This is a genomic window from Vibrio sp. SSH13-20 (assembly GCF_040104475.1).
In the GTDB taxonomy this organism is placed as follows: Bacteria; Pseudomonadota; Gammaproteobacteria; order Enterobacterales; family Vibrionaceae; genus Vibrio; species Vibrio harveyi.
Genome location: NZ_JBECOU010000005.1, coordinates 343360 through 458702, shown reverse-complemented (window position 1 = coordinate 458702; position 115343 = coordinate 343360). Strand labels below are relative to the sequence as shown.

Annotated in this window: 94 protein-coding genes, 1 other RNA gene and 1 other annotated feature (2 of these 96 only partly in view); of the genes, 33 read left to right on the top strand and 62 right to left on the bottom strand. The window is 45.5% G+C overall.

Annotated elements, in window-relative coordinates; translation table 11 throughout:
* From recJ to xerD, 3 genes are all read right to left on the bottom strand, one after another.
* Positions 1 to 1194: the 5' portion of a single-stranded-DNA-specific exonuclease RecJ gene (gene recJ / locus ABMY42_RS17225; RefSeq protein WP_005447894.1), read on the bottom strand. The gene continues 546 nt to the left of window position 1, outside the view; the window shows 1194 of its 1740 coding nt (coding positions 1–1194); its start codon is at positions 1192 to 1194; its stop codon lies beyond the left edge, outside the window.
* A 46-nt stretch (positions 1195 to 1240) separates the two neighbouring features.
* Positions 1241 to 2029 (bottom strand): bifunctional protein-disulfide isomerase/oxidoreductase DsbC, encoded by a 789-nt coding sequence (gene dsbC / locus ABMY42_RS17220; RefSeq protein ID WP_026000319.1) that lies wholly within the window; start codon positions 2027 to 2029, stop codon positions 1241 to 1243.
* Between the two features lie 61 nt (positions 2030 to 2090).
* A complete protein-coding gene (xerD, locus tag ABMY42_RS17215) occupies positions 2091 to 3008 on the bottom strand; it encodes a site-specific tyrosine recombinase XerD (RefSeq protein WP_349266573.1) in 918 nt (305 codons plus the stop codon).
* A 158-nt stretch (positions 3009 to 3166) separates the two neighbouring features.
* Here xerD and fldB point away from each other — a divergent pair, with 158 nt between their 5' ends.
* Positions 3167 to 3685 carry a flavodoxin FldB gene (gene fldB, locus ABMY42_RS17210; protein ID WP_005447890.1) on the top strand — a complete coding sequence of 173 codons (519 nt, stop codon included), beginning with the start codon at positions 3167 to 3169 and terminating at the stop codon, positions 3683 to 3685.
* 92 nt (positions 3686 to 3777) lie between these two features.
* Here fldB and brnQ read toward each other — a convergent pair whose 3' ends face one another.
* Complete coding sequence (gene brnQ / locus ABMY42_RS17205) at positions 3778 to 5091, bottom strand: branched-chain amino acid transport system II carrier protein (protein ID WP_009697628.1); 1314 nt, start codon at positions 5089 to 5091, stop codon at positions 3778 to 3780.
* A 330-nt stretch (positions 5092 to 5421) separates the two neighbouring features.
* Here brnQ and ABMY42_RS17200 point away from each other — a divergent pair, with 330 nt between their 5' ends.
* Positions 5422 to 6141, top strand: a complete 720-nt coding sequence (locus ABMY42_RS17200) for a tRNA1(Val) (adenine(37)-N6)-methyltransferase (RefSeq protein WP_009700497.1) — start codon at positions 5422 to 5424, stop codon at positions 6139 to 6141.
* Between the two features lie 107 nt (positions 6142 to 6248).
* On the top strand, positions 6249 to 7472 hold the full coding sequence (gene srmB / locus ABMY42_RS17195) for an ATP-dependent RNA helicase SrmB (RefSeq protein WP_005447883.1): 1224 nt from the start codon (positions 6249 to 6251) through the stop codon (positions 7470 to 7472).
* Between the two features lie 60 nt (positions 7473 to 7532).
* Here the strand turns inward: srmB and ABMY42_RS17190 are convergent, their stop codons facing one another.
* From ABMY42_RS17190 to ABMY42_RS17180, 3 genes are all read right to left on the bottom strand, one after another.
* Entirely contained in the window at positions 7533 to 8168 is a 636-nt protein-coding gene (locus ABMY42_RS17190; RefSeq protein WP_005447882.1) for an alternative oxidase, read from the bottom strand.
* Positions 8169 to 8369: 201 nt separating this feature from the next.
* The gene (gene yaaA, locus ABMY42_RS17185) at positions 8370 to 9146 is read right to left on the bottom strand and encodes a peroxide stress protein YaaA (protein WP_005447880.1); all 777 of its coding nucleotides are present in this window, start codon (positions 9144 to 9146) and stop codon (positions 8370 to 8372) included.
* A 117-nt stretch (positions 9147 to 9263) separates the two neighbouring features.
* Positions 9264 to 10700 carry a sodium:alanine symporter family protein gene (locus ABMY42_RS17180; protein WP_005447878.1) on the bottom strand — a complete coding sequence of 479 codons (1437 nt, stop codon included), beginning with the start codon at positions 10698 to 10700 and terminating at the stop codon, positions 9264 to 9266.
* A gap of 722 nt (positions 10701 to 11422) precedes the next feature.
* Here ABMY42_RS17180 and ABMY42_RS17175 point away from each other — a divergent pair.
* Positions 11423 to 11608: a DUF3545 family protein gene (locus ABMY42_RS17175; RefSeq protein ID WP_005447876.1), complete on the top strand. Its 186-nt coding sequence runs from the start codon at positions 11423 to 11425 to the stop codon at positions 11606 to 11608.
* Between the two features lie 229 nt (positions 11609 to 11837).
* Here the strand turns inward: ABMY42_RS17175 and ABMY42_RS17170 are convergent, their stop codons facing one another.
* From ABMY42_RS17170 to nfo, 3 genes are all read right to left on the bottom strand, one after another.
* Positions 11838 to 12389 carry a hemerythrin domain-containing protein gene (locus ABMY42_RS17170; protein ID WP_005447874.1) on the bottom strand — a complete coding sequence of 184 codons (552 nt, stop codon included), beginning with the start codon at positions 12387 to 12389 and terminating at the stop codon, positions 11838 to 11840.
* Between the two features lie 142 nt (positions 12390 to 12531).
* A complete protein-coding gene (gene ung, locus ABMY42_RS17165; protein ID WP_272759204.1) occupies positions 12532 to 13212 on the bottom strand; it encodes a uracil-DNA glycosylase in 681 nt (226 codons plus the stop codon).
* 405 nt (positions 13213 to 13617) lie between these two features.
* Positions 13618 to 14505, bottom strand: a complete 888-nt coding sequence (gene nfo, locus ABMY42_RS17160; protein WP_349266572.1) for a deoxyribonuclease IV — start codon at positions 14503 to 14505, stop codon at positions 13618 to 13620.
* 326 nt (positions 14506 to 14831) lie between these two features.
* On the opposite strand from nfo, the gene grcA reads away from it, so the two are divergent.
* The gene (grcA, locus tag ABMY42_RS17155; protein WP_005434930.1) at positions 14832 to 15209 is read left to right on the top strand and encodes an autonomous glycyl radical cofactor GrcA; all 378 of its coding nucleotides are present in this window, start codon (positions 14832 to 14834) and stop codon (positions 15207 to 15209) included.
* Positions 15210 to 15320: 111 nt separating this feature from the next.
* Here the strand turns inward: grcA and ABMY42_RS17150 are convergent, their stop codons facing one another.
* The 4 genes from ABMY42_RS17150 to thrA all read right to left on the bottom strand — a co-directional run bounded on the left by ABMY42_RS17150 (position 15321) and on the right by thrA (position 20834).
* On the bottom strand, positions 15321 to 15980 hold the full coding sequence (locus ABMY42_RS17150) for an NAD(P)H-dependent oxidoreductase (protein ID WP_005447863.1): 660 nt from the start codon (positions 15978 to 15980) through the stop codon (positions 15321 to 15323).
* Between the two features lie 140 nt (positions 15981 to 16120).
* Positions 16121 to 17401: a threonine synthase gene (gene thrC / locus ABMY42_RS17145; protein ID WP_009702444.1), complete on the bottom strand. Its 1281-nt coding sequence runs from the start codon at positions 17399 to 17401 to the stop codon at positions 16121 to 16123.
* Positions 17398 to 18354: a homoserine kinase gene (gene thrB, locus ABMY42_RS17140; protein ID WP_005447861.1), complete on the bottom strand. Its 957-nt coding sequence runs from the start codon at positions 18352 to 18354 to the stop codon at positions 17398 to 17400. The genes thrC and thrB overlap by 4 nt, the downstream gene beginning before the upstream one ends.
* A 20-nt stretch (positions 18355 to 18374) precedes the next feature.
* A complete protein-coding gene (gene thrA / locus ABMY42_RS17135) occupies positions 18375 to 20834 on the bottom strand; it encodes a bifunctional aspartate kinase/homoserine dehydrogenase I (RefSeq protein ID WP_005447860.1) in 2460 nt (819 codons plus the stop codon).
* 53 nt (positions 20835 to 20887) lie between these two features.
* Positions 20888 to 21004: a sequence feature (Thr leader region), on the bottom strand.
* Between the two features lie 441 nt (positions 21005 to 21445).
* On the opposite strand from thrA, the gene ABMY42_RS17130 reads away from it, so the two are divergent.
* Positions 21446 to 21916 (top strand): hypothetical protein, encoded by a 471-nt coding sequence (locus tag ABMY42_RS17130; protein ID WP_005447857.1) that lies wholly within the window; start codon positions 21446 to 21448, stop codon positions 21914 to 21916.
* Here the strand turns inward: ABMY42_RS17130 and ABMY42_RS17125 are convergent.
* Both ABMY42_RS17125 and ABMY42_RS17120 read right to left on the bottom strand, forming a co-directional pair.
* On the bottom strand, positions 21913 to 22395 hold the full coding sequence (locus tag ABMY42_RS17125; protein WP_110415226.1) for a putative 4-hydroxy-4-methyl-2-oxoglutarate aldolase: 483 nt from the start codon (positions 22393 to 22395) through the stop codon (positions 21913 to 21915). The genes ABMY42_RS17130 and ABMY42_RS17125 overlap by 4 nt on opposite strands.
* A gap of 54 nt (positions 22396 to 22449) precedes the next feature.
* The gene (locus ABMY42_RS17120) at positions 22450 to 22857 is read right to left on the bottom strand and encodes a DUF3293 domain-containing protein (RefSeq protein ID WP_005447853.1); all 408 of its coding nucleotides are present in this window, start codon (positions 22855 to 22857) and stop codon (positions 22450 to 22452) included.
* A 361-nt stretch (positions 22858 to 23218) separates the two neighbouring features.
* Between ABMY42_RS17120 and arcA the strand changes: the two genes are divergently transcribed.
* A complete protein-coding gene (arcA, locus tag ABMY42_RS17115; protein ID WP_005447851.1) occupies positions 23219 to 23935 on the top strand; it encodes a two-component system response regulator ArcA in 717 nt (238 codons plus the stop codon).
* Between the two features lie 104 nt (positions 23936 to 24039).
* Here the strand turns inward: arcA and ABMY42_RS17110 are convergent, their stop codons facing one another.
* Positions 24040 to 24489 carry a hypothetical protein gene (locus tag ABMY42_RS17110; RefSeq protein ID WP_005447850.1) on the bottom strand — a complete coding sequence of 150 codons (450 nt, stop codon included), beginning with the start codon at positions 24487 to 24489 and terminating at the stop codon, positions 24040 to 24042.
* A 1-nt stretch (position 24490) separates the two neighbouring features.
* Entirely contained in the window at positions 24491 to 26860 is a 2370-nt protein-coding gene (arcB, locus tag ABMY42_RS17105; RefSeq protein WP_154203199.1) for an aerobic respiration two-component sensor histidine kinase ArcB, read from the bottom strand.
* On the opposite strand from arcB, the gene ABMY42_RS17100 reads away from it, so the two are divergent.
* Positions 26850 to 27044: a hypothetical protein gene (locus ABMY42_RS17100; RefSeq protein WP_005447847.1), complete on the top strand. Its 195-nt coding sequence runs from the start codon at positions 26850 to 26852 to the stop codon at positions 27042 to 27044. The genes arcB and ABMY42_RS17100 overlap by 11 nt on opposite strands.
* A gap of 39 nt (positions 27045 to 27083) precedes the next feature.
* On the opposite strand, the gene ABMY42_RS17095 is transcribed toward ABMY42_RS17100, so the two are convergent.
* Together ABMY42_RS17095 and ABMY42_RS17090 are read right to left on the bottom strand one after the other, a co-directional pair.
* Complete coding sequence (locus ABMY42_RS17095) at positions 27084 to 28829, bottom strand: diguanylate cyclase (RefSeq protein WP_009697620.1); 1746 nt, start codon at positions 28827 to 28829, stop codon at positions 27084 to 27086.
* Between the two features lie 50 nt (positions 28830 to 28879).
* Positions 28880 to 29824 (bottom strand): TIGR01212 family radical SAM protein, encoded by a 945-nt coding sequence (locus tag ABMY42_RS17090; protein ID WP_009702700.1) that lies wholly within the window; start codon positions 29822 to 29824, stop codon positions 28880 to 28882.
* A 554-nt stretch (positions 29825 to 30378) separates the two neighbouring features.
* On the opposite strand from ABMY42_RS17090, the gene gltB (ABMY42_RS17085) reads away from it, so the two are divergent.
* The 10 genes from gltB (ABMY42_RS17085) to ABMY42_RS17040 all read left to right on the top strand — a co-directional run bounded on the left by gltB (ABMY42_RS17085) (position 30379) and on the right by ABMY42_RS17040 (position 47501).
* Complete coding sequence (gene gltB, locus ABMY42_RS17085; protein WP_349266571.1) at positions 30379 to 34929, top strand: glutamate synthase large subunit; 4551 nt, start codon at positions 30379 to 30381, stop codon at positions 34927 to 34929.
* Positions 34929 to 36398, top strand: a complete 1470-nt coding sequence (locus ABMY42_RS17080; protein WP_009703022.1) for a glutamate synthase subunit beta — start codon at positions 34929 to 34931, stop codon at positions 36396 to 36398. Before gltB (ABMY42_RS17085) ends, ABMY42_RS17080 begins: the two co-directional genes overlap by 1 nt.
* 452 nt (positions 36399 to 36850) lie before the next feature.
* Complete coding sequence (gltB, locus tag ABMY42_RS17075) at positions 36851 to 41314, top strand: glutamate synthase large subunit (protein ID WP_053052709.1); 4464 nt, start codon at positions 36851 to 36853, stop codon at positions 41312 to 41314.
* 20 nt (positions 41315 to 41334) lie between these two features.
* Positions 41335 to 42747, top strand: a complete 1413-nt coding sequence (locus tag ABMY42_RS17070) for an FAD-dependent oxidoreductase (RefSeq protein WP_005447834.1) — start codon at positions 41335 to 41337, stop codon at positions 42745 to 42747.
* A gap of 91 nt (positions 42748 to 42838) precedes the next feature.
* A complete protein-coding gene (locus ABMY42_RS17065; protein WP_045490796.1) occupies positions 42839 to 43267 on the top strand; it encodes a DUF1499 domain-containing protein in 429 nt (142 codons plus the stop codon).
* A 65-nt stretch (positions 43268 to 43332) separates the two neighbouring features.
* Positions 43333 to 44028 (top strand): 5'-methylthioadenosine/S-adenosylhomocysteine nucleosidase, encoded by a 696-nt coding sequence (gene mtnN, locus ABMY42_RS17060; protein ID WP_005447825.1) that lies wholly within the window; start codon positions 43333 to 43335, stop codon positions 44026 to 44028.
* A gap of 14 nt (positions 44029 to 44042) precedes the next feature.
* A complete protein-coding gene (locus tag ABMY42_RS17055) occupies positions 44043 to 44996 on the top strand; it encodes a cobalamin biosynthesis family protein (protein ID WP_069686822.1) in 954 nt (317 codons plus the stop codon).
* Positions 44996 to 45820 carry a vitamin B12 ABC transporter substrate-binding protein BtuF gene (gene btuF / locus ABMY42_RS17050; RefSeq protein WP_349266570.1) on the top strand — a complete coding sequence of 275 codons (825 nt, stop codon included), beginning with the start codon at positions 44996 to 44998 and terminating at the stop codon, positions 45818 to 45820. The genes ABMY42_RS17055 and btuF overlap by 1 nt, the downstream gene beginning before the upstream one ends.
* 77 nt (positions 45821 to 45897) lie before the next feature.
* Complete coding sequence (locus ABMY42_RS17045) at positions 45898 to 46518, top strand: TRIC cation channel family protein (protein WP_017190089.1); 621 nt, start codon at positions 45898 to 45900, stop codon at positions 46516 to 46518.
* 122 nt (positions 46519 to 46640) lie between these two features.
* On the top strand, positions 46641 to 47501 hold the full coding sequence (locus ABMY42_RS17040) for a LysR family transcriptional regulator (RefSeq protein ID WP_017190088.1): 861 nt from the start codon (positions 46641 to 46643) through the stop codon (positions 47499 to 47501).
* Here ABMY42_RS17040 and ABMY42_RS17035 read toward each other — a convergent pair.
* Positions 47437 to 48216 (bottom strand): TSUP family transporter, encoded by a 780-nt coding sequence (locus tag ABMY42_RS17035; protein WP_009697613.1) that lies wholly within the window; start codon positions 48214 to 48216, stop codon positions 47437 to 47439. The two genes, ABMY42_RS17040 and ABMY42_RS17035, sit on opposite strands and share 65 nt — an antisense overlap.
* Before the next feature lie 424 nt (positions 48217 to 48640).
* Between ABMY42_RS17035 and ABMY42_RS17030 the strand changes: the two genes are divergently transcribed.
* Together ABMY42_RS17030 and ABMY42_RS17025 are read left to right on the top strand one after the other, a co-directional pair.
* Positions 48641 to 49069: a DUF1240 domain-containing protein gene (locus ABMY42_RS17030; RefSeq protein ID WP_069686820.1), complete on the top strand. Its 429-nt coding sequence runs from the start codon at positions 48641 to 48643 to the stop codon at positions 49067 to 49069.
* A 664-nt stretch (positions 49070 to 49733) separates the two neighbouring features.
* Positions 49734 to 50126, top strand: a complete 393-nt coding sequence (locus tag ABMY42_RS17025) for a hypothetical protein (protein WP_274876612.1) — start codon at positions 49734 to 49736, stop codon at positions 50124 to 50126.
* A gap of 81 nt (positions 50127 to 50207) precedes the next feature.
* Here ABMY42_RS17025 and carB read toward each other — a convergent pair whose 3' ends face one another.
* From carB to rsmI, 21 genes are all read right to left on the bottom strand, one after another.
* The gene (gene carB / locus ABMY42_RS17020) at positions 50208 to 53441 is read right to left on the bottom strand and encodes a carbamoyl-phosphate synthase large subunit (RefSeq protein ID WP_005447814.1); all 3234 of its coding nucleotides are present in this window, start codon (positions 53439 to 53441) and stop codon (positions 50208 to 50210) included.
* Positions 53442 to 53457: 16 nt separating this feature from the next.
* On the bottom strand, positions 53458 to 54612 hold the full coding sequence (gene carA / locus ABMY42_RS17015) for a glutamine-hydrolyzing carbamoyl-phosphate synthase small subunit (protein ID WP_349266569.1): 1155 nt from the start codon (positions 54610 to 54612) through the stop codon (positions 53458 to 53460).
* Between the two features lie 481 nt (positions 54613 to 55093).
* On the bottom strand, positions 55094 to 55903 hold the full coding sequence (gene dapB / locus ABMY42_RS17010; protein WP_009702641.1) for a 4-hydroxy-tetrahydrodipicolinate reductase: 810 nt from the start codon (positions 55901 to 55903) through the stop codon (positions 55094 to 55096).
* A gap of 113 nt (positions 55904 to 56016) precedes the next feature.
* Positions 56017 to 56415: an 8-oxo-dGTP diphosphatase MutT gene (gene mutT, locus ABMY42_RS17005; RefSeq protein ID WP_009697612.1), complete on the bottom strand. Its 399-nt coding sequence runs from the start codon at positions 56413 to 56415 to the stop codon at positions 56017 to 56019.
* A 338-nt stretch (positions 56416 to 56753) separates the two neighbouring features.
* Positions 56754 to 59483: a preprotein translocase subunit SecA gene (secA, locus tag ABMY42_RS17000; RefSeq protein ID WP_009697611.1), complete on the bottom strand. Its 2730-nt coding sequence runs from the start codon at positions 59481 to 59483 to the stop codon at positions 56754 to 56756.
* 806 nt (positions 59484 to 60289) lie between these two features.
* Positions 60290 to 61207 (bottom strand): UDP-3-O-acyl-N-acetylglucosamine deacetylase, encoded by a 918-nt coding sequence (lpxC, locus tag ABMY42_RS16995; RefSeq protein ID WP_005447804.1) that lies wholly within the window; start codon positions 61205 to 61207, stop codon positions 60290 to 60292.
* 101 nt (positions 61208 to 61308) lie between these two features.
* Entirely contained in the window at positions 61309 to 62553 is a 1245-nt protein-coding gene (gene ftsZ, locus ABMY42_RS16990; RefSeq protein ID WP_009697610.1) for a cell division protein FtsZ, read from the bottom strand.
* A 30-nt stretch (positions 62554 to 62583) separates the two neighbouring features.
* Complete coding sequence (ftsA, locus tag ABMY42_RS16985; RefSeq protein ID WP_005447800.1) at positions 62584 to 63846, bottom strand: cell division protein FtsA; 1263 nt, start codon at positions 63844 to 63846, stop codon at positions 62584 to 62586.
* A complete protein-coding gene (locus ABMY42_RS16980; protein ID WP_009697609.1) occupies positions 63839 to 64624 on the bottom strand; it encodes a cell division protein FtsQ/DivIB in 786 nt (261 codons plus the stop codon). The genes ftsA and ABMY42_RS16980 overlap by 8 nt, the downstream gene beginning before the upstream one ends.
* Before the next feature lie 191 nt (positions 64625 to 64815).
* The gene (murC, locus tag ABMY42_RS16975) at positions 64816 to 66273 is read right to left on the bottom strand and encodes a UDP-N-acetylmuramate--L-alanine ligase (protein WP_005447797.1); all 1458 of its coding nucleotides are present in this window, start codon (positions 66271 to 66273) and stop codon (positions 64816 to 64818) included.
* Between the two features lie 22 nt (positions 66274 to 66295).
* Positions 66296 to 67363, bottom strand: a complete 1068-nt coding sequence (murG, locus tag ABMY42_RS16970; RefSeq protein ID WP_045490788.1) for an undecaprenyldiphospho-muramoylpentapeptide beta-N-acetylglucosaminyltransferase — start codon at positions 67361 to 67363, stop codon at positions 66296 to 66298.
* Complete coding sequence (ftsW, locus tag ABMY42_RS16965; RefSeq protein WP_009697607.1) at positions 67350 to 68546, bottom strand: cell division protein FtsW; 1197 nt, start codon at positions 68544 to 68546, stop codon at positions 67350 to 67352. Before ftsW ends, murG begins: the two co-directional genes overlap by 14 nt.
* 18 nt (positions 68547 to 68564) lie before the next feature.
* Positions 68565 to 69878: a UDP-N-acetylmuramoyl-L-alanine--D-glutamate ligase gene (gene murD / locus ABMY42_RS16960; RefSeq protein WP_050907502.1), complete on the bottom strand. Its 1314-nt coding sequence runs from the start codon at positions 69876 to 69878 to the stop codon at positions 68565 to 68567.
* Between the two features lie 39 nt (positions 69879 to 69917).
* On the bottom strand, positions 69918 to 71000 hold the full coding sequence (gene mraY, locus ABMY42_RS16955; protein ID WP_005447790.1) for a phospho-N-acetylmuramoyl-pentapeptide-transferase: 1083 nt from the start codon (positions 70998 to 71000) through the stop codon (positions 69918 to 69920).
* Positions 71000 to 72364, bottom strand: a complete 1365-nt coding sequence (gene murF, locus ABMY42_RS16950) for a UDP-N-acetylmuramoyl-tripeptide--D-alanyl-D-alanine ligase (protein WP_349266568.1) — start codon at positions 72362 to 72364, stop codon at positions 71000 to 71002. The genes mraY and murF overlap by 1 nt, the downstream gene beginning before the upstream one ends.
* Positions 72365 to 72366: 2 nt before the next feature.
* Positions 72367 to 73842: a UDP-N-acetylmuramoyl-L-alanyl-D-glutamate--2,6-diaminopimelate ligase gene (murE, locus tag ABMY42_RS16945; RefSeq protein WP_050907500.1), complete on the bottom strand. Its 1476-nt coding sequence runs from the start codon at positions 73840 to 73842 to the stop codon at positions 72367 to 72369.
* 60 nt (positions 73843 to 73902) lie between these two features.
* Entirely contained in the window at positions 73903 to 75708 is a 1806-nt protein-coding gene (locus tag ABMY42_RS16940) for a peptidoglycan glycosyltransferase FtsI (protein WP_005447785.1), read from the bottom strand.
* Positions 75705 to 76022 carry a cell division protein FtsL gene (gene ftsL / locus ABMY42_RS16935; protein ID WP_349266567.1) on the bottom strand — a complete coding sequence of 106 codons (318 nt, stop codon included), beginning with the start codon at positions 76020 to 76022 and terminating at the stop codon, positions 75705 to 75707. The genes ABMY42_RS16940 and ftsL overlap by 4 nt, the downstream gene beginning before the upstream one ends.
* 5 nt (positions 76023 to 76027) lie before the next feature.
* Positions 76028 to 76978, bottom strand: a complete 951-nt coding sequence (gene rsmH, locus ABMY42_RS16930) for a 16S rRNA (cytosine(1402)-N(4))-methyltransferase RsmH (RefSeq protein WP_005447784.1) — start codon at positions 76976 to 76978, stop codon at positions 76028 to 76030.
* Between the two features lie 176 nt (positions 76979 to 77154).
* An RNA gene (gene rnpB, locus ABMY42_RS16925) (RNase P RNA component class A) lies at positions 77155 to 77583 on the bottom strand.
* Between the two features lie 356 nt (positions 77584 to 77939).
* On the bottom strand, positions 77940 to 78803 hold the full coding sequence (gene rsmI, locus ABMY42_RS16920; protein WP_005447783.1) for a 16S rRNA (cytidine(1402)-2'-O)-methyltransferase: 864 nt from the start codon (positions 78801 to 78803) through the stop codon (positions 77940 to 77942).
* A 68-nt stretch (positions 78804 to 78871) separates the two neighbouring features.
* Between rsmI and ABMY42_RS16915 the strand changes: the two genes are divergently transcribed.
* From ABMY42_RS16915 to ABMY42_RS16900, 4 genes are read left to right on the top strand one after another with little or no spacing between them, the layout of a single operon-like run.
* The gene (locus tag ABMY42_RS16915; protein ID WP_349266566.1) at positions 78872 to 80683 is read left to right on the top strand and encodes a penicillin-binding protein activator; all 1812 of its coding nucleotides are present in this window, start codon (positions 78872 to 78874) and stop codon (positions 80681 to 80683) included.
* Positions 80670 to 81038 carry a YraN family protein gene (locus ABMY42_RS16910; RefSeq protein ID WP_005447774.1) on the top strand — a complete coding sequence of 123 codons (369 nt, stop codon included), beginning with the start codon at positions 80670 to 80672 and terminating at the stop codon, positions 81036 to 81038. The genes ABMY42_RS16915 and ABMY42_RS16910 overlap by 14 nt, the downstream gene beginning before the upstream one ends.
* A gap of 3 nt (positions 81039 to 81041) precedes the next feature.
* Positions 81042 to 81632 carry a phosphoheptose isomerase gene (locus ABMY42_RS16905; protein ID WP_005447772.1) on the top strand — a complete coding sequence of 197 codons (591 nt, stop codon included), beginning with the start codon at positions 81042 to 81044 and terminating at the stop codon, positions 81630 to 81632.
* A gap of 22 nt (positions 81633 to 81654) precedes the next feature.
* Complete coding sequence (locus ABMY42_RS16900; RefSeq protein ID WP_050907498.1) at positions 81655 to 82296, top strand: BON domain-containing protein; 642 nt, start codon at positions 81655 to 81657, stop codon at positions 82294 to 82296.
* Positions 82297 to 82360: 64 nt separating this feature from the next.
* On the opposite strand, the gene sspB is transcribed toward ABMY42_RS16900, so the two are convergent.
* The 8 genes from sspB to zapE all read right to left on the bottom strand — a co-directional run bounded on the left by sspB (position 82361) and on the right by zapE (position 88923).
* Entirely contained in the window at positions 82361 to 82840 is a 480-nt protein-coding gene (gene sspB / locus ABMY42_RS16895; RefSeq protein WP_005447768.1) for a ClpXP protease specificity-enhancing factor, read from the bottom strand.
* 19 nt (positions 82841 to 82859) lie between these two features.
* Positions 82860 to 83495 carry a stringent starvation protein SspA gene (sspA, locus tag ABMY42_RS16890; protein ID WP_005436105.1) on the bottom strand — a complete coding sequence of 212 codons (636 nt, stop codon included), beginning with the start codon at positions 83493 to 83495 and terminating at the stop codon, positions 82860 to 82862.
* A gap of 96 nt (positions 83496 to 83591) precedes the next feature.
* A complete protein-coding gene (locus ABMY42_RS16885; RefSeq protein ID WP_009697600.1) occupies positions 83592 to 84329 on the bottom strand; it encodes a cytochrome c1 in 738 nt (245 codons plus the stop codon).
* Positions 84326 to 85591, bottom strand: coding sequence for a cytochrome bc complex cytochrome b subunit (locus ABMY42_RS16880; protein ID WP_005447764.1), 1266 nt, complete (start codon positions 85589 to 85591; stop codon positions 84326 to 84328). The genes ABMY42_RS16885 and ABMY42_RS16880 overlap by 4 nt, the downstream gene beginning before the upstream one ends.
* Positions 85591 to 86181, bottom strand: a complete 591-nt coding sequence (gene petA / locus ABMY42_RS16875; protein WP_005436095.1) for a ubiquinol-cytochrome c reductase iron-sulfur subunit — start codon at positions 86179 to 86181, stop codon at positions 85591 to 85593. Before petA ends, ABMY42_RS16880 begins: the two co-directional genes overlap by 1 nt.
* A 547-nt stretch (positions 86182 to 86728) precedes the next feature.
* On the bottom strand, positions 86729 to 87121 hold the full coding sequence (rpsI, locus tag ABMY42_RS16870) for a 30S ribosomal protein S9 (RefSeq protein ID WP_005436094.1): 393 nt from the start codon (positions 87119 to 87121) through the stop codon (positions 86729 to 86731).
* A gap of 15 nt (positions 87122 to 87136) precedes the next feature.
* Positions 87137 to 87565, bottom strand: a complete 429-nt coding sequence (gene rplM, locus ABMY42_RS16865; protein ID WP_005372872.1) for a 50S ribosomal protein L13 — start codon at positions 87563 to 87565, stop codon at positions 87137 to 87139.
* Positions 87566 to 87819: 254 nt separating this feature from the next.
* A complete protein-coding gene (gene zapE, locus ABMY42_RS16860; protein ID WP_005447762.1) occupies positions 87820 to 88923 on the bottom strand; it encodes a cell division protein ZapE in 1104 nt (367 codons plus the stop codon).
* A gap of 196 nt (positions 88924 to 89119) precedes the next feature.
* On the opposite strand from zapE, the gene zapG reads away from it, so the two are divergent.
* The 3 genes from zapG (at position 89120) to degS (ending at position 92423) form a co-directional block, all read left to right on the top strand.
* Complete coding sequence (gene zapG / locus ABMY42_RS16855; RefSeq protein WP_005447760.1) at positions 89120 to 89563, top strand: Z-ring associated protein ZapG; 444 nt, start codon at positions 89120 to 89122, stop codon at positions 89561 to 89563.
* A 218-nt stretch (positions 89564 to 89781) separates the two neighbouring features.
* Positions 89782 to 91149 carry a Do family serine endopeptidase gene (locus ABMY42_RS16850; RefSeq protein ID WP_005447751.1) on the top strand — a complete coding sequence of 456 codons (1368 nt, stop codon included), beginning with the start codon at positions 89782 to 89784 and terminating at the stop codon, positions 91147 to 91149.
* 206 nt (positions 91150 to 91355) lie between these two features.
* Positions 91356 to 92423 (top strand): outer membrane-stress sensor serine endopeptidase DegS, encoded by a 1068-nt coding sequence (gene degS / locus ABMY42_RS16845; protein ID WP_009697598.1) that lies wholly within the window; start codon positions 91356 to 91358, stop codon positions 92421 to 92423.
* 38 nt (positions 92424 to 92461) lie between these two features.
* Here degS and parC read toward each other — a convergent pair whose 3' ends face one another.
* The 6 genes from parC to nudF form a co-directional block, all read right to left on the bottom strand.
* Positions 92462 to 94750, bottom strand: coding sequence for a DNA topoisomerase IV subunit A (parC, locus tag ABMY42_RS16840; RefSeq protein WP_005447746.1), 2289 nt, complete (start codon positions 94748 to 94750; stop codon positions 92462 to 92464).
* A gap of 3 nt (positions 94751 to 94753) precedes the next feature.
* On the bottom strand, positions 94754 to 96634 hold the full coding sequence (gene parE / locus ABMY42_RS16835; RefSeq protein ID WP_005447744.1) for a DNA topoisomerase IV subunit B: 1881 nt from the start codon (positions 96632 to 96634) through the stop codon (positions 94754 to 94756).
* A gap of 254 nt (positions 96635 to 96888) precedes the next feature.
* Positions 96889 to 97473, bottom strand: coding sequence for an esterase YqiA (yqiA, locus tag ABMY42_RS16830; protein WP_038897786.1), 585 nt, complete (start codon positions 97471 to 97473; stop codon positions 96889 to 96891).
* Between the two features lie 54 nt (positions 97474 to 97527).
* The gene (gene cpdA, locus ABMY42_RS16825; RefSeq protein WP_009697596.1) at positions 97528 to 98334 is read right to left on the bottom strand and encodes a 3',5'-cyclic-AMP phosphodiesterase; all 807 of its coding nucleotides are present in this window, start codon (positions 98332 to 98334) and stop codon (positions 97528 to 97530) included.
* A gap of 61 nt (positions 98335 to 98395) precedes the next feature.
* Complete coding sequence (locus ABMY42_RS16820) at positions 98396 to 98839, bottom strand: DUF1249 family protein (RefSeq protein WP_005395930.1); 444 nt, start codon at positions 98837 to 98839, stop codon at positions 98396 to 98398.
* Positions 98839 to 99489, bottom strand: coding sequence for an ADP-ribose diphosphatase (nudF, locus tag ABMY42_RS16815; protein WP_005450390.1), 651 nt, complete (start codon positions 99487 to 99489; stop codon positions 98839 to 98841). Before nudF ends, ABMY42_RS16820 begins: the two co-directional genes overlap by 1 nt.
* 229 nt (positions 99490 to 99718) lie before the next feature.
* Between nudF and tolC the strand changes: the two genes are divergently transcribed.
* On the top strand, positions 99719 to 101053 hold the full coding sequence (tolC, locus tag ABMY42_RS16810; RefSeq protein ID WP_050907495.1) for an outer membrane channel protein TolC: 1335 nt from the start codon (positions 99719 to 99721) through the stop codon (positions 101051 to 101053).
* Positions 101054 to 101259: 206 nt separating this feature from the next.
* Here tolC and hldE read toward each other — a convergent pair whose 3' ends face one another.
* From hldE to ABMY42_RS16795, 3 genes are all read right to left on the bottom strand, one after another.
* Complete coding sequence (gene hldE / locus ABMY42_RS16805; protein ID WP_349266565.1) at positions 101260 to 102690, bottom strand: bifunctional D-glycero-beta-D-manno-heptose-7-phosphate kinase/D-glycero-beta-D-manno-heptose 1-phosphate adenylyltransferase HldE; 1431 nt, start codon at positions 102688 to 102690, stop codon at positions 101260 to 101262.
* 77 nt (positions 102691 to 102767) lie between these two features.
* Positions 102768 to 105611, bottom strand: coding sequence for a bifunctional [glutamate--ammonia ligase]-adenylyl-L-tyrosine phosphorylase/[glutamate--ammonia-ligase] adenylyltransferase (gene glnE, locus ABMY42_RS16800; RefSeq protein ID WP_349266564.1), 2844 nt, complete (start codon positions 105609 to 105611; stop codon positions 102768 to 102770).
* A 120-nt stretch (positions 105612 to 105731) separates the two neighbouring features.
* Positions 105732 to 106988 carry a methyl-accepting chemotaxis protein gene (locus ABMY42_RS16795; protein WP_005450397.1) on the bottom strand — a complete coding sequence of 419 codons (1257 nt, stop codon included), beginning with the start codon at positions 106986 to 106988 and terminating at the stop codon, positions 105732 to 105734.
* 48 nt (positions 106989 to 107036) lie between these two features.
* Between ABMY42_RS16795 and ABMY42_RS16790 the strand changes: the two genes are divergently transcribed.
* Positions 107037 to 107855 (top strand): ion transporter, encoded by an 819-nt coding sequence (locus tag ABMY42_RS16790; protein WP_005450400.1) that lies wholly within the window; start codon positions 107037 to 107039, stop codon positions 107853 to 107855.
* Between the two features lie 25 nt (positions 107856 to 107880).
* On the opposite strand, the gene ABMY42_RS16785 is transcribed toward ABMY42_RS16790, so the two are convergent.
* A complete protein-coding gene (locus ABMY42_RS16785) occupies positions 107881 to 109413 on the bottom strand; it encodes an inorganic triphosphatase (protein ID WP_009697592.1) in 1533 nt (510 codons plus the stop codon).
* 205 nt (positions 109414 to 109618) lie between these two features.
* On the opposite strand from ABMY42_RS16785, the gene ABMY42_RS16780 reads away from it, so the two are divergent.
* From ABMY42_RS16780 to ABMY42_RS16770, 3 genes are all read left to right on the top strand, one after another.
* Entirely contained in the window at positions 109619 to 110299 is a 681-nt protein-coding gene (locus tag ABMY42_RS16780) for a TIGR00153 family protein (RefSeq protein ID WP_005450406.1), read from the top strand.
* 130 nt (positions 110300 to 110429) lie between these two features.
* Positions 110430 to 111689 carry an inorganic phosphate transporter gene (locus ABMY42_RS16775; RefSeq protein WP_005450407.1) on the top strand — a complete coding sequence of 420 codons (1260 nt, stop codon included), beginning with the start codon at positions 110430 to 110432 and terminating at the stop codon, positions 111687 to 111689.
* 194 nt (positions 111690 to 111883) lie between these two features.
* Entirely contained in the window at positions 111884 to 112504 is a 621-nt protein-coding gene (locus tag ABMY42_RS16770) for a TIGR04211 family SH3 domain-containing protein (protein WP_349266563.1), read from the top strand.
* A 107-nt stretch (positions 112505 to 112611) separates the two neighbouring features.
* Here the strand turns inward: ABMY42_RS16770 and ABMY42_RS16765 are convergent, their stop codons facing one another.
* Positions 112612 to 113337, bottom strand: coding sequence for a general secretion pathway protein GspB (locus ABMY42_RS16765; protein WP_349266562.1), 726 nt, complete (start codon positions 113335 to 113337; stop codon positions 112612 to 112614).
* Entirely contained in the window at positions 113337 to 114965 is a 1629-nt protein-coding gene (locus tag ABMY42_RS16760; RefSeq protein WP_009697590.1) for an ExeA family protein, read from the bottom strand. The genes ABMY42_RS16765 and ABMY42_RS16760 overlap by 1 nt, the downstream gene beginning before the upstream one ends.
* A 148-nt stretch (positions 114966 to 115113) precedes the next feature.
* Here ABMY42_RS16760 and ABMY42_RS16755 point away from each other — a divergent pair, with 148 nt between their 5' ends.
* Positions 115114 to 115343: the 5' end (the start) of a multifunctional CCA addition/repair protein gene (locus ABMY42_RS16755; protein ID WP_009697589.1), read on the top strand. The gene runs 991 nt beyond the window's last position; the window shows 230 of its 1221 coding nt (coding positions 1–230); the start codon lies at positions 115114 to 115116; its stop codon lies beyond the right edge, outside the window.

Sequence of the window (115343 nt, the reverse complement as noted above, 5' to 3'; positions counted from 1 at the left end):
ACAAGAACCTTTAATTGTCCCCTCTCCGCCATCGGCAAAGGCGATAACAGGACGATGGAACTTCTCTTTAATGCGCGAAGCAAGAATACCGATAACGCCTTGGTGCCAATCACGTTGGAACAGTGCTAAACCGTAAGGCAATTCACTGTTTTCACCAAATTGAAGACGCTCACAAAAAGCCATCGCTTCTTGCTTCATCCCTTCTTCAATCTCTTTACGGGTTTGGTTCAAACCATCCAACTCACTCGCCATACGACGCGCCGCATGGATGTTGTTACACATCAGTAGTTCAACACCGAAAGACATGTCATCCAAACGACCTGCGGCATTAATACGAGGACCAAGTGCAAAGCCAAAATCAGATGCAACCAAACGACGAGCATCTCGCTTCGCGACTTCAATCAGAGCTTGAATTCCCGGGCGTGCTTTGCCTGCACGAATACGCTGCAAGCCTTGGTGCACAAGAATGCGGTTATTTTCATCCAGCGGCACAACGTCGGCGACGGTGCCGAGAGCAACCAAGTCGATCAACTCCATCAACTTAGGCTCTTGCATGCCTTGCTGCGCGAACCAATTTTGTTTACGCATGTACACACAAAGCGCCATCATCAAATAGAAAGCAACGCCAACCCCTGCCAATGCTTTCGATGGGAAAGCACAGCTGTCGAGGTTCGGGTTCACCATGGCATCCACATTCGGCAGCTCTTGCCCTGGTAAGTGATGGTCAGTAACCAGTACAGTAATGCCGTTTTCTTTGGCGTAGCGAACCCCTTCAATCGACGACACACCGTTGTCTACCGTCATAATCATCTCAGCACCCAGCTCTAACGCCTGGTCCACGACTTCAGGACTGAGGCCGTAGCCATCTTCAAAGCGGTTCGGCACCAAGTAGTCCACGTTATTACTGCCAAGCATACGTAGGGCAAGCACTGACAACGCCGAGCTAGTCGCGCCATCGGCATCAAAATCACCAACGACAATAATACGCTTTTGCTCATTAATGGCTTGGAACAACAACTCAACCGCCTGGTCAATGCCACCCAACTGTTGGTAAGAATGTAAGCCACGAGCAGAAGTCTCTAACTGTGCTACATCTGTGATACCACGGTTAATGTAGATGCGCTTGAGAATAGGTGGAATGGAATCGGGAAGAAGAGAAAGATCCGGTTCAGGACGTCGTTGAATTTCTATCATGTTTGAAAAGAGCCAACGAATACCGCTGGCTCTGCTCCTTAAAGGATTATTGTTGCTCTAAGCGTTTTAGTAGTTCAGCCGGTGGAAGGTAACCGCCTACGAGTTCACCACTTGGTAGGAAGATTGCTGGCGTACCAGAAATACCAAGTTCACGACCTAGGTTGTAGTGCGCTTGAATGGTTTCTTTGCACTGTTTTAGATCTTTCGCTGGATTGTCGAAAGTGCGCTCAACTTTTGCATTGTGCATTGCTGATTTCGGATCTTCTGCACACCAAATTGTCGCCATTTGTTCAGCAACTGGACCTGTTGCACCTTGACGAGGGTACGCCATGTAACGAACAGTAATACCCAAGTCGTTGTAACCTTGCATCTGGCTGTGTAGACGTACGCAGTAACCACACGTGATATCGGTAAATACCGTCACCACATACTTCTCGTTGTCCGCTTTGTATTCAATCACGCTATCAGATAACTTCGCGATTTTCTCTGCGTTCAATGGTGCTTGACGCTCAGCAATCACGTCTTTGTAGCCGCCGTTATCATCAATGGCGTAAAGTGTACCGGCAATAAAGTGGTTGCCATCGTTTGATGCGAACAACACACCACCATTGGTTTGGATTTCTAATAGTCCAGCAACGTCTGATGGTTGGATATCAAGAATAGACACACCCAGCTTAGAGAACTTCGCTTTTAGCGCAGCTTCATCAAAGTTCTGTTTTGCCGCTGGCGCGACTTGTTGTGCAGGAGTTTCCGTTTTTGCCTGACTTTCTTCAGCACCACAAGCGGTTACGAAAAACGGTAAAGTCAGCAGAGTTAGTCGGCGTAATACGCTCATTAAATTCACCTTAAAATAAAATCTTTTCATCCAATGAGACAAAGGATGAACCAAACCATCATTATGCTCTTGGGTGGTGTTGACTGTGGATCTGTTTCAATCGTTCAGTCGCCACGTGAGTATAAATTTGCGTTGTCGATAAGTCACTATGCCCCAACAGCATCTGTACGACCCTGAGATCTGCGCCATAGTTCAATAAGTGTGTCGCAAAAGCATGGCGCAATACGTGTGGAGACAGTTGGTCGGTATCAATACCCGCTATCACAGCGTAGTACTTGATACGGTGCCAAAAGGTCTGACGGGTCATTTGTCTCGCACGTTTACTTGGGAATACCACATCCGACGTAATCTCTCCCAATAGAGCAGACCGACCTTGCTGGATAAAAGTTTCAATCCAATCGACCGCGTTTTCTCCCATAGGAACGAGGCGTTCTTTACCACCTTTACCGGTCACGCGCACTACCCCTTGACGCAAACTGACGTTTTCCATTGTCAGACTGACCAACTCTGTCACACGCAACCCAGTCGCGTAGAGTAGCTCAAGCATGGCTTTGTCTCGCAGCTCAACGGGATCATTAGGATCTGGCGCATCAAGCAGTGCGTCCACTTGCTCTTCACTGATGTCTTTAGGCAGACGCTGAGGCAACTTTGGGCTGACCAATAGCGCACTCGGATCATCGCCGCGTACTTTTTCACGGTGAATGTATTGGAACAAGCGACGAATCGCTGACAACATACGCGCACGGGATGTCTGCTTGTAATCTAAATCAACGAGGTAACTTTGATACTCTTGCAGACCAGACAAACTGATGAAATCTAGACGGTAGCTATGTTGCTCCATCCACGCGAGCAATTTCATTAAATCATTTCGGTAGGAAGCCAACGTGTTCTCCGATAGACCACGCTCCATCCACATTGCATCTAAGAATTGTTCAACCAGACCAAAATCTTGTTGATTGACAGGCTGTTGTGCCGTCATGAACGCTTCCTTATCTGTTTATATTTACAGTATTGAGAGTAAGGCAACTGCTCAACCAATACCATAAAAAAATCATCTCCCGCGGGATATTCGCTGCAATCTTCCCCGATTTATGGTTAGAATCTGCCACAACAGCAACATAAAAAACGACGAATATAATGAAAATCGGACTCTTTTACGGCTCAACAACCTGCTACACAGAAATGGCAGCAGAGAAAATTCGCAATATCATTGGTGAAGACCTTGTCGACATTCACAACGTGAAAGAGACACCGCTGTCGCTGATGGCAGATTACGATTTACTGCTAATTGGTATCTCTACTTGGGACTTCGGTGAAATCCAAGAAGACTGGAGCGCTATCTGGGAAGATATTGCAACCACACCACTAAAAGGCAAAGTCGTAGCTTTATTCGGCTTAGGAGACCAAGAAGGCTATGGCGAGTGGTACCTTGATGCGATGGGTCTACTGCATGACGAGCTAAAAGCAACGGGCGCGCAGTTTATTGGTTACTGGCCAAACGAAGGCTATGAGTTCGAAGCATCAAAAGCACTGACAGAAGATGGCAGCCAATTTGTCGGCTTAGCGTTGGATGAAGATTCCCAGTACGAACTCAGTGATGAGCGCATCGAGAAATGGTGTGAGCAAGTCTTAGTAGAGTTCCACGACACACTTTAAGTCATACGGCATCCAGCACTTGCTAGACAACAGATAAACAAAAAGCCCGGCGAATCACTTCACCGGGCTTTTTTTGTTTTGCTAGTCAGCAATTATGCAGTTTCTTCAGTCAACTCTGGTTGTGAGGACTTAGCAATAAAGAACATGCAAACAATCGCTGCAAATGTTGGTAGAACCCAACCCATGCCCACTTCAAATAGCGGCAGCATATTGAATGCAGACACGTCTAGACCCGCAACTTTCGCAGCATCAATCAATGCAAATAACAGTGATACTAGCAGTACAGAGCGGTAAGCCACTCGTGGGTTTGGAAGCTTGCTACGTACAAACGTTAGCGCAACCAATGCTACTGCTACTGGGTATAGCGCAAACAGAACCGGAACTGATAGAGAAATTAGCTGAGACAGACCAACGTTTGCAATCAGTGCACAAGCCGCACCGTTGATAATAACCCACTGCTTGTAAGTCAGTTTCGTTTTAGAGCTGAAGAAATCTGAACATGCAGAGATAAGACCGATAGCCGTCGTCAAACATGCAAGCAATACGATGATTGAAAGTACAATCTGACCGTAAGGACCAAATAGCGCCTGAACGTATTGGCTCAGCACAGCACCACCGTTGTCTGCGCCTGCTGCAATAGTTGAACTCGTCGCACCTAGGTAGAACAATGAGATGTATACGAACGCAAGACCTGCAGCGGCAATACAGCCAGCACAGATTAGGTATTTTGTCGTTGCTGCACGCTCAGTGATGCCTTTACTGCGAAGTGCGTCCACCATTAGCATACCGAACATCAACGATGCGAACGTATCCATGGTGTTGTAGCCTTCAAGGAAGCCCTTAGTCAATGGTTGAGTTAGGTACTCGCCGTGCGCGCCCATCATTTCGCCTTGTGGGTCAATGAATACCGCAATAGCAAGAACGATAAGACCAAGGAACAGAACTGGCGTTAGCACTTTACCAATCAAATCAATCAAACGACCTTGGAACCAAGCGAAGATCATAGCCACCGCAAAGAACAAGATTGAGAATGATGTTAGATGCGCTTGAGAGGCATCTAGGAAGAATGGTTTCACTGCCATTTCATATGCTACAAGACCTGTACGAGGTGCAGCAAATGCAGGACCAATGATGATGAAGATCAACGCCGCCATCAGCACTGCTGCTTTCTTAGGAAGATCTTGAGTCAAGTGATCCCAAGAGCCGCCTGCCACAGCAATAGCAACGATAGTAATAAGAGGTAGACCTACCGCTGTTAGCAAGAAACCGAACATTGCTGGCATCAGGTGATCACCGGCTAGCTGACCCGCTAGTGGTGGGAAAATGATGTTGCCAGCACCCAAAAAGAACGCAAATAGCATAAAGCCTACTGCGATAATATCTGTTAGTTTTAACGTCTGCTTCACAGATAACCCTTTTTCTCTAATTGATGAATGTTGTGTATGCATCGACCACTTTTTTGTATACCCAAAGTTAATGAGTACCTGTGGTTCAATCTATAAATTTCCGCCGCATAATGACGAAGTACCCATCATTTGGCAACCTTTAAGAAAAAAACACCATATTAATTTAGTTCGCCAACTTAAAAGCAGTGAATATCACTACCTATAGATTTGAGACCAGTTCATTATCTCGATCAAATTGAAATACAATTTAATAACCAACAAGATAACAATCTATACAATTAAGAAACAATAGAGAAATTAACTCTATTATTGAGTAAAAATAAAACAATCATGAAGAGCGAAAAATTTCAGACTAAGGACTTCAAGTTCAAGCAGTTTTCGATTCACGGCGGTGAAAGTGGCATGCCCGTCAGCACTGATGGTGTGATGCTTGGCGCTTGGGCAAATTGCTCACCACAGAGTAAAATTTTGGACATTGGTACAGGCACGGGCTTGCTAGCACTAATGTGTGCACAGCGATTTCCTGCCGCACAGATCACCGCTCTTGATATTGAAACATCAGCGGTAGAAGCAGCGCAGCAAAACTTCACCCTATCCTCTTGGTCCGACAGGCTTCACATCCACCACGCTGATGTATTGCAGTTTGAACCAACACATCGCTTCGAGCACATCATCTGTAATCCGCCCTACTTCAACAGTGGTGAGCAATCGAAGCAAAGCCAACGTGCAACTGCTCGACACACGGATACTTTGCAACACGCTTCATTACTTAAACGCTGTAATGAACTACTCGAAGAAGACGGTACTGCCAGTTTTGTTCTGCCGATTACAGAAGGCGAATTGTTTATTGCCATGGCTAAACAGCAAGGATGGTTCTTATCGCGCATCTGTCGCGTGCAACCATCACAGAAAAAGCCAGTCCACCGTTTACTGTTTGAATTAGCCAAACAAGCTTGTGATACTCAAGAAACGCACTTGATCATTCACTCAAACGAGGGTTATAGCGACGACTTTACTCAGCTAACTCGCGAGTTTTATCTTAAGATGTGAAATAACATGTGATCCTTGTCACCAATCACTTTATAATGTGCGACCTTTTTATATTCTATGCTGCTGTGGCGAACCATTAACCAAGCTTTGCTTGTGGAGAACTCATTGTGATCAGAACCTTTGCTGAACTTGATCTAGACCAAAACCTACTTGAAGCCATTGACGAGATGGGCTACGAACGCCCAACTAAAATTCAGGCAGAAGCGATTCCACAAGCGTTAGATGGTCGTGACATTCTAGCGTCAGCACCAACTGGTACTGGTAAAACGGCAGCATTCGTCCTGCCAGCACTGCAATACCTGCAAGATTTCCCACGTCGTAAACCGGGACCTGCACGTATTCTGATCCTAACCCCAACTCGTGAACTTGCGATGCAGGTAGCGGATCAAGCTCGTGCTTTAGCGAAAAACACCAAGCTAAACATCTTCACCATCACTGGTGGTGTTCAATACCAAGAGCACGCAGATATCCTAGCAACGACGCAAGATATCGTGGTAGCAACACCAGGTCGTCTACGTGAATACATTGACGCAGAACGTTTTGACTGTCGTGCGATTGAATGGCTAATCCTTGATGAAGCAGACCGCATGCTAGACATGGGCTTTGCTCCAACTGTTGACCGTCTGTCTAACGAATGTCGCTGGCGCAAACAAACCCTTCTGTTCTCAGCAACACTAGAAGGCAAAGGCGTAGAGGGTTTCACAGCAGACCTACTGAACGAACCAGCAGAGATCGACGCAAAATCACCACTACGTGAGCGTAAGAAGATCGCACAGTGGTACCATCGTGCTGATGACGCAGAGCATAAACTTGCCCTACTAAAACACATCATCACAGAGCAAGCAGAACGCACTATCGTATTCTTGAAGACTCGCGAGCGTTTAGCAGAGCTTCGTGCCCAGTTAGAGAGCGCACAGATTCCATGTTCTTGGATTCAAGGCGAAATGCCTCAAGATCGTCGTAACAACGCGATTTCTCGCTTCCGTGAAGGCACTGTAAACGTGCTATTAGCGACAGACGTAGCGGCACGCGGTATCGACCTTCCTGACGTATCACACGTAATCAACTACGATATGCCACGCACGGCAGACGTGTACCTTCACCGCATTGGTCGTACGGCTCGTGCAGGTAAGAAAGGTAATGCTATCTCAATCGTAGAAGCGCACGACCAACCAATGATGGATCGCGTCGCTCGTTACGTGAAAGAAGACATCAAAGAACGTTTCGTGAAAGAGATGCGCCCTAAACACAAAAAGCCTGTGTTTAAGAAGAAAAAGAAAAAAGACGACAAGAAGAAAGTAGCGAAAAAGAAAACCGCTAAGAAGAAGTAATCACGTCTGATTGATTTCAAATCTAAAAGAGCCGCAATCGCGGCTCTTTTTGTTTTTCATCTATAGTTGATGAGCAGGCAAGGTTTTGTCTTCATAGGCATCAGCGAAGCCATGGTTACGGTCACGGTGCCCCGCTTCATCCTCTCGAATACGCAAAATCACATCTCTTAGCATCGCATCAGTTGGCAGCTTGTAGTAATCAATCGCCAGAGTCGGGGCTGGTACGTTCTCCACTTCCCCGCTATCAATTTTCTCTAGGTACTCAGTGTAGCTGTTACACGCTTCTTCTTCGAAGTAACCAACAACACGGTGAGCGATTTTAGAAGACAGCAGATAGATGAAGCTGTACACAACAATGAAAACACCTTGTCCCAGCAACACCAACAAACGCTCAACCAAACTTGGCTTGGCAATATCGAGGAAAATCATCAGGTGCATGCGCTCGTTCTCAGCCTCATCGAGAAGTTCTCGGATCCAGCCTTCATCATCTTTCATTCGGCGTAGCGCTTTCAAGTGATTGAACATCCCAGCAACCATACCCGGCACGGCTGCGATGGTTTCGAGAATTACCGCTCGTTTCGCGTATTTCTTGCCATAAAAGATGTTCAGAGTGAATTTCAGCAATTTGGTAATGCGCAGTGCAACGTACTCCGATAACTTAGAGGCTTTTTTGTGTGTGAGCTTGAAGTCTGACATAGGAGAACTCCTTATTTTTAAAGTTGTATTTAAAATACAACTTTAAACCTTATCACTCAACTATTTTTTAATATATAAACTTTTCATGTAAAAATTCAATTAAGATCAGATCGAATAGGCATAAAAAAAGCCGGATAACTATCCGGCTTTTTGGCGTACTTTATTTCGCTGAATCATCAACTCGCGATTGACTGACTTCAATCAGTTTTGCTCTTCTCGTTTGAACACTAAGTCTGTTGGTGTCGACTCTTCTTCAACGAAGTAGTAACCCGCAACATCAAACTTAGTGAGGTCAGCAACGCTTTCGATACGGTTTTCGATGATGTAGCGAGCCATCATGCCGCGCGCTTTCTTCGCGTAAAAGCTGATCACCTTATATTGACCATTCTTACAGTCTTTGAAGATAGGCGTGATCACTTGTGCATCCAAGTTCTTTGGCTTCACCGCTTTGAAATATTCATTTGATGCAAGGTTAATCAATACGTTGTCGCCTTGCGCAGCAATCGCTTCATTCAGCTTATCGGTAATGACATTACCCCAGAACTGGTAAAGGTTAGATCCCTTGTCGTTCGCCAGCTTAGTGCCCATCTCAAGGCGGTATGGCTGCATTAAATCGAGTGGCTTAAGCAGACCGTATAGACCAGATAGCATTCTTAGGTGATCTTGAGCGTAGTCGAAATCAGCGTCAGAAAGGGTTTCCGCTTCAAGACCTGTGTACACATCGCCTTTAAATGCCAAAATGGCTTGGCGTGCATTATCTGTGGTGAAAGTTTCACTCCACTCTTGGAAACGGCCAACGTTCAAATCCGCGATTTTGTCGCTCACTTTCATCAGTGATGCAACATCGGCAGGTGTTAATTTGCGGCATACCTCGATCAGCGCTTTTGAATAGCTAACCAAGTCAGGTTGAGTAAACTTCTCGGTCGCGAGTGGTGATTCGTAATCGAGCGTTTTAGCTGGAGAAACTACGATGAGCATGACTTTAACTTCCCTAATTCTATTTTCCATTTAGAGTACAAAAAAAGCCATGCATTGTCTGCATGGCTTTTTGAATCGTGTTGATAGCTTTCAACAATGATTGGCAGTGAACATCACTTAGTCTTCTTTTTTCGTGTTGTCCCAAATGCCATCTTCTAGCTGAGACTTCAGCTCAGGGAAGTCATTTGCATCAAACGTCGGCACTTTACCTTCGCTTAGCTGGCGGTTGTAGTCTTTCGCCAGTTTAATCACGATACCAGATAGCAATAGAATCGCCACCAAGTTCACTATCGCCATCAAACCCATTGATACGTCAGCCAGTGACCAAACCACAGGTAGTGATGCTAGCGCACCGAACATAACCATACCCAATACAATGATACGGAAGATGCCTAGACCTGCTTTGTGGTTGTGCTCTAGGAAGATTAGATTCGTTTCAGCGTATGAGTAGTTCGCAATAATCGAAGTAAATGCGAAGAAGAAGATCGCAACAGCAACAAAGATGCTGCCCCAATCACCAACTTGTGAGCTCAATGCACGCTGAGTTAGCTCAATACCGGTCACTTCCGTTGCTTGACCAACGTACTCACCTGACATAAGGATGATAGCCACTGTCGCAGAACAGATAACAATCGTATCCATGAATACGCCTAGCATCTGAACGTAACCTTGAGATGCAGGGTGCGGTGGATAAGGGGTTGCAGATGCTGCTGCATTTGGTGCAGAACCCATACCAGCTTCGTTCGAGAACAGACCGCGTTTGATACCGTTGATCATCGCTTGTGCGATTGCGTAACCAAGACCACCCGCAGCTGCTTCTTGCAGACCAAATGCGCTCTTGAAGATAAGCATTAGCACATCTGGTAGTTTGTCTAGGTTAGAGAACATCACAAACAACGCTAGTAGTAAGTATGCTAGTGCCATCACTGGAACAATCAGTTCAGCTACTTTCGCAATACGCTTAATACCACCAAAGATAACGACGGCTGACAGTGCTACAACAGCAATACCAACATAAAGGTCATTCCAACCAAATGCAGTGCTCATTGCGTTTGCAATTGAGTTTGCTTGAACGGCATTGAATACCAAACCAAAAGCGATGATTAGGAAAATCGAGAACAGCACGCCCATCCAGCGCATGCCCAAACCTTTTTCCATGTAGTAAGCAGGACCACCGCGGTAGTTGCCATCATCATCTTTGGTTTTGTATAGCTGCGCTAACGTACTTTCCGCAAACGACGTCGCCATACCAAGCATTGCAATCAACCACATCCAGAAGATTGCACCAGGACCACCTGCTGTCAAAGCAACAGCAACACCCGCCATGTTACCTGTACCTACACGTGCAGCAAGACTAGTACAAAGCGCTTGGAAAGAAGAAATACCAGCTTTGTCTGCTTTACGGCTGTTCTTCAGAACAGAGAACATGTGGCCGAAATGACGGAATTGAATGAATCCCAATCGAACGGTGAAGTAGATTCCTACACCAACAAGAAGATAAACCAGAATCGAACCCCAAAGGAGATCGTTCATCAAATTGATTAAGTCTGTCATGTGTACCTCAAAGTGAGTTGCGCCGGTCTTTGCTTCCAAGCCATCCACCAGATTGCCTGCTAAGTGTCAAAGTGTGCTTAGCTTTTTGAGTAATGTTTATTGCGCAATCTAGAATCGTAAACGTCGCTTCATGCATCCATTTTACGTACCAGCGTATTTTTTGACGGGCGGATAATGCAGCCTCGAAAAGCAAAAATCAATATGCAACAAGTAAAATAACCTTGTTATTTTTCACTAGAAAGTCACCAAAAGTTAACATAAAAGGAAAACTTAACGCTCACAAACAGCAACATCTTGTTTATCAAATCTCAACATAAATAGCCCTTCCATCATTAACAAAACGCAATACTATTTATTTTTGATGAGGCTAGTTATCACAAGGTATCTGAGAAAAATTTCTTACTCCGCTTTGTTACGATTGGATACATTTTAATCAAAGCGATGCTATGCAACCTTAGTATTCAAAAATTGAGTAAAATGAGCCCTTCGAATTAACATACCAAATCTCTTCATTTAATCGTTTTCGTGAGTTCGTTCGCTTATTTTTTGTCCACTTCAGATATGTGCAAAATGTGATTCTGTGAGTATTTTTACGCGAAAATGTCATGTTACCGACACAAATGCGAAATATATCATGGTTATTCTCACGCCTATTGTGGTACTTAAAAAGCTCCACAAGGACTGGATATAACAGTTTAGATAGAAAAAGGTAAAGGTGGCTTATGGAAGGCTTTCAACTCGATGACCTATTTGGTCTGGATACTACCTCAACAACCAAGTCTCGCTCAAAACCAGTGAAGCGTAAGTGGCGAGAAATCGAAGAAATGAACGATAGACGCAATTTGCTCAAAGAGCTGCGCGAACTCGATGTCTGCAACGACATCACTCTGGATGACATCAAACTATAATTCGCACAAAAGGCACCTCAATGGTGCCTTTTGTCATTTATAGAGAGGACAAAAGTGGGTGATTTTCATGCTGATTTTATTGGCATGACGCCCATTCTTATCTATTGAGAATTTCCCTCAGTTTTCACTCATATTTTAAACGAGACAATTTCTAAACAATTCCCATCAGACAAGAAAATGACGAAACAAACTACGCACACGCAATCGATTACTTCGTCATTTTTATGTTTTAGACAAACTCAGCGTCGTTCTGACGCACTCGATCAGCAAGTTGCTTGTAGCGATCTGCAATAGTATTACCAAACACAGGATCGTCCTCGTTCTCATGCCATAGGCTTTCAACATATTGCCAGTCTTGCGAAGTGAACAACTCTTCAATTAGAGGTAAGATTTGGCGCTCTTCTAACTCGAGGTGGCGCTTTTGCGTCACGATGAAGTCTTCAAGCTGAGCAACGAACATATCTTGAGGGACAACAGCATCCTGCAAAATCATCTCAATCAACATTGAAAACGCTTTGGTTTTGTCCGCCAGATCTTGATGTTCCTGTTCCAAGTTTTCCATGGTCTTTTGCTGACCATAATGCTCTAGGAAGTAGCGATAGAGAATGTCTTCTTTAGGATGGTGAATTTTTTCTGAATGGTTAGAAAGATAATCCACGATCTCACTCACCAACGCATAGTTGATGGCGCGTTCTTGTTTAATCTCATTCAATTTGTGGCGCAGTATTGCCAGCAGACGGACCATATAGCCGTGTTCGCGTCGAATTCTTTCGATCATCATAGCGTCTCTCCTTAACACCTACTTTTAATAAGTGTATATGAGAAAGCGAAAACCTGACTCGACGGTGTTCAAAAAAACAGCGATCGTGATGTCACGATCGCTGTACTGATTGCTCTCTCCTTATATAAGAGGAAAGTGCACTTTACACCGCCATTGGTAGGTGCCAATTGATGACCTCTTTGCCTTGCTGAGAGAGGATCTGGTTCGCTTGTGAAAATGGTTTGCTACCAAAGAAACCTCGGTGAGCAGACAACGGTGATGGATGCGGTGCCGTTAACACATAGTGTTTGTTACGATCGATAAAGCGACCTTTCTTCTGCGCGTGTGAGCCCCACAGCAGGAACACCACACCTTTTTGATGCTGGTTAATGGCTTCAATTACGCGGTCAGTAAAGGTTTCCCAGCCCGTTTTTGAGTGCGAGTGTGCTTTGCCCTGCTCTACCGTCAATACGGTATTTAGTAGCAACACACCTTGCTCTGCCCAGCTTTGCAAAAAACCATGTTGAGGAATTTGAAAACCTTCGATATCTTGCGCCAACTCTTTGTACATATTCACCAAAGACGGTGGCGTTTTAATGCCGGGCAACACAGAGAAACACAAACCATGCGCTTGATTAGGACCGTGGTAAGGATCTTGCCCCAGAATCACTACCTTAACGTCTTTGAACTCGGTAAAACGAAAAGCGTTAAATACATCTTTGGCTGGCGGATAAATGGCTTTGCCTGCCGCTCGTTCTGCTTCAACAAAATTCAAAGTATCGACAAAGTAGCTCTGCTGTTTTTCTTCGCCGATCACATCGTGCCAAGTGGGTAACTGATTCATGGAAAGTTCCTGTCCTAAAGTTTCCCTCTATTCTAACGAGCGAAACCCAAACAAACAAAAACTTACCACCAGCTTGAGACGGCTTTTCAAAAACTGACGCGCAGACAGCTGGTGTTAATCCATGCTGGTTTGGCTAAAACCAAAGTAACCAATACTAATAATGATGACGCTAATTACGCTGCGGCGTTCGAAAGTGCCCTTGCCCTGAGATATGGCGGTTTGGGGCTGGTAAACGTAATACTCGTCGAGAGTGTGTCGCTGGGATAAAAGAAACTGGTCGAGACATATTGTCATCCTCCTAACTAGCTTCGCCTAACTACAACGTTGAGTTCAGGCGTTTAAAACAAGCGCATAACCGCTCAATGGTTTTAGCTAAGAAAGAAGGATGCCAACTTTACCATCCCGTTAGGAATTAACCATTTCTTCAATGTGGAATTGGCGTAAGGTGTTGATTTCTTGCTGCCAAATATTTGGGTCAATTGTTTCTAAAATCAAAGGGATACCATCAAAACGTGGATCTTTAGCGATGTACTCAAAACAGCTCCAACCGATCTCGCCTTTGCCTAATGAGTGGTGACGGTCAACCTTGCTAGCGAATTCGACTTTTGAATCATTTAGATGCATTGCTCTTAAATAGTGCATGCCTACGATACGATCGAACTCGGCAAAGGTATGCTCACAATCCTCTTTGGTACGCAGATCGTAACCGGCAGTAAACGTGTGGCAAGTATCAAGACACACGCCAACGCGTTCTTTGTCTTCTACTTGATCGATGATTTCAGCAAGATGCTCAAACTTCCAACCCAAGTTAGTGCCCTGACCTGCAGTGTTCTCAATCACTGCGATCACATTCGGCACTGCTTTGTGCGCCAGGTTGATCGACTCAGCGATCGTCGACAAACACGCCTGTTCTGACACTTTCTTTAAGTGGCTACCAGGGTGGAAGTTGAGCAAGGTTAAACCTAACTGGTTACAACGCTCCATCTCGTCAATAAATGCCGCGCGGGATTTATTCAGCTTTTCTTCTTCCGGCGCCCCCAAGTTAATCAGATAAGAGTCATGGGGCAGAATGTGTTCGGCGCCGAAGCCAAGCATTTTGCAGTTTGCTTTGAATGCACTAATGGTTTTTTCTTCGAGTGGTTTAGCAACCCATTGACGCTGGTTCTTAGTAAACAGAGCAAACGCATTCGCACCAATCTCACGAGCACGAAGAGGCGCTTGATCGACTCCTCCAGCCGCGGACACGTGAGCACCAATAAATTTGTTTCCAAACTTGTTTTTCATGTTTGTCATTTAATCACTTTAGACTTTCAGGATGACTACCTAAATACAGGCAGTTGCGTTACCAAGGTTAATTTTTGAGCTCGTTTTGTAGTAAATTTACAACAAAATTAACTTTTAAATATTTTTTATATTATCAAATAAATTGTAAATAGTATGTTTTCAAACGTTTTATTGATTTAACTCAAGAAAATCACCTTCAAAAAATTAAGGTTTTTGGTTGTTTTTTGACTTAAATCAATATTAAAATAATGGATATTGGCTATATAATACTTAGCTCGACAAAAATTCGAAAATTAACACCAATAATCACCACGTAAGTGGTCTAGGAGATAGTGATGATCCAAGGTATCCAAATTACTAAAGCAGCTAACGACGAACTACTAAACTCAATCTGGCTACTAGATAGCGAGAAGAACGAAGCGCGTTGTGTTGCTGCAGCATCAACTTACGAAGCAGACCAAGTTATCGCAATCAGCGACCTAGGTGAATACGAAAGCCGTGAAGTAGCAATCGAAACTGCTCCTCGCATCGAAGGTGGTCAACACCTAAACGTGAACGTTCTTAAACGTGAAACTCTAGAAGATGCAGTTGCACACCCAGAGAACTACCCACAGCTAACTATCCGTGTTTCTGGTTACGCAGTACGTTTCAACTCGCTAACTCCAGAACAGCAACGTGACGTAATCGCTCGTACTTTTACTGAGTCTCTATAATCTCTCAGTAAACTAGTTTGCTAGAATTTAAAAAGCTTGGTCAGCAATGACCAAGCTTTTTTTGTTTCTGGATCCTTCGAAACCCTTCCGATAGTAAAAAGCAACTCGCCTTCAAGGTGCATTTCTTTGCGAAGGATCTTTCTGAAACGCTTGTGCCAACGAGGTTGGATCAAGCCTATCTCTTTGCAGTGACGCCCCTTCTGCCCACCAAATCAGTTGATGCAGGGTGCGATTCATATAACTGTCCCACTGCGCCTGCTCCGACTCATTCGCAGCCACACCGTGCTCATCAAATACCTCTTGTGCTTTCGGAATGTGGATCATTGCCGACACAGGCAAGCACCCCAACTCGGATAAGAAAGTACGCATCGACACTGCAGCACGAGCACCACCCCATTGCCCGGCAGAGTAGGTCACGATAGCACTTGGCTTATAGGAAAACAGCGAACTGCCAAAGTGATTAAGCATGTTTGCCAAAGCTGGGCTCATCGAATGGTTGTATTCCGGGCTAACCATCACATACCCATCGGCCTGTTTGATTTTGTCTGCCAACTCACTTAGGTGCTGCGGCACTTTAGAGCGGTGATAAGCAAACTCGGGCTTAAACACATCGCCAAAGTCATAGTTCAATGGGTCAATGATTTCGACAGTATGTTGCGAATGCTGACTCGCGATAAGTTTTTCACACGCTCTACTGACTCGCATTCCTAAACGGGCTGGTCGTGGTGGCGTGCTGTCTCTCACTGAGCCAAGAAAAATCAAAAAATGCATGCTTCTCTTTCCATCTCATTTAGTTAAGTTCGTTTCTCAATCATAAAGAGAGTTAAAACTTACCGGCAATAAAAAAGGTGAATGATTGCTCATTCACCTCTCGTTATTTGTGTTTTTGATACTTACTGTGCTTTTGAAGCTTACTGCACGCGGCGCAGTACTTGCTTCAATGCGTCAAAGTCTGCGTCGAGATCTTCTGATAACAGTTCCATCGCAGCGTGCTTCGCTAGCGGTGCAGGAAGGTCAATGTCAGATTGCAGAATGTCATCCACCACTTCTTTGAACTTCGCAGGGTGTGCAGTACATAGGAACAGACCGGTCTCACCATCTTGCAGTTGCTCTTCAAGAACACGGTAAGCAATCGCACCGTGCGGTTCACACAGGTAACCTAAAGCATGTAAGTCTTTCACTGACTGAGCGCTTTGCTCATCAGATACAGCACCTTTTCCTAGCGTCTCCAAGCCCCACTCTTTCACGCGACACAACTCTTCGATACGAGGCCAGTTGTTTGGTTGACTCACGTCCATCGCGTTCGATGTCGTTGCGACCGTTGGTTTTGGCTCCCACTTACCCGTTTGTAGGTAACGCGGTACCGTGTCATTAGCATTAGTTGCAGCGATAAAACGTTTGATAGGCAGACCCAGTGCTTTTGCCAGTAGACCAGCAGTTAGGTTACCAAAGTTACCACTTGGTACAGACACGACTAGGTTTTCACGCTCTTGCTTACTCATTTGCGCGGCAGCTTCAAAGTAGTAACAGATTTGTGCCATCAAGCGGCTGATGTTGATTGAGTTTGCAGAGTTCAGACCGATCTCTTCACGCAATGCCGAATCATCAAAAGCTTGCTTAACCAGAGCCTGACACGCGTCGAAATCACCATCGATCGCGACAGTGTGAATGTTTTTACCAAGCGTACAGAATAGCTTTTCTTGCAGTGGGCTGATCTTGCCTTTCGGGTAAAGAATCACAACGTTGATGTCTTCCATACCGTAGAAAGCATGCGCAACGGCTGCGCCAGTATCGCCAGAAGTTGCAGTCAGAATGGTGATCTTGCCGCCGTCCGAAACGGCTGCAAGAGATTGCGCCATAAAGCGACCACCAAAGTCTTTAAATGCAAGCGTTGGACCATGGAACAGTTCCAGAGCGTAAACACCGTCTTTCACTTGATTAATTGGCGCAGGGAATTGGAATGCAGCGTCAACCAATGCGTTAACTTGCTCTTCCGCCAGCTCATCACCAATCAGTGCAGATAGGATTTTCGTGCTACGAGAGACGAAGTCTTCTGCCAGTAGCGCATCAACGTCTTCAAATTTTGGTAATTCCGATGGGAAAAATAGACCTTGGTTACGACCTAACCCTTGGCGAACGGCTTGACCAAAGGAAACTTGTTCATCATTTTCTTTTATATTGTAAAGCTTCATAGCTCACTTCCTGTTACTTTCGAACCCTGTTTATCTAGACGACAAACGTGGACGAATCCTTCTTCGTTTTGTACGTAGTTCTGTTCTAACCAGCGAGCAACTCGCTCAGCGACATCTTTCTCTTTGCAAATACTGAACAGTGTCGGACCACTGCCAGAAATACCGGTTGCCAATGCACCCGCAGACGCTGCGTATTGACGTGCATTTGCAAAACCTGGGAGCAGTTTCTCACGATACGGTTCTGCGATCACGTCTTTGATCATTTTTGCAGCAAGTTCTGGCTGACCAGAATGACACGCATGAATAAAGCCCGCAAGATGGCGACCATGAGCAATGATATCTTGTCGGCGATATTGAGATGGTAGGATCTCACGCGCTTCTGCTGTTGATACTTTGATACCCGGATATGCCATCACCCAGAACCAATCATCAAAGCAAGGCACTTCTTGGCTGATGATACCCAACTCTTCAAGCATCAATTGCACACCGCCAAGGTAACACGGTGCGACGTTATCGTAGTGAATACCACCAGAGATCTTGCCTTCCATTTCTCCCATCAGCGCCAGTAACTCTGTCTCGTTAAGCGGCTGACCATGGAATCGGTTCAATGCATCTAATGCAGCAACGATAGAACATGCACTTGAGCCTAATCCAGAGCCGATTGGCATGTTCTTTTCTAGTGTCATTTCAAGTGGTTTTAGCTCGACGCCTTTCTTGTCTAGCTCGCGAGCAAACACTACCCAACAATCGTAAACGATGTTCTCTTTTGGCTCAGTTGGTAGCTTCTCAACAAAATCACCAGCCGTCTTTAGGCTGAACGGCTCAGCCCCAGACTTAACCAATACACGGTCACCCAATAGTGTGCCATCAACTGGGGACACCGCAGCCCCCAGAACATCAAAACCAACGCTTACATTACCAATTGATGCTGGGGCGTAGACCACTACATCCATATCACTTGAACTCATTGTCGTTATACCCCTAGCTTCCAACCTAAAGTACGCATCACATCCGAGAATACGCCCGCTGCCGTAACCTCAGTACCCGCACCGTAACCACGCAATACCAGTGGAATTGGTTGGTAGTAGCGGCTGTAGAATGCCAGTGCGTTTTCACCATCTTTGATCTTAAACATCGGATCATTTTCATCTACGGCAGCAATGCTTACCGTGCATTTACCATCAACAATTTCACCCACATAACGCAGCACTTTGCCCTCTTCCGCCGCTTTAGCTGACAGCTCTTTAAAGTACGCGTCCGCCTCTGGTAAACGTTCCATGAACTCTTCAACGCTGCCTGAGTCATCAAAACCTGGTGGCAGAGCTTGATCAACCACAACGTCTTCTAGTTCTAGGGACATACCAGCTTCACGAGCAAGGATAAGTAGCTTACGCGCAACGTCCATACCCGATAGATCATCACGAGGGTCAGGTTCGGTAAAGCCGTTTTGCTTGGCGATGTTGGTTGCTTCACTTAGGCTCATGCCTTCGTCTAACTTGCCGAAGATGTAAGAAAGAGAGCCAGAAAGGATGCCGCTGAAGCGCTCTAGTTCATCACCTGCTGAGATTAAGTTTTGTAGGTTTTCGATTACCGGTAGACCTGCACCTACGGTTGTTTCATACATCAGCTTACGACGAGAGCTGCGCGCAACATCGCGAAGTTGATGGTAGTAGGCCATGCTTGCTGTGTTTGCTTTCTTGTTTGGCGTGACTACGTGGAAACCTGCCGCTAGGAAATCTGCGTATTGATTCGCGATATCTTCACTTGAAGTACAGTCAACCAATACTGGGTTGATGATGTGGTTGCGTTGCACTAAAGAAATCAGACGCGCTAGGCTGAACTCTTCTGTCGCTGCCGACATACGGTCACGCCAATGCTCCAGTGGCAGCCCTTCACTATCAAGTAGAAGACCTTTGCTGTTTGCTAAGCCGCATACGCGAATCACAATGCCTTTTTCCGCAAGCTTCGCTTGTTGACGCTCGATCTGATCCACCAGTTCACCACCAACGCCGCCAATACCAACCACGAATACATCTAGGAAGTGCTTAGAGTTGAATAGGTTCTCGTGACAGGCTTTGATCGCTTCAGAGATTTTATCTTCAGGAATCACAGCTGAGATTGCACGCTCAGATGAGCCCTGTGCAATGGCGACAATGTTTACGTTCACTTCAGCAAGAGATGAGAAGAAACGAGATGCAACACCGCGTGATGTACGCATACCGTCACCCACAAGTGTCACAATAGAAACATCATCAATGAACTCGACTGGTTCAAGTAGACCGTCTTTTAGTTCAAGTTCAAACGCATCCGCCAATACTTGTTGTGCTTTTGCTTTGTCTTGCGCTTCGATACAGAAGCTGATGCTGTACTCAGAAGAAGATTGAGTGATCAGAACGATAGACACACCAGCTGATGACATTGCACCAAATACTCGGCTTGCCATGCCAACCATACCCTTCATACCAGGACCAGACACGTTAACCATCGTTAGGTCGTTCAGCGTCGTGATGCCTTTGATTGCGAGGTTATCTTCGCCAGTGTCTTGACCAATCAGCGTACCTGCCCCTTGTGGGTTAAAGCTGTTTTTGATCAGACAAGGAATATGGAATTGTGCGATTGGTGCGATGGTTTTCGGATGCAGAACGGATGCACCAAAGTAAGAAAGCTCCATCGCTTCTTGGTAGCTCAGTGATTTAAGAAGACGAGCATCTTCCACCAAACGAGGGTCACAGTTGTAAACACCATCAACGTCAGTCCAAATTTCACAGCAATCTGCGCGCAGACACGCTGCAAGAACCGCAGCAGAGTAGTCAGAGCCATTACGACCAAGTGTTACTAACTCACCTTTCTCATTACCTGCGGTAAAACCAGGCATGATATTTACGTGACCTTGAGGAAGAGGATTTTGGCGGAAGTTCTGAGTAGAGACTTCAACATCGACCATCGCTTCTAGGTGATCGCCTTTTGCGTATAGATACTCGACTGGGTCGATAAGATGCGCAGGTTGCCCTTTCGCTTCTAATACCGCTTTCATCAACTGAATCGAGACGCGCTCACCTTTACTAATGATGCGTGCGTTGACGTTGTTTGGGCACATACCAAGAAGATTGATGCCATGAACGAATTGGCGAAGCTGAGAAAGTGAAGTTTTTACTTGGTTATCAAATGCAGCACCATCGATGTTTGGCAATACATTTTGGATATCTGAAAATAATGCTTTGAACGAAGCTTCAAGTTCATTGATTTGCAACTCAGCTTCACCATTGCGAAGTGCACCTTCAATCACCGCGACCAGTTTATTGGTCGTTTTGCCTGGTGCTGAAAGTACCACTGCGACTTCTTCTTGCTGCGCATTGTTGGCGATGATATCCGCCGCTCTTAGAAAGCGATCTGCATCCGCTAATGATGAGCCGCCAAACTTTAATACTCGCATCCCTTCCTCCGATGTATCTTCTTAGATCTGTCTAAATTCTTTATAAAAAAGCATAAAAAAAGGCCTGTATCTTGTTGGATACAGGCCTTTCTTGTGAATTTCTTTCGCTCAGCAGCCTGCCCCAACATTGGTCGTGTCGGTAATAATAATGGTTGTGGTCATTACTACTTGGCTGTGAGATGTCATAAATAAATATTCAACGATAGTTGTGTGTTTTCTTAACTCTACGTTTACCGAGTTTCCGAAACAGAGTCAACAAAAAATTGTGTATTTTCCGGCCTTGTAGAGATTTCTTCTGCGCGATGTCGTTGATATTTAAGTGTAATTACAATGAGTTAGTCTGCTTACGATTTTATTCTTTTTTTTCAGTCATTCGCTCATGGTTCTTACAGATCTATTAGGATGAAGATCCTATGTAAGATCTTGATGCAAATATGCACAATCGAAAACTGATCTTTGCAGGTTCTATTTAACAACAACTTAACTGTGATCAAGGTTCCTAGGATCGAATTAAGTGGAAAATAAATGAGCTGGCTTTCATATTCTATGCTTTAATAGTGAGAAGCTTTTAGCACATACTAATAACAAAGTTAGACACAAGGAGTGGTCACATGAAAAAATGGATTTTTCTGTTGCTATTCGCCGTGCCTAGCGTTTGTCTTGCTAACGATCTTCCGCCTCTTCCAGGCAAAACTTCTTCGTCTCCACACAAGCTTTTCATCTCTAGTGAAAACTATCAAACAGATAGCTTCGATGTATGGAACATAGATGGTGGTTACTCATACGAGCTGTTTGATTCCGTTGATCTATACGTTGGTGCGCGAGTCAACAACTCGCCAACAAAAAACCAAAGCGGTTTTCTTAGTGGGATCAGTTATCACTTCAATGATCGAGTAACAGTGAAAAGTACTGTTAGATCTTATAAAGCTGAAACGGCGGAAGGTATCCGAGAAGAAGACAGTAGCCTTGCTGCTGAAGTCTCAAGTCGCGTGAAAATCACCGAGAATTTGGATCTTCACGCCACTCTAGATTACCAAGATTGGCAACAAGGCTTCGAAGTAGGATTAGGTTTCCGCTTCTAGAAGTCCAGCGCTTCTTTCGAAATCAAAACCCCATTCCAGTCTGCGTAAACATAGTGTTTTGGCTGCACGATTTGGTTTTGCATCGTCAATGTCACGTTGACTTCTCCCACGCCACGCTTCTCTGTTTTAAACGGGCATGTACCCAAAGCTTGAACACCAATATCCATTTGTGACATTTGTGCCACATCGCGAATCGCACCGTAAACAATAATGCCTTCCCAACCATTTTCGATACCGAGAATCGCGAGCTGATCACCTAGCAACGCTTTTTGACATGAGCCGTGTCCATCAATAATCAGCACTTTTCCAGTGCCATCTTCGTTCAGTACTTCGCGTACTTTGGAGTTATCGTGGTAACAACGTACAGTGACAATCTCGCCATGAAAGGCCGTGCGTTGACCAAAGTTCTGCAATGGTAAGCTAAGCAGGATGACTTGGTCCTCAAACTGGTCACAAATGTCTGGTGTTATGTCTCTCATATTTCCTCCGTGAATTGTCTCACCTAAGCTGAAGCTCAGATAAGTAGTATCCTTCTAGACGAGTCGCGGCTGTATTGTTCCTAGCTTGTGCAAAACTTCAGGTTCTGAACAAGCAATCAAGTAAAGCTCGTCATCAATGACGTAATAAATCGCGTTTTGTTGAAATTGATTCGCCAGGTCTATTGCGGCTTGCGGTGTTAACTCAGCAGCATAGCTCTCTTCAAACCATTCAAATGTCTGATCGCCAACCGTGACAGGCACGTATTTAACGTGGTTTAATTGTTGTTCGAGTTTATGATTACTTATGCAGTTCTCTTCTTTTGACCGCAGATTACTGTAAGGGTTCCAAGCAGTTATCACCGCGTAGTTGGTTACCTCCCATTCAGCGTGAAAACGGAAGAAAGACTCTGAATAAGCATTCCATAACGATGCGTCTATGTTCGTATTACTTTTTTCTATCATAACTCTTAAACGATTAATAACAGTTACATTTCATCAATTGATGTAAATCAACAAACTGAATGGAATTAACATTTGAGCATTGTTAGCATGCTGTTAACAATATAAAATCCGCTCCATATCTTAGGGTGTTTACGTTTCAGGCTCCGTAATTACAGGGAATTGAAAGGTAAACAAGCCCTATAGAATAAACGTCGCCATCGGATACTGGTGAGTTGGCAAAATTCCAAGGAAGGCGGATAACTGAAAGAAGTGTTTTTTTGATCAACTTGATTTATTATCAAAATCACATTACCTGTATGTTATATTTTTGCCTAGAATTTATTCTATTAGCACAATTTTGTCACAAATTTAGGTACCGCCAATGCAAACCCCGCAGATTCTTATCGTAGAAGATGAGCAAGTAACTCGTAACACTCTTAAGAGTATTTTTGAAGCAGAGGGATACGCTGTTTTTGAAGCCAGTGACGGTGAAGAAATGCACCAAGTGTTGTCTGAAAATTCAATCAACTTGGTTATTATGGACATTAATCTTCCAGGCAAGAATGGTCTCCTTCTAGCACGTGAACTTCGCGAGCAAGCGAACATCGCACTGATGTTCCTGACTGGTCGTGACAATGAAGTAGACAAGATCCTAGGTCTTGAAATCGGTGCTGATGACTACATCACTAAACCATTCAACCCGCGTGAACTAACTATCCGTGCTCGCAACCTGCTAAGCCGCTCAATGAGCACTAACGCTGTACAGGAAGAGAAACGCTCGGTAGAAAAATACGAGTTCAACGGTTGGGTGTTAGACATCAACAGCCGCTCTCTAGTGAGCCCATCTGGTGACAGCTACAAACTGCCACGCTCTGAGTTCCGTGCTCTACTGCACTTCTGTGAGAACCCAGGTAAGATTCAAACTCGTGCTGACCTTCTTAAGAAGATGACAGGTCGTGAGCTTAAGCCACATGACCGTACTGTAGACGTAACTATCCGTCGCATTCGTAAGCACTTCGAATCAGTATCAGGTACACCTGAAATCATCGCGACTATTCACGGTGAAGGCTACCGCTTCTGTGGCGATCTAGAAGACTAATCTGCCCCAGCATAAACAATAAGGGCTTGCTCAATGAGCAAGCCCTTTTGCTATCTGTCACTTAGCAATGAATGCAAACTTAATGGTTAATACAAGCTTAGTGGCTAATACACTTTGTCGATCTTGATGCCTTTCTCGACTAACCACTCTTTCTTGCCTGCGTCATCTAACAATAACGCCAAATCGACCGACTTCTCCATATCCGCTTCGATTTGCCATACAAACGCCACTTCCCACTGATTTTCACTGTGGGTACGTAACTCTAATAAGTCACCATCAATTTCCCACTCTGAATCACCTTGCTTAATAATCAGAGCATCAACCGTTAAGTTTGCAGGCAGCTCATTATCTGCTTTTAGGTACAATGCGCCATGAACGTTCTGCTCTTGAACTTCACCAATGGTTGGCATCAGGTTTACCCATAGGTTGCTCTTTAGCTCAACGTTCACTGTATTCATCGTGACTTGGCTGCCTTGTTGCCATCCAACTTGAGGAGCAGAACTACAACCCGCCAGTAGCGCAATTGCCAGTGCTGCCGATGCAAATTTCTTCATTTTATTTCCTCTGTTCCAACCAACTCTTCAATACTTGAATATCATTTTGATATTCGTTTTTAATTTCTTCGACCCAATCCGATATGTTTTCCCACCAAGCAGGCATATCAGGAGATTGTGCTTTCTGTGCGACGCTTTGGATGTGTTTTAAACCAATCGAGCCTGCTGCCCCTTTAATTTTATGTGCTTCAGAAACAATACCGTCTTGGTCTTTTGCCGTCATGTTTGAGTCCAACACCTCGATATAATCAGGCATCATGTCTTCAAACATCTTAATACTGTCATACACAGGCTTTACGCCAACGATATCCACGTAAGACTCTAGCATATCAAGATCCAGCAAGTGGGTATTGATGACTGGAGATGGCATCGGTGTCGCCTCTTCGATGACTTCAGCTTCTGCGATCTCTTCCATCACAATCTCATTGTTCTCAACGCGCTCAACGAAGAACTTATCGATCACCGCTTGTAACGCTTGAACTGCAAGTGGTTTGCTTATGGCATCATCCATACCGTTATCGAGATATTCACGACGATCTTTCATGACATTCGCAGTCAATGCCACCAGCGGCGGTAGATTATCGTAGTGTTCACGGTAGTACTTAGCCACGTCAAACCCAGTCATGTCCGGAAGCTGAATATCAAGCAAAGCTAAGTCGTATTCATCCGGTACGAAGTTCACCAGCGCTTCCTCACCCGTCATTGCGACAGTAACAGAGTGCCCCAAGCTTTCGAGCAGAGATTTCGCAACAGTGACATTAAGTTCGATGTCTTCGACCATAAAGATATTAAGATGTACATTGTCGCGTTTTGCATCGATAACAGGTGCTTCTAACTCAACCACTGGCACGTGAATCGATACGGTAAAGGTACTACCGAATCCTTCCTCACTTGCTACGGTAATGTCACCGTCCATCATGTTGATCAGCTGCTTAGAAACCGCCAAACCGATACCAGTACCCACCGCATGCAGGTTATCTTTGCCTGATTTCACTTGGTAGTACATCGCAAAGATCTTATCGAGCTCTTCGTCTGGAATACCAATACCGGTGTCTTCCACTTCCATAATGATGGTCGCGTAATCTTCTTCAACATCGGCGCTCACCGTCATTACGACGCCACCTTCTTTGGTGAACTTCATGGCGTTGCTAACCAAGTTCCAGATAACCTGGCGTAGACGTGTCGCATCCACTTCTATCGCTTTTGGTAGCGAGCTCAAACGCTCTAGATCGAAGCGAAGCCCTTTCTGTTCAGCCATCAGAGCCGATATACTCTCAATTTCAGCGACGAAGTCTTCAAAATTCAATGGTGCAGGTAACAATTCCAACTTACGACGGTCAAATTTGTCCATGTCGATAATGTCGTTAAAGATGTTGCCCAAAGTAATGGCACTAACATTGATGGTTTGCATGTGCTTACGTTGCTCTTCAGTCAACTGACTATCAAGCAACATACGACTCAAGCCTACAATGCCGTTTAACGGTGTGCGCAGCTCATGACTGATAGTGGAGATAAAGGTGGTTTTATCACGGCTGGCTTTTTCTAATGATTCTTCATGACGCTTACGCTCGGTGATATCGCGACCGAAACCAACCAGACCAAGGTGGCGACCATCTTTGCTGTAGAACGGTACTTTGCGCAATTCAAAGTAATGTTTGCGACCATCAGGGTATTCTAGCCATTGCTCGTAGGTAATTGCTTGGTTATCAGCAAAGACTTTTTGGTCGGTATCGACGATATGCTCAGCCACTTCTTTGCTGTAGACATCCCAAGGGCTCAAGCCCACTAATTGGTGCTCTTTCTTACCAGTTAACTCTTCCATCGCGCGGTTACAGCCAGAAAAAACGCCATCAGCGTTGCGGTAGTAAATCAAATCTGGAGATGCATCGATAAAAGAACGTAACAGCGCCGTACGCTCGGCAAGCTCAAGCTGAGTACGCTCACGTTGGAACACCTCATTCTCCAAGTCTTGCATCGCTTCTTCACGTGCTTCTTCTGCTTTAATACGCTCTTCAATTTCTTGGTTGAGCTTTTCAATGTTCTGCTGTAGTTGAAAGTTCAGCTCTTGGTCACGCGAACGCATGTCCTTAAGCTTAGATACTAACTTGGTCAGTCTTTGACGAGACTCTTCAAGCTGATCCACCACGACAGATAGGAAATACACCGCCCAAGGGGTAATAAGTAAACCAAAGAATACCGAACGAACGATATCTATATCGTCAACGTTACCCTTAAGCGCCAACGTGATACCAACTTGTACAACAACAGCCAGTGCAACCAGCGCCAACGCCAGTAGTATCGAGAAACGGACAATCCCCAGCTTAACCAATAGGTCAACATAGTACTGGGCGAGATTTTTCATGGGCTTCATTCACTACTCCATGGAACAAGCTAGACATCGAACCCTGATCAGTTTGAAAAGCAAAACCGTTAAGCGCAGTTACTCAACAGCATCAATGTTTGAAAGACACACAACTGAAATGGCGACGCTTCAGGGCTCATCAACGCCTCATGCTGTGTATTCGCAGTTTAACGTGTTTGATACGGTGATTTAAACCGCCTGCTCTCAACTTAGAGCAAGCGGTCACAAAGCGTTAATAAGAACCAGGATGAACTCGAGTGCAGTCACGCCCATCAGCCTTAGCTTGATAGAGTGCGCTGTCTGCCATTGCAACGCCCATTTCTGGTTCGTCACCATGATGCGGGATGTAAGAAACAAAGCCGATACTCACCGTCAACCGATCCGAAGTCGTTGAGTTACTATGTTCCACAGCAAGTTCGTGGATTTGTTCATGGATGCGTTTGGCAACTTTGTGTGCACCTTCCGTTGTGGTGTTTGGCAAGATAAAGCCAAACTCTTCCCCACCATATCGTGCTACGCAGTCCGATGACCGACTCACCACCTGTTGAAACGCCGCAGCGACTTGGACTAAAGCATCATCACCTTTTTGGTGACCATAGCAGTCGTTATAGTCTTTAAAGAAATCAATATCACACAACATGATCGTCAGCGGCAATTTCTCACGAATATGGTGATACCAAAGAGTATGAAGTTGTTCATCGAAGCGGCGACGGTTAGCGACTTTTGTCAGGCTGTCAGAGAAGCTTAATTTTTCTAACTCCAAATTCGCTTCCTCAAGCTTTTGCTCTGCAAGATAACGCTCAGAGATATCACGTGCCATAATCAATACACCGTTAGTACCCGATGCTCGGTCTTTAAACGGCGATTTCACCACATCAAACCAAGTATGATACCCATCAGTGCTGCTCACTTTATCGATGTAGCGTACAGGTTGTGTTTGCTGCAATGCTTGCATGTCACTAGCTTCCAAACGAAGGTAAATATCATCAGGCACTACGTCTTGTAGTCGCTTACCAATCAAATCCCCTACATCAGAAATGCCTAACGCATTCACAAATGGTTTATTACAAGCCTGGTAAACCATGTTTTCATTGAAGATACCGATAGAGTCTGGGCTGGCATCCAAAATGGTTTGTAAGATGGTATCGCGCTGTGCCAAGGCGACTTCGGTATCTTTACGACGTTCCATTTCATCGCGCAAATTCTGCTGCATCTTGTGCCATTCAGTAACATCATGACTGATAGACAAAGTACCAATCATCTCTCCAGACTGAGAAACCAAAGAACTTTGGTTTACTTCCAACAAACAACTTCGACCTTGCTGATCGGTTGTCCAACGCCTCTCAGTTTTACGTGTAGCTATTGGGTTCATCTTGGAGGAGCAAGCTTCTTCTCTGCGCCCTTCCCAAAACAGGTCAAACGCACGGTTGGTTGTCAGTACTTTACCTTGCTTATCTTGCAGACATATCAATTCAGATAACGAGTCGAGAGCGGAACGAGCAATACCTAGCTGCTCTAATTCTTGTTGCTGCTCTTGGCGAGTAAACTGGTAAGGCTGAGCGTAAATAATCCATACGCGATGCCCACGAAGTAAGCTCTTTCGACCAGATAACTCAATCTTAATATTCTCTGTTTCAGACAACCGCCAATCAAACAGCTGCTGCCCAAAATGTCGGCTGGAAAAGCTATCAAGTAATGCAATTATCTCGTCAGTATTAAAAGAAGCAGGATAGAGAAACCCAGAACCTAAACGGCGGATACCAAGCAATTGCATGGCAGAATCATTGGAGAGCAACAATTGACCACTGCCCGCATCTAACACGAGAACAGGGTAAGGAGAGTCCGTAACGATAAGTTTTAAAGCAGATTGAAATCGTATATAGATCAGCGTAACTGTGATTACACATACAACAGAGAGCAGGACCACAAATCCGTAGTCGCCCTGCCCATCCCAGAGCCAATTGAGTAACTGATCCATTTTTCCGACCTTTCAAGCAAATCGGAGGAAATATAACAGTTATTAATCGATCATTCTGCCTTTAATTCTGGTTTGATATAGATGAAGGCATCACCAGTTAAGCTGCCTTGTGGGCCTTCTCGATCCAATGCACGACCAATTTCAGTCATCGCTAACCAGCGGTTTTCACACCACAACGGCGACAAAAGAGTAGGACGGCGAGCAGCTGAGGAAACGCGATGGAAGATCACTTCTTTAGGAGTCATGCGGATCATTTCACTGGCGATAGCAACGTAATCCTCCAATTCTGGGGCTTCTAGCTTTCCGGCACGCCACGCTTTCGCCATTGTACTGCCTTCTACGATATGTAAACCATGCAGTTTGATACCATCTGTGCCGACGTCCAAAACTTTACGCAATGTGTCGATGTTGTCATCGCGTGTTTCTCTAGGCAAACCGACGATCAGATGAGTACAAACTCTAATACCTAGTGCCCGAGCGCGCTTGGTGATTTCTGCATAACACTCAAAATCATGACCACGGTTGATACGCTTGAGGGTGTCATTGTTGGCAGTTTGAAGACCCAGTTCTAACCAAATCTCATAACCTTGATTCACGTAGTCCGACAATAGATCCAGTACTGCGTCAGGAACACAATCAGGGCGAGTCCCAACACACAAACCAACAATATCTGCAGCCTTGAGTGCTTCCTCGTACATGTTTTTAAGAACTTGCACTTCTGCATAGGTACTGGTGTACGCCTGAAAATATGCCAGATACTTCTTCGCCCTGTGGATCTCTCCAGCACGATCTTTCAATTGATCGTGGATACTTTTGATCTGTACTTCTTCATCCGCAAATGAAGCCACATTACAAAATGTGCATCCACCTCGACCAATAGTGCCATCGCGGTTTGGACAACTGAAACCACCGTGCAAAGTCAGTTTATGGACTTTTTCGCCATAACGGCGCTGAAGGTCTTGGCCTAATGTGTTGACCAACTCATGTAACTGCATAGATTCTCACCAATAGTAAACCGTAATAAATCTCACTACGATTTATGTAACTAAATTACATCCCTGCAAGAAAAAACAAATAATTCTAGTCAATTCAAACAAACAGGTGGCGGTGCGAAATCAATAAAACTGCATAAAACCAACTTAAAACCTGCAATGTTGCGTAAATGTTAAACAAAAAGTGAATATTTAAACGAAAAAATTGGGTCACAAAGACGACTTTTCGTTGCATTTCGAAGTCACAAAATTGTAGGATACTTACACAACCCCGTCGTTTTTGTGACTTTTATTACAACATCAACTGCGGGAATTGTCGGCGTTATCCCGCTCCCACCTATATAAGTCACTAAATTATGGCAATAAATAAAGGGATATCACCAAGGATTGTTTTTCTCGCAAAATTTTTCCTGCGAGATACGGAAAGGAATCAAGACTGGTCAACCTCGATCAGTGGCGAATCATAAATATAAAGGACAAGACGTACAGAGCGTACCTAAGACAGTCGAGATCTGTCCGGGGTTCTTGCGTCGACATTGAACTGGAAGGATGTATCTATGGTAGATAGAGAGCAAAATTCACAGGGTCTGTACACTCCGGAACTGGAGCATGACGCTTGTGGTATCGGTTTTGTTGCTCACCTTAAAAACCGTAAATCTCATGAAGTAGTGACTCAAGCATTGGATATGCTGGCTCGCATGGAACACCGTGGTGGTCAAGGTTGTGACCCATGCAGCGGTGATGGTGCGGGTATCTTGCTACAAAAACCTCATGAATTCCTATTAGAAGAAGCCGTTAAGCTAGGCATTAAACTGCCTTCATTTGAAAAGTATGGTGTTGGTGTCGTTCTTTTCCCGAAAGACGAATACAAACGCGAACAATGCCGAGATATTCTAGAACGCAACGCACAGCGTCTAGACCTTGAAGTTATCGGCTACCGCGTTTTGCCAACCGACAACTCAATGATCGGTGCTGACCCGCTAAGCACAGAGCCTCAGTTTGAGCATGTGTTTATCTCTGGTGGTCCAGGCATCACACCTGAAGAGCTAGAACGCAAACTGTACGTACTTCGTAACTACACAGTGCGAGTTTGCCTAGAAAGCGTTTCGAACATTGGTGACGACTTCTACATTAACTCAATGTCTTACAAGACATTGGTGTACAAAGGTCAGTTAACAACCGAGCAAGTACCTCAGTATTTCCTTGATCTGCAAAACCCAACCATGGTGACTGCACTGGCACTGGTACACTCTCGTTTCTCTACCAATACCTTCCCGAAATGGCGTCTTGCGCAGCCTTTCCGTTACATTGCCCACAACGGTGAAATTAATACAGTTCGCGGTAACTTGAACTGGATGAAAGCCCGTGAAGCAATCTTAGAATCAGACCTATTTACTCAGGCTGAAATCGACATGCTTCTTCCAATCTGTCAGGAAGGCAGCTCGGATTCATCTAACTTTGACATGGCACTTGAGCTCCTAGTTCTTTCTGGTCGTAGCCTGCCACACGCATTGATGATGATGATCCCGGAAGCATGGCAAGAAAACAAAAACATGGATCCTAAACGTCGCGCGTTCTATCAGTACCACGCGAACATCATGGAACCATGGGATGGTCCAGCTTCAGTATGTTTTACTGACGGTGTTCAAGTTGGTGCGACACTCGACCGTAACGGTCTACGCCCTTCTCGCTACACAGTGACCAAAGACAACTTCCTAGTGATGGCATCAGAATCTGGTGTGGTGGATATTGAACCAGAGAACGTAGAGTTCCGCGGTCGTCTACAACCAGGTCGTATCTTCGTTGCAGACCTAGAGCAAGGTCGCATCATCTCCGATGAAGAAGTGAAAGACACCATTGCAACAGCACAGCCTTACGAGAAGTGGGTAGAAGAAAACCTACTGAGCTTGAAGAAGCTACCAGATGCAAGCAACCAGTTCAGCCAACCTTCTCCTGAGCGTTTGTTGCACCGTCAACAAGCTTTCGGTGTGAGCACTGAAGAAGTGAACGAAATCATCGTTCCAATGGCGAATGATGCGAAAGAGCCATTATCAGCCATGGGTGCAGACTGGCCTCTTGCGGTTCTATCTCATCAGTCTCAACATCTTTCAAACTACTTCAAGCAACTGTTCGCACAGGTAACCAACCCACCGATCGACCCGATCCGTGAGCGTATGGTTATGTCACTGAACACTTACTTGGGTAAAGACCAAAACCTTCTGACTGAAACACCACTTCACTGTCAGAAAGTAGAATTGGAATCGCCTGTTCTGGCGAACTCTGAGCTTGAGAAATTGCGTGCGATCGATAACGAGCACCTACAAGCGAAGACGTTGGATATCGTGTTCCAAGCTAATGAAGATCAAGGCAAGCTTGAGCGCGCACTAAAACGTATCTGCCAATACGCAGAAGACGCGGTTATCGATGGTTACTCAATCATCCTATTAACTGACCGTGCAGTAAATTCAAACCACGCGGCGATCCCAGCAATGCTGGCAGTTGGCGCAGTGCACCACCACTTGATCCGTAAAGGTCTACGTGCGAAGTGTGACATCGTGGTTGAAACCGGTGACGCACGTGAAACGCACCACTTTGCAACGCTACTTGGTTACGGTGCGAATGCGGTTAACCCTTACCTAGTGATTGAAACCATCATTGAGCTTCAACGTACGGAGAAGTTGGATCCAGAAGCAAACCCTCGCGATCTGTTCAACAACTACCGTAAAGCGATCAATGGCGGTCTTCTGAAGATCTTCTCGAAGATGGGTATCTCTACGCTACAGTCGTACCACGGTGCGCAAATCTTCGAAGCCTTGGGTATCCACAAATCAGTGGTCGACAAGTACTTCACAGGTACGGTTTCTCGTATCCAAGGTCTAACCCTTGATGATATCGCCAAAGAAGTACTTATCCGTCACCGCATCGGTTACCCACAACGCGAAATCCCAATTCAAATGTTGGATGTAGGCGGTGTTTACCAATGGAAACAGCGTGGCGAGAAGCACCTCTTCAACCCAGAAACCATTTCTCTACTGCAAGAGTCTACGCGCAACAAGAACTACGATCAGTTCAAGCAATACGCGACAGCCGTAGATAAGCAAGGCGACAACGCGGTAACCCTGCGCAGCCAACTTGAGTTCATTAAGAACCCAGCAGGCTCTATCTCTATCGACGACGTCGAGCCAATTGAAAGCATCGTGAAACGCTTCGCGACCGGTGCTATGTCATTCGGTTCTATTTCTTACGAAGCACACTCCACACTGGCTGTTGCTATGAACCGCCTTGGCGCGAAATCGAACTCTGGTGAAGGTGGTGAAGACCCAATGCGTTTCGAGCGCAAAGACAACGGCGATTGGGAACGCTCTGCGATCAAGCAGGTGGCTTCAGGTCGTTTCGGCGTTACCTCTTACTACCTAACCAACGCTGATGAGCTGCAAATCAAGATGGCTCAAGGTGCGAAACCAGGTGAAGGTGGTCAGCTACCAGGTGATAAAGTAGATGACTGGATCGGTGCAACACGTCACTCAACTCCGGGCGTCGGTCTTATCTCGCCACCGCCACACCACGATATCTACTCCATCGAGGATTTGGCTCAGCTTATCTACGACTTGAAGAACGCGAACCGCGCGGGTCGTGTGAACGTGAAGCTGGTATCAGAGGCAGGCGTAGGTACGATCGCTTCTGGTGTAGCGAAAGCGAAAGCGGACGTTGTACTTATCGCAGGTTTCGACGGCGGTACAGGTGCATCCCCAATGTCTTCAATCCGTCATACAGGTCTTCCTTGGGAACTTGGCTTGGCAGAAACGCACCAAACGCTACTGAAGAACGGTCTACGTAACCGTATCGTGGTTCAAGCGGATGGTCAGATGAAGACACCTCGTGACCTTGCAGTCGCAACACTACTTGGTGCAGAAGAATGGGGCGTGGCAACCGCAGCATTGGTGGTTGAAGGTTGTATCATGATGCGTAAGTGTCATAAGAACACCTGTCCTGTTGGTATCGCGACTCAAAACAAGACACTTCGCGAGCGCTTTGATGGTCGCGTAGAAGACGTCGTAACCTTCTTCCAGTACATGGCACAAGGTCTGCGTGAAATCATGGCTGAACTTGGCTTCCGCACTATCGATGAGATGGTCGGTCAAGGTCAGAAACTGAAGATTCGCCAAGACGTTTCTCACTGGAAATACAAGAACCTAGATCTGTCTCCTGTTCTTCACGTTGAACAGCCACGCGAAGCTGATGGTGTATTCAACCAAGCTCAGCAGAACCACAACCTAGAAGAAGTACTAGACCGTAAGCTGATTCAAGCAGCGATTCCTGCACTCGAGAAAGGCGAAGCGGTGAATGCCGAGTTCCCTATCGTCAACACGGACCGCTCTGCAGGTACCATGTTGTCGAACGAAATCTCGAAAGTGTATAAAGATGCCGGTCTACCTCAACCAATGAACGTGAAGTTCAAAGGTTCCGCGGGTCAATCATTCGGTGCATTCCTAGCTAAGGGCGTGAAGTTCGAAGTAGAAGGCGATGCGAACGACTACTGGGGTAAAGGCTTATCTGGCGGTACCTTAGTACTTTACCCAGATGCGAAATCAAGTATTGTCGCGGAAGACAACATCGTGGTTGGTAACGTGTGTTTCTACGGTGCAACTTCGGGTGAGTCTTTCATTCGTGGTATGGCTGGTGAACGTTTCTGTGTTCGTAACTCAGGCGCGAAAGTAGTAGTAGAAGGCGTCGGTGACCACGGTTGTGAGTACATGACGGGCGGTGCAGCAATAATCCTTGGTTCAACAGGTCGTAACTTTGCCGCAGGTATGAGTGGCGGCGTGGCTTACGTATGGGATAAATCAGGTGACTTTGAGTCAAAACTGAACCCAGAGCTAGTAGACCTAGATCCAATCGAGCAAGAAGACAGAGATCTATTACTCGACATGCTAACTAAGCATGTTCAATTCACAGGAAGTGAAGTCGCTCAGTCTTTCCTAGACAACTTTGAAGCAAGCCTAGCCTCTATGGTTAAGGTAATGCCGCGTGACTACAAAGCGGTTCTTCAAAAGCGTAAAGCTGAAGCACAGTCTCAAGGAAACGAAACTCAAGCGGAGGCCGTATAATGGGTAAGCCTACTGGATTTTTAGAGCATGGTCGTGAACTACCACAGAAGATCGACCCAGCTGAACGTATTAAGAACAATAAAGAGTTTGTTCTAAACGAGGAGTTTGGTGACAAAATCAATACTCAGGCTTCTCGTTGTATGGATTGTGGTGTGCCGTTTTGTCATAACGGCTGCCCTATCGGTAACATCATCCCAGAGTTTAATGACGCAGTTTATCGTGATAGCTGGGAAGAAGCATGGAACATTCTAAGCTCGACTAATAACTTCCCTGAGTTTACTGGTCGTGTTTGCCCAGCACCATGTGAAAGTGCTTGTGTACTTGGCATCAACCAAGACCCGATCACTATCTGTAATATCGAGAAAACCATCGTAGAAACGGCGTATCGAGAAGGGTACGCCAAACCAAAAACACCACGCTCTCGCACTGGTAAAACTGTTGCGATCATCGGTTCAGGTCCTGCAGGTCTTGCGGCTGCCGAGCAGCTAAATAGCGCTGGTCATACTGTGACTGTATTCGAGCGAGACGAGAAAGTGGGTGGTCTACTGCGTTTTGGTATCCCTGATTTCAAACTGGGTATGGATGTGATTGACCGCAAAATCAACTTGATGGCAGAAGCGGGTATCGAATTCAAAGTAAATCAACACGTTGGTGTCGATGTGAATGCCCAGCAACTACGTCAAGAATTCGATGTGGTTCTGCTGACTGGTGGCTCAACTGTTCCACGTGATTTGCCCGTTCCGGGTCGTGAACTAAAAGGCGTCCATTTTGCAATGGAGTTCCTAGGTCAAAACAACCGTCGTGCCAATGATATGGATCTTAAGGGTGAAGAACTTCACGCTGCGGGTAAGCATGTTGTAGTGATCGGTGGTGGTGATACCGGCTCTGACTGTGTGGGTACATCTAACCGTCATGGCGCAGCAAGCATCACTCAGGTTGAAATCATGCCGATTCCACCAGAGAAGCGCCCTGCTAACATGCCATGGCCACAGTACCCAATGATTCTACGCACTTCGACCTCTCATGAAGAAGGTGTTGATCGTCACTGGAACATCCTGACCAAAGAGTTCATTGGCAATGACAAGGGTGAAGTTACAGGTCTTCGTTTAGCTGACATCGTTTGGCAAGATGCGAAACCAGGCGAACGTCCGAGCTTCAAAGAAGTAGAAGGCAGTGAGCGAGTGATCCCATGTGATATGGCATTCCTAGCGATGGGCTTCCTGCACCCAGAACCAACAGGTGTACTTGCTCAATTGGATATTGCACTCGATGATCGCGGTAATGTAGCAACCCAAGGTTTTGCTACAAACCAAGAAGGCGTATTTGCAGCTGGTGATATGCGAACAGGACAATCTCTGGTTGTTCGTTGTATCAACGAAGGTCGTGAATGTGCCCGTGCTATCGATGACTATTTAATGGGTGGCACAAACCTAGAAGCAAAAGCAGATTCACTGATGCTTTCTGCGTAAAGGGAGTGTTCTCACTTCCTCTTTCTGAGCATTAAACCCAGCCATCAGTAGTATCGATGGCTGGTAGCAAAGAAAGAAAACAGTTCCTTCCAACCTTTTTATTTTGACCAGCATTTTGTGCTGGTCTTTTTTATTCCTGCCAGAATCAAATGTTACTTTTTTGTAACAATCATTTTTCTATCTAACTGAATTTATTAGATTATTTTAGCCAATTAAATGGTAAATCGCATATTCACGTGATTATTCACTAATAACTTGACCTTTTTTACAATAAGCTATAGCTTGTGAAGTTGGTGAAAATAAAACACACAATTTTTGTTAAGATATTTGACGAATTTTATTGAATAGATATACATAAAACTTAGAAAGTGACGCATAGTTAGTCATCATTATCAACTTGAGCAGTGTTGATATATCTGTCGGGATGACAGATAAGCAAAGGGAGAATTGCAATGGCTCTTTATGATCCAAGTCTTGAGAAAGACAACTGTGGATTTGGCTTAATCGCGCACATGGAAGGCGAGCAAAGTCACAAGCTGGTACGTACAGCAATTTCTGCACTTGATCGCATGACCCACCGTGGTGGCATCGCCGCCGATGGAAAAACCGGTGATGGTTGTGGTCTTCTTCTACAAAAGCCCGATTCCTATTTACGCCTTATCGCCGAAGAAAATGGCTTCAACCTTGGCAAGCAATACGCCGTGGGGATGATTTTCTTTAACCAAGATCCGGTGAAAGCTCAACTCACCAAAGACATCGTAAACAAAGAGCTGGCTCAAGAGACCTTAACCGTAGCGGGCTGGCGTGAAGTTCCAACTAATTCAGAAGTACTCGGTCCGATCGCTGCTGATTCACTTCCAGACATTCAACAAGTCTTTATCTCTGCACCAGCAGGTTGGCGCGAGCGTGACATCGAACGTCGCCTCTATATCGCACGCCGTCGCATCGAGAAACAAATTACAGAAGATCCTGACTTCTACATCTGTAGCTTGTCGACACAAGTTCTGGTGTACAAAGGCTTGTGCATGCCTGCGGACTTACCGCGCTTCTATCTTGATCTTGCTGATCTACGCATGGAATCTGCTATCTGCCTGTTCCACCAGCGTTTTTCAACCAATACTCAACCTCGTTGGCCTCTGGCTCAACCGTTCCGTTACCTCGCTCATAATGGTGAGATCAATACCATTGAAGGTAACCGCCAATGGGCTCGCGCTCGTGCTTACAAGTTCTCATCACCACTGCTGCCCGACCTACAAACTGCGGCACCATTTGTGAACGAGACAGGCTCTGACTCTTCCAGCTTGGATAATATGTTGGATCTCTTTTTAGCAGGCGGTATGGATATCTTCCGTGCCATGCGCATGCTTGTGCCACCAGCATGGCAAAACCACCCAGATATGGACCCAGATCTGCGAGCATTTTACGACTTCAACTCCAAACATATGGAGCCATGGGATGGTCCGGCAGGTATTGTTCTGTCCGATGGTCGATACGCCGCATGTAACTTAGATCGTAATGGTCTGCGTCCTGCACGTTATGTGATAACTAAAGATAGGCTGATCACTCTAGCATCAGAGATCGGTATTTGGGATTACGCTCCGGATGAGGTTGCCGAAAAAGGGCGTGTTGGTCCTGGCGAACTGCTGGTTGTCGATACTCGCAAAGGCAAACTATGGCAATCAAGTGAGATCGATAACGATCTGAAATCTCGCCACCCTTATCGCGAATGGATGGAAAACAACGTTCGCAAACTCACGCCTTTTGCTCAATTACCAGAAGAGCAAGTTGGCGAGCGCAGCTTTGATGAAGACTTGCTTAAGACTTACCAAAAGCAATTCGCCATGAGCAACGAAGAAGTCGATCAAGTGTTGCGCGTTCTCGGTGATATGGGACAAGAAGCGGTCGGCTCTATGGGTGATGACACCCCGATGGCCGTCTTATCCTCTAAAGAGCGCTTGGTGACTGACTATTTCCGTCAGAAGTTCGCGCAGGTAACCAACCCGCCGATCGATCCACTGCGTGAAAAACACGTGATGTCACTAGCAACCAGCATCGGTCAAGAGATGAATGTCTTCTGTGAAACTGATGGACACGCGCACCGAGTAACCTTCGATTCACCAGTGTTACTTTACTCAGACATGCAGCAATTACTCGAGCTTGGAGACAATTACTATCGTAATACCATTCTCGATATCAACTACGATCCACAACAGAAAGATCTTAAACAAGCCATTGATGATCTGTGTGAGCAAGCAGAACACGTGGTGCGTGAAGGCACTGTGCTAGTGGTGCTTTCGGATCGTGCTTTAGTTAAAGGCAAACTGCCAATTCCTGCAGCAATGGCGGTCGGTGCCGTTCAAACTCGCCTGATCGATGCGAACTTACGTTGTGATGCCAACATTGTTGTTGAAACAGCCACGGCACGTGACCCACACCAATTTGCCGTCTTGCTTGGATTTGGTGCCACTGCCGTTTACCCATACCTTGCTTATGAAGCACTAGGTAAACTCATTGATGATAAAGCGCTAGAAAAAGACTATCGCGATGTGATGCAAAACTACCAATACGGCATCAACAAAGGTCTGTACAAGATCATGTCGAAAATGGGGATTTCTACCATCGCCTCTTACCGTTGCTCACAACTGTTTGAAGCAGTTGGCTTGAGCCAAGAAGTGGTCGATTTGTGCTTTAAAGGTGTAACAACTCGTATTGAAGGCGCAAATTTCGACGACTTCCAACAAGACTTGTACAACCTTTCTCGCAAAGCTTGGGCGAAACGTAAAGCCATCGAGCATGGTGGTTTATTGAAATATGTCCACGGTGGTGAATATCACGCCTACAATCCAGACGTGGTTGGCACACTGCAAACTGCGGTGAAATCAGGCGAAAGCAACGATTATCAGAGCTTTGCTAAACAGGTGAACCAACGTCCTGTTGCCATGCTGCGTGACTTAATGGCGCTGAAAAAATCAGATTCCCCATTACCACTTGAGCAAATCGAGCCAAGCACAGAACTCTTCAAACGCTTTGACTCGGCGGCAATGTCCATTGGTGCACTTAGCCCAGAAGCACACGAAGCACTTGCAACAGCGATGAACCGCCTTGGTGGCTACTCTAACTCAGGTGAAGGTGGTGAAGATCCACGTCGCTTCGGTACAGAGCGTAACTCCCGCATCAAGCAGATTGCTTCAGGTCGATTTGGTGTTACGCCTCACTACCTAACCAATGCAGACGTACTGCAGATCAAGGTCGCACAGGGTGCGAAGCCGGGTGAAGGTGGTCAGTTACCGGGACACAAAGTCACCGCAGAAATCGCAAAACTGCGTTATTCGGTACAGGGGGTGACTCTGATCTCCCCTCCTCCACATCACGATATTTATTCGATTGAAGACTTAGCCCAGCTGATCTTCGACCTAAAACAAGTCAATCCAAACGCATTGGTTTCGGTGAAGTTAGTTTCTGAGCCAGGCGTCGGCACCATCGCAACAGGTGTAGCAAAGGCCTACGCTGATCTCATTACCATCTCGGGTTACGACGGCGGTACCGCAGCAAGCCCATTAACTTCAGTGAAATACGCTGGTAGCCCTTGGGAATTGGGACTGGCAGAGACACAACAAGCACTGGTTGCTAATGGTCTACGTCATAAGATTCGTCTACAGGTAGATGGTGGTCTAAAAACTGGTCTGGACGTGGTGAAAGCGGCGATTCTCGGTGCCGAAAGCTTCGGTTTTGGTACTGCACCAATGGTGGCAATGGGTTGTAAGTTCCTACGTATTTGTCACCTCAACAACTGTGCTACTGGTGTTGCAACTCAAGACGAAACGCTGCGTAAAGAGTACTTCAAAGGTCTTCCGGAAATGGTGATGAACTACTTCATTGGTCTGGCGGACGAAGTACGCGGATTACTCTCTGAACTTGGTGTTGAAAAACTGACTGACTTGATCGGTCGTACGGATTTATTGGAAACCATTGAAGGTCTGACAGCAAAACAAACCAAGCTGGATTTGTCGAATATCCTTGAGGCACCAGTCTCTCCAGAAGGACACCCTCTTTATTGGACACAGCCAAATACACCATTTGATAAAGCCGAGCTAAACAACAAGATCATTGAAGACGCGCTGCAAGCGGTTGAGAAACGTCAATCTGCTAGCTTCTTCTACAACGTGATCAACACCGACCGTTCTGTTGGTGCTCGTCTATCAGGTGAAATCGCTCAGCGTTACGGCAACCAAGGCATGGCGGCAACGCCAATCAAACTGCATTTGGATGGCACCGCTGGTCAGTCATTTGGCGTTTGGAACGCAGGTGGCGTAGAGCTTTACCTCACTGGTGATGCCAACGACTACGTAGGTAAAGGCATGGCTGGCGGTAAAGTGGTTATCAAACCTCACCTTGGCACTGCATTTAAGTGTAATGAAGCAACCATCATTGGTAACACCTGTCTGTACGGTGCGACCGGCGGTAAACTGTTTGCGGCAGGTAAAGCAGGTGAGCGTTTCGGCGTACGTAACTCAGGTACGATTGCCGTCATTGAAGGCGCTGGTGATAACGCTTGTGAGTACATGACCGGTGGTATTGTTGCCATTCTAGGCGCGACTGGCGTGAACTTCGGCGCAGGCATGACCGGCGGGTTTGCATACGTATTGGATGAGAACCAAGACTTCCAAGGTCGCGTGAACAACGAATCGGTTGAAGCGATATCTCTGTCAGATCTCTACATCCACCAAGAGCACTTGCGTGGTCTGATTGCCGAACATCTCGAAGAAACCGGCTCTAGCCACGCAGAAGATATCTTGGCGAACTTTGATGAATGGATTCCAAAGTTCTACTTGGTGAAACCACAAGCGGCGGACTTGCGCACGCTACTTGGTCACCAGAGTCGCAGTGCCGCAGAACTGCGCGTTCAAGCCCAGTAATCATGGAGGATGTTTGAATCATGAGTCAGAACGTTTATCAATTTATCGATGTTCAACGCGTAGATCCTGCGAAGAAGCCTATCAAAGTTCGTAAGATCGAATTCGTTGAAATCTATGAACCATTTACCAAGCAACAAGCGACTGCGCAGGCGGATCGCTGCTTGGATTGTGGTAACCCATATTGTGAATGGAAATGCCCAGTACACAACTACATCCCACAATGGCTAAAGCTTGCCAATGAAGGTCGTATCCTCGAAGCCGTAGAGCTATCGCACCAAACTAACAGCTTGCCTGAAGTTTGTGGTCGAGTGTGTCCGCAAGATCGTCTATGTGAGGGCTCTTGTACTCTCAATGAAGACTTTGGCGCCGTCACTATAGGTAACGTTGAAAAATACATTACCGACAAAGCCTTCGAAATGGGCTGGAAGCCTGACATGTCTAAGGTGGAGTGGACCGATAAAAAGGTTGCCATTATTGGTGCAGGTCCAGCAGGCTTGGCTGCTGCCGATATCCTAGTGCGCAATGGCGTGAAACCTGTCGTATTTGACCGCTACCCTGAAATTGGAGGCCTACTGACCTTCGGTATCCCTTCGTTCAAACTTGAAAAAGGCGTGATGGAAAACCGCCGCCGCGTCTTCACCGAAATGGGCGTAGAGTTTCAGATGAATGTCGAAGTAGGTAAAGATGTGCAGATGCAAGAGCTGCTTGATGAGTACGATGCCGTCTTTTTGGGGGTTGGTACTTACAAGTACATGCGTGCGGGACTAGAAAATGAAGGTGCACCGGGTGTTTACGACGCTCTGCCATTCTTGATTTCAAATACTTACAAGGTCATGGGCTTGGAGCACGACAAACCTTTTATCGACATGGCAAAGCAGCGCGTAGTTGTACTCGGCGGTGGTGATACCGCGATGGACTGTGTTCGTACCTCTATTCGCCAAGGCGCGTCAAACGTGGTATGTGCTTACCGTCGTGATGAAGCCAATATGCCCGGCTCTCGCCGCGAAGTGAAAAACGCCAAAGAAGAAGGCGTGAAGTTTATGTTCAACCTTCAGCCTTTAGGAATTGAAGTCGATGCGTCAGGTAAGGTCTCGGGTGTCAAAGTGGTGAAAACCGCTCTTGGTGAGCCTGATGAAGCGGGTCGTCGCCGTCCAGAGCCCGTCGAAGGCAGCGAACACGTTCTACCGGCAGACGTCGTGATCATGGCGTTTGGTTTCCAGCCACACAAAATGGACTGGTTAGCTCCGTTTGATGTCGATTTAGATCAATGGGGTCGTATCAAAGCCCCTGCGAAACAAGAGTTCCAATTCCAGACCAGCAATGAAAAGATCTTCGCGGGTGGCGATGCGGTGCGAGGCTCTGATCTAGTCGTCACTGCAATTGATGAAGGACGAAAAGCAGCAGAAGGCATTCTCGATTACCTCGAAGTTTAATCACAGCTAACATCACAAAAAGGATCCTATTATTGGATCCTTTTTCTTTTGTATCCATATAATTAGAAGCAAAATTATAAGAGTAAATACAATGAAAAAAGCCGCTCTCCTTTCCATCACTTTGCTCGGCTTAACCGCTTGTAGCCAAGGAGTCACAATCATGACGGATCGTTCTCAATCACCTTGTGGTGACAAACCAAACTGCGTCTCCACTCAAGATACGCGTGCAGAATACAACCTAACGCCATTCACCCTGGCTGATTCAGCGAACATCGATGCTATTGAGCAAATTGCGCTTGAACTGCCAGGTGCGAAAACAGCGGTGAAAGAAGGCAACTACATACGCGTAGAGTGCACATCTAAAATCATGCGCTTTGTGGACGATTTAGAACTTAAGGTAGAAGGCGATCAGCTAATTGTTCGCTCAGAATCTCGTGTTGGCTATTCAGACTTTGGCGTGAACCGTAAGCGTGCTGAACAATTACGTTCACTGCTGATGAATGCTGAGTTAATCAAATAACGACCACATATTGGTGCAGAGTGGTATACTCTCGCCAACTTAAATTTTTATCGAAAGAGAGTGTTATGAAAGTTGGTATCATCGGTGCGATGGAACAAGAAGTCACCATCCTGAAAGAAGCAATGACAAACTGCCAAACAGTGAACAAAGCAGGTTGCACGTTTTTCTCTGGTCAGATTAACGACGTTGATGTGGTACTACTTCAATCTGGCATCGGTAAAGTAGCAGCAGCAGTTGGTACAACCATTCTGCTAGACGAATACCAACCAGATGTGGTTATCAACACTGGCTCTGCGGGCGGTTTCGACTCAAGCCTAAACCTAGGCGACGTTGTTATCTCAACAGAAGTTCGTCACCACGATGCAGACGTAACCGCGTTTGGCTACGAAATGGGTCAAATGGCAGGTCAACCAGCGGCATTCAAAGCAGATGAGAAGCTAATGGACCTTGCTGAAAAAGCACTGGCTCAAATGGAAAACACTCACGCAGTTCGCGGCCTGATCTGTACTGGTGATGCGTTTGTTTGCACAGCAGAACGCCAAGAGTTTATCCGTAAACACTTCCCTTCAGTTATCGCTGTAGAAATGGAAGCATCCGCTATCGCTCAAACTTGTCACCAATTCAACACGCCGTTTGTTGTTGTGCGCGCTATCTCTGACGTAGCAGACAAAGAATCACCAATGAGCTTCGAAGAGTTCTTACCGCTAGCGGCGAAAAGCTCTTCAGAAATGGTATTCAAAATGTTGGAACTGACTAAGTAAGTCTATCGAATTTCATGGAAGAAACCTTTCAGCAATTTTATGCCAATGGTGCGCTCCTCGTCATGTGGGGCGCATTATTATTCCATCTCCTGCTCCCCATACCGCACGCTGCGCATCCAGTGACGCTTTGGCATAAATTCGCCGAGCAACTGGCTAACAAGGTCAATAACAACCACAACTACTCGCAAAGTATTATCTCTGGCGGACTCGCTCTTCTTCTTATGCTTGTGCCTTGCTTGATATTACTGCTCGCGATGAAGCCTTTAGTTTGGCAAGCACCGCTATTTGAGCTGGCATTACTGCTGATTGCTCTTGACTGGCGAAACAATGAATCACTTGCTAAACAACTCGTCACCGCAATGTCGAATGAGAATAAAGTACAATGCCGAGCACTACTCAAGCCTTACCTGAACCGCGATACAAAGAGCTTATCGCTACTAGGCATTGGTAAAGCTGGAGCAGAAACCATCATCATGGGTTACGGACGTAACGTAGTGTGTGTGCTGTTTTGGTATGGAGTAACTGGTGGAATTGGCGCGTTGATGTATCGTCTTACTGCTGAGTTAGCTCGAGCATGGTCTCCTAGTCGACGTCAATATTCACCATTTGGCAAACCAGTTATTCAATTAACGGCGGTCCTAGAAATCATTCCATTACGCTTATTCGCGATGTTTATTGGTGCGGGTAAAAACGTATCAAGCGTTTCAACTGCTATGCTTCAACAAGCGAAATCTTGGCCGCTTCCTGGACCGGCATGGTTGTTGTGCTCGATTGGTAACAAGCTTCAATTGTCACTTGGTGGTCCAGCTTTGTATCAAGGACTGCGAGCCGAACGTGCAAAACTTGGGGGGCGTATTGCACCATCAGCCATTCATCTAGCGCAAATCCAAACACTGATAGTTTGGCGTATCTTTGCTTGGATAGTTATCCAAAGCCTAATTCTCGGATTCATTTATCAAGGACTATAATGAAAAATCTTTGCTTTGCCCTTCCTCTTATCTTCTCTGCTGTTTCTTTTGCCAATGAACCTGTTCAACGAGTCATCAGCCTAGCGCCACATGCAACAGAAATCGCCTATGCAGCTGGTCTTGGAGACAAGCTGATTGCGGTCAGTGAGATGAGTGACTACCCCGAGCAAGCCAAAGGCCTAGAAAAAGTATCAAACTATCAAGGCATTAAACTCGAACGCATCATCGCCCTTCAACCCGATTTAGTTATCGCTTGGCCTGCAGGTAATCCAGCCAAAGAACTTGATAAACTCAAGCAGTTTGGCATTCCGATTTACTACTCAACAACAGGAACGTTAGAGGATATTGCCAAGAATATTGAACAACTCAGCCGATACAGTGAGAAGCCGGAAGTAGGACGAAAAGCCGCTGAAGATTTTCGTGCACAGTTAGAAGCGTTAAAAGAAAAGTACAATACCGAAGATAAAGTTAGCTACTTCTATCAGTTGAGTGAAAAACCGCTCATCACCGTTGCGGGCAAGAACTGGCCAAGTGAAGTATTCACCTTCTGTGGTGGTAAAAATATCTTTGCCAAAGGCAGTGCTCCTTACCCACAAGTCAGCATCGAGCAAGTGATTACTCGCCAGCCTGAAGTACTGTTTACCTCTCGGCATGCCATGAGTAATGATGGAATGTGGGCAGAATGGAAGAGCGACATCCCTGCATTAAAAAATGGTCATGTTTGGTCACTTAATTCCGATTGGATCAACCGCCCGACCCCAAGAACCTTAAACGCGATCACAGAGGTGTGTGAACACTTTGAAAGCGTTCGGCAAAAACGCTAACGTTTTCGTTGGAAATCCCGTACAATTTCCGTCCCATTTCTGTTCCCCCACAATTTGTTTATAAGGTACCAAGTAACATGGACTCCATGCTGCTTTATATGATCGATTTATTCGGTACTGCTGTCTTTGCGGTTTCTGGAGTTTTGCTCGCAGGCCGATTAAAGATGGATCCTTTCGGTGTGATCGTGCTCGGTAGTGTGACGGCTATTGGCGGTGGCACTATTCGTGATATGGCGCTTGGCGCTACCCCTGTATTCTGGATTACTGACACGACCTATCTATGGGTAATTTTCATTACCTGTTTATTAACCATGATTTTAGTTCGTCGCCCTAAACGTCTACCTTGGTGGGTCCTTCCTGTATGTGACGCAATTGGTTTGGCAGTATTTGTTGGTATCGGTGTTGAAAAAGCCCTAGCTTACAATGCATCCGGCATGGTGGCAGTTATCATGGGCGTCATTACTGGCTGTGGCGGCGGCATCATTCGCGATGTGCTAGCACGTGAAGTGCCGATGGTTTTGAGAAGCGAAGTCTATGCGACAGCATGTATCATCGGTGGTATTTTTCACACGACCGCATTGAGCATGGGTCATGACCACTCTTTCGCCCTACTTGCAGGCGTCGTTTCAACATTGATTATTCGCCTTGGGGCGATTCGCTGGCACTTATCACTGCCAACCTTCGCCATAAATCGATAATGTTCACCTATTGATTGAAAAGAGCCGTCATAACTGACGGCTTTTTTTTGGTAAACGTCAGTCGCTTCTGATTCTGAGCTTAGTTATATTAAGGCTATTATTCCCAACATTCATGGATAGACATGTTACTGGAAGGCATCGAAACACTATTAGTTTTAAGCAAAGCGAAAACCATGAGCCGCACAGGGAGTTTGCTGTATATCAGCCAATCTGCGGTAAGTAAACGCATCGCGAATCTAGAGAAAAAACTGGGAAAGAAACTTGTCGAACCATCGGGTAGAACCATAAAGCTCACACCAGATGGCATGGCTTTGATCGAAAATATTGGTCCCTCTTTTAATGAGTTACGTGGCCTTATCTATGAACAGCAAGAACTAGAAGATACGTCTTTAATCACCCTCGATAGCTCAAAGTCTCTCATTGCAGGTTATCTCGGGAAAACGATTGGTGATTACCTCAAACAAGACCAGTACTTAACCATAACCACTAACCACAGCCCTAGAATCGTTGAGCGAGTTCAATCCGGTAAAGCGACCGTTGGGCTTTGTGCAGGGCTATTGCCACCGCATCATGGTTTGATGGCTTTCCACTTATGTGATGAGCCTTTTTTCCTCGTTAGTGATCAACCACTGTATACGCTCCCGAAAAAAGTAATCACAAATGATTTAACCAATCCATCCAATAGCTACCAACTGCCAGCATTAGAGAAAATCGGTATTAAGCCATTGATGGAAATGGATGCCTACACAGCGGCAGCCCAACTCGCACTGGGAGGAGCAGCTCCTGCATTAATCCCGCTATCAATCGTCAGAGCGTTGAAGATTCCTGGCGATAACTGCTTTATGTTTGAGCCACTGACCTCTTTGATTCGACCAATTCATATCTGCGTTAGGCAGAACGTGTACCAGTCGCCAAGAGTTAAAACAGTGATAGAAACCATTGGTGATGTTGTTGCCAAAGAAGTTTTGTCGCCATCAACATAGACATGGTAATGACTAAAGGTCGAATCCATTTTTGACCTTTGGTGACGACAACTTTGGCACCAAGCTGAGCACCAATAAAGCCACCTACGGCCATGGTAAGGCCGATTTCCCACACAGGTAAACCAGCAAGAATAAAGAACAATAGCGCCGCAATGTTTGAGGTGAAGTTAAGAATCTTAGTGCGGGCAGTCGCATCAACCAATGAAAAGTGACCTAGTGCGACAAAACAAAGAGCAAAGATAGAGCCAGTGCCTGGTCCAAAGAAACCATCGTAGAAGCCTACACCCCCACCAACACACAAAGCAAACATCGCTTCAGAAAGCTTGGGTTCACCTTCAGCCGCTTTCGAGGTTGAAGAAAGCAAAAAGTAGAGAGAAATCGCGATCAGCAAGACTGGGATAAGACTAGTGAGCACACCGGCATCGATAAACTGCACAGCCTCTGCACCAATGGCAGAACCAATAAAGGTACATAGAATCGCTAAGCGCATCTCTTTCAGGCTAACAATACCATTACGCACAAAGTACCAACTGGCAGAAAAGCTTCCAAACGAGCTTTGGAGTTTGTTGGTCGCCAATGCCTGAGTAGGACTTAACCCTGCGGCCAACAAAGCAGGGAGCGTCAAGAGACCACCGCCACCAGCCATCGCATCAATAAATCCCGCAGCAGATGCGACAAAAAACAATGCAATTAAGATTTCGAACGTAACTTCCACTTGTGCGTCCTTGTAAATATTTGTAACCAAGATGGAGCAACGATAGCACTGTCTGACAGACGAACAAAAGGAAACTCAAGACACCAACCTATTCCAGATTTTCATCATTTAACTTAAAAAACAATAAATAACAAAATAGATTATTACACAAAGACTTTTAACTCCGCCCATTAAATAACAAATATGCCTTATCCCCATCAATTAATTGATGCATAATAATTATTAATCCATAAAAATAAAACGCTATGTATCATAGTAACTTCTCAAGATAAATTATCTAGAAAAATATATTCTTATATGAGGTTTAATCTCTAAGTTAAGAAACTATTCAAAATATGATAAAGCTAAAACCTTAATGAGGACATTGAAAATTTAAATTAAATAATTTATAAAAACCAAAACTGGATGAGGAGATGTCTTTAAAATGAATAACAACAAAAAAAGGTTAGAAAACAAAAAATATATATTTCTATCCGCTATAATTTTCTCCACGATAGGAGTTTCAATGATACACATGTCATTTAATGAAATAATTAATTTTATCAAAAAAATAGAGCTCGAAGAAAGTAGTGTAAATTTTTCACGTTCATCCATAGCCTTAACTTCTGGTTCAATGTTATTTATATTTTTCTCCTGCTACTCTTTAGTTGCATTAATTAGAAATAAAAAATTCTCCAAAAAGACAAATGATGTAATGTTAAAAATATTTTTTACAATATCTTTCATATCTATAATATCACCATACCCTGTTAGCTTCTATTTAGAGAAAATTGCATTAAAAAATGGATATGAATACTCAGAAGAATTAAGCCAGTCCTGGTTATATGATAAGAATTACGTTTATATAAAGTAATAAAACATAGAAACCCAATATTATCTGGAGAAATTTCCCTCTACATTCCATACAAATAACTTGTAACGCAATAAATAGAATATTCATACGACATATCCCGATAAGAACCTCACTTGATAGTATTTAATAAATACATGAGCAAAGGACTATGACAAAGACGAATGCTAACTATGATAGAAAACAAGCATTATTCTACTTAATATTCTTACTCATATCATCAATGTCTCTATTTATATGCTCACTAAAAGGCATAAGTGGCTTCTATGACAATATAGTCACCAAAAGTGAAATAGCAACCTTTGATCAAGTATATGTATATATGTTTGGAGCGAGTTTCATTATTTTTGAATGCTTGAGAATACTAGTTATCTCAATTATATCAAACAACTTTTTGACTAAGGGCCAATTCAAAAAATCAAGTGAGATTTTTTAGCACTATCCATAACTACTTTTTATCATTATACCCTGCAATTATCTTAGCTGATGTATTTGCTAAGTCTAATAACTATATATTTAGCAAAGACGAATCAACTTACAATTTTTATTGGAGAAAAGATCATACAAAATAAAAAATAGAGTTTAATGTATGGAGCGCGACTCCTTATAAATTACTCTCGAAATCGGATACATATCAAGTTTCAACTTAAGAATTAAAGAGGGTCGCATGACTAAATGGTTTATCCCTATTGCTTTATATCTATGCTTGACTGCAGGTCTAGCAATAAGCCTAAACATCTGGAATGAATGGTTTTCTATCAAGCGAAGAATTGGGGTTGATATTTACTTAATTCTCTTCGGCACAATAACTGCAATAGTAATATGTGTTCCAAACATTCTAACGATTAGCAAAGGCTTGAGTATTGCAGCTAAGGTAAATTTGATCACTATTGCATTTATTCTGGTTACTTGTAGCTCTAATTTTGTTATTGCAAATGGCAGTGCTATTTCTTCATCTTTAGGGACGTTACTTTCAGTCATTAGTTTGATGCTGTACAAAAGTCCGCTCTATCAGGCTTTCTTAGCGCACTTCAATTCTCTCCATTTTAAGCAACCTTAAAGACAAAAAAGCCCGCTCAAATGAGCGGGCAATGAGGTTGTCATATAAGCCCTATTTTTCGGGCTTACTGATTTTTATCTATTACGCTTCTAGGCTAGCTTTCACTTTTGCGTGTAGCTCTTGAACCGAAGTTACTGTGCTCTTCGCATCTGCCGTGTGTGCCATACAAGTCGCGAATGCAGCGTTTAGCGTTGTCGTGTAGTTCACTTTCTCAGCTAGTGCACCGCGACGCAGAACTTTAGAGTCTTCAATCGCTTGACGACCAGCAGCCGTGTTTACGATGTAGGTGTACTCGTTGTTCTTAATACGGTCAAGAATGTGAGGGCGACCTTCGTGTACTTTGTTTACTAGACGTGGGTTAATGCCCGCTTCACCAAGAATGACAGCTGTACCGTGTGTAGCATCCAACTGGTAACCAAGTTTTGTCAACTTAGACGCCAGGTCCACAACGCGCTCTTTGTCACCTGCACGAACAGAAAGAAGTGCACGACCACCTTCTGGGTAAATGTTGCCACAACCCAATTCTGCTTTCGCGTAAGCTTCTGCAAACGTTGCACCAACACCCATAACTTCACCAGTAGAGCGCATTTCAGGGCCCAACAGTGGGTCAACACCTGGGAACTTATTGAATGGCAGTACAACTTCTTTTACAGAGTAGTACGGTGGGATGATTTCTTTCGTAAAGCCTTGAGACTCTAGCGATTGACCCGCCATTACACGCGCAGCAATCTTAGCGATTGGCGCACCAGTTGCTTTAGATACGAACGGTACCGTACGCGCTGCACGAGGGTTAACCTCGATTAGGTATACTTGGTTGTTCTTAACCGCGAACTGCGTGTTCATCAGACCACGAACACCCAATTCAAACGCTAGCTTTTCAACTTGCTCACGCATTACGTCTTGGATTTCTTGGCTTAGCGTGTATGCAGGAAGAGAACATGCTGAGTCACCTGAGTGAACACCCGCTTGCTCGATGTGCTCCATGATACCGCCGATAACCACACGCTCACCGTCACAGATAGCATCGATATCGACTTCAACTGCGTCGTCTAGGAAGCTATCTAGTAGTACTGGAGATTCGTTTGATACGCTTACTGCTTCGTTGAAGTAGCGACGTAGATCTTGCTCGTCGTATACGATTTCCATCGCACGACCACCAAGTACGTAAGAAGGACGTACAACCAGTGGGTAACCGATTTCACGAGATTTCTCTACTGCTTGCTCCATCGTCGTTACTGTCGCGTTCTCTGGCTGTAGAAGACCTAGACGGTCGACAGCAACTTGGAAACGCTCACGGTCTTCTGCACGGTCGATTGCATCAGGGCTAGTACCGATGATTGGCACGCCAGCTGCTTCAAGTGCACGAGCCAGTTTAAGTGGTGTTTGACCACCGTACTGAACGATAACGCCTTTTGGCTTCTCAACACGTGCGATTGCTAGTACGTCTTCCAGTGTTACTGGTTCGAAGTACAAACGGTCAGATGTATCGTAGTCTGTTGAAACAGTCTCAGGGTTACAGTTAACCATGATAGTTTCGTAGCCATCTTCACGTAGTGCTAGCGATGCGTGTACACAACAGTAGTCAAATTCAATACCTTGACCGATACGGTTTGGACCACCGCCTAGAATCATGATCTTGTCTTTGTCTGTTGGGTTAGCTTCACATTCGTCATCGTAAGATGAGTACATGTAAGCTGTATCAGATGAGAACTCTGCCGCACACGTATCAACACGCTTGTACACTGGGTGAATATCGTACTGGTCACGTAGACGACGGATTTCGCTTTCCGCAACACCTAGAATCTTAGATAGGCGTGCATCAGCAAAACCTTTACGCTTCAGCTTGTTAAGTTCTTCTTTGTTTAGACCAGCGAAACCTTTTGCTTTTAGCTCTTGCTCAAGCTTCACGATGTCTTCGATTTGAACTAGGAACCAGCGGTCGATTTGCGTTAGGTTGAATACGCCATCGACTGACATACCCGCACGGAATGCATCCGCGATGTACCAAATACGCTCTGCGCCTGCTTCTTTCAGCTCATGACGAATTTTCGTCAGTGCGTCTGGTGCATCTAGGTCAACCATCTCGTCAAAACCAGTCGCGCCAACTTCTAGACCGCGAAGTGCTTTTTGTAGTGACTCTTGTTGGTTACGACCAATTGCCATTACCTCACCAACTGACTTCATTTGCGTCGTTAGACGGTCATTAGCACCTGCAAATTTCTCGAAGTTAAAGCGAGGAATCTTAGTTACTACGTAGTCGATGGTTGGTTCGAATGATGCTGGTGTAGCGCCACCAGTAATGTCGTTCATTAGCTCGTCTAGTGTAAAGCCAACAGCCAGTTTCGCTGCAATCTTAGCGATTGGGAAACCTGTTGCTTTTGAAGCTAGAGCAGAAGAGCGAGATACACGTGGGTTCATCTCGATGATAACCATGCGGCCATCTTTCGGGTTGATACCAAACTGTACGTTAGAACCACCAGTTTCAACGCCAATCTCACGCAGTACTGCTAGAGATGCGTTACGCATTAGCTGGTATTCTTTGTCTGTTAGTGTTTGCGCTGGTGCAACCGTGATTGAGTCACCCGTGTGGATGCCCATTGGATCGAAGTTTTCAATCGCACATACGATGATACAGTTGTCCGCTTTGTCGCGAACCACTTCCATCTCGTACTCTTTCCAACCAATAAGAGACTCATCGATTAGAAGTTCGTTAGTTGGCGACAGGTCTAGACCGCGACGACAGATTTCTTCGAACTCTTCTTTGTTGTATGCGATACCGCCACCAGTACCACCCATAGTAAATGATGGACGGATGATACAAGGGAAGCCAACCATATCGAGTACAGCGTAAGCTTCTTCCATCGTTTTTGCAGTATCCGCACGTGGACACTCAAGACCGATGGACTTCATCGCTTTATCGAAACGAGAACGGTCTTCCGCTTTGTCGATTGCATCAGCCGTTGCGCCAATCATCTCAACGCCGAACTCTTCTAGAACGCCGTATTTCTCTAGGTCTAGAGCACAGTTCAATGCAGTTTGACCACCCATTGTAGGTAGTACTGCATCCGGTTTTTCTTTCGCGATGATGTTACGAACCACTTCCCATTGGATTGGCTCGATGTAAGTTGCATCCGCCATGTCTGGGTCAGTCATGATGGTTGCAGGGTTAGAGTTCACTAGGATAACTCGGTAACCCTCTTCACGCAGTGCTTTACACGCTTGTGCGCCAGAGTAGTCAAACTCACATGCCTGACCGATAACAATCGGACCAGCACCAAGAATAAGAATACTTTGAATGTCAGTACGTTTTGGCATTATCTACTACTCCGAATTAAGCGCTGTGTTTTTTGATTAGTTCGATAAAGTGGTCAAATAGCGGTGCCGCGTCGTGTGGACCTGGGCTCGCTTCAGGGTGACCTTGGAAGCTAAATGCTGGCTTGTCTGTACGGTGAATACCTTGTAGAGAGCCATCAAATAGCGATACGTGAGTAGCACGTAGATTTTCAGGTAGTGTTGCTTCGTCTGCTGCAAAACCGTGGTTCTGCGACGTAATCATTACAACATTACGCTCCAAATCTTTTACTGGGTGGTTTGCGCCGTGGTGACCAAACTTCATTTTCACTGTTTGTGCACCCGATGCTAGCGCAAGGATTTGGTGGCCTAGACAGATACCAAAGATTGGCAGGCCTTTTTCTAGGAATACTTTTGTCGCTTCAATCGCGTAAGTACATGGTTCTGGGTCACCAGGGCCGTTTGATAGAAAAACGCCATCTGGGTTTAGAGCCAGAACTTCTTCTGCTGAAGTTTCAGCAGGAACAACCGTTAGGCGGCAGCCTCGGTCAACCAACATGCGCAGGATGTTACGTTTTGCGCCGAAGTCGTAGGCAACAACGTGATATGGCAATTCGCTGTCGTCTTTCGCTTCTGGAAGTCCACCCTCAAGCGTCCACGAACCTTGTTTCCATTGATACGCTTCTTTTGTTGTAACCTCTTTCGCAAGATCCATTCCTTTCAAACCAGGGAATTCTTTTGCTTTCGCTAGTGCCAAAGCTTCGTCTAGATTCTCTCCGTTTATAGAAGAGCCAGCTACGATACAACCGTTTTGAGCACCTTTTTCACGCAGGATACGAGTTAGCTTACGCGTGTCGATGTCTGCAATGCCGACGATGTTTTGCGACTTAAGGTAACCAGAAAGAGATTGTTCATTACGGAAGTTAGAAGCGATAAGAGGGAGATCGCGAATCACAAGGCCTTGTGCGTGGATTGAAGAAGATTCTTCGTCTTCGGAATTGGTTCCGGTATTGCCAATGTGAGGATAAGTAAGAGTAACGATTTGTTGAGAATAGGAAGGATCAGTGAGAATTTCTTGGTACCCCGTCATCGAGGTATTAAAAACAACTTCACCAACGGAAATACCATCTGCTCCAATGGAAACACCGCGGAACACTGTCCCATCTTCTAGGACTAACAGTGCTAATTTACCCAAGACAACCTCCAGAATAAAAATGCATAAAAAATAAATTAAGCTGCAAATTTGCCTTCCTTTACCTTGATAATTTACATAAACAGGTATTTTTGACAAATTGGCGGTATTCTAAAGACGGACTTTGAAACTGTCAACACACATTGAAAAATAAATTGGTACTTTCTAGCGAGTAATGACGTTTCAACAGAAAAAGCCCTAAAAAAGTAAGTTTTAGCTATCTACAGATCACTTACCATGACTTTTTTGTGAATTTTACAAATTTGAACTTATTGAAGATCACAAAATTTTGCGAGATTTTTGCGCAAACGTTCATCCTGCAAATTCAACTACAACTTTTAGAGCTTACAGCCATTTTTATACACCAAGCACACAAAACAATAATAAAACTATGAGAAATCTTGCGACCTTATGGAACCATTTTGTTTACATAATTTTCTCCAAAAACAAAAAAGCCGGCTTACGCCGGCGAATAATTATGTATTTACAGTTCATTAAGCCCGAGAACATCAGTCATGGTATAAAAACCTGCTGGCTTAGCATGCAACCAAACTGCGGCTTTTACCGCCCCATTAGCAAAGGTCATTCGGTCGGTCGCTTTATGAGTAATCTCAACGCGTTCACCAATGTCAGCAAACATAGCCGTATGTTCACCTACAATATCCCCAGCACGGATCGTAGCAAAACCAATTTCATCTTTTGTTCGCTCACCCGTAATACCTTCACGAGCGTAAACGGCAACATCGCTTAGCTTATTGCCCATCGCTCCTGCGATCGCTTCCCCCATACCAATCGCGGTACCAGACGGAGCATCAACTTTGTGGCGGTGATGCGCTTCAACAATCTCAATATCACAGTAATCCCCCATCACTTTGGCTGCTTTCTCGAGAAGCTTAAAGACAAGGTTCACGCCGACTGAGTAGTTAGGAGCCATCACAACTGGCACTTGCTTCGCAGCAGCATCGATCAATTCACGCTCTTCTTCGCTAAAGCCAGTCGTGCCAATGACGATACTCTTGCCATGTTGTTTGCAAAGCTCTAGATTCGCTAGCGTGCTCACTGGAGCCGTAAAGTCGATAACAACATCGAAGTTGTCGACCTCTTTTGCTAAATCATCCGTCAGAAAGACATCAAACTTACCTTCACCGCACAACTCACCAACATCTACGCCAACTAGCGAAGACTCTGGACGTTCAGATCCCGCAGTCACGGATGCTTCTGAGTTTAAATGCGATGCTTTAACTAGGTTGCGACCCATGCGGCCAGCAGCTCCTGCAATTGCAATACGAACCATTGCGCTTTCTCTCCTTCTCTGGATAAACGAGGCTTGCCTCGCCCTCTTTCGTTTCGCCGAATCTTTTTAAACTAACAATATCCCGTGTTAACCACAAGATAGTTCGCAGCGAGTTAAGAAAACTCTTTAATCACTCGCTCTAGAATCGGTACGTTTGCCTCTGGGAAGGTGTAATCAAGTAATGCAGCAACATCAACCCAACGTCCTTCTTGACCTTCGCGACCATAAGGTTGGTTATCGAACTGAGATACTGTCATGAAATCAAACTTCAAAGACTTTTCTGGATAGTCATATTCCAAGTGTTCAAATAGGGATTGCTCTGTCACTGTGATACCAATCTCTTCTTCCAGCTCACGAATCATCGCTTGCTCAACACTTTCACCTTGCTCTACTTTGCCACCAGGGAACTCCCAGAATCCTCCTTTGTGTTTGTCATCTGGACGTTTAGTGATGAAGATTTGCGATTTATCTTGGTTAAAGATGATTGCCGCAACAATATGAATTCTTTTCATTAGATTCGTTCCTAGCTCTATACCCAAGTGACTTCAAGATGCTAGATTCAGAGCGTCGTCACTGATTCAAGTTCAAGGAAAACAACGAAGCGGAATAGCGCGCTATTTCCAAGTTGTTTGACGATGAAGTTGCTTCAGTGACACGCTCCCGAAGGGCGAGTTGCCTTGGTTCGCATGCTTCGTTAACAATTTTCGATTTAGAACCACTAGATCTTCAAATTGTTGCCTCGCCTTCAAACCAAGTCATTCTCGCTGAACCAAGCATCTCGAGGTTACTTGGGTATATCAATACAAAAAGAGCCGCCTAAGCGACTCTTTATCAATATTTTCGGACTGTATTAGTCAATTTTCCCGTGGCACTGTTTGTACTTTTTACCACTGCCACATGGACAAGGCTCATTACGACCCACTTTACGCTCTTCACGAACCATTGGTTGGTTAGACGTTTCTTCAGACTCTTCGCCTTCAGTTAGTGGGTTTTGTGCTGCTGCGTGTTGAGCTTGGGCACGACGAGCTGCTTCTTCAGCTTGCGCGCGACGTTGCTCTTCCATACGCTCAACTTCTTCTTGTTGTTGAACACGTACGCGAGATAGCACGGTAATCACATCCGTCTTAAGTGCTTCTAGTAAACCTTCAAACAGTTCAAACGACTCACGCTTGTACTCTTGTTTCGGGTTCTTCTGCGCATAACCACGTAGGTGAATACCTTGACGTAGGTGATCCATTGCCGCTAGATGCTCTTTCCAAAGCGTGTCTAGCGTTTGAAGCATAACTGACTTCTCGAAGTTGCGAAGTACTTGCGCACCGACTACTTCTTCTTTCGCTTTGTAGACTTCAACTGCTAGGTTGATGATCTTCTCACGCAACGCTTCTTCGTATAGCTTGTCGTCTTCTTCAAGCCATTGCTTAATAGGCGCATCTAGATCGAAGTCCGCTTTCAAGCGCTCTTGAAGACCTTCTACATCCCACATATCTTCTAGAGATTGTGGTGGAATGTATTCATCGATGATCGCAGTAACAACATCTTCACGGTTTTGTTCGATCATATCGCTAATGTCGTCAACGCTCATTAGCTCATCACGTAATTCGTAAACTACTTTACGCTGATCATTTGCTACATCATCGTATTCAAGAAGCTGTTTACGGATGTCGAAGTTACGACCTTCCACTTTACGTTGTGCTTTTTCGATTGAACGAGACAACATCTTAGATTCAATCGCCTCACCTTCTTCCATACCGCTTTGGATAAGGCTAGCCATACGATCTGAAGTGAAGATACGTAGTAGTGAATCTTCCATCGATAGGTAGAAACGAGATGAACCTGCGTCACCTTGGCGACCTGAACGACCACGTAACTGGTTATCGATACGACGAGATTCGTGACGCTCAGTACCAATGATGTGCAGACCACCTGATTCTAGTACTTGATCGTGAACTTGTTTCCACTCAGCTTTGATAGCATCGATCTGTTCTTTGGTTGGATCTTGAAGCGCTTCGACTTTCGCTTGCCAGCTACCACCCAACACGATATCCGTACCACGACCAGCCATGTTAGTCGCGATCGTTACCGCACCAGGTGTACCCGCTTCCGCAACGATCTCTGCTTCGCGTTCGTGGAACTTAGCGTTCAGTACATTGTGTTTAATCTTAGCTTTCTTAAGTGCGTTAGAGAGTAGCTCTGATTTCTCGATAGAAACCGTACCTACTAGAGATGGTTGACCTTTCTCTACGCGCTCTTTGATATCTTCGATAATTGCAGCGAACTTCTCAGCTTCAGTACGGTAAACTACGTCTGGCATATCGTTACGGATCATAGGTTTGTTGGTTGGGATAACCACTGTCTCTAGACCGTAAATCGATTGGAATTCGAATGCTTCTGTATCCGCTGTACCTGTCATACCTGACAGTTTTTCGTATAGGCGGAAGTAGTTCTGGAAGGTGATCGATGCCAGCGTTTGGTTTTCGTTTTGAATCTTAACGCCTTCTTTCGCTTCAACCGCTTGATGAAGACCTTCAGACCAACGACGACCCGGCATTGTACGACCGGTATGTTCATCGACGATCACAACTTCGCCGTCATCATTGACGATGTAATCTACATTGCGTTCAAACAATACGTGTGCACGAAGCGCGGCATTAACGTGGTGTAGTAGGCTGATGTTAGTTGGAGAGTAAAGTGTATCGCCCTCTTCCATCAGACCATTTTTCACCATTAGTTCTTCAACGAATTCTTGACCCGTTTCCGTTAAGTGAACTTGTTTAGATTTCTCATCAACCGTGTAGTGACCGTCGCCGCGGTATTCTTCAGAGTCTTCTTTATCTTGCTTTTGAAGATTTGGAATAAGCAGGTTAATACGAGTGTATAGATCCGAGCTATCTTCTGCTGGACCAGAGATGATCAGAGGAGTACGAGCTTCATCGATAAGGATTGAGTCCACTTCATCGACAACTGCGAAAAAGCGTTCACGTTGAACACGGTCTTCATTGCGGAAAGCCATGTTGTCACGTAGGTAGTCAAAGCCAAACTCGTTGTTTGTACCGTAAAGGATATCAGCTTGGTAAGCTTCTTTTTTCGCTTGAGGAGGCATGTTTGGCACGTTCACGCCAACTGTCATACCTAAGAATTCAAATAGTGGACGGTTAGTCTCAGCATCACGTGTTGCTAGGTAGTCGTTCACTGTGACTACGTGTACACCTTTACCTGGAAGTGCGTTTAGGTAAGCAGGAAGGGTTGCAGTTAAAGTTTTACCTTCACCAGTGCGCATTTCCGCAATTTGACCGCCGTTCAGTACCATACCACCGATAAGCTGAACGTCGAAGTGACGCATACCGTAAACACGCTTAGATGCTTCACGAACCGTAGCAAAAGCTTCTGGAAGTAGCTTATCAAGAGTCTCACCTTGCTCTAGGCGCTCACGGAACTCAACAGTTTTCGCTTTTAGCTCTTCATCAGAAAGTGCTTCGAACGTTGGTTCGTAGTTATTAATCTCTTTTACAATTTTTCTAAGGCGGCGCAGTGTTCGGTCGTTGCGACTGCCAATTACTTTTGTCAGTAGCTTAGTTATCATTTTTCGTGAATCTCTCTTTAATCAGACCGTTCCCGATCTACTCGTAATGCCTTCAGTCTCTGCCAGTTTGGAACTAAGAATACTGAGATAAATCATTTATCAAAGATATTGAGTTCAAACATCCATATTTCAAGGCTAAATTTTGAATCAATGTGGCTTAGTGTAAGGATTTTTCGTCGATACAACCATAAATAGACGTATTTGTTTGAAGCACTCGTAAGTTTTTAGACAAACTGATGATGTATTAGCCACTATTACCCCCTCATCAAAGCGCAAAGTCGGTATTTTATAAGCCATTCTTTAGAAGAATCAGCCTCTAGTGGCTAAGTTCAAATCGTCGCTATGAGCTGAAGATAAAGGCAATAATGTAAACCATCGCCCAGTAGAAAGCTGCTTTTGAATACCCATATCTCAACAAAATTAGATTTTACCTATGTAAAATCATAATTTTATCGCCTTCACTTAAAAAGGATCCTAAGTTTGGTGTTCAACGTTAAAAGATCATAATGGTAAGAAAAGGATCGGCAACGCCTTGCCAAGCGGTAAAAAGTGGCAATGTTTCACTATTCGCCATTGCCATTTCCATTTCCATTTCCATTTCCATTTCCAATAGGCATTTACAGGACATCTGTATTCATTGAAAGTAATATCTTCACAGAAGATCGTTGAACGATCATTTGCAGAACGCTTCACATGCTGCCAAAAGCCTATGTCAAACAAAGCGTACGTCAGAAAATATAGACTCAACATTCAGATACTAAAAAGCCAGGCATTGCCTGGCTTTTTTAATCTGTTTGCGCTGTTTATTACGCTAAAACCATGTTTGGTTCTGCAAAAGCAACTGGTGAACCCACTTCTTCTTCGAATGTTGTCCATTCCCATGCTTCTTGATCCGCAAGAACTGCACGTAGAAGTTGGTTGTTTAGACCGTGACCTGATTTGAAAGCACGGAACTCACCGATAATGGCATGACCACACATGTAAAGGTCACCAATAGCATCTAGTACTTTGTGAGTAACAAACTCATTATCAAAGCGTAGACCTTCTTCGTTAAGAATACGGTAATCATCCAGTACAATTGCATTATCGAAACTACCACCAAGAACTAAGTTCTGAGATTGTAAGTATTCAATATCACGCATGAAACCAAACGTACGTGCGCGAGAAATTTCACGAACGAAACCTTGAGATGAGAAATCAAATAGAAGACGTTGCTCATCTGACTCAATCGCAGGGTGGTTAAAGTCGATTTCGAAGTCCATACGGAAGCCATTAAATGGAACAAACTCTGCCCACTTATCGCCATCTTCAAAACGAACTGGTTTCTTAATACGAATAAAACGCTTAGGTGCATTTTGCGTTTCCACACCAGCTTGCTGTAGCAGGTATACAAACGGGCTTGCACTGCCATCCATAATAGGAATTTCAGGAGCGTCTACTTCGACAATAATATTGTCGATACCCATACCAGCAAGTGCTGCATTCAAGTGTTCTACAGTTGAAATTCGCACGCCTTCATCGTTCACCAATGCTGTACATAGCATAGTGTCACGAACAGACGCTGGGTCAGCTGGAAAATCTACAGGTGGGTTTACATCTGTACGACGGTAAATGATACCTGTGTTTGCAGCAGCTGGGCGCAGAGTAAGTGTGACTTTACGACCAGAGTGGAGACCCACACCAGTTGTTTTCACTATTTCTTTCAGAGTACGTTGTCTGATCATCTGCTTGCCTCTCTAAAATATGCTACAAAACACGGTCGTCTGTAACGTCGACCGTGAATGCTACCATAATCTTGAGCTATGTCAAATTTATGGGTTAAAGATTAATCAGCCTGACGACGCAAAAATGCCGGGATATCTAAATAACCACTTTCCTTCTCTTGCTTAGGAGCGGCAGAACTCTGACCCGCAGAAGCTGGAGAAGAAGAAACTGTGTTTGTCGGCTGAGGAGTTACCTGTGGCTTCTCTTGCACTGGAGTAGTTTGCAAAGTCTGTGCCGGTTTCTCTTCAGCTTGTGGTGCCGCAGCTTGCTGTTGTGGTTGAGCTTGCGGAGTCGCAGTTGGTGCTACTTTCGCTTTGCCACCAGCAACTAGCGTAATGTCTGGTTTTTTCTCGTTGCCGATACCTGTCGCAACAACTGTTACGCGGATTTCATCAGTCATATCTGGGTCTAGAGAAGTACCGATAACTACGGTTGCATTGTCAGAAGCAAATGCTTTCACTGTGTTACCAACAGTCTCAAACTCATCAAGACGCATATCCAGACCTGCAGTGATGTTAACAAGAACACCACGAGCACCAGCTAGATCGATGTCTTCTAGAAGTGGGCTAGAAATTGCCATTTCCGCTGCCTCTTCTGCACGATCTTCGCCTTTCGCGATACCGCTACCCATCATTGCGTGACCCATTTCAGACATCACAGTACGTACGTCTGCAAAGTCGACGTTGATCATGCCAGGGCGAGTAATTAGCTCCGCAATACCTTGAACAGCGTTCTTAAGAACGTCGTTCGCACTTGCGAAAGCTTCTAATAGCGTTACACCACGACCAAGTACTTTAAGTAGCTTTTCGTTTGGAATTGTGATCAAAGAGTCAACATGCTTAGACAGCTCATCGATACCTTGCTCAGCAAATGCCAAACGCTTTTTGCCTTCAAAGCTGAACGGTTTTGTTACGACCGCAACAGTAAGAATGCCAAGCTCTTTAGCTACTTCAGCAATAACAGGTGCTGCACCAGTACCTGTACCGCCACCCATACCTGCTGCGATAAACACCATATCGGCACCAGTTAGGGAATCTTTAATTCTATCTCTGTCTTCGAGAGCTGCCTCACGGCCGACCTGTGGATTCGCACCTGCACCCAGACCTTTAGTGATATCACCACCAATCTGAATGACATTGCCAACGCTTGTCTTACGAAGTGCTTGCGCATCAGTGTTGACGCTGATGAATTCCACACCTTCGATGGATTCACGCACCATGTGTTCAACGGCGTTACCACCGCCGCCACCAACTCCAACGACCTTGATTACTGCATCGTCAGACATTTCCATCATCGGTTCAAACATGTGTTGTCTCCGTTTATCCTGCAACTCAGGTTAAAACTCTTTTTGTATCCAATTACGCAATTTACCGAAAAAGCCAGTAACAGATGAGCGCTTAGGTTCATTATAATCGCTATCGTCGCTAGACTGCATGTCTCTTGCGTAATGAAGTAATCCAACTGCCGTAGAATGGTACGGCTCTTTTACATAGTCAGTTAACCCGCTGACTTCAAGCGGTTTGCCAACCCTTACTTGGTTGCGGAATACGCGTTCCGCACATTCTACCACTCCTTCGATTTGCGCAGCACCGCCGGTAAGAACTACACCCGCAGCGAGATGGTGCTTAATGCCCTCTTCGCGCAATTTCGCTTGTACAGAGTCGATAGTTTGGTTAACCAGTCCCATAAGCTCAGAGTATCGTGGTTCAATCACTTCTGACAACGTCTGACGTTGCAGACTACGTGAAGGTCGACCACCTACGCTAGGAACGTTAACCGTGTCATCCTTACTGACTAGTTCGCTCAAGGCACAGCCATATTTGACTTTTATTTCTTCAGCATCGCTCACTGGCGTACCAAAAGCAAAAGCAATATCGCTAGTTACTGCATTTCCTGCGTAAGAAAATACTTCAGTGTGACGTAACGCACCACCGGTCCAGATAGAAATGTCCATCGTGCCGGCACCGATATCAACCACACAAACCCCAAGCTCTCTTTCATCCTCGGTGATCACTGCATTACTTGCAGCAAGCCCAGAAAACACAAGTTGCTCTACTTTAAGACCACAACGTTCTACAGCCTTAATAATATTGCGTGCCATATCATTATGGCATGAGATCAAATGGACACTGACTTCCATTCTCACTCCTGATAAACCAAGTGGGTTTTTAATGCCCTCTTGGTAGTCGATGGTAAACTCTTGTGGAATCACATGAAGGATTCGCTGTTCATCACCGATTTTAATCGATTTTGCAGTATGGATAGCGCGATCCATATCTTCCTGAGACACTTCCTCATCAGATATGGTGCCCATGCCTTTTTCAATTCGGCTTGCGATATGCTTACCAGACAACGAAATAAATACTCGGCTGATTTGGCATTCCGCCATCAACTCAGCTTGATCAATTGCGCGTTGTACTGATTTTACAACCGACTCCAAATCATTCACGCCGCCTTTATCCATGCCACGTGAAGGGCTGCTACCCGCACCAATAATATTTATTTGGCCATCCGGTAGAATCTCACCCACTAGAGCTGATACGGTTGCAGTGCCTATATCAAGACCAACAATAATGTTGTCATCAGCGGCCTTAGTCATTCGTACTCTCTTGTTCTAACTCATGTTCAGGGAACCAACCAACTGCGGCTCCCGTATCGTACCTAAGATCGATATAACTGATTCTTTGAGTGTCACTGCCGAGCTTGTTATAAAGCAAAAAGAAGCGCTCTATCCGCTCATCCAGAGACTCTTTACCGAGCTCTAGTCGAATACCGTTATCAAGGATGATCTGCCAAGCTCGTCGTTCGTTTAACACTAATGACGAAATAGCCAGCCCCAACGTTTGGAACTTAGGACGGAGATCGCGATAGGTTTGCAAAACTTCCGGTCCAGTCTCATTGGGACCATATAACTTAACTTTTTCTTCCTTTAGCAGGCCAACATCACCATTAAATACTAAGCCATTAGCATCTAACAGCTCATTGCCATTCCAGATGGCAACGGGTTGATGTTCTGTCAAAAATACTTTTACCGTGTCTGGCCATTGCTTACGAATCGCAGCATGCGCGACCCATGGAAGGGCTTCGACACTTTGCTGCAACACATCAATGTCTTGAGACATAAAGGTGCCAATATGATCAATTTGTCCAAACGCTGCTTGCACATCGTCTGCTGTGACATACTCCAGTTTTCCCTGAAGTACAATTTTGGAGAGAGGTAACCTTTGGTCATCCCACATCCAACTGATCGCTGAGTACAAAACAGAACTAATTAAGGTCACCACAACAAAGAAAAATAGCGCACCCAAGATTTTATCTTGACGACCACGGTTATTGTCCGTGTTAAGTCGCTCTTCATTCAGTGCAATATTCAACAACGTCTTCGTTTCCTGACTTTTGTCCTGTACTTTTCACCGTGTTAGTACACATTGGCAAAAGCATTGACTTTAACCTTGGGATTATACTGAGCTCTTGTAAACTATCAAACACTGATAGTGATAAATCACAACGTTCTTGACGCAAAATCGAGATCTAGGTCTTTCTCTGCACTTTGCGCCCGTCCCTATTGTTAGCCAAGCATCTTATTTATATTCAATTCAAGAGCAGCAAGCTGCTTGGCAACTTTACCAACATCACCTGCGCCTTGAGTCAAAATCAGGTCGCCATCTTGTATAACGTTAGCCAAAACTGAAGGTAATTGCTCGATTTCTGGGACAAAAATTGGATCGACCTTTCCACGACTACGAATAGTGCGGCATAAAGCACGTCCATCCGCGCCGGCAATCGGTTTTTCGCCCGCAGCGTATACATCCAACATGATCAGAACATCCACTTGCTCCAGCACATTCGCAAAGTCATCGTATAAGTCACGGGTACGGCTATAACGATGAGGCTGGAAAATCATGACGAGACGTTTATCCTGCCAGCCACTGCGTGCTGCGTTAATCGTCACGTCCACTTCTGTTGGGTGATGACCATAGTCATCGACAAGCATTGCATGACCATTACCAGTATCGAACTCGCCTAAATGATCAAATCGACGACCTGTACCTTGTGTACCCGCCATTGCTTTTAAGATCGCTTCATCACTGATGTCGTCTTCTGTAGCAACCGCAATCGCTGCAGATGCGTTCAATGCGTTATGGCGACCAGGGATGTTCAGCGTGATATCCAGGTTTGCGCGACCTTCGCGAACCACCGTGAACTTGCCCTGTTGACCTTCCTGATGGTAATTCTCTATGCGCACATCAGCGTCTTCAGAGAAGCCATAAGTAATCACTTGGCGACTAATACGTGGAATAAGCTCACGAATGACTGGATCGTCAATACAGACAATAGCTTGACCATAAAACGGCAAGTTGTGAAGAAAATCGATGAATGTCTGCTTCAACGTTTCGAAATCGCCACCGTAAGTATCCATGTGGTCAGCTTCGATGTTCGTCACGATGCTTACCATAGGTTGTAGGTGTAAAAATGAAGCATCACTTTCGTCTGCTTCTGCAATCAGAATTCGGCTCGAACCTAAGCGTGCATTTGTACCTGCACTCTTAACTAAACCACCGTTAACAAATGTTGGGTCAAGACCTGCTTCAGAATAGATTTGCGTAACTAGAGCAGTCGTCGTCGTTTTACCGTGTGTACCCGCAACAGCAATCCCATGACGGAAGCGCATTAATTCAGCAAGCATCTCAGCTCGACGCACGATAGGGATACGCAACTCACGTGCTGCCATCACTTCTGGGTTTTCTTCGTTGATCGCGGTTGAAACCACAACAACACTGGCTTTTTCAACATTACTTGCTTGGTGACCGATAAATACCGTCGCACCTTTTGATACTAAACGCTCTGTCACTGGGTTCTCTGATAAATCAGAGCCTGTGATTTGGTAGCCTTCGTTCAACAGCACTTCTGCAATGCCGCTCATGCCCGCACCACCAATACCGATGAAGTGGATGGATTTCACGCGGCGCATCTCTGGCACCATTGCGCGAATCTGAGCTAAGTCTTGTGTATGTTGGATAGTCATCAATTCTATTCTCAATAATTCGTTAACGCTTTTCGGTCAAAGCGACAATGGCTTGTGCGACAACTCGGTCCGCATTCAATTTTGCAGCGCCACGCGCTTGCTCTGCCATTGTAAGTAAAGCTTGTCGATCCAATTGTTGGATCTGCTGAGTCAGTGACTCAACGGTTAAATCTGGTTGTTCAATCATTTTCGCTGCACCGCAATCCACTAAGTGATCTGCATTTAATGCTTGCTGACGGTCTTTATGCATAAACGGAACGAAGATAGCACCCACACCAGCAGCAGACACTTCAGATACCGTTAGCGCGCCTGAGCGACAAACCAGTAAGTCTGCCCACGCATAAGCTTGCGCCACATCATCGATAAACTCTGTTACCTCTGCATTCACCACGCCATTGGCTTGGTATGCTGCGTTGACTTCTTCCGCTGCGCCTTTGCCCGCTTGATGGCGAATAATGTAATCTTGACCCAATTTCGCCATCACTTCTGGCAGAGTTTGGTTAAGAATGCGTGCGCCTTGGCTGCCACCCATAACCAGAATGCGAATAGGGCCTTGGCGTTCTTGCATGCGTTCGGTTGGCGCGGTTAATTGAGTCACGTCTTCACGAACTGGGTTACCAACCACTTCGGCATTTGGAAAAGCGCCCGGGAAAGCTTGAAAAACCTTCTTAGCGATTTTTGATAACCATTGGTTCGTTAAACCTGCTACTGCATTTTGCTCGTGCAATACAACAGGGATTCCGCTCACCCAAGCCGCAATACCACCGGGACCACTGACATAGCCGCCCATGCCCAGCACAGCATCGGGTTGCCAGCGCTTCATATGAGTGCGAGCTTGCATGATGGCATTAATAATCTGAAATGGTGCCGCAAGAAGACGCTTAACGCCTTGACCTCGTAGACCTTTTACTTTGATAAAGTCGATTTCGATACCGTGTTTTGGCACCAAATCAGCTTCCATTCTATCCGCGGTACCCAACCAGCGAATTTCCCAGCCTTGCTCTTGTAGCTGCTTAGCTACCGCTAGACCAGGGAATACGTGACCGCCAGTACCACCAGCCATCACCATCAAACGTTTATTTTTCTTCATCGACTTGTTGTTCTGATTCTTTCTTGCCGTGCTTTAAACGGCATTCATGATCGATACGCAGCAAGATAGACACCGCCACGGACATAATAATAAGACTCGAACCACCATAACTGATCAGTGGAAGAGTAAGACCTTTGGTTGGAACGATACCGGCAGCAGCGCCGACGTTAACCAACGTCTGAAAGGCAAACCAAATACCAATACCAAATGCGAGGTAACCACCAAACATTTCGCCTTCTTCGAACGCTCGTTTGCCAATGTAAACCGCTTTAAGCACCAAGCTGAAAATCAGCATTAGCACTAACACGACACCAACAAAACCCAGCTCTTCAGCCAGTACCGCAAACACGAAGTCAGTGTGCGCTTCAGGTAGGTATTCAAGTTTTTGGATTGAGTTACCAAGACCTTGACCAAACCACTCACCACGACCAAATGCCATTAAAGATTGCGTTAGCTGATAACCACTACCGAACGGGTCTTCCCAAGGGTCTAAGAACGAAGTGACACGACGAATACGGTATGGCTCGACCAAAATCAAGCCAACAACAGCCGCAATACCGGCAATCATTAGAGCCAAGAACTGTGTCAGCTTCGCCCCTGCAATGAACAACATGCCAAATAAGGTCACCAACATTACAACCACAGTACCTAAATCGGGCTGCCCCAAGAGCAATACTGCGAAGAAGGCAAATACCATGATTGGCTTCATAAATCCGCCAAAGAAAGTCTGACGGACCTCATCTTGCTTACGTACTAAATAACCAGACATGAAGACAAATAGCGAGAGCTTGGCGACTTCGGCAGGCTGCAAGTTAAACAGACCGAGAGGAATCCAACGCGATGCACCGTTCACCGACTTACCCGCGAGTAGTACAACAATCAGTAACCCAAAAGAGAGCCAAAGAAGATAATGACTTCTCTTAAACCACTGCTCTAATGGCACTTGCAGAATTACGGAAGAGACACCTATCGCGAGTACAAGAAAGGTTGCATGACGGAACATGAAATGAAATGGCTGATCCGTCAAACGAGAGCTGATTGGAAATGATGCTGATGTCACCATCACCAACCCCGTTAACATCAAACCCAACGCAATCCATACAAGCTGACGATCAAAAAGCGCCTCAGGTGCAGGATGCTTAAGCCAAATACCAATGCTGCGTTTAACGTTACCTAAACCCACGAAGTGTGTGACCTTTAATTATGCGTATTTCTCGACAAGAGCTGCGAATGCGTCACCTCTTGCCATAAAGTTGTCGAATTGATCAAAGCTAGCACATGCCGGAGACAGCATCACCATATCACCCGTTTTTAACTGCGAAGATATCTGTTGAATCACATCTTCCATGGTGTCGAAACGAGTTGCTGATTCGTGCAGTGGCATAAATTCATCGCCATCAGCGCCAAAACAGCAAAGTTGCAGGTTCAGTGTCGCGAAGATCGGTTTTAGTGGAGTGAAATCCGCACCTTTACCAACACCACCAACGAGCAAGTACAGTTTGCCCGTCGACTCTAAACCAGAAAGCGCTGCCATAGTGCTCGCAATATTGGTCGCTTTTGAGTCATTCACCCATTTTACGCCACGATTATCCGCAACCACTTGGCATCGATGTGTCAAACCCGTGTAAGTTTTAAGTGCATTCAATGATTTGTGATAATCCACACCTGCCGCTTTAAGTAGTGCGAGTACGACTAGAGCATTGGCTAAATTGTGCTTACCAACCAGCTTTAGCTCATCACTAGCAATGACACGCCGACCATGATCGAGCAACCAAGTACGATTGCCATCCAATTCAAGACCGTAAGCTTGCTCATCGTTCCCGAATGTCACTAACGGCATATCAACATCAGGGAAGGTCTCTTGGTCATCTCGATTTACAACTGCCAGTTCTGCATGGTTGAAAATACGCAATTTAGCTTGTCGATAATCCGCCATGCCGTCATAACGATCCATGTGATCTTCAGAAAGGTTTAGAAACGCAGCGGCTTTGAGTTTTAAGCTCGACGTAGTTTCTAATTGGAAGCTGGACAATTCAAGGACATACAAATCTGCATCTTGCTCTAGCAAATCAAGAGCAGGAACACCGATATTGCCACCGACACCTACCGTTAGACCTGCGGCTTTCGCCATGACACCAGTTAAGTCCGTTACTGTGCTTTTACCGTTAGAGCCAGTAATCGCAATAACAGGTTTATCGGCAGCCCAAGCGAAGAGTTCAATATCGCCAACAACTGGCGTCCCTTTTGCAAGAATGACTTGAATTTCTGGTGTCGCCAAAGCAATGCCGGGATTAGTCACAACTAAGTCAGCTTCTGCAAGCCACTCAGTATTCCACCCGCCACTGTGCAATTCGACTTGCTCAGGCAAGCGTTCAGCCCCAGGAGGGTTAGTACGCGTATCAATGACTTTGACCGCTAGTTGCGGTTGTGTTTTTGTTAGGTGTTTAACGACAGAGAGCCCGGTAATACCGAGCCCTACAACAACAACCTTATGTATGTTTTGCCAACGTTCCATATTTGCTCACGCAATTTGTCTTATTCTTGGAAAGTGCGATTAACGCACTTTCAGTGTCGCTAGACCAATCAGAACAAGAACCATAGAAATAATCCAGAAACGCACGATTACGCGAGGCTCTGGCCAACCTTTCAATTCGTAGTGATGGTGAATCGGTGCCATACGGAAAATACGTTGACCACGTAGCTTGTACGAACCTACCTGTAGGATTACCGACAGTGTTTCCATTACAAACACACCACCCATGATCACCAATACCAACTCTTGACGAACAAGTACTGCGATCGTACCAAGCGCACCACCAAGAGCAAGTGAACCAACATCACCCATAAACACTTGCGCTGGGTATGTGTTGAACCACAAGAAACCAAGACCCGCACCAACAATTGCCGTACATACAACTACCAACTCAGATGCGTGTGGTAGATATGGAATGTGGAGGTATTCTGAGAAGTTAACGTTACCCGTCGCCCACGCAATCACGGCAAAGCCGGCTGCGACTAAAACGGTCGGCATAATTGCCAAGCCATCCAGACCATCGGTTAGGTTTACCGCATTACTGGTACCCACAATCACAAAGTAAGTGAGGATAATGTACATGAAACCAAGTTGCGGCATGATGTCTTTGAAAAACGGCACAACAAGTTGAGTAGCGGCTGTGTCTTTGCCATAAGCGTACAACGCAAACGCCACAACAAATGCAATCAACGACTGCCAGAAGTACTTCCAACGAGCAATCAAACCATCGGTGTTCTTACGAACGACCTTACGATAATCGTCGACAAAGCCAATCGCACCATAACCTAACAACACGGTTAGTACTGCCCATACGTAAGGGTTTGATAAGTCAGTCCACAAAAGAATGGTGATAGAAATAGCTGCCAAAATCATGATACCGCCCATCGTTGGGGTACCACGCTTGCTAAAGTGGGATTCTGGACCTTCGTTACGGACAACTTGACCAATTTGTAGCATCTGTAGACGCTTGATCATGATAGGTCCCATCCATAGGGATAAACCTAAAGCGGTTAATACGCTGAGGATTGCTCGAAAAGAGAGGTATTCAAACAATCGGAAAAAAGATAGGTATGGCTGTAGCAGCTCGGCAAGCCAAATAATCATTAATAATACTCCTTCAAAGCAGCAGCGACTTCAAACATACGTGCACCGTTCGCCCCTTTCACCAACATCGTGTGATGCTCAGGAGCAGCTTGGTCTAGATGCTGCTTGATGTAGTCAATCATCTCTTGATGTGTCTCAAAATGGATGCCGTCGCAGAGTTCGCTAATAACCCTTGCATCTGCACCATACGTGAGAACATGTTCAAATTTTTGTGGGGCAGCATGTTCCCCGACTTGACGATGAAGTGCAAGACTTTCCTCACCCAACTCCGCCATATTGCCTAAAATCAACCAACGTTGTCCTTGAAATGCCGCTAGCAAATCAACAGCAGCCTTCATTGCGGGAACACTTGCGTTGTAGCTGTCGTCAATCAGTTTGATCTTGTCGCTCAGCTCTTCCACTTCGACACGACCTTTAACTTTATTAAGATGCTTAAGACCAGCTCGAACCTCTTCTAAGGTCGCTCCCATTTGCAGTGCAATGATAGAAGCGGCAATTGCGTTAGACACGTTGTGTTGACCAATAATACCCAGCGACAGTTCAATTTCTTGTGAACCTGCGGCGATATGTAAGTCAAAGCTTGCTTCACCTGCGGCGTTCATCACGATATTTGTCGCATAAAAGTCAGCGTTTGTGTTGCTTTGTGAGAAAGTAATCACCTTCTTATCAGCGAGAACCCCCTCCCACTTAGCTTCACCATGACTGTCTAAGTTCACAATCGCAACGCCACCAGCGGAAAGCCCTTGGTAGATCTCTCCTTTTGCTTGCTTCACTCCATCAATCGAACCAAAGCCTTCAAGGTGTGCTGCAGCTACGTTGTTAACAAGGGCCATATCGGGTTTAACTAATTGAGTAGTATAAGCAATCTCACCAATGTGGTTTGCTCCAAGCTCAATCACAGCGTAGTCATCGTTTTTTTGCGAACGTAATAGTGTCAGCGGAACGCCGATGTCATTATTAAAGTTACCCGCAGTAAATAACACCTGACCTTTCAATTGTAAGATGCTTGCGACCATCTCTTTTACTGTGGTTTTTCCACAACTTCCAGTGATCGCAACCGTTGGTGTTTGACATGATTGGTGAACCCACGCAGCAACTTCGCCCAATGCTATCTTACTATCAGCAACAACAACTTGAGGCACATTCACATTATGTGTTTTTTGCACCAATAGTGCCCCAGCACCAGACTCTACGGCTTGTTCACAGAAATCATGAGCATCAAAACGCTCACCGACTAAAGCAACAAATAGTGCTCCTAGGTCGATTGTGCGAGTATCAGTAGAAACAGATTCGATGGCAACGTCATTGCCAACCAATTCACCACCTGTGATTTCAGCAATTTGAGAAAGCGTTACGGTGATCATGATCAAAGCCCCAATAATGTCATGGCTGACTCGCGGTCAGAGTAGTGAATGGTTCCAGAATTTAGAACTTGATAGTCTTCATGACCTTTACCAGCCAGAAGAATAATGTCTTGAGAAGAGGCATTTTCAAGTGCATAAGACAGTGCTTTGAAGCGGTCGTGTTGCACAATAGCATCAGCTGGCTTAGTTAACCCTGCCAGCATATCTTTCATGATAAGAGCCGGATCTTCACTGCGTGGATTGTCGTCCGTCAGAACCACTTTATCACCCAAACGCTCAGCAATTTCCGCCATCATTGGGCGTTTTCCAGCATCACGATCGCCCCCACAACCGAAGATAGCCCAAAGATTACCTTGGCAATGAACACGAAGCGCTTGCAGCGCTTTTTCCAAAGCATCAGGTGTATGAGCATAATCCACAACCACTTTCGCGCACTCTTCCGCTTGAAACAGTTCCATTCGACCAAGTACAGGCTGCAACTGTGCAGCCGTTGCAAGCAAGCTCTGTTTATCGAAACCTAGGCTAAGCAACGTTGTAAATGCCAACATTAGGTTCGCTGCATTAAATTCTCCGATCAGCGGAGCATGTAATGTGCCCTCACCAAACTTGCCGCTAAACTCAATCGTAATGCCTGATTCTGCATAAGCAATATGATTAGCAAACACTGTATGCGCAAAATCTGTCGTTGGTTTGAGTGATACGGCTAGAGCATTAGGAAGCTGCTTCGCCCAAGTTGCACCGACTACATCGTCTACATTGATGATTGCGTGTTCGCATTGATGGGCTGTAAATAGGGTAAGTTTAGCTTTAGCGTACTCTTCCATAGTGCCGTGGTAGTCTAGATGATCTCGGCTTAGGTTAGTAAATACGCCCGCAGCGAAAGACAGAGCCTTAACACGACCTTGAATCAGACCGTGGGAAGAAACCTCAAGCGCAGTGTATTGCGCTTTTTGTTCAGCGAGGGAAGCAAGTGTCTTTTGGATTTCAACGGCGTTGCCCGTTGTATTTGCTGCTTCTTGCAGGTTATCAAGGAAACCATTGCCCGTTGTACCCATAACCGCTGCTTTTGCACCGACTAAATCAATCCACTGAGCAATCAGTTGAGTGATGGTGGTTTTTCCGTTCGTGCCTGTGACACCAATCAGCTCCATATTTGGATAGTGGTACAACTGACCCGCAATTTGAGATAAGCATTTGTCTAATGCATCAAGATAAACAACTGGTACGTCGTTAATGATCTCAATCGAGCCATGCGCTTTTACATCACAGGCTTGAGCGATAACCGCGTTCGCTCCTTGTTCAATTGCTGTTGGGATAAACTGACGTCCATCGACAACATGACCGATAATGGCAACAAACGTGGTACCAGATTGAACTCTTCGGCTATCGAGTTCCAATTCAGAGACAAGGATAGAGGACAAGCTAGGGCAATCTACCCAAGTGGAAAGCAGCGTGTCCATACTGATGGCTTTAGTCATATATGTTCTCCGAGCATGCGCTCAGCTTTCTTCATTTTGTTTCTTAGCAGACTTATAAGCCTACTGTTGGAATTTATTTTCGTCAGGGGCAACATTCAAGATTTGCAGCGCACCTTTCATGATTTCAGAAAAGACAGGAGACGCTACTGAACCACCGTAGTAATCATCACCTTGTGGCTCATTCACAATCACTACCAACGCAATTCGCGGGTCGCTCACAGGCGCAAGACCAGCGGTATACGTAATGTATTCATCACTATAGCCACCTGCTGTCGCTTTACGTGACGTACCGGTTTTTGCCCCGACTCGGTAACCTGGAACAGCCGCTCTTCGAGCTGAACCACCTTTTTGTGTTACCGTCTCTAGCATATCTAACACTTGACGAGCATGCTCTTTGCTCACCACTTGGCGTGACATATCGTTATCGTTACTTTCGATAATATGAATTGGTTCGTATTTTCCTAAGTTGCCTAGCGTCGCGTACGCATGAGCAAGCTGAATTGGCGTGATGGATAAGCCGTAACCAAAAGAAATCGTTGCTCGCTCAATAGGAGACCAACGAGAGCGGCTTGGGAAAATACCGGTCACCTCACCAACCAAGTTCAAGCCGGACAATTCGCCCAAACCAACAGAGCTATACAAACCCAATAACGCTTCCACTGGCATTCGCATCGCAAGCTTGGTCACACCGATGTTACTCGATTTTTTCAAAATCTTGGTCAGGCTTGCTTTACCTACTTTGGACACGTCACGAACACGGCTACCCCCGAGTTGAAGAATGCCATTTCCGGTATCGACGATCGTATCTTTGTCCGCCACACCATTTTCTAAAGCGGCTAAGATCACGAATGGCTTAATCGTCGAACCAGGCTCCATTGAGTCGGTAATAACTCGGTTACGCATCTTGTAGCTTTGCCAGTCGCTGCGGTTATTTGGGTTATAAGATGGCGCATTCACCATCGCCAACACAGCACCTGTTTTTACATCAAGCATTACTGCTGAGCCGGAAGTTGCACGGTGATCGGCTACAGCTTGCTTAATTGCGCGATACGCGATGGCTTGCAGTCTTTGATCAATGGTCAGTTGCAGCGGCTTACCTTCTTGCTTCTCTTCCAAAGCAATGTTCTCGACGACACGTCCATAACGGTCTTTACGAATGGTTTTCTTACCCGCAGCGCCAGTCAGCCATTCATCGTAGCTACGTTCAACACCTTCTAAACCATGTCCATCAATGCCTGTTACACCGACTAAATGGGCACTAACTTCACCAGCGGGATAGTAACGACGAGATTCGGATTTCAACCCCACACCCGGCAGCTTTAACTCTCGAATGTAGTTCGCCATCGCTGGACTTACTTGACGTTGAAGGTAAATAAAACGGCGGGATTCGTTCTTCTTAATTTTGTTAATCAGACCTTGGCGATCTAAGCCAAGCACGTCTGCAAGTGCGTACCAACTTTTAGTTTGCTGCAGTGCGCCTTCTTTAAAGATGGTTTTCGGGTCTGCCCAAACGGCTTCTACCGGTACGCTCACTGCCAGCGGTTCACCGTTACGGTCAGAGATGATCCCACGCGCGGAAGGAATGGCTTTTACACGGATAGAACGAAGATCACCTTGCTTGATAAGGTTGTCTGGCTCGATGATTTGAATGTAAGCCACGCGCCCAACGAGAAGAGCGAAGGCACAGAAGACAAAAAACAGCAGCAAGTGAAAACGCCAGCGAATCAAAAATGACTCTGGTTCTGCCGTTACTTCTGTTTCTTTTGTTTCTTTGGTGGGTTGCGGTTTTGCTGCAGAAACTTTCTTTTCTTTTGCAGCAGACTTGCGCGTATTTCCTTGTTTAGATTTGGCTTTCTTTCCAATCATTTTAGCGTGATAACCACTTCTTTATCGCCATCTGGTCGTTTCATTTCAAGATCCTTCTTTGCCAAGTCTTGAACGCGACTGTGTTCTGCGAGAGCTGTTTCTTCCAACATTAGGTTGCGCCATTCGCTGTCCAATCGCTCCCGCTCAACCAATGTATGATCTTTTTCAGTGATCGCTTGACGCGCATGGTGGGTTGCAAACACCACTCCCATTGCGGTTGCGAAGATCAAAATCATCAACAACAACGACCAGCGACCGACGGTAACCAAATCCGTCGCTATCAACTTAGCAAGGTTAGGAGTGGTTTTCGTCATAATAATTAAAGCTTTTCTGCAATTCTTAGCACTGAGCTTCGAGAACGCGGGTTCATGTCAATTTCTTGCTTAGTTGGTTTGATTGCTTTACCAACAGGCTTCATGTTTGCACTACCCAGAGCACGAATTTGCTCTTCTGTCATTGGAATACCGTGTGGCACTTCTGGACCTTTACTCTCTTTACGAATAAAGCGTTTTACCATACGGTCCTCTAAAGAGTGGAAACTGATCACTGATAAACGTCCCTCTGGAGCCAAGATGCTCGCAGCGCCTTTTAGTGCTGTATCAATTTCTTCTAATTCACTGTTGATGTAAATACGAAACGCCTGAAAAGCACGAGTCGCTGGGTGTTTTTTCTCTTTGAAACTCTTTGGAGCGGCATCCGAGATCAATTTAGCTAATTGACCAGTACGAACCATAGGCTCGTTTTCTTCATCTTCGCGGTATGCCACGATCGCTTTCGCTATGCGACGTGCGTGTTTGTCTTCACCGAACTCGCGAATGACCCAAGTAATGTCATCCAAATCCGCTTCCATCAACCATTGAGAAACAGGGATACCTGATGTTGGGTCCATACGCATATCTAGTGGACCATCTTTCATAAAGCTAAAGCCACGCTCAGCATCATCTAACTGTGGAGAAGACACGCCAAGATCAAGCAGGACACCGTCAACTTTACCAACTAAACCGTATTCTTCTGCGTACTTCGCCATACCAGAAAATGGACCATGAATGATAGTAAAACGAGGGTCGTCGATTTTGCTCGCTTCTGCGATAGCCTGTGGATCACGGTCGATACTGTATAGACGACCATTCTCCCCGAGCTTCGACAAGATAGTTCGGCTGTGACCGCCACGGCCAAATGTTCCATCGATATAGATACCATCGGGTTTGATAGCCAAGCCATCAATGGATTCATTTAATAACACTGAGATATGTTGAAATGTTTCGGTCATAGCTTTCTCGTTGAATGATCTTGAAGCGATTCTTTAGTGTACTGATTTCCCACATCATCGCCACCTCAAGTCTAAAGTTAGACGTGATTCAGCGCCAAGTTTATTGGTAATGACATAGTTTGCGTCAATAAAATGCAAAAAACCCATCACTACCGAAGTAGGGATGGGTCTCGAATAGGTGGAGCCGACACATAAGCCGGGTTCTGTTCCGCTTGCGCGGCGGTAGCCATTCGTCTAGGCCAGCAATCACTCACTGGCTCGAGCAACCTACCCGCCTCCTTACGCGAGCAACGCAATGTGGAGGCCTATTTGGTCTTGCTTCAGGTGGAGTTTACCCTGCTACGAACTATTACTAGTCGTCCGGTGCGCTCTTACCGCACCCTTTCACCCTTACCTGTGCCCTAAGGCCATCGGCGGTCTTCTCTCTGCTGCACTTGTCGTAGGCTTGCGCCCCCCAGGCGTTACCTGGCACCTTGCTCTATGAAGCCCGGACTTTCCTCCCCTTTGTCAGTCTCCCGAAGGACGTCAACGTCAGTCTCCCAAAGGGACTTCGACGTCAGTCTCCCGAAGGACATCAACAAAGCAGCGACTACCCAGTCAGCTCCGATGGCGGATTGTATAGAGTTATCCCTTCTGAGTCTAGTGAGATCACAGATATGATGAAATGAGGATGTTAATTGCTCAGAAAACAAACAAGAATACTTAAGTTTGGGGAACATTGCGTTGCCGGATTCGAGAACCGGGAGCGCGATACCCCGAAGAGAGAACGTTGTAGGCAAGCTTAAAAAATAAAAAGGAGAACCGAGTTGATGGTTCTCCTTTCAAACAGAAATTCACTTAAGATAAATGTACGTCTTGGGATATATTGATAGCTGAGCGCAGGATTAAGACCGCTATATTCTCGAGTCTCACCTCCAGAAGCGAAGCGTTTCCAAAGTGCCGGCGTTCGTTCTAGAAGCTTTTAACCCAAATTCTCCAAGCCCCACTTGTATAAAGCATTCTTCTTCAAACTGTAGATTTCAGCGGCAAGCGCAGCGGCTTTCTTCAATGGTAACTCTTTAGTCAAGATGCCCAATGTACGCGTCGCTTCATCAGGTAGGCTCTCTTCCGTTGAATCTCGGTGACCATGAATCAGCAATACCATCTCGCCACGTTGTTGGTTATCGTCACTCTTCACCCACTCAATCAACTCACCAAGAGGCATTCCTTGAATAGTTTCAAAGGTTTTGGTTAGTTCGCGAGCCAATACCACTTCACGTTCTGGACCAAGAACGTCTAACATATCTTGTAGAGAGTCTAAAATACGATGCGGAGATTCGTAGAAGATACAAGTACGTTCAACAGAAGCAATCTCCAAGAACTTGTCTTTACGACCTTTACTTTTCGGTGGTAAGAAGCCTTCGAAACTGAATCGGTCAGATGGTAGACCTGAAGCACTTAACGCAGTGATGACCGCACACGCACCAGGAAGAGGCACAACTCTTACGCCCGCTTGACGACATTTTGTCACCAAGTGGTATCCTGGATCGCTTATTAGCGGCGTACCAGCGTCAGAAACCAATGCGATAGACTGACCTGACAGTAGCTTTTCAACTAGAACTTGTGCTTTTTGTTGCTCGTTGTGATCATGCAGCGCAAAAGTTTTGGTTTGGATATTGAAGTGAGACAGTAATTTGCCTGTATGTCGAGTATCCTCAGCGGCAATGATGTCCACATTCGACAGAACTTCGATAGCACGTTGAGTGATATCCGCTAAATTTCCGATTGGAGTCGGTACGATGTATAGAGTTGGCCCCTCATTCGGCAACTTATTTTTATCTGTCATTTGTTTACCATCACTTCAACGATTAATATAGAGACAATTTTGTACAAAATTATAGAGAACTCACGGCAATGATGAACCATAAGAGACTCAGTGTACCACGCTTACTCACTCCTGTTGCACTGGCAATTACGCTCGCCGCCTGTTCTTCAGGTCCGCGACAACCAGATAGCGTAGATATTACACTTGAGCCGACACAGTCTGTTCAGAACTACATGATTCAAGCTGATAGCACCGAAGGTAGCCTACAAAACGACTGGTTGATCATGGCAACCAAAGCGGCAATCCAAGCAAATGAGTTAGACCAAGCTGAGCTGTTAATCAAACGTCTTTCTCGTCAGCAACTGAGCGAAGTTCAACAGGCTGAGTGGCAATTGGCTCGTGCGACCTTACAGCAAAAGCAAGGTAAATACTCACAATTGCTGCAAGGGCTGAACTTTAAACCTTGGTGGAAACTGCCAAGCGAACAGTGGAAAGACTACTACGAGTTGCGCGCGGACGCTTACCAAAGCTTAAACCAACCGTTTGAAGCAAACCGCCAATTGGTAGCCGAAGGCCAATACGCGTCATCAGCAGAGCAACGTGAGATCTCTAGCCGTATTTGGATGAACTTCGGCAGTTACTCTGAAAATGAACTGACGGCATTGCAAACTGAACCAAGCGAAGACGTACTAGATGGTTGGCTACAATTAGCGATCTATGCAAAAACGTTATCGAGCAATATTCCTCAGCTTAAAAACACGCTTGAGCACTGGTTAAGTGAAAACCCTTCACATCCAGCAGCGGTTTATACTCCTGCAGAAATTCAAAACATCCTCTCGTTAGAGATTGTGAAACCAAACAACACAGCGCTTCTGTTACCGCTAACGGGTAAATTTGCTCCGCAAGCACAACTGATCCGCGATGGTTTCATCTTTGCGATGATGAACGACCAAGCACGAGATCCAAGTGCGACGCTGACGGTGATTGATACACACGCTTACAGCGCCGATCAAATCAAACAGCGCTTAATCAATGAGAACATCGATTTTGTCGTTGGTCCTCTACAAAAAGAAAACGTAGAGAAGCTACAAGCGACATTAGACGGTTCCGAAACAGGCGTGAAAATTCCAACGTTGGCACTCAACATTCCGGAAGAAGTGCAAGCTGGCACAGACATGTGTTACCTAGCACTTTCTCCAGAGCAAGAAGTTGCACAGGCAGCCAAGCACCTATTCAGCCAAGGCTACCAATTCCCAATGATCTTAGCGCCAAACGGAGCTTATGGTCAGCGTGTTGTTGAAGCGTTTAATGAAGAGTGGAGCAAATACAGCTCAAACAAAGTTGCGACTAGTTACTTTGGTGATAAACGCCAACTGCAAAAGAACATTAATGGTGTATTTGGCTTACAAGAGAGTCAGCAACGCATCGCACAAATGCAGTCTCTGATGCGCATCTCTTTAGAGAGCCAACCTCGTAGTCGCCGTGATGTGGATGCGGTATATATTGTCGCACGCAGTTCCGAACTGACGTTGATCAAGCCATTTATCGAAGTCGCGATTAACCCAGATGCAAAACCACCTAAGTTGTTCTCTAACTCTCGCAGTAACAGTGGTGGCGCAACTTACGAAGATCTATCAGGCGTGGCGTACAGCGACATTCCGATGTTAATCAATCCAGATCCAACCATCGCGACACAAATGAATGAGCTATGGCCAGATCAATCCAATATGGAAAAACGCTTAGAAGCATTAGGTATGGACGCATACAAACTGCTTGGTGAGTTACCGCAAATGAAGTTACTACCGGGCTACTCAGTTGATGGTCAAACAGGTGTATTAAGTATCAACAACAACTGTGTAGTACAACGTGAGTTAGACTGGGCCGAGCGTGGGGCTCTTTAGTAAGCGACAAATCGGCAATCAATACGAAACCCTGGCGAAGCGATATTTGCAGCGTCAGGGTTTGCGCTTTTTAGATCAAAACTTCCTAACGAAAGTCGGCGAAATTGATTTAATTTTCCAACAAGGTGAAACTATCGTCTTTGTTGAGGTCAAATATCGTAAGAATGATGCTTTTGGCTCTGCAGCAGAAATGGTCACCTACGCAAAAATGCGTAAACTAGTCAAAACGGCTCAAATTTGGCTAAGCCAGCAAAAATGCTCGGCACACACTATCGATTATCGGTTTGATGTTATTGCCATTCACGACAGTGGTCGAGACATCAACTGGATACAAAATGCAATCTCTGAAGGATAAACGATGCTAGACAGCATTAAAGACAGTTTTACAGAAAGTATTCAAATTCAAATCGCTGCAGCAGAAGCACTACCAGATGCAATTACTCACGCTGCTCAGGCAATGGTTTCAAGCTTACTCAACGGCAATAAAATCCTATGCTGTGGCAACGGGGGCAGTGCGTCGAATTCACAACAATTTGTCTCTTGTCTTTTGAACCGATTCGAAACAGAGCGCCCTAGCCTACCAGCAATGACGTTGACGGCGGATAACACAACGCTCACTGCCGTTGCCAATGACTACCACTACCAAGAGATCTTCTCCAAGCAAGTACGCGCTTTTGGTCAGCCGGGTGACATCTTGCTCGCAATCTCTACCAGTGGTAACAGCAAAAACATCATCAAAGCAATGGAAGCCGCGGTAACTCGCGATATGACGATCATTGCTCTTACTGGTAAAGATGGCGGTGAAATGGCTGGCTTGCTTGGTGAAAATGATGTGGAGATTCGCATTCCATCACATCGAACAGCACGCATCCATGAAGTACATATGGTCACCCTTCATTGCTTGTGTGACCTCATCGACCAAGTTCTTTTCCCTGCTCACGAAGAATAATTGAAATTGAGAGTTTAGAAATATGATACGTAGTCTTGTCATTTTATTTGCAGCACTCAGCATGAGTGGCTGTGCGGGTTTGTTTATTGCAGGGGCAGCAACTACTGCCAATATCGTTACAGATACACGTACAACCAAAGAAATTTGGCAAGACAACAACATCGAATTTGAAGTTGCAGCGATTGGCAATAAAGCACCATTCAAAGGAAAAGCTCGCGTCGTTGCGAGTTCATACAATGGGACCGTTGTATTAATGGGACAAGCCCCAACTCGCGAACTGATTAATGAGTTTGAACGTCGAGCTCGTGCTGTGAGTGGTGTGAAAAATATCCATAACCAGATCAAACAAAAAGAACCATTGAGCGTAACTCAAATCAGCAACGATAGCTGGATCACCACCAAGGTTAAATCAGCATTACTGACTGATAGCGAGTTAAATGGCATCAAAGTAAAAGTGATTACTGAAGACAGTGATGTATTCTTGTTTGGTTACGTCACGCCACAACAAAGCGATCGAGCAACAGAGATTGCACGTAATATCTCAGGCGTAAAACAAGTGATTAAAGGCTTCCAATATGGTAATGAAAAGCCATTAAAAGTGGAAGAACCAGAAACAACACAGCCTGAAGCAACAGTCACTGAATTAGGCTCTCAAGTGAACTAGCTAGACAGTTGTTTAATACAACTTAGCAGATAATAAAAAAGCAGCGTGGGCACGCTGCTTTTTTTTATTTGATAACTCGTAAGCTTGGTCTGCCTTTCGGACGAGGTGCTTCTTCCTCTTCAGACTCCGAGTCCATGACTTCTGAATCATCACTCACGGTAGTAAAAGTTGGTGACTGTTCTTCTTCAACAATCCCTTCTTCTTCGATATGAGTGTACGCTTCTTCAGGTTCAAACATGGTGCCAGCACCATTCTCTCGAGCGTAAATCGCTTGTACCGCATAAACCGGTACGATCACTGAATGAGGTCGACCACTAAAACGAGCATGGAAGGTAATCGCATCATTACCCAACTCAAGTTGACCAACAGCACGTGGAGCAATATTCAAGATGATTTGACCATCTTGAATAAACTCAACTGGTACACGCACACCCGGCATCGTTGCATCAACCACCAAGTGAGGAGTTAAGTCGTTGTCTACCAACCAATCGTAAAATGCACGAAGCATATACGGACGGCGAGCAGTCATTTTTGCAATATCCATAACGTGTTATCTAAATCGCTTAGCGAACTAGGCGCATTTCACGTTCAGCTTCAGTTAGAGAAGCAAGGAATGAATCACGCTCAAATACGCGGTTCATGTAAACTTTGATCTCTTTTGAACCAGGACCTACAAGGTCGATACCTAGTTGAGGCAGACGCCACAATAGTGGAGCTAGGTAGCAGTCGATTAGGCTGAACTCTTCGCTCATGAAGTATTCGTATTCAGCGAAGATTGGCGCTAGAGTCAGAAGATCGTTACGTAGTTTAGTACGTGCTTTTTCTGATTCTTCCGCGTTACCCTTAACAACTTTTTCAGCTAGTGAGTACCAGTTGCGTTCAATACGGTACATCATCAAACGGCTGTTACCACGAGCAACTGGGTAAACAGGCATTAGAGGTGGATGAGGGAAACGCTCGTCCAAGTACTCCATGATGATTTTTGAATCGTAAAGAGCTAGCTCACGGTCCACAAGAGTTGGTACTGATTTGTATGGGTTCAGTTCCACAAGCTCAGCAGGAAGGTTAGCTTCATCAACAAGCTCAACTTCAACACTTACGCCTTTTTCAGCTAATACGATGCGAACCTGATGGCTATACAAATCTGATGCACTTGAGAAAAGAGTCATCACAGAACGTTTATTGGCAGCTACAGCCATGGAGCCCTCCAGCACACTTACAAATAAAAATAATGGAGGCTAAGCCTCCATTATTCGTCAATTAAAATTGGGAATTAGCACGGTATGATAGCACAATTAATGCACATCACGCCAATACTCTTTCTTGAGCATCACGACAACAATTGTTAGTAGAACGAGGAAGCCCATCACCCACCAACCAAGCGCATGACGCTCTAGTTGAACTGGGTCGCCTGAGTAAACTAGGAAGTTAACTAGGTCACCAACCGCTTTGTCATATTCGCCAGAGCTTAGCTCACCAGTACCGTCTGTTTCAGTACCTACAACGACCTGAACTTCCTCACCGTCAACCACTTTCGTGCCGTAGACTGGAGTAGGAATGCCTTGAAGCTCTTCAAGTACATGTGGCATACCAACGCTTGGGAATACAATGTTGTTCACACCGAATGGACGTGATGGGTCAACATAGAAAGAGCGTAGGTAAGTGTACAGCCAATCTGCACCACGAACTCGAGCAACAAGAGTTAGATCCGGTGGCGGAGCACCAAACCAATCACCAGCTTGCTTTGCAGGCATTGCGTTCACCATAAGGTCACCAATTTTCGCTTCAGGGTCGAAAATCAGGTTTTCCTTCATTAGGTCAACAGGAATATCCAAGTCTGTTGCCACTCGCTCGTAACGCTGGTATTGCGTTGAGTGACAAGCAAAACAGTAGTTCATGAATAGCTTCGCGCCGTTTTGTAGCGAAGCTTTATCCGATAGGTCCACGTTCGCCTTGTCTAGCGGTACGTTGGCACCCGCTGCCATCGCGAGAGATGGCAACATAGCAAATAGAATTACAATCCACTTCTTCATTTGAATGTCACCCTCTCTGGTAATGGTTTGGTCGCTTCATTTTTGCTGTAGAAGAACAGCAGGACAAAGAACATGAAGTAACACAAGCTAAAGATCTGAGACAAAAGCGTGTACAGCGGCGTTGCCGGTAGTGCACCCAAAATACCCAGAGCGATAAAGGCGATAGTGAACTGAACAATATTCAATAGGTGAATTTTGCTGCGGTAACGGTAAGAACGAACTTTACAACGATCCAACCAAGGTAGAACAAACAGTACTGCAATTGACGCACCCATTAGGATTACACCCAATAGCTTGTCTGGAACCGCACGTAAGATTGCGTAGAATGGTGTGAAGTACCAAACAGGAGCGATATGCTCAGGTGTCTTCAGTGGGTTTGCAGCTTCAAAGTTAGGTGGCTCAAGGAAGTATCCACCCATTTCTGGGTTGAAGAACAGCACATAACAGAAGAAGAACAAGAAACCAGCCACACCAACTAGGTCCTTAACCGTACCGTATGGATGGAAAGGAATCGAATCGATGATGTCGTATTTCTTCGTGTAGTAATCGTGGAACTTGAACTGTGTTTCGTAATCGTCGCCCATTGAGCCTTTTGGTAGCTTAGTCTCGATACCATCCGGGTTGTTAGAGCCAACTTCGTGTAGTGCCAATACGTGCAGAACAACAAGAAGAAGTAGAACGATAGGTAGCGCAATAACGTGTAGTGCGAAGAAACGGTTTAGCGTTGCACCTGAGATGATGTAGTCACCACGGATCCAAAGCGTTAAGTCATCGCCAATAACAGGAATCGCACCAAATAGAGAAATGATTACCTGAGCACCCCAGTATGACATCTGACCCCATGGTAATAGGTAACCCATGAAAGCTTCAGCCATTAGAACCAAGAAGATCAACATACCGAAGATCCAAAGTAGCTCACGAGGCTTTTGGTATGAACCGTAAATCAGACCACGGAACATGTGCAGGTAAACAACAACGAAAAACGCTGACGCGCCAGTTGAGTGCATGTAACGCAACAACCAGCCGTAATCAACGTCACGCATGATGTATTCGATAGAAGCAAACGCACCATCACCAGAAGGAACGTAGTTCATTGTTAACCAAATACCGGTTAGGATTTGGTTAACCAGTACCAACATTGCCAGAGAACCGAAAAGGTACCAAAAGTTGAAGTTCTTAGGCATTGGGTATTCAGACAAATGCTTTTTATAAGCATTCATCGCGGGAATTCGTTTTTCAACCCAGTCTAGTAGTGCTTGCATTATGCGTCTCCCTCATCAACACCGATCATGAGCTTCGTATCACTCAAGTACATGTGCTTAGGAACCACAAGGTTCAGAGGTGCAGGAACACCTTGGAACACTCGACCAGCCATATCGAATTTAGAACCGTGACATGGACAGAAGAAGCCAGACTTAACGCCTTGAACTTGCTCAGAGAACGTGTCAGGTAGATAGGTCGGTGAACAACCTAAGTGAGTACAGAAGCCAACTGCCACGAAATACTCAGGCTTGATCGAACGATGCGCGTTCTGAGCATAAACTGGCTGTTGTTCCATTTCTGATTGTGGGTCACGAAGCTGTCCGTCGATGTTCTTTAGGTTATCCACCACTTCTTGAGTGCGACGTACAACCCATACAGGCTTACCTTGCCACTCAACACGAACCATCTGACCAGCTTCGATTTTACTGATATCCACTTCCACCGGTGCACCCGCAGCTTTTGCTTTGGCGCTCGGATTCCATGATTTGATAAAAGGCACGGCGACGGCAGCTGCCCCTAATCCACCAACAACTGCCGTTGTAGCGGTTAGAAAACGCCTGCGACCGTTATTTAAAGGCGCGTTGCTCATCCAAACATTCTCCCATTTGCTCCCTTTGGATCGTTATTATTCCGCTTATAAGAGCATGGCTAACAAATAATGAATTTAGTTCTATTTATTGGGGGGAAATGATAAAGAAAACCCTACTTTTTGACAAGATAAAGCTACCTTTTTGTAACAATTGTGAGGCAAATCGCTCACGCCGTCACAAAAGCGGCAAAATTATAAAAAATAGATGTGATTTGTAACAAGAAAGCGAAACGAAGAATGGCTAAGAATGGGATAAAAAGCCTTGTATTCCGGCTGTTTTCAGTCGATTACATAGAAAGATATGTCAAGAACGTGAAGGGACTCCCCACTTTTGTTATCTCCGTCTTGTAGCACGAATAAATCTAGAAAAAGTGCAGATAAAACATTCAAATGTTGCGAGGATATTAAGTGGCGATGTGAAGTTCGATATGAAATGAAAAAACGCTTTTCCACGCGTTAGAAAAACAAAAAGCTCGGCATATAGCCGAGCTTTGGTACACAGTATCCAGAGAAACTCTGGAACAGCATAATTTCCGATAAAAGGAAATTAACGCTTAGAGAACTGTGGACGACGACGTGCTTTACGTAGACCAACTTTCTTACGTTCAACGCAACGAGCGTCACGAGTAACGTAACCAGCTGCACGTAGAGTAGGACGTAGAGACTCATCGTACTCCATAAGAGCGCGAGTGATACCGTGACGGATAGCACCAGCTTGACCAGAAATACCGCCACCTTTAACAGTAACGTATAGGTCTAGCTTCTCAGTTAGTTCAACTAGCTCAAGAGGTTGTTTAACAACCATGCGAGAAGTTGGACGACCGAAGTACTCATCAAGGCTACGCTTGTTGATTACGATGTTGCCGCTGCCTGGTTTGATGAAAACACGCGCAGCTGAGCTTTTGCGACGGCCAGTGCCGTAGTATTGATTCTCTGCCATTTTCGAAATCCCCAATTAGATGTCTAGTACTTGTGGTTGTTGAGCAACATGGTTGTGCTCAGCGCCCGCGTAAACTTTAAGCTTACGGTACATAGCACGGCCTAGAGGACCACGTGGAAGCATGCCTTTAACTGCAAGCTCAAGAGCCATCTCAGGTTTACGATCGATCAACTTTTCAAAAGTGATAGATTTTAGACCACCTGGGAATTCAGAGTGACGGTAGTACACTTTGTTCTTAGCTTTGTTACCAGTTACAGCAACTTTCTCAGCGTTGATAACGATGATGTAATCACCAGTGTCAACGTGAGGAGTGTATTCAGCTTTGTGTTTGCCACGTAGGCGAGATGCAATTTCACTTGCTAGACGGCCAAGAGTTTTACCCTCTGCGTCTACAACGTACCAGTCGCGTTTTACAGTTTCTGGTTTAGCAACGAAAGTTTTCATGCTAATAATAACCCGTTAATTAAAATTTAAACTTTAAAGGAACACCCAATAGTGCTCCCACACTGTCTAAGAGCCCAGTCATCACCCCTTCGAGTCGTTGGTACTCTCGACCTTCTATGTCGAAATAACTTCGATAATCAGGTCTGCAGTAACGGTGGGTCGCAGGATTATAGAGAAGAGCGAAGAAAAAATCACCTTTTTTTGCGTTAAATCACGAATTTTTTCTTCACTTTTTTAAGATGAGTTGTCGATTTTTACGCCAGATGCTCTCTAGCGAGGTATTCATGGCTTTGCATCTCAGTCAATCGAGACAAACAACGTTTAAATTCGAACTCTAACTGCCCTTGCGTATACAGAGACTCCATCGAGACTTCTGCAGAAATAATCAGTTTCACGTTACGTTCGTAAAATTCATCGACTAAAGCGATAAAACGTCTTGCTGCATCATCAATCTTACGATCCATCTGCTTCACCTCTGCCAATAATACCGTATGGTAAATACGCGACAGTTCAATATAGTCATTCTGACTGCGTGGTGTCTGGCAAAGTTGCTCAAAAGACGCATGTAGCACGCCATCACTTGCTTCAATTACTTTAACTTCACGATGATTTACTTCAATGCTGTGTGCTGCGACCTTTCTTTCGCCAATCAACTGGTGGTAGTACTTATTGAGATTGACGGACGCTTGTTCATCTAGCGGATAATGGTAGATTTCAGCTTGTTGCAGCGTTCTTAGACGGTAATCCACTCCACTGTCGACATTAAGCACGTCACAGCGCTGAATGATCATGTCTATCGCTGGTAAGAAGCGCGCCCGTTGTAAGCCATTACGGTACAAGTTTTCAGGTTCAATGTTGGATGTTGCAACCAAAATCATCTGGCGTTTAAACATCTCTTGCAGCAATGTCGCTAAAATCATCGCATCGGTAATGTCAGAAACAAAAAACTCATCGAAGCAGACCACATCCGCTTCTTTTTTGAATAAGTCAGCGACTTTTGACAGTGGATTTTCAACTTCCCCTAACCGCTTGAGTTCATCATGGACTCGATACATAAAGCGGTGAAAATGCACTCGCATCTTTCGTTCTGTAGGCAACGCGTCAAAAAACGCATCCATAAGATAAGTTTTACCACGCCCAACACCACCCCAAAAGTAGAGCCCTTTCGGCGGTTCTGGTAATTCTGGCTTTTTACCAAGTAATTTCTGCCAAGTGCTAAGCTGAGGAATAGGCGCAGACTGAAACTCTGCAATCGCATGGTAAAGATTGTCTAAAGCAACGACAGCGTTATATTGGGCTTCATCACGCTGGAATCCATGCTCTGCTATGTCTTGTTGGTATCGTTTTAATGGTGTCATGGTATAGAGTCGTATCAGAGGTACAGAAAAAATTGTCACCTCGGGGTCAGCGTTGAGCATAGAGAGAGGTAGATATCAGTCCCCGAAGACTTACCGCTATTTTTCTTTATCGGCTGTTCAAGCCATAGTAACATGGACAAGCACCGCGTGTAACTAAGTAGTAAAAGACTTGTTAAAACAACTATAAGGAGCAGTTATGCCTTGGATTTATGCCATTGTGGGTTTGCTGGTCGGTACAATCGTAGGCGTAGTCATTAGTAGACTAACCACCCCCGAATACAAAAAACAAAAGTCTGTGCAAAAAGAGCTGGAAGCAGCCAAATTTGAACTAGAGCAACAACGTCAAGAGCTCGTCGATCACTTTGCACAAACTGCAGAAATGCTGGACACCTTAGGTAAAGATTATACCAAGCTATACCAGCACATGGCGAAGACGTCTTCTGAACTTCTGCCAAACTTGCCTGAGCAAGACAATCCATTCGATAAGAAGACTGCAATGTCATCTGATAAAGTCGAAGAGGATCAATCAGACGTCAACGAACAACCAAAAGACTATGCCAACGGCGCTACTGGTCTTTTAAAAGATCAGGAAAAAGAAATCATCGACGCACCTGAAGCAGTCACAGCGAAAGCGTCTTAATCCTCTTATCCTGCCTAATTGGGTCAATACATTCACATTTCTTATCAATTTGTATTGACCCTTGTTGAACTTTTCTTAAGCAACTCATCTCTAACAACTTGTGTGCTGCCGCCACGTTTTGATTGTCCGAATTCGTCCCTATATTAATTACTATCAATAAGAGACAAAGCATTCGGATATTTCTTTTTTGGCAGACCCGTTTCAAGAGGAGTTATTGGATGAAAAAACCATTGCTTGCGTTAACCGTTCTATCTTTAAGCTTGGGTTCAATCATCACCCCAGTCACCGCAACAGCGGCGCTTCCACTCAGTGTGGATGGGGAGCAGTTACCTAGTCTTGCCCCAATGCTCGAAAAAGTAACCCCTGCGGTTGTGAGTATTGCGGTCGAAGGCAAACAAGTTCAAACCAGTCGTATTCCAGAGCAGTTTCAGTTCTTCTTTGGTCCTGATTTCCCGACAGAACAAACTCGTGAGCGTCCGTTCCGAGGTTTAGGTTCTGGTGTCATTATTGACGCTAAGAAAGGTCAAATCGTAACGAACTATCACGTTATCAAAGGCGCTGATGACATTCGTGTCCGTCTATATGATGGTAGAGAGTACGATGCAGAACTCGTCGGCGGAGACGAGATGTCAGACATTGCCTTGCTTAAGCTCGAAAAAGCAAAAGACCTGACACAAATTAAAGTCGCGGATTCAGACAAACTACGCGTAGGTGATTTTACCGTAGCCATTGGTAACCCGTTTGGTCTAGGTCAGACAGTGACATCCGGCATCGTTTCTGCACTGGGTCGAAGCGGCTTAAATGTCGAAAACTTTGAAAACTTCATTCAAACCGATGCAGCAATTAACAGTGGTAACTCCGGTGGCGCTTTGGTTAATCTCAATGGTGAACTGATCGGCATCAATACCGCCATTCTTGGTCCAAACGGAGGCAACGTCGGTATTGGCTTTGCGATTCCGTCCAACATGATGAAAAACCTAACTGATCAAATCTTGGAGTTTGGTGAAGTAAAACGCGGCATGCTTGGTGTTCAAGGTGGTGAAGTCACTTCTGAGTTGGCAGAAGCTCTGGGCTATGAATCAAGTAAAGGTGCCTTTGTTAGTCAAGTGGTTCCGGACAGTGCCGCTGACAAGGCTGGTCTAAAAGCTGGTGATGTCATCGTTTCGATTAATGGCAAAGCGATTGATACGTTCGCCGAGCTTCGCGCGAAAGTCGCAACCTTAGGGGCTGGTAAAAAAGTCACGCTTGGCGTTGTCCGAGACGGTAAGAAGAAGAGCTTTGATGTGACCTTGGGAGAATCAACCAATGTCAAAGCGAAGGCTGAGACTCTACATGAAGGGCTCAAAGGCGCTGAACTTAGCAATACGACACCAAGTGATTCTATCCAAGGTGTGAAGGTAACAAGCGTTGCTGAGAACTCGCCAGCAGCACAATATCAGTTGGCAGAAGGCGACATTATTATTGGTGTAAACCGTAAACGCGTGAAGAACTTAGCGGAGTTACGTGCGATTGTAGAGAAGCATCAAGGTGTACTGGCGATCAACGTTCAACGCGGCGATCGAACGGTTTACCTCGTTATCCGCTAATCGTGTTGAGTTAACAGCAATCACGTAGGCTGAAGTAAACGTGCGTTAACCACATCGATATTCGTGATAACGCTCGAACACTTTACCTCGTATGTCATGGTTTTATAAAAGGGTAAGACGATTACGTCTTGCCCTTTTGTTATTTTTCAATGTAATGCTATCCTTCAGTTTTCTATGCCAATTGGGCGCTCAATCATGGAGAGGTTATGCTTAGCTTTTTGTTACGTTCTGTCTTTTTAGGCTTAGCAACTGCCATCATCGTATTACTCGCCGTTCCATCTTTGCGCAGCAATGTTATTCCTACAGCACTCAGCGATCCGCAGCCGAGCAATATCGCCTCGCTCGAAGTCTCTTTTAACCAAGCGGTAAGAAAGGCAGCGCCAGCGGTTGTGAATATCTATAGTCGCAAGTATGTTGAAAACGACCGAAGCAAGCTTTCAACTCAGGGCTTGGGATCTGGTGTGATTGTTAGCGAGAAAGGCTACATCATTACTAACTACCATGTCGTCGCTCAAGCAGACCAAATAGTAGTCGCACTGCAAGATGGTCGTGTTGCTGCAGCTCAGTTGGTCGGTACGGATAAGCGTACAGATATCGCGATTTTACGCGTTGAAGGCTCTAATTTACCTGTCATCCCACTGAATCCTGATTACAAGCCTCAGGTTGGTGACGTGGTACTGGCTATCGGAAACCCATACAACTTAGGTCAAACCACGACGTTTGGCATCATCTCAGCAACAGGACGCTCATCGATCAGCGATGGTCGTCAAGCCTTCATTCAAACCGATGCGGCAATCAACGAAGGTAACTCTGGCGGCGCTTTGGTCAACACTCAAGGTGAACTGGTAGGCATTAATACGGCTTCATTCCAACAGGCTACAGACCTTGAGACCTACGGCATCTCTTTTGCGATTCCGGCTCCTCTGGCGAATAAGATCATGCAAAAGATCATTGCTGATGGTCGCGTGATCCGTGGCTACATTGGTATTGACGGACAGGATATCAATGCGGTTACTGCCCGCTTACTAGGTAACCAGCACATTGGCGGTATTGTCGTCCTAGGCATTGATCCAAATGGACCTGCAAGTGCGGCTGGCTTTGAAAAGCAGGACATCATTATCAGCATTAACGGAACCAAGGTGCAAGGTCGTCAAAGTGTGATGGATATTGTTACTGACTTGCGTCCAGGCACCAGCGTTGATGTTGGTATTATCCGCAAGGGTAAAGAAATGAATTTGAAAGTAACCATCGCCGAAGACAAACAAGAAGCATAAAAAAATCCCAGCCATTGGCTGGGATTTTTGTTTGTGCGTTATTCGCTATCGCTCGGCTCTTCTGAAACCTCTGAGCTTCCACCCATTTCAATTTCAATTCGAGTTACGCGCTGCAAACCTCGCGGTAGCAAGCTGCCTCGACGTCCGCGTTCACCACGGAAGTTCTCAAGATCAGCAGGTTTCAAACCTAACTTTCGCTTACCCGCATAAAGTGTAAGAGACGCACCTTGTGGCAGAGCCATCAAGTGAGAAAGCACCTCTTCACGTTCTTTCGCCTTCGCTGCTGGGATGTTGATGATCTTGTTACCCTTACCTTTCGCTAATTGCGGTAGGTCTTTGATTGGGAACAACAGCATACGACCTTGATTCGTAATGGCTAGAATTTCATCTGAATCCAAGTCTGCAATCGTCTTTGGTGTCATCACCTCAGAGTTTGCAGGTAGAGTCACCAATGCTTTACCGCTGCGGTTCTTAGATAGCAAATCTGAGCCTTTACATACAAAGCCGTAACCAGCATCAGAACCCACCAGCCAAAGCTGATCTTCTTCACCCATGATCACTTGGCGAATATTGCTGCCTGCGGTGATATTCAAACGACCTGTAATTGGCTCGCCTTGACTTCTTGCAGACGGTAATGAATGCGACTCAAGTGAGTAGCTTCGACCATCACTGCCAAAGAACACCGCTTGCTGGTTACTCTTACCACGCGCATGTGCTAAGTATTGGTCACCAGACTTGTAGCTCAAGCCTTCAGCATCCACATCGTGACCTTTCGCGTGACGAATCCAACCTTTCTCAGAAAGCACAACCGTGATTGGCTCACTTGGTACTAGGTCACGCTCAGTCAGTGCTTTTGCTTCTGCACGTTCAACCATTGGAGAACGGCGGTCATCACCATATTTCTCTGCGTCTGCTTTGATTTCTTTCTTCAGTAGTGTGTTCAGACGACGCTCAGAGCCTAGTAGCTGTTCTAGCTTCTCACGTTCTTTCTCTAGCTCGTCTTGCTCACCACGGATCTTCATCTCTTCTAGTTTTGCTAGATGACGAAGTTTGGTATCTAGAATTGCATCCGCTTGGATATCGGTAATGCCAAAGCGTTCCATCAGCACTGCTTTTGGATCGTCTTCAGTACGAATGATCTCAATCACTTCATCTAGGTTTAGGTAAGCAACCAACAAACCTTCCAAGATGTGTAGACGAGCCATTACTTTGTCTAGGCGATGTTGTAGACGGCGACGTACAGTAGTACGACGGAACTCGATCCACTCAGACAGAATTTGTACCAGACCTTTAACTTGAGGACGGTTATCCAAACCAATCATGTTCAAGTTAACGCGGTAGCTGCGCTCAAGATCCGTTGAAGCAAATAAGTGGTTCATCAACAGATCGCAATCAACGCGGTTTGACTTCGGAACCACAACGATACGCGTCGGGTTCTCGTGATCCGATTCATCACGAAGATCGTCAACCATTGGCAGCTTCTTAGCACGCATTTGGTTAGCGATTTGCTCAAGTAATTTTGCACCTGATACTTGGTGTGGCAGAGAAGTGATCACGATATCTGAACCTTCTTTGTGCCATACCGCGCGCATCTTGATGCTGCCACGACCGTTGCGGTAAATCTTCTCAATATCTGCTTGTGGCGAGATAATTTCCGCTTCTGTTGGGTAATCCGGACCTTTAACGAACTGCATCACATCAGGCAGTTCCGCCTTCGGGTTGTCGATCAAATGAATGGTCGCATCCGCCACTTCACGAACGTTGTGAGGTGGAATATCCGTCGCCATACCTACTGCGATACCGGTTACACCGTTTAGCAGGATATGAGGCAGACGTGCAGGCAACATTTGTGGCTCTTTCATCGTGCCATCAAAGTTAGGTTGCCATTCAACTGTACCCTGACCTAATTCGCCTAACAGTACTTCGGCAAACTTAGACAGTTTTGCTTCGGTATAACGCATTGCTGCGAATGATTTCGGGTCATCTGGCGCACCCCAGTTACCTTGACCGTCAACCAATGGGTAACGGTAAGAGAATGGCTGCGCCATCAATACCATCGCTTCGTAACATGCAGAGTCACCGTGCGGGTGGTATTTACCCAACACGTCACCAACGGTACGTGCGGATTTTTTGTATTTTGCTGATGCCGAAAGACCAAGCTCCGACATTGCGTAAATGATGCGTCGTTGAACCGGTTTCAGACCATCGCCAATGTATGGCAATGCGCGGTCCATGATCACGTACATCGAGTAGTTCAGATAAGCGTCTTCGGTGAACTTGCGCATTGGCAACTGTTCAACACCATCGTAAGTAATTTCTGTAGACATCCGTTAAACCTCTGCCATATCGCCGTTGTTTTGCAGCCAAGAACGACGATCATCTGCTCGTTTCTTACCAAGCAGCATGTCCATCATTTCCATGGTCGCCGCCGAGTCATCGATGGTTAGCTGAACCAAGCGACGCGTGTTTGGATCCATGGTCGTTTCGCGCAACTGAAGTGGGTTCATCTCACCCAGACCTTTGAATCGTTGCACGTTGATTTTGGCTTTCTTCTTAGACAAGCGCTCTAATACACCATCTTTTTCGTCATCGTCTAAGGCATAGAATACTTCTTTGCCACAGTCGATACGGTATAGAGGCGGCATCGCGACGTAGATATGACCAGCTTCAACCAGCGCACGGAAGTGACGAGTGAACAGCGCACATAACAGCGTTGCGATGTGCAAACCGTCCGAGTCCGCATCGGCAAGGATACAGATTTTACCGTAACGAAGGCTGTCTAGGTTGTCGCTGTCTGGGTCAATGCCCAGAGCAACTGAGATATCATGCACTTCTTGAGATGCAAGCACTTGGTCTGCAGAGACTTCCCACGTGTTTAGGATCTTACCGCGCAATGGCATTACCGCTTGGAACTCACGATCACGCGCTTGTTTAGCAGAACCGCCCGCCGAGTCACCCTCCACGAAGAAGATTTCGGTGCGGTTGAGATCTTGCACAGAACAGTCTGTCAGTTTGCCTGGTAGAGCAGGACCTGATGCAACCTTCTTACGCACAACCTTTTTACTAGCACGCATACGGCGGTGGGCATTCGCTATACACACTTCCGCTAACTGCTCAGCCAGTTGTGGCTTTTCGTTCAACCATAGGCTGAATGCATCTTTTACTACACCAGAGACAAAGGCAGCCGTTTGACGAGAAGACAAACGCTCTTTGGTTTGACCGGCAAATTGCGGGTCTTGGATCTTGACTGACAGGACGTAAGAACAGCGGTCGAAAACGTCATCACCAGTTAGCTTCACACCACGAGGTAACAAATTGCGGAATTCACAGAACTCACGCATCGCATCAAGCAAACCTTGGCGTAGACCGTTAACGTGTGTACCACCTTGAGCGGTAGGGATAAGGTTCACGTAACTTTCCGTGATCATCTCGCCGCCTTCCGGCTGCCAGATTACCGCCCAGTTTGCCGCTTCAGTTTCTGCTGAGAACTCACCAGTAAATGGTTCTTCAGGTAGAACTGGATAACCTTTCACACCTTCCGCTAGATAGTCTTTAAGACCATCTTCGTAGTGCCATTTGTAGTCTTTGTTGTTTACTTTATCGGTAAACGTAATCTCTAGGCCCGGGCAAAGTACTGCTTTCGCACGTAGGTTGTTCACCAGACGCGTAACAGAGAAGTTTGCGGAATCAAAGTACTTTGCATCTGGCCAGAAATGCACGCTGGTACCACGGTTACGACGACCGCATGTACCTGTGACAGTGAGGTCAGAAACCTTGTCACCATGCTCGAAAGCAATCTCATAAATTTGACCGTCACGACGAACCGTCACTTCAACACGCTTTGATAGCGCGTTTACTACAGAGATACCTACACCATGCAAACCACCAGAGAATTGATAGTTCTTGTTGGAGAATTTACCACCCGCATGAAGCTTACATAGGATCAGCTCAACGCCTGATACCTTTTCTTCTGGGTGTATATCAACAGGCATGCCTCGACCATCATCGATCACTTCTAGTGATTGGTCAGCATGTAGGATGACTTGTACTTTTGAGGCATGTCCGGCAAGCGCTTCATCGACACTGTTATCGATAACTTCTTGGCCCAAGTGGTTTGGGCGCGCTGTATCCGTATACATCCCTGGTCGGCGACGTACTGGCTCTAAGCCATTCAGTACTTCAATGGCACCAGCATTATATTGTTCAGTCATAATACGGAATTGTTCTCAAAGTTTACTTGTAACCCGAGCCTCGCATTCACGCGAGCTGTACTCGAGAAACGAAAAAGCTACCCCGTCTGCACATTTATCTAAAGATAAAGAAGATGCATAACAAAGTAGTCAGGGCTTAAATACCCTTAAGATCTTTTTGGCAAAACATAGTCGGAAAGCATATCGACTATGTCAAGAAACAGTTGGATATATCAATAAAAACTATGAGCCTATTCCAATCCGTCTCTTTAGTATTACAGTTTTAAGAATTCAATGATTTGAGCAGGATAACGCTCAAAGCCTACAAAACTGTGATCACCGCCCTCTTCTACCGTTTGCGTCGCTTGTGCGAACTTTTCTACGGCTTGGCGATAGTCCAAAACCTCATCTTCGGTTTGTTGTAAAAGCCAAAAGGATTGAGGCGACGCGATGCTTTGTACATCAAGAGCTTTTAGCTCGTCAATATGACAAGCTTCAAGTGTATAGGTTTCATGCGTGTAGGGGTTAGTTTGCTCCCCTAAATAGCCCACCAGCAACTCATACGGCTTCACCGCGGGGTTAACAACCACTGCTCTAAAACCAAACTTATCATTGAGCCAAGTAGACATGTATCCACCCAATGAGCTACCCACCAAGCCGATGTTGTAGTCACCTTTGTATTGCTCAATGATATCGAGCAAGCATTGTGCAGCAAGTTGAGGGAAGCATGGTAACTGAGGCACGATGACTTTTATATCTGGACGCTGCTGCTCACAATACTCTTTCATTAAGTTCGCTTTCATCGAAAGCGGTGAGCTGTTAAAACCGTGAATATAAAGCAGCAAAGAAGGTTGGCTCATGGTTGCCTCATGTAAAAAAGTAAGCCCGAACATAAAGTTCGGGCATGGTAATGATTAGTATCCGCTTGAGGTAAAGTCTGGCTGGAATTGACCATCTGGTAAACGGTTAACTTGTGTCGAGATGTCACCGTTACTATGTAGTTCTAATTCCCGCCAGCCTGGAGACTGTGTATCTAATGCAAAGTCATCAGAGTTCGGCTTGAACTGTACACACGTTGAAGGCGTTGCCATCACACGAATACCTTTGTGAATAATGTTCATATCCTGATGAACATGACCACAGAGAATACCCTTCACATTGTCAAATCGGTCTACGACCTGCCAAAACGCCTCTGCGTCTTTCAGCGTGTGCTGATCTAGCCAAGCACTGCCCACCAAAAGTGGATGATGATGCAAAAGCACCAACGTATGTCGCTGCGGATTTTCTGCGAGCTTTTCTTCAAGCAAAGTCAGTTGTTGATCGCTTAATCGCCCATGAGGAACGCCAACCACTTGCGAATCCAGCAGAATTACCTGCCAATGGTCACCCAGCTTTAGGTGTTCAACAGCTTGAATTTGAGGGGATGGTAGCACACTACCCATGTTTGGCTTGTAGTCGTGGTTGCCCGGAAGCCAAAAACAATCTTTTTTCAGCGGCGAGATACCCTCAGCAAAACGCTGATATGACTCTGCACTATGATCTTGTGAAATGTCGCCTGTAGCCAAGATGTATTCAAATGGCACTTGACGATGAAGAATCTCTTTTACCACGGCTGCAAAGCTGTCGGCGGTTCTTACGCTCAGCAAACTGCCCTCATCTGCCTCAAACAGATGAGTATCCGTGATTTGTAATAGCTTTATGCTGTCACTAGATGGTTGCAAAATGAAAACCTGATTCGTCCACTATATAGTTTTTTGTTATTTTTCCTTAGTGACGTGACAATCAATTGAAGGCAAGCGGCGTTCTACTAATGCCACTTCGTAAACAGAATGTCAGCCATTCACCAAGAAACGTATTAAGCTGATGCTTTTCATCTTTCTGCATCAACTGGTCGTTGGGATAATCATATTTAGCTTTAATGCGAGAAAACTCTCCGCTTGAGCATACTTCAGCTACTCTCGCATCGTGATAAAGCCTGACAGACATCGTCGGTAAAGGAAACACTGGTGTTTCATCACTCTGACATATCTCAACAACTGTGGTGTATTTTGTGATTTCATTCACGGTCAGTTGATAAACCATATTCGCCGCCTGATAACAGCGTACGTCACCAACTTCGGCAGAGGCAGGCAGCAAAGCATTCAACTTCGCATAGTTGGTCTCATAAGTTCTCATAAGACCTGCTAAGTCGACATGGTATCTTTGCTTTTCAGCTACTTGCGCCATTACTTACTCTCCACCATAGGGGATTTACCCCATTGTGATGTCAATTCTTGATGATTTAACTGCAACCATTGAAGCGCAATGATTGAAGCACCATTTTCAAATTTGCCATCTTTCACCCACTGATACGCAGTTTCACGGCTCATTACATGGACTCGAATATCTTCATTCTCATAGTCTAAACCATGAATGCCATGCGCTTTAGATGCATCGACTTCACCAATGAACACATCAAGCTTCTCTGAGCAGCCGCCCGAAGAGGGATAATAAGAGGTAACCGAAGCAACACGTCCTACTTGAATGCCCGCTTCCTCTTCTGCTTCTCGACGAATCACAGCTTCTGCTGATTCATCTCGATCAATCATGCCAGCAACAATTTCGAACTGCCATGGGTGCGAATGCTCTAATGCTCCAACGCGGATCTGCTCGATGATCACGACTTGGTCAGTCACGGGGTCATACGGGAGCATGGCTGCAGCATGACCACGTTCGAACATTTCTCGTTCGACAATCCCACTCCAGCCACCGGCGAATAATCTATGCTTAAAACGGTATTTCACCATTTTAAAGAAGCCTTTAAATACGGTTTCTTTTGAGATTATTTCCACATCTTGGGGAGTAAAATCATTCTGTTGCTTGTCACACTGTTGCATTCAACACCTCTCTGAGTGAATCTTGTAGTTTACTCATTGTTATTCGCTTGCTCAAAGGACTTGGCTCAACTTTTTGTACAATAGTTATAAATTATTTTAAGCAATTCTCATTTATTTATTGCACAACTGGATAATTACGTGTAAAAAAGTGCAAAGTTTCGAGTAAATATCGTCCAAATTGAGTTAAACTACTGAGAATTAACCAATCTATAGACCGCGGGAATAGAAAATGAAAAAACTGCTTCCACTATTTATCAGTGCAGCGCTAGGCAGTATGAGTACATCTGCATGGGCAGACTCTCTTGCTGAAATCTATGACTTAGCAAAACAAAATGATCCTCAATTGCTCAGTGTAGCAGCGCAGCGTGATCAAGCTTTTGAAGCAATCAACTCTAGCCGCAGTGCCCTACTACCACAGATCAACTTGACAGCAGGCTACGACATCACTCGTGGTGATACTGACTACGACAACAATACCCCTACGTTACAAGATCGTAATAACGACCAAAACGTACTGTCAGCAGGTGTTGGTTTTACACAAGAGCTATACAACCGTGCATCTTGGATCACGCTTGATACCGCAGAGAAAACAGCTCGTCGTGCCGACGCAAACTATGCCGCAACACAACAAGGCTTGATCCTTCGTGTTTCTCAAGCGTACTTTGAAGTGCTACGCGCACAAGACAACCTAGTGTTCGTTCGTGCAGAAAAAGCAGCGGTAGGTCGCCAACTAGAGCAAACTAAACAACGTTTTGAAGTTGGTTTGTCAGCAATCACTGACGTACACGATGCGCAAGCACAATACGATGCAGTACTTGCAGACGAAGTATTGGCGGAAAACTCGCTAATCAACAGCTACGAATCGCTACGTGAGATTACAGGTCAAGAGCACAAGAACCTAAACGTTCTAGACACAGCTCGCTTCTCTGCAAGCCGCTCTTCTGAAGCTGCAGAAACTCTAATCGAAGAAGCGAAAACAACTAACCTGAGCCTACTATCTGCACGTATCGGGCAAGACATCGCACGCGATAACATCTCACTAGCAAGTTCTGGTCACCTACCAACACTTTCGCTAGACGGTGGTTACAACTACTCTGATACTGCAGAAAGTACAGCAGACAATACAACTGATGGCTTCAAAGTTGGTGTTAACTTAGCAGTTCCTCTATACACTGGTGGTCGTACAACGTCTGAAGTGAAACAAGCAGAATACGGCTATGTATCAGCAAGCGAAGAGCTGGAGAAAGAATACCGTAGTGTTGTGAAAGAAGTGCGTGCACAAAACAACAACATCAACGCTTCTATCGGCGCACTAAAAGCGTACGAACAATCTGTAGTGTCAGCGCAATCTGCACTAGAAGCGACAGAAGCCGGTTTCGATGTAGGTACTCGTACTATCGTTGACGTATTAGACGCAACTCGCCGTCTATACGATGCAAACAAGAACTTGTCAGACGCACGTTACAACTACATTCTTGCTGGTCTTCAGCTACGCCAAGCGGTAGGTACACTGAGCGAGCAAGATATCCTAGATGTTGATGCAGGCCTTAAGCCAGCAAAATAAATGTCTCATGTATACCCAAGTAACCTCTAGACGCTTAGTTCAGCGAGAATGACTTGGGTATAATGCATAAAACGCCAGTTGAGCTTTCAACTGGCGTTTTTTATTGCGAGCTATTTTGCTAAGCATTACATTCCAAAAAACAATTACGATCAAAAAAGGTCGCCCATAGAGCGACCTTTTCTTTAAGAATCGAAAGCAAGGAAGGCTTAGCCTTTACCGCCTTTGATGGCATTGATGATTTCGCTAGTTGAGCAACCATCTTCAAAGTTCAGCACGCGAACCTCACCGCCTGCGGCAATCACTTCTTTACCACCAGCGATCTCTTCAGGCTTGTAATCACCACCTTTCACTAACAAGCTTGGTAGTACTTCTGAAATAAGGCGTTGAGGCGTGTCTTCGCTAAAAGGCACAACCCAATCGACAGCACCTAAACCAGCTAACACAGCCATACGACGATCGGTTGGGTTTACTGGACGACCAGGACCTTTTAGACGTTTTACCGAATCATCCGTGTTTACCGCAACAATCAAGCGATCACCAAGTTCTGCAGCGTGGTTTAAGTAAGACACGTGACCAGCGTGTAAGATATCGAAACAACCATTAGTCATCACAACCTTCTCACCTTTCGCTCGTGCTTTCTTCACGGCTTCAATCAGAGCTTGCTCTGAAATCACACCGTAATCTGTATCTTGGCTACCGTGAATGGCTTCTGCCAGCTCAATTTCAGAAAGCGTTGAGGTACCCAATTTACCAACCACAACACCTGCCGCTGCATTGGCTAGAGCACAAGCTTCTTCAAATGATTTGCCTGCGGCAACAGAAGCCGCCAATACAGAGATCACCGTATCGCCCGCACCAGTTACGTCATAGACTTCTTTTGCTTGAGTCGGTAGATGGAATGGTTCCTGACCACGGCGGATCAGCGTCATACCATTTTCACTGCGCGTTACCAATAGAGCTTCAAACTCGAACTCTTCTACTAGTGCTAGCGCTTTTTCTACCAGCTCTTGCTCTGACTTCACCTTACCAACAACATCTTCAAACTCTTTCATGTTTGGTGTCAGTAGCGTTGCACCACGGTAGCGTTCGAAGTCTGCGCCTTTCGGATCGATGAAGACTGGGATATTCGCAGCTCGTGCTTTCTGGATGTAAGCCTGTACATGCTCTAACGAACCTTTCGCGTAATCAGACATGATCACAGCTTTCACGCTTGGCAAAGCAGTTTCCATACGAGATAACACAGGTCCAGCATCGGTGTTTTCGAACTTGTCTTCAAAATCCAGACGAATCAATTGCTGACCACGGCTCATCACACGTAGCTTAGTGATGGTTGGATAATCAGGCAGCGCGACGAAATCGCATTTTACTTTTAGCGAGTTCAGCGTTTCAGTCAGAACTTTCGCTGGCTCATCCATCCCCGTTAGACCAACAATGTGAGCGTGACCGCCAAGTGAAGCAATATTCATTGCCACGTTCGCAGCACCACCCGGACGCTCTTCATTATTTTCTACTTTCACAACAGGTACTGGCGCTTCAGGAGAGATACGTCCAGTCGGGCCATACCAGTAACGATCTAGCATGACATCGCCGATGATAAGCACACCAGCGCTGTTGTAATCAGGTAGAATTGGTTTCATTATTGGTCTCCAAAAATTAAATCGTGGTGAGTTTAACACAGCCTTTTTCTAGGCTGAACCTTGTGCACTACTTCTGCTTAGGCAAACCATTGATTCCATGCTTGCTTCACCCACTCTCGCTCCGCAATAAATTTCTCTTCTGCCACATCGGCATCTAAGTTAAGCAAGTTTCGACGATGAATTTCATCGCGCATTGATGTGTATGCGCGTGTCAGTTGCATCGCTTGATCTTCTTCCATGACACCTTGTGCGATTAGAGTTTCAAAAATACGTACATTATCGCACCAGCGAATGAGCTTAGGCTTACTGTGACTGTAGTTGAGCACAAGGTATTGAGCGAGAAATTCAATATCGGTAATGCCGCCGTTATCTTGCTTAAGCATAAAACGACCGGACTTTTTCCCGCCAAGATGGTCACGCATTTTCTCACGCATATCGACCACTTCTTTCTTTAACGTGTCTTGGTTACGCAGTTTACACAACACATCGTGGCGAGTGTTATGGAAGGCGATCGCCAAAGGCTCATCACCATAAATCATACGAGCACGCACAAGAGCTTGATGCTCCCACGTCCAGGCATCTTTATGTTGATAATCATCAAATGCATCTGTTGGACTGACTAATAAGCCTGAAGCACCAGATGGGCGTAAGCGAGTATCCACTTCATACAGAATGCCTGATGCTGTACGAGTTGAGAAAATATGGATGATGCGCTGCGCTAAACGAAGATAGAACTGGCGACCATCGATTTCTTTTTTACCATCGGTATAAACGTTAACTGGGCAATCGTGCATGAACACAATATCAAGGTCTGAGTTATAACCCAGTTCCCAGCCGCCGACTTTCCCGTAACCAATCACGGCGAAGCCTTTGCCTTCACGATCTTTCACATGCGTTGGCTCGCCATACTTTTCCGACACTTGCAGCCACGCTTGGTTCACTACCGCTTCAACGATCGCTTCCGCCAAATACGTTAAGTGGTCACTCACTTTCATGACGGGCAATACACCAGCAATGTCTGCCGCTGCAATACGTAAGATACAGATTTGCTTAAACTGGCGCAGCGCTTCCATCTGCTGCTCCATATCATCCTCTGGGATGCGGGCAAGGAAATCACGTAGCTCTGTTCGGTAGCTATCAAGTGGAATTGGGTTGTACAGATGCTGAGGGTCGATCAACTCATCAAGCAGAATCGGATAACGCGATAGCTGCTCTGAAATCATAGGACTGGCGGTACATAAACGAACCAGTTGTACCAAGGCTGCCGGATGTTCATCTAACAATTCAAGATACGTTGTACGAGTGCAGATGTTGTGCAGCAAGTGCAAAACACGTGGCAAACCGAATTGCGCATCTGGGTGGGCAAATACCGCATCAAAGACTTTAGGCATCAACTTAGTCAGCACTTCACGACCACGCGGTCCAAGTGTTTTCTTTGCCAAGTCCGCTTTGAACTGCATGATGTTTTTTGCTAACTCTTGTGAGTTTTCAGCTTTAATGTCCTCTTGTAGAACGTGTTCAAGCACATCTTGTTTGGTCGCCATGTCCCACAATTCGTGGAAATGACGAGCCACCGCTTCTGTTTCATCTTCTTCGTCATCACCGATTAAGCTTTCAAACACCTTGTGGACATCTGCCATGTGTTGTTGGGTTTGAGCAATGAGCGTATCCCAAGATTCAAAACGCATCGCCGTAGCAAGTTTCAATTGCTCATCTTCACAATCCGGCAAGGTTTGCGTTTGCTTGTCTGCCATGGCTTGCAACAGGTTTTCTAGCTGGCGCAGATATTTATAGGCAGCTTCAAGATTATCAACCTCTGATTGAGTCAACTGACCTAGCTCACCAATGGCATTCAAAGTTTCTAGTAAACCACGACCACGTAAAGAAGGTTCACGACCACCACGAATTAACTGGAACACTTGAGCGATAAACTCAATCTCGCGAATGCCTCCAGCACCCAGTTTAATGTTGTTACTCAAACCGCGACGGCGCACTTCACTGCTGATCATTGATTTCATGCGGCGCAGGGATTGAATCGCACTGAAGTCGATATAACGGCGGAAAACAAACGGACGCAGCATCTGACGCAACTCTTGATATTGCGGATACATTTCACTGCCCATCACACGCGCTTTGATCATCGCGTAACGTTCCCAATCTCTTCCTTGTTCTTGGTAGTAATCCTCTAGTGCCGCATAGCTCATTACCAACGGACCACTCTCACCAAACGGACGCAAACGCATATCTACACGGTAACAGAAGCCGTCAAAGGTTTGTTGGTCGAGCGCTTTAATGATGCGCTGCCCTAAACGGGTAAAGAATTGCGCATTAGCAATGCTGCGGCGCGCGCCTTGTGTCTCACCGTTTTCTGGATAAGTAAAAATGAGATCGATATCAGAAGAGAAGTTCAGCTCGCCACCACCAAGTTTACCCATGCCGATGATCAGCATAGGCTGCGCTTCACCTTCTGCATTGGTTGGCGTGCCCCATTCATTGCAACAAATCTTGTATTGCCATTGATAGGTTTCGAAGATCATGGCTTCAGCCAGTTGAGACAAATGACAAAGCGATTCTTCTAACGTCCAAGTATGGGTGAAGTCTTTCCACGCAATGTAAACCATTTCGCGGTTACGGAACTGACGCAGCACACGATGCCCAGCCATCTCATCTTGGCATCCAGCCAACAGCTCCGCTAGACGAACACGATACGCTTGTTGTCGACTGCTTTCTGCCAGCATGTTTGGCAAGTCTTGCGCGAGTTTCTCATCACGGTGAATCGCTTCGGTAATGAACTTACTTAGACCAGACACAAAACGAAACTGTTCGGCAATCTCGGTAGGCCATTGTTGAAAGTATCCCGCTTGCTCAGCATTTTGAACCGCGGAATCCGCGACAGAAATCAGTGACGAAGGCAGCTGCATTTTTCTTCCTTGTTTGAAAAGCACTGTGGTTTGAGAGGTATACACTCTTTTATACCAGAGTTGGCATAAATAAAAACGCCCACAAAAGGTTTGTGGGCGTTTTATCAAAGCTTACAGAAACTAGACTTCGAAAGATTTAATCTTCTTATCTAGCTCTTCTGCGTTGCTTTGCATCATCTCAGAGGTTTCCAATAGCTCAGTCACGACCACTACTGAAGCTTCAACAAGCTCACGAACGTTGGTTAAGTTTTGACTCATTTCCTCTGCAACGCTGCTTTGTTGACCTGACGCCGTTGCGATTTGGAAGTTCATGTCGTTAATCTGCGTTACCTGCCCAACAATGCCGTCCAACTCGCTACCAGCATTTGATACCAGCTCTACCCCTTCTGCTGCTTCAACAACACTTTTCTCCATCAACTCCACTGCTGAGGTGGCACTTGATTGAAGCTGAGTAATCATCTCTTGGATTTCAACGGTTGCTTGCTGAGTGCGTTGTGCAAGGTTACGAACTTCATCTGCAACGACAGCAAAGCCGCGACCAGCTTCACCAGCTCGCGCCGCTTCAATTGCCGCATTCAGTGCAAGCAAGTTAGTTTGCTCAGAAATACCTTGAATGGTGCCAACGACACTACCAATTGCGTCAACACGCTCTTCTACTTGGTTAACAGCACTTGCCGAAGACGCGATATCGGAAGACAGTTCACTCATCTTAGAGACCGTTTTCTGCAAGAACTGCTGACCAGTCACGGCTTGCGTTGATGCCTGCTCGGTCAATGAAGATGCCGTCTGTGCATGATCCGCAACCGTTTGAACTGTCGATGACATCTCACTCATTGCGGTAGCAAGTTGATCGATCTCGTTGAACTCTTCTTGTGCCGACTCTTTCGTTTCCGACATACTCAATGTCATCACTTCGGTCAACGTTGCAAGCTCATCAGATGCGTTGATCTGCATTTGGATGACATCATGCAACTGACGACGGGTTTTCTCTAGCTCACGCGCTACGTCACCGTATTCGTCTTTACAATCCATACCAAATGGCACAGAAAGGTTTTTGCTTGCCATTAACTTGATTGCATCGTTCAAGTATTGTGTTTGTCGTAGCATGACACGAGCTGCTGCAAGCAGTAACACCACAAACACCACAATCAACAATGCAGTTTGCCAAGCCACTTGTGTTAAGTAGGCTTCATAGTGCTGTTGGGCAACTTGTTCATTTTGCGTTGCTGCAAGTAATGAGTTATAGAAGGTACTTGCGTCCCACAATTGCTTTGCCACAATCAAGATGGTGCTGAATACCATCAACATGACCATTTTCGGAACGAGCTTGATGTCGGATATCACCCTTTCCCACGGCTTAAATGCCAGCTTTTCCATTGTCAGTTCTCCACCGAGTCTTATATAGTCTTTGTATTACTTATAGTTATGCGCGCGATTGGCTCTGGTTGCGCGATTTATTTCGAGCTTCGTATGAAAAACTATGATATCAAAGACAGCACCAAACCGATGGGGTTGCTATCACTAATATTGTCCTTTATGGCGCTATTTGTGATCTCAGGCCTGTTGTTTTTCCCACTTGATCACGAAACCCGTCAAGTTCTTATCGGTCTGGATTTTATAATCTGTAGTATTTTTCTACTGCAGCTCATCGTAGATTTGATCCGAGCCACAGATCGTTGGTCATTTCTCAAGCATCACTGGATTGATTTTGTGGCGAGCATCCCAATGATTGAGCCTTTACGCTTCGCTCGCTTATTTCACATCCTGCGTGTCATTCTGGTCTTACGCTCTTCAAAGTTCATTCTTTTCCAGCTCAAGCAAAACCGCCGTGAAACTACATTAGCGTCTATTCTGCTGTTAATGGTGGTTCTCATCACTCTTGGTTCTAGCGCCATGTTGTTTATTGAAGGGCAAAACCCTGAAGCCAATATTCAAACAGGAACAGACGCTTTGTGGTGGGCATTTGTCACTATTTCGACCGTTGGCTACGGCGACCACTATCCAGTCACGACAGGAGGCAAGCTACTTGCCGTACTGATCATCATTTGTGGTGTCGGCATCTTCGGTATGATTTCAGGTTTGATCACGTCGATCCTAACCGCACCGACCAGACAACAGGACAATCGTTCTAAGAATAAAGAGAAGCTCTTGGAGCAAGTATTAGAAAGGCAGGAGCAGATCTTAAATCGACTGCAGTCCATCGAAGATGAACTGCAAGAGCAAAAACAACAGACAAAAAAATAGGACCAGAGGGTCCTATTTTTTGCTCTTATTCTTGCCAGTATGGCTCGACTTCAACACTGATTGCACGAGTCTGATCCATGGCATGCAGGATGGAACGTTCTTGGCGGTGCAGCCAGCGCTCTAACTGCTCTTGTTCTTCCCCTTCTAACATGCCAATTAATGGCAGAAGGTGATTAAGCATAAGCAGGTCGTCGATACCATGCACTAGGTCTGCCCATGGTAAACGGAAGGTATTGCGCTCTTCTGCATCGTACAAGCTCGCAAAACCAATACCGGTGTACAAGTTACGTAAAAGACGATATCGCTGATCCACATACTCTTGAGCCGAGAGTTCTCGCTCTGCGGGGAAAGCTTCCATCAGCTCAGCCCAAGTGCGATCCAACTGCTTCACTGAGAAAGGTTGAATGTTGCTCGACATCTTTTCGCGCGCTTTATCATCCAAAAATGGCTGCCAACCACGCGTCAGAATCCAACGGCTCAAATCCAATAACAAACCGGTGTAACGTGCAGAGCTTAATAGCTCTAACACCGCTTCGCGGCTTGGCAACTCGCCCAGTTGTTGTGTCAACTCAGAAACAAGGAACTTACGCGCATCAAGTTTGCGCAGCACGTTGCCTTTATCATCTAGCAGCTCTTCTAAGTGAGCGTGTTCATCTAACCATTCAAGCTCTTCTTCTAGCCACTTCATTTCTTGGCGAAGAATTGCACTTGCTCGACGCGGCACCATGCTGCCAAAGATAGTAAATGTCTGGCGGATAAAGCGAATCGCATTAACGATTTCACGTAATGCTTCAACGCAATCACGCTCAGTGTAGATTTGCTCATGGTAATGCCAGTGCGATAGCGCATGCTCTAGCGAATTAATCAGGCAGTACTCGACTGTGTCGTTTTTCGTGCTGTCCACTAATGCTAGTGGTTTGACTTCATCACCAGCGTAACCACTGGCTAAGCGATAGCCTTTCGCAGCTTTACTCAGGTTACCAAGGCGCATACCACCTGCCTCACACAAACTGCGAGCAAGGGTAAACAAAGCGTCTGTCTGACCCGATTTCAGCTCTAATTCAACTTCACAGATAGGATCTTGCTTCTCTTCTCCATCCGTACCTTGAGCAATCACAGCTCCTTGGTCGAATGCAACTTCGATTTGGCTACCATCAGGCATCCCAATCAACCATTGTTCACGAGTAAAGTTGGTAGAAAAGAGCGGCGTCAGTTCCGCTTGTAGCGTAGCAACATCTTTGCCAGAAGGCCAGATATCAGAAGGATGAAGCGTGAGGTCCGGCTCATTACTGGTGTGCTCAGCATTGTATTCTGGTCTTTGATGAAGGCCTGCAACAACGCGTCCTGCTGTTTTTACAGTCTGGACAAAAACATCATCAAAACGGCGAATTCTTAAACCAATGTCGTGCTTTCTTAACCATTTATCAGCGGTATCAAAGTAGGTGTTACCCAAATCACGACTACTGTGCTGAAGTACTTTTGTTTCGGAAATTTTAGCTCTTAAAGTCTCTGAAAATTCAGGAGAAACAAAAAACTTCAGTTCTATCTCGGTTTCCATAGCTATACCTTTCAAAGCAGATAGAAACAGGATATTGCCTAATTTCTCACACGGCAAGAAAGAAATATCACCCGAATGATGATCTAAAACAGTTTTAATGAGCGATTTAATGCGTTAACATGCGCGCCTTTATAGCCATCGTTCAACATTTCGCCAAGAAATGGTGTATGTTTTTTTAAGGTTATAGTTATTAGGTTGAATGACCATGCCAGTAAATACAATTATGGGGTTATTTGCAAAGTCCCCAATTAAGCCTTTGCAGCGCCACGTTGTGTGTGTCAACGAATGTTGTTCACACCTGGTTAAGTTCTTTGAAGTATCTTCAAAGGGTGACTGGGAAAAAGCAGCTGAAATCCGTGCTCAAATTTCTCACCTAGAGAAAGAAGCGGACGTGCTAAAACGTGAAATCCGTCTAAAACTGCCTCGCGGTTTGTTTATGCCAGTCGATCGTACTGACATGCTTGAGCTTCTAACTCAACAAGACAAACTTGCTAACCTGGCAAAAGACATTGCTGGCCGTGTATATGGTCGTCAACTTGTCATTCCTGAGGCTCTCCAACCAAACTTCCTCGCATACGTTCAACGTTGTCTTGATGCGGCTGATCAGGCGCAAAAAGTAATTAACGAACTTGATGAACTTCTAGAGACCGGCTTCAAAGGCCGTGAAGTAACGCTCGTTGCTGAAATGATTCATCAATTGGACGTGATTGAAGATGATACCGATGCAATGCAGATTGAACTTCGCCAACAACTGATGGTGATTGAATCTGACATGAACCCTATCGATGTCATGTTCTTGTACAAGATTCTTGAATGGGTAGGTGGTATTGCCGACCAAGCGCAGCGCGTAGGTGCTCGTTTGGAAGTCATGCTATCTCGATCTTAAAACATAAGTTAACGACATAACGAAGAGCATTATTCACGCGTGTCAGATGGACGATGACAAAATTCACCGTCTTATGGGCTGACGCGCGCAAAATTTTGCTCCGCTTGTTATAAAACAACTAGGTATTACGATGGATATCCTTGCGAACTACGGCACTGTCCTGATTATTGTTGCAGCGATTTTTGGTTTCATGATGGCGATTGGTATTGGCGCGAACGACGTTGCTAATGCTATGGGTACATCTGTTGGCTCAAAAGCGCTAACCGTAAAACAAGCAATCATCATTGCGATGATCTTTGAATTTGCGGGTGCATACCTTGCAGGCGGTGAAGTAACCGACACTATCCGTAAAGGTGTTATCGAAACATCTCTATTTGCTAGCCAACCTGATATTCTTGTCTACGGCATGATGTCAGCACTTCTTGCGGCTGGTACTTGGCTTCTACTTGCTTCTTACATGGGCTGGCCAGTATCGACTACTCACTCTATCATCGGTGCAATCATCGGTTTTGCGTGTGTGTCTGTAGGTACTGAAGCAGTTGATTGGAGCAGTGTACAAGGGATTGTCGGTAGCTGGATTATTACTCCGGTTATCTCAGGCTTCTTTGCTTACGTCATTTTTGTCAGCGCACAGCGTCTGATCTTTGATACTGAGAACCCACTATTCAACGCAAAACGTTTCGTTCCAGTTTACATGTTCATCACGACGATGGTGATTGCACTTGTAACTATCAAGAAAGGTCTGAAACACGTAGGTCTACACCTTAGCAACGGTGAAGCATGGATGTGGGCAGCAGTCGTATCTGCAGCAGTAATGGCTGGCGGTTACTTCTACATTCAGAAGAAATTTGCTAACCGTGAAGAAGACCGCAGCTTTGCTGGCGTAGAAGGTATCTTCAGCGTACTAATGGTTATCACAGCGTGTGCTATGGCATTCGCTCACGGTTCAAACGACGTAGCTAACGCGATCGGTCCACTGTCTGCAGTTGTATCAACTGTTGAGCACATGGGTGAAATCACAACGAAGAGCTCAATCGCATGGTGGATTCTTCCTCTAGGTGGTTTTGGTATCGTTGTTGGTCTAGCAACACTAGGTCACAAAGTAATGGCAACAGTTGGTACTGGTATCACTGAACTAACACCAAGCCGTGGCTTTGCTGCTCAGCTAGCAACAGCATGTACAGTAGTTCTAGCGTCAGGTACAGGTCTACCTATCTCTACAACGCAAACACTGGTTGGTGCGGTTCTAGGTGTAGGTTTCGCTCGTGGTATTGCAGCCCTTAACTTGGGCGTAGTTCGTAACATCGTTGCATCTTGGATCGTTACACTACCTGCAGGTGCACTACTAGCAGTCGTATTCTTCTACGGCATCCAAGCGATGTTCTCGTAACACTGCTTTAGCGCGAAGCGCTGGGTCAATACAATGTAAACGCTTTGTCATTATTGACTCAAACGCACAGAAAGGGAGGCTTTGCCTCCCTTCTTTGTTGCACCTAAGTTTGAAACTGCATAATATTCGTCTATTTCCGGCTCCAATAATTCGGTGCCAAAGCTGTATCCAAGAAAATCGTTAAGGGATTTACTGTGAAAAAACTAATCATCACGGTTTTGTTTACTTTGCTAGCAGCGCCAGCGGCACTAGCGGCACTAGCGGCAGACCGTTATATTTCTGATGACCTATTCACTTTCATGCACTCTGGTCCAAACAACACTTACCGTATCATGGGTAGTGTTAACGCAGGCTCTAAAGTACAACTTCTTCAAACAAACAAAGACACGGGTTACACCCAAATCCGTGATGCACGCGGTCGTACTGGCTGGGTTCAAAGCAAGTTTGTAACTAACCAAGAGAGCATGGCAATCCGCCTTCCTCGCGTTGAGAAAGAACTGAAAGAAGTGAAAGAGCAACTGGCAAACGCACGCCAGAACTCAGACACAGAAAAAGCGGGTCTAGTAACCTCACTAGAAACACGCAACCAACAAATTTCTGATCTAGAGAAGAAATACTCTGAAATCAGCGACCAGCTTACTTCTGTTGAAACAGAGAACCGCGAACTTCGCGCCAAACTAGACACACAAAAAGACGACATGTTACTGAAGTACTTTACTTACGGTGGTGGTGTTGCAGGTCTAGGTCTACTGTTTGGTTTGATTCTTCCTCATATCATCCCACGTAGAAAGAAATCACCAGCAGGTTGGGCGTAATCACCTTACTCTGAATCGGTAAAAGAAAAGCCAGTCGAACTCGACTGGCTTTTTTGTTTTGTCTGTTTAGTCCTGAATGACACAGAGAAAGAAACGATAGGATGCCTCTAGCCTTTCCATTCATACAAAGCAGGGATACGGATCTGCTCGCCTTGGAATTCGACAATGACCGCTTGAGGTTGGATCTCTTTTAAGGTCACTTGCCCATCGACAACATCGCCTTGGTGGTACTCAACATTGTTAATTTTCACCCAACGTCGCTTTACATCACTTGAGTACATGTGAGTTTGTAAGTTAAGAGCAGGCAAACGACCATGCCATTGTTGAGCTTCTCGCTCTAAATCGTCAACAGACGAGCTATCGTTTGTCGATGGCTGGTCATCGTTCGCAAGCGCGTTCTCTACTTTCAAAGCAAGGTCAGGCGACAATGAGGACAAATCAAGATCATCTAAAGACAAACCAAGGTCATCACCACTTCGCATTGTAGGGCTTGTTTTTACTGTTTTCTGAGGCTCGTTGAGTAGCTCTTGCTCACCAGGAACGGCTTCATTACTCGCATACTCTTCACCAATAAAGGTACCAATGTCCTGTGAGAGCTCTGCTGTTGGCCATTCACGCTGAAGCTGCGCCAATTGGGGCTCTTCAGGATAACTCAAGCTTTCAAAGTTAGTCGTAGATTTAAGCTCGACCAATGCATTGGTTGCTTGTGCTTGTATCTCTGTTGCCGCTGGAGCTATGCCCTCTTGAGCAAATAAGTCCAAATACCAAGCAGCACCGACTGCCGTAATACTTACCGGCAATAAAAAGAGCCCCACATGCTTCATGACTGACATTATGCGCCCTCCTCTTTAATCTGTTTCAAGGCAGGAGCATCAGTTTGCACGCTCTGCTGTAAGCGCTCTAAAGTTCTTTGACCGGCAATACCATCAACGCCAATGCCCTGCCAACGCTGGAACAATTCCACTCGCTCTTTTAATGCAGCATCAAAGATGTCCGTGCCTAATGGCTGTTCATTCACCGCTTGAGCGAGAAGGGTATCCAATACTTCAATTGCTGGACCTTCCATATCTAAACGTAGGGTCTCTCTCAGAGGAGCTTGCCACAATTCAATGATATTGCCCTGCCACAATGGTTTAAGCCATGAAACAGGCAATCGCAAACGTTGGCTACCATTAAGGACTTCCACCTTGTCATTTCCAATCGCGTACAACAGGACGTAACCCACTTGCCCTTGGTAATTCAGCTCTAAGATGACAGGGCGATTTTGTTGCACTAACAACGGCCACGTTGCCATTTTACGCTCACAACGCATGGTTGATTGCGGTTCGGACAAACACAAGTTGTCACGAACAGAGGCACGATAGCCCCACAACTTGTACAGTTCATTAACTGCCAAGTTCGATTGCGTCTGCTCTAAGAGCATATTGCGTTGTTCACTGGTGAGTTGCTCGTTCATCTCTGCGATTACAGGTTGCGATGTCGTCTGAGCAACTTGAATGGGGTTAGATTGGATACTGGTACTAACTTGAGATGGCATTTTCTGCATCACTGCCCAACCAATACCTACCGCGGCAAACACGCCAATCGCAGCAGAGCCCCAAGTAGGCCATTCAAAGCTACGACGGACAGGCTGGTCTTGCTGGTAAATTTCGGCTTGGAACTGCATCACCTCTTCACAAGCCTGATGTACTGTTTGCTTATCAACCACAACATTACCTTTGTGGTAACTCAGGTTTAACGACTTATCACAAATCAGGTTAATCAAGCGTGGGATGCCGTGACTGTACTTAGCAATCAATTTGGTCGAGCTACGGTCAAACAACTGTTTATCACCACCAGCAGTATGCAGGCGGAAAGTAATATAGTCCGCAGTCTCTTTCTCATCGAGTGGTAGCAGGTGATATCGACCAGTAATCCGTTGAGCAAGTTGACGCAATTGAGTGGTTTGCAGCAAGCGTTGCAGCTCTGGCTGACCAACTAACAGCACTTTGAGGAGCTTTCTGGTGTCCGTTTCTAAGTTGGTTAATAAGCGAAGCTGTTCAAGCACATCAGCGGCTAAGTGCTGAGCCTCATCAATCACCAATAAGGTCGTCCAGCCCATTTTATGATTGCGCAATAAGTAATCATGAATCGCTTGGTTAAGCTGCTTGAGGCTCGCTTCTTCGGGGTAGGTGACTTTGAACTCGTCACAAATAGCTTCAAGTAAATCGCGGCTTGAGAAGGTCGGATTAAGGATCAAGCCCGCTTTCGTATTCTCATCCAAGTTTGCCAGCATGGCTTTAGCAACCGTGGTTTTACCTGTCCCTACTTCACCGGTTAGCATGGCAAAACCACCACCATCGCCTAACCCCGCCTGCAGATGCGTAATCGCCTCTTTATGACGTTGACTCAGATACAGATAACGCGAGTTTGGAACTATGGAAAATGGCAGTTCAACAAACCCGAAAAAGTCCTTATACATTAGGATCTCCAGCTAAAACCCACCCTCAATCAAATCGGGTATTTCCTTATTAGACTTAAACAAAGCGCTAAGTTCTTTTAGAAGTAAAGAAAAGTACCATTGCTTGCTACAATGTCCAACGTCAGATCGATAAATTAAGAGGTAATCCGTGCAAGTTTATTTAGTTGGTGGAGCAGTTCGAGATCATTTGCTTGGAATAGACAGCTACGACAAAGACTGGGTTGTAGTTGGAGCAACGCCGGAAATCATGCTTAGCCAAGGCTATACTGCGGTTGGAAAAGATTTTCCTGTGTTCTTACACCCTAAGAGCAAAGAAGAACATGCCCTTGCACGAACCGAAAGAAAATCTGGCGCAGGCTACACTGGCTTTGATTGCTT

Excerpts from the sequence above, each read along its gene's own strand:
- dsbC (WP_026000319.1), bottom strand. The coding sequence starts at position 2,029 with ATGAGCGTATTACGCCGACTAACTCTGCTGACTTTACCGTTTTTCGTA.
- xerD (WP_349266573.1), bottom strand. The coding sequence starts at position 3,008 with ATGACGGCACAACAGCCTGTCAATCAACAAGATTTTGGTCTGGTTGAA.
- fldB (WP_005447890.1), top strand. The coding sequence starts at position 3,167 with ATGAAAATCGGACTCTTTTACGGCTCAACAACCTGCTACACAGAAATG.
- ABMY42_RS17200 (WP_009700497.1), top strand. The coding sequence starts at position 5,422 with ATGAAGAGCGAAAAATTTCAGACTAAGGACTTCAAGTTCAAGCAGTTT.
- ABMY42_RS17190 (WP_005447882.1), bottom strand. The coding sequence starts at position 8,168 with ATGTCAGACTTCAAGCTCACACACAAAAAAGCCTCTAAGTTATCGGAG.
- yaaA (WP_005447880.1), bottom strand. The coding sequence starts at position 9,146 with ATGCTCATCGTAGTTTCTCCAGCTAAAACGCTCGATTACGAATCACCA.
- ABMY42_RS17180 (WP_005447878.1), bottom strand. The coding sequence starts at position 10,700 with ATGACAGACTTAATCAATTTGATGAACGATCTCCTTTGGGGTTCGATT.
- ABMY42_RS17175 (WP_005447876.1), top strand. The coding sequence starts at position 11,423 with ATGGAAGGCTTTCAACTCGATGACCTATTTGGTCTGGATACTACCTCA.
- ABMY42_RS17170 (WP_005447874.1), bottom strand. The coding sequence starts at position 12,389 with ATGATGATCGAAAGAATTCGACGCGAACACGGCTATATGGTCCGTCTG.
- ung (WP_272759204.1), bottom strand. The coding sequence starts at position 13,212 with ATGAATCAGTTACCCACTTGGCACGATGTGATCGGCGAAGAAAAACAG.
- nfo (WP_349266572.1), bottom strand. The coding sequence starts at position 14,505 with ATGACAAACATGAAAAACAAGTTTGGAAACAAATTTATTGGTGCTCAC.
- grcA (WP_005434930.1), top strand. The coding sequence starts at position 14,832 with ATGATCCAAGGTATCCAAATTACTAAAGCAGCTAACGACGAACTACTA.
- ABMY42_RS17150 (WP_005447863.1), bottom strand. The coding sequence starts at position 15,980 with ATGCATTTTTTGATTTTTCTTGGCTCAGTGAGAGACAGCACGCCACCA.
- thrC (WP_009702444.1), bottom strand. The coding sequence starts at position 17,401 with ATGAAGCTTTACAATATAAAAGAAAATGATGAACAAGTTTCCTTTGGT.
- thrB (WP_005447861.1), bottom strand. The coding sequence starts at position 18,354 with ATGGATGTAGTGGTCTACGCCCCAGCATCAATTGGTAATGTAAGCGTT.
- thrA (WP_005447860.1), bottom strand. The coding sequence starts at position 20,834 with ATGCGAGTATTAAAGTTTGGCGGCTCATCATTAGCGGATGCAGATCGC.
- ABMY42_RS17130 (WP_005447857.1), top strand. The coding sequence starts at position 21,446 with ATGAAAAAATGGATTTTTCTGTTGCTATTCGCCGTGCCTAGCGTTTGT.
- ABMY42_RS17125 (WP_110415226.1), bottom strand. The coding sequence starts at position 22,395 with ATGAGAGACATAACACCAGACATTTGTGACCAGTTTGAGGACCAAGTC.
- ABMY42_RS17120 (WP_005447853.1), bottom strand. The coding sequence starts at position 22,857 with ATGATAGAAAAAAGTAATACGAACATAGACGCATCGTTATGGAATGCT.
- arcA (WP_005447851.1), top strand. The coding sequence starts at position 23,219 with ATGCAAACCCCGCAGATTCTTATCGTAGAAGATGAGCAAGTAACTCGT.
- ABMY42_RS17110 (WP_005447850.1), bottom strand. The coding sequence starts at position 24,489 with ATGAAGAAATTTGCATCGGCAGCACTGGCAATTGCGCTACTGGCGGGT.
- ABMY42_RS17100 (WP_005447847.1), top strand. The coding sequence starts at position 26,850 with ATGGGCTTCATTCACTACTCCATGGAACAAGCTAGACATCGAACCCTG.
- arcB (WP_154203199.1), bottom strand. The coding sequence starts at position 26,860 with ATGAAGCCCATGAAAAATCTCGCCCAGTACTATGTTGACCTATTGGTT.
- ABMY42_RS17095 (WP_009697620.1), bottom strand. The coding sequence starts at position 28,829 with ATGGATCAGTTACTCAATTGGCTCTGGGATGGGCAGGGCGACTACGGA.
- ABMY42_RS17090 (WP_009702700.1), bottom strand. The coding sequence starts at position 29,824 with ATGCAGTTACATGAGTTGGTCAACACATTAGGCCAAGACCTTCAGCGC.
- gltB (WP_349266571.1), top strand. The coding sequence starts at position 30,379 with ATGGTAGATAGAGAGCAAAATTCACAGGGTCTGTACACTCCGGAACTG.
- ABMY42_RS17080 (WP_009703022.1), top strand. The coding sequence starts at position 34,929 with ATGGGTAAGCCTACTGGATTTTTAGAGCATGGTCGTGAACTACCACAG.
- gltB (WP_053052709.1), top strand. The coding sequence starts at position 36,851 with ATGGCTCTTTATGATCCAAGTCTTGAGAAAGACAACTGTGGATTTGGC.
- ABMY42_RS17070 (WP_005447834.1), top strand. The coding sequence starts at position 41,335 with ATGAGTCAGAACGTTTATCAATTTATCGATGTTCAACGCGTAGATCCT.
- ABMY42_RS17065 (WP_045490796.1), top strand. The coding sequence starts at position 42,839 with ATGAAAAAAGCCGCTCTCCTTTCCATCACTTTGCTCGGCTTAACCGCT.
- mtnN (WP_005447825.1), top strand. The coding sequence starts at position 43,333 with ATGAAAGTTGGTATCATCGGTGCGATGGAACAAGAAGTCACCATCCTG.
- ABMY42_RS17055 (WP_069686822.1), top strand. The coding sequence starts at position 44,043 with ATGGAAGAAACCTTTCAGCAATTTTATGCCAATGGTGCGCTCCTCGTC.
- btuF (WP_349266570.1), top strand. The coding sequence starts at position 44,996 with ATGAAAAATCTTTGCTTTGCCCTTCCTCTTATCTTCTCTGCTGTTTCT.
- ABMY42_RS17045 (WP_017190089.1), top strand. The coding sequence starts at position 45,898 with ATGGACTCCATGCTGCTTTATATGATCGATTTATTCGGTACTGCTGTC.
- ABMY42_RS17040 (WP_017190088.1), top strand. The coding sequence starts at position 46,641 with ATGTTACTGGAAGGCATCGAAACACTATTAGTTTTAAGCAAAGCGAAA.
- ABMY42_RS17030 (WP_069686820.1), top strand. The coding sequence starts at position 48,641 with ATGAATAACAACAAAAAAAGGTTAGAAAACAAAAAATATATATTTCTA.
- ABMY42_RS17025 (WP_274876612.1), top strand. The coding sequence starts at position 49,734 with ATGACTAAATGGTTTATCCCTATTGCTTTATATCTATGCTTGACTGCA.
- carB (WP_005447814.1), bottom strand. The coding sequence starts at position 53,441 with ATGCCAAAACGTACTGACATTCAAAGTATTCTTATTCTTGGTGCTGGT.
- dapB (WP_009702641.1), bottom strand. The coding sequence starts at position 55,903 with ATGGTTCGTATTGCAATTGCAGGAGCTGCTGGCCGCATGGGTCGCAAC.
- mutT (WP_009697612.1), bottom strand. The coding sequence starts at position 56,415 with ATGAAAAGAATTCATATTGTTGCGGCAATCATCTTTAACCAAGATAAA.
- secA (WP_009697611.1), bottom strand. The coding sequence starts at position 59,483 with ATGATAACTAAGCTACTGACAAAAGTAATTGGCAGTCGCAACGACCGA.
- lpxC (WP_005447804.1), bottom strand. The coding sequence starts at position 61,207 with ATGATCAGACAACGTACTCTGAAAGAAATAGTGAAAACAACTGGTGTG.
- ftsZ (WP_009697610.1), bottom strand. The coding sequence starts at position 62,553 with ATGTTTGAACCGATGATGGAAATGTCTGACGATGCAGTAATCAAGGTC.
- ftsA (WP_005447800.1), bottom strand. The coding sequence starts at position 63,846 with ATGACTAAGGCCGCTGATGACAACATTATTGTTGGTCTTGATATAGGC.
- murC (WP_005447797.1), bottom strand. The coding sequence starts at position 66,273 with ATGACTATCCAACATACACAAGACTTAGCTCAGATTCGCGCAATGGTG.
- murG (WP_045490788.1), bottom strand. The coding sequence starts at position 67,363 with ATGAAGAAAAATAAACGTTTGATGGTGATGGCTGGTGGTACTGGCGGT.
- murD (WP_050907502.1), bottom strand. The coding sequence starts at position 69,878 with ATGGAACGTTGGCAAAACATACATAAGGTTGTTGTTGTAGGGCTCGGT.
- mraY (WP_005447790.1), bottom strand. The coding sequence starts at position 71,000 with ATGATTATTTGGCTTGCCGAGCTGCTACAGCCATACCTATCTTTTTTC.
- murF (WP_349266568.1), bottom strand. The coding sequence starts at position 72,364 with ATGATCACCGTAACGCTTTCTCAAATTGCTGAAATCACAGGTGGTGAA.
- murE (WP_050907500.1), bottom strand. The coding sequence starts at position 73,842 with ATGACTAAAGCCATCAGTATGGACACGCTGCTTTCCACTTGGGTAGAT.
- ABMY42_RS16940 (WP_005447785.1), bottom strand. The coding sequence starts at position 75,708 with ATGATTGGAAAGAAAGCCAAATCTAAACAAGGAAATACGCGCAAGTCT.
- ftsL (WP_349266567.1), bottom strand. The coding sequence starts at position 76,022 with ATGACGAAAACCACTCCTAACCTTGCTAAGTTGATAGCGACGGATTTG.
- rsmH (WP_005447784.1), bottom strand. The coding sequence starts at position 76,978 with ATGACCGAAACATTTCAACATATCTCAGTGTTATTAAATGAATCCATT.
- rsmI (WP_005447783.1), bottom strand. The coding sequence starts at position 78,803 with ATGACAGATAAAAATAAGTTGCCGAATGAGGGGCCAACTCTATACATC.
- ABMY42_RS16915 (WP_349266566.1), top strand. The coding sequence starts at position 78,872 with ATGATGAACCATAAGAGACTCAGTGTACCACGCTTACTCACTCCTGTT.
- ABMY42_RS16905 (WP_005447772.1), top strand. The coding sequence starts at position 81,042 with ATGCTAGACAGCATTAAAGACAGTTTTACAGAAAGTATTCAAATTCAA.
- ABMY42_RS16900 (WP_050907498.1), top strand. The coding sequence starts at position 81,655 with ATGATACGTAGTCTTGTCATTTTATTTGCAGCACTCAGCATGAGTGGC.
- sspB (WP_005447768.1), bottom strand. The coding sequence starts at position 82,840 with ATGGATATTGCAAAAATGACTGCTCGCCGTCCGTATATGCTTCGTGCA.
- sspA (WP_005436105.1), bottom strand. The coding sequence starts at position 83,495 with ATGGCTGTAGCTGCCAATAAACGTTCTGTGATGACTCTTTTCTCAAGT.
- ABMY42_RS16885 (WP_009697600.1), bottom strand. The coding sequence starts at position 84,329 with ATGAAGAAGTGGATTGTAATTCTATTTGCTATGTTGCCATCTCTCGCG.
- ABMY42_RS16880 (WP_005447764.1), bottom strand. The coding sequence starts at position 85,591 with ATGCAAGCACTACTAGACTGGGTTGAAAAACGAATTCCCGCGATGAAT.
- petA (WP_005436095.1), bottom strand. The coding sequence starts at position 86,181 with ATGAGCAACGCGCCTTTAAATAACGGTCGCAGGCGTTTTCTAACCGCT.
- rpsI (WP_005436094.1), bottom strand. The coding sequence starts at position 87,121 with ATGGCAGAGAATCAATACTACGGCACTGGCCGTCGCAAAAGCTCAGCT.
- rplM (WP_005372872.1), bottom strand. The coding sequence starts at position 87,565 with ATGAAAACTTTCGTTGCTAAACCAGAAACTGTAAAACGCGACTGGTAC.
- zapE (WP_005447762.1), bottom strand. The coding sequence starts at position 88,923 with ATGACACCATTAAAACGATACCAACAAGACATAGCAGAGCATGGATTC.
- zapG (WP_005447760.1), top strand. The coding sequence starts at position 89,120 with ATGCCTTGGATTTATGCCATTGTGGGTTTGCTGGTCGGTACAATCGTA.
- ABMY42_RS16850 (WP_005447751.1), top strand. The coding sequence starts at position 89,782 with ATGAAAAAACCATTGCTTGCGTTAACCGTTCTATCTTTAAGCTTGGGT.
- degS (WP_009697598.1), top strand. The coding sequence starts at position 91,356 with ATGCTTAGCTTTTTGTTACGTTCTGTCTTTTTAGGCTTAGCAACTGCC.
- parC (WP_005447746.1), bottom strand. The coding sequence starts at position 94,750 with ATGTCTACAGAAATTACTTACGATGGTGTTGAACAGTTGCCAATGCGC.
- parE (WP_005447744.1), bottom strand. The coding sequence starts at position 96,634 with ATGACTGAACAATATAATGCTGGTGCCATTGAAGTACTGAATGGCTTA.
- yqiA (WP_038897786.1), bottom strand. The coding sequence starts at position 97,473 with ATGAGCCAACCTTCTTTGCTGCTTTATATTCACGGTTTTAACAGCTCA.
- ABMY42_RS16820 (WP_005395930.1), bottom strand. The coding sequence starts at position 98,839 with ATGGCGCAAGTAGCTGAAAAGCAAAGATACCATGTCGACTTAGCAGGT.
- nudF (WP_005450390.1), bottom strand. The coding sequence starts at position 99,489 with ATGCAACAGTGTGACAAGCAACAGAATGATTTTACTCCCCAAGATGTG.
- tolC (WP_050907495.1), top strand. The coding sequence starts at position 99,719 with ATGAAAAAACTGCTTCCACTATTTATCAGTGCAGCGCTAGGCAGTATG.
- hldE (WP_349266565.1), bottom strand. The coding sequence starts at position 102,690 with ATGAAACCAATTCTACCTGATTACAACAGCGCTGGTGTGCTTATCATC.
- glnE (WP_349266564.1), bottom strand. The coding sequence starts at position 105,611 with ATGCAGCTGCCTTCGTCACTGATTTCTGTCGCGGATTCCGCGGTTCAA.
- ABMY42_RS16795 (WP_005450397.1), bottom strand. The coding sequence starts at position 106,988 with ATGGAAAAGCTGGCATTTAAGCCGTGGGAAAGGGTGATATCCGACATC.
- ABMY42_RS16790 (WP_005450400.1), top strand. The coding sequence starts at position 107,037 with ATGCGCGCGATTGGCTCTGGTTGCGCGATTTATTTCGAGCTTCGTATG.
- ABMY42_RS16785 (WP_009697592.1), bottom strand. The coding sequence starts at position 109,413 with ATGGAAACCGAGATAGAACTGAAGTTTTTTGTTTCTCCTGAATTTTCA.
- ABMY42_RS16780 (WP_005450406.1), top strand. The coding sequence starts at position 109,619 with ATGCCAGTAAATACAATTATGGGGTTATTTGCAAAGTCCCCAATTAAG.
- ABMY42_RS16775 (WP_005450407.1), top strand. The coding sequence starts at position 110,430 with ATGGATATCCTTGCGAACTACGGCACTGTCCTGATTATTGTTGCAGCG.
- ABMY42_RS16765 (WP_349266562.1), bottom strand. The coding sequence starts at position 113,337 with ATGTCAGTCATGAAGCATGTGGGGCTCTTTTTATTGCCGGTAAGTATT.
- ABMY42_RS16760 (WP_009697590.1), bottom strand. The coding sequence starts at position 114,965 with ATGTATAAGGACTTTTTCGGGTTTGTTGAACTGCCATTTTCCATAGTT.